The sequence below is a fragment of the Lentzea albidocapillata subsp. violacea genome (genome assembly GCF_900100275.1).
Classification (GTDB): Bacteria; Actinomycetota; Actinomycetes; order Mycobacteriales; family Pseudonocardiaceae; genus Lentzea; species Lentzea violacea.
In genome coordinates, this window is the sequence record NZ_FNET01000007.1 from 114,740 (window position 1) to 228,454 (window position 113,715).

Sequence of the window (113,715 nt, forward strand, 5' to 3'; positions counted from 1 at the left end):
GTCACCCCCGCCGCGATGCAGGAGAAGTACGGGTCGGTGATGTCGTGGACCACCAGCCCGACCAGCGCGCTGGAGTTGCGGGCCAGCGCCTGCGCGGACGCGTTCGGCACGTAGCCGAGCTCCTCCGCGGTGCGCAGGACGCGTTCGCTCAGGTCCTCGCTCACCTGCCGCGTGCTGCCGTTGAGCACGCGAGAAGCGGTCGCCAGCGACACACCCGCCTGCTTCGCCACCTCGGCGAGCGTCACCTGTCGGGCGGACACGACCACCTCCGTCAAACCTGCTTGTGAGCGCTGAGACTAACTCGCGAGGAGGTTGACGTCCGTCAAGCGCCGCGATTAGCGTGGCGGGAAAGCGCTTTCCGGCGCTGCTGTCAGGGAGGTGCGATGGCGGTTCGGAGCATTGGCGTGGCGATCAACGGCGTCACCGGGCGGATGGGATACCGCCAGCACCTGGTCCGTTCGCTGCTGCCGTTGCGCGACGAGGGCGTGCGGTTGCGGGACGGGACCGTGCTGAAGGTCGAACCGGTCCTCGTGGGCCGCAACGCCGACAAGCTCAAGGAGATCGCCGAGCGCCACGACCTCGCGCGCTGGACGACGGACCTCGACGGGGCGCTCGCCGACCCGTCGGTCGAGATCTACTTCGACTCGCAGGTCACGTCGAAGCACGTCGAGTCGATCACCAGGGCGATCGAGGCCGGCAAACACGTCTACACCGAGAAGCCCGTCAGCGAGACGGTCGAGGAAGCGCTGGGGCTCGCGCGGCTGGCCGAGACCAGGGGCGTGCAGCACGGTGTGGTGGCGGACAAGCTGTACCTGCCGGGCATCCGCAAGCTCAAGCGGCTGATCGACGGTGGCTTCTTCGGGCGGATCCTCAGCGTGCGCGGCGAGTTCGGGTACTGGGTCTTCGAGGGCGACTGGCAGTCCGCGCAGCGCCCGAGCTGGAACTACCGGGCGGAGGACGGCGGCGGCATCGTCTCGGACATGTTCTGTCACTGGAGCTACCTGCTGCACGACCTGTTCGGACGGGTCGAGGCCGTCACCGCGAAGGCCGTGACGCACATTCCAACCCGCTGGGACGAGCAGGACAACGCCTACGAGGCGACTGCGGACGACGCCGCGTACGGGATCTTCGAGATCGCCGGCGGCGTCATCGCCCAGATCAACTCGTCCTGGTGCGTGCGGGTGCGCCGCGACGAGCTCGTCGAGTTCCAAGTGGACGGCACCGAGGGGAGTGCGGTCGCGGGCCTGCGTGAGTGCTTCGCGCAGCCCCGCGCCGTCACGCCGAAACCCGTGTGGAACCCGGATCTGCCGGTCACGCACCCGTTCCGCGACCAGTGGCAGCAGGTGCCGGACAACGAGGAGTTCGACAACGGCTTCAAGGTGCAGTGGGCGGAGTTCCTGCGCCACGTCTACGAGGGCGCGCCGTTCCCGCACGACTTCCGCGCCGGGGCACGGGGCGTCGCGCTGGCGACGGCCGGTCTGCAGTCCTCTTCGGAGGGTCGCCGGGTGGAGATCGCCGATGTCTGACCGGATCGTGCGGCCGAGCCGCGCAGGGATCTGACTCCGGCGCGGGGAAGCCGGTCGTCGACGGCGGCGACGACCGACCCCGGCGTTGCTGTCTGTATATCCGAAAACCAGTGCCGGCTGCTCGGTGTTTGAGACAAATCTCAGAAAAATCAGCCGCCGTTGAAGAACCTGTAAACCTTTGCGCGGTGCCTCGGGCGGGTGGTCGTGATCTTGATGACCGCGTCGAACATCGACCGTCCGAGCTCCGCGCGGGCCGCGACGGCCGGGTGCGTGGCGCTGAAGTCCTCGTCGTTCACGGCCTTGTCGCCGGAGAACTCACCGGACGCGAACATCGAGTAGATCAGGATCGCCCGGTTGTCCGCGCTGAACATGATCCCGGCCTCGTTGCGGCCGTCCGCGAACCAACCGGCCTTCGTGGCGACGCGCAGGCGCTCGTTCGTCGTGAGGTTGAGTCGCACGCCGTCGGTGAAGCTGGCCGTGGCGCGCAGGATGTTCAGCAGGTACGCGGTGGACGCGGCCGAGAGCAGCTGACCGTCGACCAGCTTCTGCAGCAACGTGTGCGTCTCGCGCGCCGTCGTGGTGCCGAGGAAGAACCGGTTGGGGTTCGCGACCGGCACGACCTGGGTGTGCACGAAGCCCTTGGACCGCAGGATCTCGTTGAGCTCCAGCGCCGGCACGACCAGGCCGCACAGGCGGACCGCGGTGTTGTCCGACACGGTCAGCAGGTTCGCGAGCGCGTGGCCGACCGTGACCTCGCTCGGGTACGCGCCGTCGAGCGCGAAGATGCCGTCGGTGTCCTGGATGACGATCGCGGTCGACACCGTGACCGTCTGGTCGAGCTTGATCAGCCCGCGGTCCACCTTGTCCAGCACCGCGACGGCGACGGCGATCTTGTTGACGCTGTACGCCTCGACGACCGTGTCCGCGTTCTCGTCGACGGCGGGCTTCGTCGCCCCGTCGAGGTCGGCGACCGTGATCAGCGACGACCAGTGCCCCCGGGCCTTGCGGGTCTGCCGCCGGTAGATCTGGGCCACGCGCTTGCGCGACCGGTCGGCCGTCGCCGGGGAGCGTTCGATCTCTGCCTCCGCGTCTTCCTGTGCTTGTGCTGCACCGTTGGAGCCGAGCACGGCCGTCGCGGCCGCGACGGTTCCCAGCCCGAACACGGACCTGCGGTTCAAAGTCATGCGCGACATCAAAACAGGCGGCACTGACGTTTCCCTGACTAGGGTTCCGGATCATGGAAAACGTCTTCGTGGTGACCGGTGCCTCCCGCGGAATCGGGGCGGCGACCGCCTCCCTGGCCACCCAGGCGGGGTATCGCGTGGTCAGGGCCTCGCGTTCGGCCGAAGAATCTGTCGGTGATCGCGGCTGGGACGCCCGATGCGACGTTTCTTCGTGGGATTCCGTGCAGGATCTCATGTCGCGAGTGGAGTCCCGCTGGGGCCGCATCGACGTCGTCTTCGCCAACGCGGGCGTCTCGGTGGACACGTCGTTCATCTCGTCGGCGGGCGCCGAGCCTTCCGAGTGGACCGACATGGTCGTCACGAACGTCTGCGGACCGGCCTTCACGGCCCGTGCCGCGATGCCCGCGCTGATCCGCACCGGCGGCCACCTGGTGATGACCGGGTCCGCGGCCGGCCGCGGCGTCCGCCCCGGCAACCTCTACTCGGCGACGAAGTGGGCGATCACCGGCCTGGCACAGGCGATCCGCGCCGAAGCCGTGGGCACCGGCGTCAGGGTGACGGTGGTGCAGCCGGGACTCGTCGACACCGACGCCATTCCGCCGTCGCGGGCGGATGACCCGAAGCTGGCGCCGGAGGACGTGGGCAGGGCGGTGCTCTACGCCGTGTCCCAGCCATCCACTGTGGACGTGAACGAGATCCTGCTGCGGCCCACCGGACAAGCCGCGCATCGCTGAGGCGGAACTACGAGTTCGTCACTTCTCGTTGAGCACATCCGAACATCGCTGCAGGAGTGCGCGCAGCTGTGCGCGCTCCTCCTCGGTGAACGCGTCCGCCAGCTTCTGCTCCACCGCCACCGCGGCCCTGTCCGCCTGGTGGAACCTCGCCTGCCCCGCCTCGGTCAGCCGGTTCTCCAGGACGTTGCGCTGCCACTGATGGGACGTGCGCTCCACGAGACCCAGCGCGACCAGGTTCTGCAGGATTGTCGTCATCGTCTGAGGTGTAGTCAGGCACAACCGCGCGAGCGTCGCCGCGGGCGCACCGGGGTGCTCGCTCAGGGCCAGCAGCGCCGAATACTGCGGCACGGTCAGCCCCGCGGGCTTCACGGCCGCCGACTTCGCGGCCACCAGGTCCAGCTCGGCGCGCTTGATGTCTCCGCCGATCCGATCACCGCTGCGCATCCCTCCAGCATAGGAGTGTGATAAGACTACTGATGTATATCAGAACTCTGATATACATCAGTACTCGTACCGGAGGGAAGCAAATGCGCGTTCTGCTCACCGTCATGGCGGTGTTGGTGCTGTTCACGGGCGCGGCCCAGGCCACGCCGCGACACATCGAGGCACGCTCACCGTCACTGCACCCCGAGGGCGTGGCGTGGGACCTGAGCCGCGGCCAGTTTCTCGTCAGCTCGCTGCGCCACGGCACGGTGTCACTGGTCGGCACGAACGGCCGAGTCCACCCGCTCGTCACCGGAACCCACATGGTGTCCACGTTCGGCCTTCAGGTGGACGGCGGCCGTCTGCTGGTCGCCTACGGGGACATCGGCTTCGGCGAACGATCGGTACCCGGCCAGTCCGGTCTCGGCATCTTCGACCTGCGCACCGGCCGCGCGCTGAAGTACGTCGACATTCCCAACGGCGCCAACGACATCGCGGTCGACCCACGCGGCAATGCCTACGTCACCGGCGCGCTGGGCGACACGATCTGGAAGGTCGGCCGCGACGGCACCGTGACACCGTTCGCCCGAGACCCCCGGCTGGGTGGGCCGTCGATCGGCAACAACGGAATCGCTTGGGACCCCAGGGGATTCCTGGTCACCGGTCACTACACCGACGGCACCCTGTTCAAGGTCACGCAGAACCACGTGGAGGAACTGCCCGCACCGAAACTGCCGGGCGCGGACGGCCTCACCCTCACCCCGCAGGGCCTGGTCGTCGTGACGAACGGCCTGGCCGCGCCGGGCAAGAACGCCGTGACGCTCCTGGACACCCGCACGTGGCAGGTGAAGTCCCAGCGGGACTGGAAGACGGCCCCGACCACGGCCGCCCGCACACCGCACGGCACCTACGTGCTCAGCGGCCGCGTGGACCTGCTGGTGAGGGGGGAGACGACGGACGAGTTCAGCCTCGACCGCTAGCCAGGACCACCCGGCGCCGCTTGTGTGGGGACACCCGCGCTATCACGCGCCGCCCAGGAACTCCACCAGCAGCCGGTTCACCTCGGCCGGCCGCTCCAGGTACCCGACGTGCCCGGCACCCGCGACCTCGGCGTACCGCGCGCCGGGGATCGCGTCCGCCACCTCGCGCGACAACCGCGGCGGCAGCACGACGTCGTCGGCGAACCCGATCACCAGCGACCGCACGGCGATGTCGCGGTAGGCCTCCAGGCGCGTGTCGTACTCGCCGAGGCCGAGCTGGATGCGTTCGCCCGCGCCGAGCGTGGCGCCGGCGAACTCGTACATCTGCAGCCAGTCGCGGGCGAGCACCGGGTCGGCCAGTGTCGTCTGCGACAGGTTCCTGACCACCGACGCCACCGAGTAGAACTGCAGCGGGATCTCGATGCCCTTGTCGTGCAGGTCGCACAACGCCTGTGACCACGCCTGCGACACCGGTTCGGGCCGGCCGGCGGTCGCCATCATCACGGCCGACCGCACCAGCGCCGGACGTGTCAGCGCGAGTTCCTGGGTGATGCGGCCGCCCAGCGACGTGCCGATCACGTGCGCCGGGCCGCCCAGGTGCTCGATCAGGGCGGCCGTGTCGGCGACCATGTCGTCGAGCGTGAAGCCCTCCGCGCACTCGGACGACGGCCTGATGCCGCGGTTGTCGAAGTACGCGACCCGGTAGCCGGCCTTGACCAGCGCGGGCACCTGGTACGAGCGCCAGACCCTGCCGGGACTGCCGGTACCCATCACGAGCACGACGAGATCGCCGGAACCCTCGGTCTGGACGTTCAGCTCGATGCCGTTGAGCGGGACAAGCGCCATTCCGAAGATCTTAGAGACGCTAGAACCTGCACAGGGGCCGAATGAGCGCAGCGTGTGCGGGATAACGCGCGCACAGGTCGTCCGCGTGCCCGAACTCCACGATGTCGTCGGTGTACGGCGGCACCACCACCGTGCCGACCAACGACCAGTCGCCGGCCGGAGTGCTGCCCTGCCACACGCCCGCGGGCACCACGACCTGCGGGTTCGACGCGCTCAGCACCGGCTCGGTCACCGTGCCGTCCGGGTGCAGCAGCAGCATCCGCAACGGCGCCCCGGCGTGGAAGTGGTAGATCTCCAGGTGCTTCAGCACGTGCATGCCGGAGAAGTCCGGGCGGCGCAGCAGGTACGCGATCGCGGACACCTCGCCGGACCGGTGCGTCTGCGCGAAGTACCCGCCCTCGACGGGCAGTTCCTGCATGCCGAGGTCGCTGATCAGCTGCTCAGGGGTCACGTCATCTCCGGAAGCGGTGAACCGTGCACGACGACCATGCCCTTGCCGAGCCGCTTCGCCGTGTACATCGCGGCGTCCGCGGCACCGAGCACGTCGTCGGCGGTGATCATGGGATCGTACGAGAACCGTTGCGCCACACCGATGCTGGCATGCACCCGGTGCACCCGGCCGTGTACCTCGTGCGGATGCCCCAGCACCGTCAGCAGCCGGTCGCCGATCTCCTCGGCGTCGCCGCCGTCGACCAGCACACCGAACTCGTCGCCGCCGAGCCGCGCCACGGTGTCCTCCGGCCGCACGCTGTTCACCAGCCGTGCGGCGACGTTGCGCAGCACCATGTCGCCCTCGGCGTGCCCGTGGTTGTCGTTGACCGCCTTGAACCCGTCCACATCGATGAACAGCAGGATCAACGGCGTGGAGCGGTCACGGACCGAAAGCGCGCGCTCCAGCCGTTCGCGGAAAAGCGACCGATTCGCTACGCCGGTCAACGGGTCGTGCGTCGCCTCGTGCCGTAGCTGTTCGCGAGAGACGCGCAGCTGGTCCATCAGCTGGACGTTGTCCATCATCGTGAACAGCTGACGCATGATCACGAGACACACGATCAGAAGCCCGACGTAGATCTCGACCGGGTTCAGCCGCCCGCCCGTCGCGGTGTTCCAGCTGACGAACAGCCCGGTGATCGCGAGCGGCAGGTACGGCACGAGCAGGTGCAGCAGGTCGGCCATGCGCATGCGGCCGGGCGTGGGGTCGAGGTTGCGGACCGGGGCGAGCGCGCTCAGCAGGAAGAACGCCGGGCACAGCATGAAGCCGATGTCCGCGGTCGCCGGGATCACCGTGTTGCCCTTGGAGATGTAGAACGCGAACACCCAGCCCGACGACGACTGCGCGATACCGGCTAGTGCCACGAAAAGCATCGGCCACTGACGCACGGCCTGATGCGTCCACGACATCACCACGATCGCCACGAGCAGCACGAGGTACGCGGCGGGATGCGCGACGACCGTGGCGAACCCGGGACCTTCGGTGGCCCACGCGCGGGTCAGCGACTCCAGCGCCGACACCCACGTCAGCACGAACAGCGACCCGATCACGATCAGCCCGTCGAGCACGATCACCGTGCGGCTGCGGTAGTTCGGCAGCAGGTCGTCGGAACGGCGCTTCTGCGCCTTCGCGATCACAGCGGCCAGGCAGAGCACCGGCACCATCGTGAAACCGATCGGCGCGATCGTGGACGACGGCAGTTGCACGCCCATGATCTGCTGGCCCCAGATCCACGCGGACAACCCGACGGTCAGGCTGGTCATCGCCGCCGTCATCCACCGGTCCCGCGACCGCGCGTAGGCGATCAACGCCGCGACGGCGAAGACAAGCTGCACGACCTTGTCGATTGCGATACCGATATCGCGGGGCGCGGCCAGGGCGGTGAGGATGGCGATCGCCATGAAGACGCCGACGCATCCCGCAACGGCCCAGAACCTCTTCACCCGTCACTCCCGTGATCGAAACCCGACCACCGTAGTAACGGCGGAGTGGCCTTGTCGAACCGTGTCGGTGACTGTCACCTGTAGGTGCACCGGATATGGTTCGAACTGTTGTTCGTTCGGCGATCCGGGGAGCTGTTGTGCGGGTGTTCGGGGTCGACCCCGGTCTGACCAGGTGCGGCTTCGGTGTGGTGGACGGCGGGCCGGGGCGGGTCGTGCGCGCCGTGGCCGTCGATGTCCTACGCACCCCCGTTGACGCTCCGCTGTCCGTGCGCCTGCACGTGCTGTACGACGGCGTTTGTGTGTGGCTGGACCGTTACGAACCACAGGTCGTGGCCATCGAACGCGTCTTCGCGCAACACAACGTCCGCACCGCGATGGGGGTCGCGCAGGCGTCGGGCGTCATCGCTTTGGCTGCCGCGCAACGAAACCTGCCGGTCGAGTTCCACACGCCGTCCGAGGTGAAGGCCGCCGTCACCGGGTCGGGCCGCGCGGACAAGGCCCAGGTGACCGCCATGGTCACCAAGCTGCTCGGCCTGAAGGTCGCGCCGAAGCCGGCCGACGCGGCGGACGCGCTGGCCCTCGCGATCTGCCACCACTGGCGCGCGCCGATGCGCGACCGGCTCGAGGAGGCGCAGGCCCGCGCCGCCGAACTCGCCCGCGTGCACAAGGCGAAGCTCGCCGAGGCGGCGCGGCGGAGCGGGTCATGACGGCTTCGGTTTCAGTGCGCGCCGAAATTGTCAGGGTCGGCTGGAAGAATGAAATCAAGGGGTCCCCTTCGCGAGGGGACGCCTGCGTGAGCGTGAAGTCCGGAGGACAAAGGTGATCTCGTCACTGCGCGGCCAGGTGCAGCACGTCGGCCTCGACCACGCCGTCGTCGAGGTGGGCGGCGTCGGGTTCGCCGTCCAGACGACCCCGACGACGCTCGCCACGCTGCGCCGCGGCGAGGAGGCGAGCCTCGCCACCACCCTGATCGTCCGCGAGGACAGCCTCACCCTGTTCGGTTTCGCCGACGCCGAGGCCCGCGAGCTGTTCGGCCTGCTCCTGACGGTCAGCGGCATCGGCCCGCGGATCGCGCTGGCCACCCTCGCCGTCCTGGAACCGGACAAACTGCGCCACGCGCTCGCCGAGGGCAACATCACCGTGCTCACGCAGGTTCCGGGCATCGGCAAGAAGGGCGCGGAACGCCTCATCATCGAGCTGCGCGACAAGGTCGGTCAGCTGCCCACGCCCGCGACGCCCGTGCACAGCCAGACGCGTGACCACGTCGTCGAGGCGCTCCTCGGCCTCGGCTTCCCGGCCAAGTCCGCGGAGGCCACGGTCGACGGCGTGCTCGCCGCGAACCCCGACCAGTCCACGTCCGCCGTCCTGCGCCGGGCGCTCGCGACCCTGGGGCGCAAGTGACCGAGGACGAGCTCAGCCCGTACGTCGCGCCCGCCGAGCGCGACGTCGAGACGAGCCTGCGCCCGGCCGACCTGCACGAGTTCGTCGGCCAGCAGCGCGTCCGCGAGCAGCTCGAACTCGTCCTGCACGGTGCGATGCGCCGCGGCACGGCCCCGGACCACGTCCTGCTCAGCGGCCCTCCCGGCCTCGGCAAGACCTCCCTCGCCATGATCATCGCGAAGGAGCTCGGCGCGGCCATCCGCATCACCAGCGGCCCTGCCCTGGAACGCGCGGGCGACCTCGCCGCGATGCTGTCCAACCTGGTCGAGGGCGACGTGCTGTTCATCGACGAGATCCACCGCATGGCCCGCCCCGCCGAGGAGATGCTCTACCTCGCGATGGAGGACTTCCGCGTCGACGTCGTGGTCGGCAAAGGTCCCGGCGCGACCAGCATTCCGCTCGACATCGCGCCGTTCACGCTGGTCGGAGCCACGACGAGGTCCGGAGCGCTGACCGGCCCGCTGCGCGACCGGTTCGGCTTCACCGGCCACATGGAGTTCTACAGCGCCGACGAGCTCGACCTCATCGTGAAACGCAGCGCGAAGATCCTCGGCGTCGACATCGCCGAGGACGCCTCGATCGAGATCGCCGGCCGCTCCAGGGGCACCCCCCGCATCGCGAACCGCCTGCTGCGCCGCGTCCGCGACTTCGCCGAGGTCAGGGCCGACGGCAGGGTCACCGAGGACATCGCCAAGCAGGCCCTGGCGGTCTACGACGTCGACGAGCTCGGCCTCGACCGGCTCGACCGCGCGGTACTGAACGCCCTGGTCAAGAGCTTCAACGGCGGCCCGGTCGGCGTCTCCACCCTCGCGGTCGCCGTCGGTGAGGAACCGACCACCGTGGAAGAGGTGTGCGAACCGTATTTGGTGCGGGCTGGCATGCTGGCCAGGACACCGCGCGGCAGAGTGGCGACACCCGCCGCGTGGTACCACCTGGGGCTGGAGCCGCCCGCCGGTGATCAACTGTGGTGACCTGGCACAATCGGTGAAAGCACCTGGACATATCGGACGTGCGTCGAGGCATGTCCACCTGATCGGAGAATGATGGGCAACCTTTCGTCTTTGATGTTCCCGTTGCTTCTGGTTCTGCTGGCGGTGCCGCTGTTCCTCAGCGCGCGCAAGCAGAAGCGGGCGATGGCCGAGCAGAAGAACCTGCAGGACTCGCTCGCCCCTGGCGACAAGGTGATGACGACGTCCGGCCTGTACGGCACCGTTGCCGACGCGAGCCACGAGACCACCATCGACATCGAGATCTCCGAGGGTGTCGTCACGCGCTGGCTGCGTGCCGCCATCCGCGAGAAGGTCGCCGAGACCGATGAGGCCGTGGCCGAGGACAAGGCGGACGACGACGAGGCCGAGGTGACCACCGCACAGGTCGCCGAGCCTCTGGACCACAGCGCCAAGAAGTAACCGACAGGCTCGTGACACCTGGAGTTGGCAACTGTGAACACCGCCAACTCCAGGTAGTGACGCGCAGCTCACGCGGCGCGCGTTACGCTGCGCGCTCGGAAACCATAGCTACTAGGAGACGGACGGATCGTGGCACCTCCGGCCGGGCAAATTCGCCCTGCGAAGTATCTGGCGAGTTTTGTCCTCATCGTGGTCGCGCTCTACGCCCTGGTGTTCTTGACCGGGAACGGTTCGGCCAAACCCAAGCTCGGAATCGACCTCCAGGGCGGCACGCTCGTCACCCTGACGGCTCGGCAGGAAGACGGCGCGCAGCCGAGCGAGGAAGCGCTCAACCGCGCACGTGACCTCATCGAGGTCCGCGTGAACGGTCTCGGCGTCTCCGGTGCCGAGGTCGTGCGCGACGGCAACAACCTGGTGATCACGGTCCCGGGCGCGGACAGCGAAGGCGCGAAGGGCCTCGGCCAGACCGCTCGCCTCGCGTTCCGCAAGGTCATCGGCCAGCCGGTGCCGGCGGGCGCCGTGCCGCAGACCCAGACGAGCACGCCGCCGTCCGGTGACGCGAGCACGCCTCCGTCGACGCCGCCGAGCGAGAGCGCCGGCAGCCCGCCGCCGTCGAGTGGTGCCCCGCAGGGCCGTCCCGCGCCGAACCTGGCCGCGCAGCCCTCCAGCACCCCGCCGCCGAGCAGCACCGCGCCGCCGAGCACGCCGTCCGCCCCCGCCAACGTCGACCCGAGGGTCGCGAAGGAGATCCAGGAGGCGAAGGCACTCCGCCAGAGCACGGACCCGCAGGTCCTGCAACAGGCCGCGCTCCTGCTCGACTGCACCAAGCCCGACCCGCTGCGCGGCAACGACGACCTGGACAAGCCTCTCGTCACCTGTGACGAGAAGGGCGAGTTCAAGTACACGCTGGCCCCGGTCAACCCTCCCAAGGAGGACACCCAGACCAAGGCCGACGACTACGCGAACTACTCCCGCCTGACCGGTGAGGACATCAGCAACGCCGCCGCGAACAACAACCCGAACGGCACCGGCTACGTCGTCAACCTCGACTTCAAGTCCGAGGGCGGCACGAAGTGGGGCGCGTTCACCGCGGCCAACGTCCAGCAGGCCGTCGCGGTCGTGCTCGACGGCGAGGTCATGTCCGCGCCGACCATCCAGTCGGCCATCTCGGGTGGTTCCACCGAGATCAGCGGCAAGTTCACGCTGAAGGAAGCCCAGAACCTCGCGAACACGCTGAAGTACGGCGCGCTGCCGCTGTCCTTCGACGCGTCCGAGGCGCAGACGGTCTCCCCGACGCTCGGCCTGCAGTCGCTCAAGGCGGGGCTCATCGCGGGCGGCATCGGCCTCGCGCTGGTCTTCGTCTACTGCATGTTCTACTACCGCCTGCTCGGCGTCCTGACGATCCTGTCGCTGGCCCTGTCCGCGGTCGTCATCTACGCCGTGCTGGTCCTGCTCGGCCGCGTCATCGGGTTCACGCTCGACCTCGCCGGCATCGCGGGCTTCATCGTCGCCATCGGTATCACCGCCGACTCGTTCATCGTCTTCTTCGAACGATTGAAGGACGAGGTGCGCGAGGGCCGCACATTCCGTTCGGCCGTGCCACGTGCTTGGGTTCGTTCCCGCCGCACGATCCTTTCCGCCGACGCGGTCAGCTTCATCGCCGCCGCCGTGCTGTACGTCATCGCGGTCGGCCAGGTGAAGGGCTTCGCGTTCACCCTGGGCATGTCGACCGTCCTCGACCTCGTCGTCGTGTTCCTCGTGACGCACCCGCTGGTCGCGATCGCGTCGAAGTCCAAGTTCCTGACCAACTCGAGCCTGTCGGGTCTGGGGGGTGCCGCCCGCGAGGGTGCCGCGCACCGCGCGACCACGACCGGCAAGACCGCCGTGAAGGAGGCCTGACGTGAGCAGCGTGTTCTCGCGCCTCTACGTGGGCAACGGCGCATTCGACATCGTCGGCAAGCGCATCCGCTGGTACATCGCCTCCGGCATCATCCTGCTGATCTGCATCGGCTCGATGGTGTTCAACGGCTTCAACTTCGGCATCGACTTCGAGGGCGGCACCAAGATCTCGATGCCGTCGGTGTCGGCCAGCGGCCAGGCGATTTCGACGTCCGCCGTCGAGGACGCCTACGCCAAGGCCCTGCCCGGCAAGAAGCCGAACGCCGTGCAGTCCGTCGGTTCCGGTGCCAGCGCGTCGATCCAGCTCAAGTCGCCCGCGCTGAGCATCCCCGAGGTCGCGACCCTCAAGGCCGGGCTGGCGCAGGACACCCAGCCGCAGGGCGGTGCGGGAGCGATCTCCGACAGCGCCGTGTCCGCGTCCTGGGGCGGTGAGATCAGCAGCAAGGCCCTCTGGGCCCTGTTCTGGTTCTTCATCGCGGTGACGATCTTCCTGGTGCTCTACTTCGAGTGGCAGATGGCCGTCGGCGCGCTCGTCGCCGTGTTCCACGACGTCATCATCACCGCGGGCGTGTACTCGCTCATCGGCTTCGAGGTGACGCCGGCGACGGTGATCGGTCTGCTCACCATCCTCGGTTTCTCCCTGTACGACACGGTCGTCGTGTTCGACAAGGTCAAGGAGAACACCCGAGGCCTGCTGGGCCTGACCCGCCGCACGTACGCCGAGGCGGCGAACCTGGCGCTGAACCAGACCCTGATGCGCTCGATCAACACCTCGCTGATCGCGTTGCTCCCGGTCATCGGCCTGCTGGTCGTCGGCGTCGGCGTCCTGGGCGTCGGCACCCTGCAGGACCTGGCGCTCGTGCAGCTCGTCGGTATGTTCATCGGCGCCCTGTCCTCGATCTTCCTCGCCACCCCGGTGCTGGTGGACCTGAAGATGCGCGACCCGAAGTACATCGCGCAGGCCAAGCGCGTGGCCACCCGCCGCGCCAAGGCCGCGGGCCCGCAGGTCGCCGAGGGCATCGAGTCGGTGGACGACGACGCGCTCGCCGCCGACCTGCGCAAGGAGGAGGCGTACGCCGCCGCCGCGTCGGTGCCCCACCGCACCGCCAAGGCAGGCGACGCCCGCCGCCGTCCGACCGGAAAGCGCCAGCGTTGAAACTGGATCGTGCTCTGGGACTGATGCGTGAAGTCCCGGACTTCCCCCAGCCGGGGGTCGTCTTCCGGGACTTCACGCCGGTTCTCGCCGACCCCGACGCCCTGCGCGCCGTGGTCGACGCCCTCCAGGACAAGATCGACGACAGCACCCAGGTGATCGCCGCCATCGAGTCACGCGGCTTCCTCCTGGGTGCTGCCCTGGGTTACGGCTGGCGCTACGGCGTCGTGCCGCTGCGCAAGCCGGGCAAGCTCCCGGTCGTAGCCGACTCGGTGTCCTACGCGCTCGAGTACGGCGAGGCCTCGCTGGAGCTTCCCGCGGACGCCATCCAGCCGGGCCAGCGCGTGGTCGTGGTGGACGACGTGCTCGCCACCGGCGGCACCGCCGAAGCCGCGTGCACACTCGTCGAACGGGCCGGCGGCATCGTGACGGGTGTGTCGGTGGTGCTGGAGATCGCCGCCCTGGGCGGCCGTTCCCGGCTCGCCGGTCGCGAGGTCAGCGCCCTGCTGGCGGTGTAGTCATCTCCCGGTAGCCGGAGTGCAGCCACGTCGTGGTGCTGACCACGGCCGGTACCGGGATCGGCACTTTCGCGCCTTCCAGCGCGAGTTCCTCCGCCCCGATCAGCGCACCGGTCTCCTGGACGAATGCCAGCAGCTTCCGCCGATGACGCGCGTTGTCGACGTGCGTCACCGCGATGCACTGCCTGCCCGTGAAGTCCGTGGTCTCCATGGAGAGGTCCGCACACTTCGCCAGGTGCAGCAGCAGGAGACGTTGCAGCGCCGGCGGCACCACCTGCAGGTTCCAGACCTGTTCGAACGCCTTCATGACCCCGCTGGTCGTCGGCGAGCCGAGCCTGCCGAGCGTGGTGGCGAGCGATTCCTCGCCGGTGATGCGGAGCGACGGGAGCCGGCCGGGCGCGTAGTCGCCGCTGGGCGGCACGAGCACCTCTTCGCCACGCGTCACCAGGAGACGTCCTGACCCGTCGGCGGCGATCCACTGCCTGCGCTCGGACGGCTCGACGGCGGCCGTGAGCCGGTCTTCCCCTGTGCGGCTCAGGAAGCGCTTGGTGTGGAGGAACGAGCTGACCGTGTGCACGTAGTGGTACCTGCCCGCACCGGGCGGCTCAGGCGCGTGAGTGGTCTTCTCCGCCAGCTCGCGCAGCAGCTCGGTGGCGCGCACAGCCCCTCCCGTCAGCCCGTGACCGGCATGACGAACCGGTAGGCGACCACGACGGTGATGGCCCACAGGAAATAGAAGATCGGCAGCCCCAGCAGGATCAGCCGCCAGGCCTTCATGTCACCGTGCCCGACCCGCATCAGGGCGGCGGCAGCACCGAGCCACGGCACCACCCCGAGCATGGCCGCGCGGGCACCCTCGTCGCCGCCGTTGGTGACGAGGTTGAGCAGGACGATCGCGGCGTACCAGATGCCCGCGAACGCCAGGCAGTGCCAGATCGGCCGGTGTGAGTGCATGGGTTCAGCCTGCCAGCCTGCGCGGCACGAACAGGCAGCCCCCACCAGGCGCGTCGCGTCAGACGATCGGCGGGGGCGCCACGAAGGCCGCACCGACGCTGACGAAGACCAGCGTGACCAGCGACGCCGGGGCCGTCACGACCGCGATCTCCCACAGCTTCGGGGCCTTCGCCCGGCGCAGGACCAGCCAGCTCAGGGTGGTCGCGACCACCCAGCCGACCGACGAGCCGATGATCGACCGCGGGTCGATGTAGCCGGGGTCGTCGAGGGCGAGGTACGCCATCGTGCCGAGCCACCCGAACGTCATGGCGGCGCACCAGATCAGAGTCCTCACCTGGCCGAGTCTGTCAGGCGTCCTCGGCCGCGCCGATCCGGTACGTGCCTCCTTGGTCGAGCGTGTGCCGGAACGAATTTCTGTTGCCCTTTGTGTGGGTGGTTGCCGGGCGCGGTTGTTGTTCTTTATTCGCGTTTTGTTGCGTGCGTGGTTGCTGTGCATCTAGAGAGATGCGCACTAACGACCCCTATGGCTCCCTGTCCAGTTCCATCACCCGAACGTGTGACCGCTGACGTGCATTTATCAGGTGATCCTGCGGTACTGTCGAACGCATGAGCGAACCGGACTTCCGCCTCCTGTCTACCGACGAACTGCTTGCCGCAGTCGTCGGAGACGTGGTGGAAATTCGCGTTCTCGAGAATGTGATGATGCACAAGATCGCCGAGCTGGAGCGGCGCGGTGCGGCGTCCGAGCTGGGTTATCGGAATGTCGCGCACGTGCTGCGTCATGCGGTGCGGTGGGACTTGAAGACCGCGCGTCAGTGGGTCGCCCGCGCCGGGTTGCTGGCGCGTGAGCTCACGCCGACCGGCTCGCTCCTGGAGCCGGAGCTGCCGATCGCCGCCGCCGCGATGGCGGAGGGGGCGCTCTCGGGCGACCACATCTCGGCGGTGGCCGAGGTGATGAAGGCGCTGCCGCCCGAAGCGGAGCAGCCCGTGGTGGAGTTCGCCCAGGCTCATGAACCCAGCGCCGTGCGCGCGTTCGGCAAGGAGCTGGCGTACCGGCTCTACCAGCAGGACGAGGAGCCGGGTGATGTCATCGAGCCGGTGCGTCCGGCCAACCGCCTCCGCATGGAGTGGAAGGGCGACCAGCTGGAGGTCTCGGCGAGGCTCGACAAGATCGCCGGCGCGAAGTTCGAAGCGATGATCGACCCGCTGGCGAAACCCCGCCCGACCACCCCCGAGGAAGGCCCGGACGTCCGCTCCCGGGCCGAACGCGAGGGCGATGCCTTCGCTGACCTGATCGACCTGATGCTGCGAGCCGACCGCCTCCCCGAGCACGGCGGCGAGCCGGTCACCCTCACGCTGACGATGTCGTACGCCGACCTGGCCGCTCAGACGGGCGTGGCGGTGCTCGACAACCACGTTCGCGTCCCCGCCACCCTGGTCCGCCGCCTCGCCTGCAACGCGGGCGTGATCCCGGTGGTCCTGGGAGGCCGCTCCGAGCCGATGGACATAGGCCGCAAGGCAAGAACCTTCCCCGCGTCCATCCGCCGCCTGCTGGTGGCCAGAGACCAGGGCTGCACCTTCCCGGGCTGCGACCGCCCGCCGAAGCACTGCGACGCCCACCACCTCAGATTCTGGTCGGCGGGCGGCGAGACCTCGGTGGACAACGCCGCCCTGCTGTGCCGCCACCACCACACCTTGATCCACCAAAGCGACTGGGAGGTAAAGCTCCACGATGGGACCCCGACCTTCATCCCGCCGGCCTGGCTCGACCCCGCCCGCACCCCGAGAACCAACACGAGGCTCCACACCGGCCGCCACGTCGCCTAGCGGCGCCCCCGTTTCGATTCGAACGAGCTGGTTCATGGGGGAGGGGCAATGCCTACCGTCGGACGAATGACTGCGATCACCTCCACCGCGTACAGCCGCGACCTGGGCGACGAACTGCGCCGCCTCCGCGAGAAGTTCACCGGCCTCACCGGGCACGCCTTCGTCCTGGCGTTCTCCGTCTCCGCCTGGCGGGCGTTCGTGGTGAGCGTCGCCTGATCGGCCCAGCGGTAGTTTGCGCGGCGTTCACCGTGTGAGCTGTGCCGCTCAGCGCGCCACCGGAAGTTTCCGCATCGTAAACGCGTTATCCTCGGTACTCGCGAGACCCGAGGAGCGTGGGGTTGAGTCAAGACACCGAACCCGCTGCGACGGTTGTTCAACCGTCGGCGACCCGGCGTGTGCGCGCCCGCCTTGCGCGGCGTATCACCGCCCAACGTGCGGCCCCGGTGAAGCAGGTCCTCGAACCTCTCGCCGCCGTGCACCGTGACCTCCATCCCAAGGCCGATCTGGCGCTTCTGCAGCACGCGTACGACGTTGCCGAGGAGAAGCACCGCCCGCAGCGCCGCAAGTCCGGCGACCCGTACATCACGCATCCGCTCGCCGTGGCGACCATCCTCGCCGAGCTGGGCATGGACACCACGACGCTGGTGGCAGCGCTGCTGCACGACACCGTGGAAGACACCGACTACTCGCTCAACCAGCTCAAGGAAGACTTCGGTGAAGAAGTCGCCCGGCTGGTCGACGGGGTCACGAAGCTCGACAAGGTCAAGCTGGGGGCAGCGGCCGAGGCCGAGACCATTCGCAAGATGGTCATCGCGATGGCGAAGGACCCGCGGGTTCTGGTCATCAAGCTCGCCGACCGGCTGCACAACATGCGCACCATGCGGTTCCTGCCGCCGGAGAAGCAGGCCCGCAAGGCCCGTGAGACGCTCGAAGTGCTCGCGCCGCTCGCCCACCGGCTGGGCATGGCGACGGTCAAGTGGGAGCTGGAAGACCTCGCGTTCGCGATCCTGCAGCCCAAGAAGTACGACGAGATCGTGCGCCTGGTCGCGAAGCGCGCGCCGAGTCGCGACACGTACCTGAGGTCCGTCGTCTCCGAGCTCAACACCCAGCTGGAGAGCGCGCGGATCGTCGCGAAGGTCGAGGGCAGGCCGAAGCACTACTACTCGATCAACCAGAAGATGATCGTCCGCGGCCGGGACTTCGACGACATCCACGACCTTGTGGGCGTCCGGATCCTCGTGGACGAGGTGCGTGACTGCTACGCCGCGATGGGCGTCGTGCACGCCGCCTGGCAGCCCATGCCCGGGCGGTTCAAGGACTACATCGCGCAGCCGCGGTTCGGCGTGTACCAGTCGCTGCACACGACCGTCATCGGTCCCGACGGCAAGCCTCTCGAGGTGCAGATCCGCACCTCGGAGATGCACCAGCGGGCCGAGTACGGCATCGCGGCGCACTGGCGCTACAAGGAAACCAAGGGCACGCACAACGGCAAGTCCGTCGAGATCGACGAGATGGCGTGGATGCGTCAGCTCCTCGACTGGCAGCGGGAAGCCGCGGACCCCGGTGAGTTCCTGGAGGGGCTGCGCTGGGATCTTGCCGCGCGCGAGATCTTCGTTTTCACCCCCAAGGGTGACGTCGAGACGTTGCCGACGGGCTCCACGCCTGTCGACTTCGCCTACTCGGTGCACACCGAGGTCGGTCACCGTTGCATCGGCGCCAGGGTGAACGGTCGTCTCGTCGCTCTGGAGCGCAAGCTCGAGAACGGTGAGGTCGTCGAGATCTTCACCTCCAAGGCGGAGGGTGCGGGCCCGTCCCGCGACTGGCTGAGCTTCGTGGCGTCCCCGCGCGCCAAGGCGAAGATCAAGCAGTGGTTCGCCAAGGAGCGCAAGGAAGAGGCGATCGAGCAGGGCAAGGACTCGATCACCAAGGAGGTCCGGCGCGTCGGGCTGCCGATCCAGCGCCTGGTCAGCGTCGACTCGATGCAGGCCCTCGCGAAGGAACTGCACTACCCGGACATGAGCGCGCTGTACGCGGCGGTCGGCGAGGGGCACACCTCGGCCCGCCACGTCGTGCAACGGCTCGTCGCGCAGCTCGGCGGTGTCGACCACGCCGAGGAGGAACTGGCCGACCGCGCCACCCCGTCCACGGTCACCCGGCGCCGCCCCACCGGCGACGCGGGCGTGATCGTCAAGGACGCGGGCGACGTGTGGGTGAAGCTCGCCCGCTGCTGCACTCCGGTGCCGGGCGACGACATCCTCGGTTTCGTCACGCGTGGCGGTGGCGTCTCGGTGCACCGCACCGACTGCACGAACGCGGAGGAGCTGCTGAAGTCGCCGGAACGGCTCCTCGACGTCGAGTGGGCGCCGTCGTCCTCCAGCGTCTTCCTGGTCGCCATCCAGGTGGAGGCCCTCGACCGGCACCGGCTGCTCTCGGACGTCACGAAGGTGCTGGCCGACGAGCGCGTGAACATCCTGTCGGCGTCGGTGACGACGTCGCGCGACAGGGTGGCCGTCAGCCGGTTCTCGTTCGAGATGGGCGACCCGAAGCACCTCGGCCACGTTCTGAAGGCCGTGCGCGGCATTGAGGGCGTCTACGACGTGTACCGGGTGACGTCGGCTTCGTAACTGGGGCAAGTCGTACGAAGGGGCCCCCGCGGCGAACGCTGCGGGGGCCCTCTCACGTGGTGCGGGTGGCGACTAGTTCGCGACCAGTGCCGACTTGATGTCGACCGGGGTCTTCGGCTTGCCGTCGCCCTGGCCGGGCTGCTGGGAGATCGTGCCGGTCTTCGCGACCTCGTCGACCTTCTTCAGCGACTCCTCGTCGACCGTGCCGAAGATGTTGTACTTCGCCTGCAGGTTCGAGGCGTCGCCGTAGACGATGAAGAACTGCGAGCCGTTGGTGTCCGGGCCCGAGTTCGCCATCGCGAGCACGCCGCGGCCGTAGGTGAGCTCCGGGTAGACCTCGTCCTTGAACGAGTAGCCGGGGCCGCCCATGCCGTTGCCGCCGGGGTCGCCGCACTGCAGGACCTGGATGCCGGTCACCGTGAGGCGGTGGCAGGTCGTGTTGTCGAAGTACTTCTGCTTCGCCAGTTCCACGAAGTTGTGGACGGTGCACGGGGCGAGCGAGCGGTCCAGGTTCAGCTTCAGGTCACCGATCGAGGTGCCGAGCGTGACGCCGACCGTGCCGGTGGTGGGCTGCTCGCCGTTCGCGGGAGGAGTGTTCTCCTTGGCCGCCGGCTCCTGGCCCTTCGTGTATTCACAGTTCACCGTCGCCGGAAGCGCGGCGGGGCGCTTCGGGATCGGGTGCATCGCGGTGGGGATGTTCTCCGCCTTGTCCACCGACTCCTGGGCGGGAGTCTCCGACGCGGCGGCGTCACCATTGCCGAAGACGTCGTTAGTCGCGAGGAACCACACGCCACCTCCGACGAGCGCAACAACGACGACCGTCGAGACGACGGCGATGATGCGACGCTTCTTGGCCCGCTCATGGCGGTAGACCATCTGACGCTCAAGCTTGCGCTTGGCTGCCGCGCGTCGCTGCTCGTTGGTGGGCACGTGCTCCCTCCCCAGGGACTCATGCGAATAGGGCGGTCGGCTCGGCAGTCTAGGGCCTGGGCATATGAGCTTTGTGTGGTGGTTAGGCTGTCGTTGAACAGGGAGGTCATTTTCGTGCTCGTGATCGGGTTCCCGACTGGTGCGCTCCAGGCGAACTGCTTCGTCCTGGCGGCCGGTGAGGGCGAGCCCTGCGTGATCATCGACCCCGGTCAGGACGCGGTTGAGCCGATCGAACAGGCCCTGCGCCAGCACCGTCTCGCGCCGGTCGCCGTGCTGCTCACGCACGGGCACTTCGACCACACGTTCTCCGTCACCCCGGTCTGCGACGGCAACGACATCCCCGCGTACATCCACCCGGATGACGTAGCGATGCTCGCCGACCCGTTGAAGGGCATCAGCCGCGAGTCCGCCGCATTCTTCGGGGGCAACCTGGAGATGCGGGAGCCCTCCGAGGTCCGCGAGCTGGCCGACGGCGCCGCGCTCGATCTCGCCGGGCTGCAGATCACCGTCGACCACACGCCGGGCCATACCGGCGGGTCGGTGATGTTCCGGTCCGGTGTGCAGGAAGGCGGTCGCCTGGTTATCTCGGGTGACACGCTCTTCGCCGGTTCCATCGGACGCACCGACCTGCCCGGTGGTGACCACTCCCGGATGTTGTCGTCTCTGCAGAACAAGGTCATGACCTTGCCCGATGACACAGTGGTGCTGCCCGGCCACGGCCCGACGACGACCATAGGCCGCGAACGTGCGACGAACCCCTACCTGCTCCAGCTGCAGGATGCTGTTCGGACGAACGACGCGCCGGCCGCCCCGCACCGAGGACTTTGAGAGACGTGTTTTCCGCACCCAAAGGCGTTCCCGACTACATCCCGCCGACGTCCGCCGCGTTCGCGCACGTCCGGTCGACGCTGACCCGTGCCGCCGAGCTCGCGGGCTACGGCTACATCGAGCTGCCGGTCTTCGAGGACACGGCGTTGTTCTCGCGCGGTGTCGGCGAGTCGACCGACGTCGTGACGAAGGAGATGTACACCTTCCTCGACCGAGGTGACCGCTCCATCACGCTGCGCCCCGAGGGCACCGCGGGCGTCATGCGGGCCGTGATCGAGCACAGCCTCGACCGCGGTTCGTTGCCGGCGAAGCTCTACTACGCGGGCCAGTTCTTCCGCGCCGAGGCTCCGCAGGCCGGCCGGTACCGGCAGTTCCACCAGGTCGGCATCGAGGCGATCGGCATCGACGACCCGGCCCTGGACGCCGAGGTCATCGCCGTCGGCGACGCGGGGTTCCGCGCGATCGGCCTCACTGGCTACCGCCTGGAGCTCACGTCGCTGGGCGACGCGAACTGCCGCCCGGCGTACCGGGAGCTGCTGCAGGCGTTCCTCGCGAAGCTGCCGCTGGACGAGGCGACGCAGCAGCGCGCGGAGCTGAACCCGCTGCGCGTGCTGGACGACAAGCGCCCCGAGGTGCGCGCGCTCGTCGCCGAGGCGCCGCTGATGGTGGACCACCTGTGCGACGCATGCCGTGAGCACTACGAGCTCGTCAAGGGGTACTTGACCGAGCTGGGCGTGAAGTTCGTCGAGAATCCGCGCATGGTTCGCGGGCTCGACTACTACACGAAGACGACGTTCGAGTTCGTCCACGACGGCCTCGGTGCCCAGTCGGGCATCGGCGGCGGCGGTCGTTACGACGGCCTGATGGCGCAGCTCGGCGGTCAGGAGCTGTCCGGTGTCGGGTTCGGTCTCGGCGTCGACCGCGCGCTGCTCGCGGCGCAGGCCGAGGGCGTGCTGCCGGAGTTCAGCCGGGTCGACGTGATCGGCGTGCCGCTGGGCGAGGCCGCGCGGGCCCGTCTGGTCGCGATCGCCGGTGAGCTGCGTGCCGCGGGCGTCCGGACCGACCTGGTCTACGGCGGCCGCTCGATGAAGGCGGGCTTCAAGGCCGCCGACAGGTCGGGCGCGAAGCTGGCGCTGGTGCTCGGTGAGCGCGACCTGGAAGCCGGCAACATCGGGGTCAAGACCCTTGCGACCGGCGAGCAGGTCACGGTGCCGCTGGCGGACGTGGTCGAAGAGGTGCGGAAGGCGCTGTGAGCGACGACAAGCTCGTTCTCGACCTGCTCGACAAGGCGACGGTCCGCAAGCGTGCGCGCATGGTGGCGATCGGCGGCATCATGGTCGCCCTCGCCTTCGGCGCGATCGTGGGCCTGATCGGCGGCCGCTGGCCCGGTGTCATCGCCGGGGCGATCGTGTCGGTGCCGGTGATCCTGCTGGCGATGTCCGAGGCGCGCCGCACGGTGTGGCTGGAGGGCACGACCGTGTACGTGCGGGCGTTCGGCACGCGCAAGGTCGACCTGGCGGTGGCGGACGGCCTGGACCTGCTGGTCACCGACCTGCGCGGCGCCCGGACCGTCGGCCTGTTCGTGCGCGGCGGCAAGAAGGCGATCAACATCGCCCTGTCGATGTACTCGGGAGTGGGCGGCCGCGAGCTGGGCGTCTACCAGCTCCGCCGGCTCGCGGACGCGCTGGCGTCGCGCGGGGACACGCCCGGACTGGTGTTCTCGGAGCTGCTCGTCGCTCAGCTGCGGGCCGAGGCGCGCGGGATGGCGGCGCCCGAACGGCCGCTGTACCGGCTCGGCTCACTGGCCCCGGCCGGGCGGATGGCGCAGAAGCTCCATCCGGACGCGGTCTCGAAGTTCGTCACGTCGCTGGACTGAAGCGGCTCAGGTGCCCCACAGCCCCGAGGGCGGGGCGGGGGAGAGGATCGCGGTCGCGTCGGTGGTGACCGGCGCGCCACCGATGAACTTCGTCAGCCCCGTCCCGTGCTCGACCCGGCCGGGGAACGGGTCCCCGGCCGTCGCACGGGTCAGCTGCTGCATCGGCAGGCCGTTGTGCGAGGCCATGATCACGAAGTTGCCGAAGCGCCTGCCGCGGAACACGCCCGGCTCGGCCATCACGCAGACGTGTTCGAACACCGAGCGCACGGTCGCGCACTGGGCGCGGGCGAACTGCAGGCCGTTGCCGTCGCCGATGTTCGCCGCGTAGATGCCGTCCCCGGCCAGCGCGGCCGACGCCTGCTGCACGAACTCGACCGACGTCAGATGCGCGGGCGTGCGGGCTCCGGCGAAGCAGTCGGTGATGATCAGGTCGAACGAGCCGGGGCGGGCCTTGACGAGCACGGCGCGGGCGTCGCCTGTGGTGATCTTCACCCGTGGGGGCGGCGGAAGTTCGCGGCGGACGAACGCGATCAGCCCCGCGTCGATCTCGGCCACCTGCTGAGACGCCCGAGGGAGTAGGTCGGCCACGTAGCGCGCTAGCGTGAGCGCGCCACCGCCCAGGTGGAGCACGCGCGAAGGCGCGGTGAGATCAACGATGTGACCCAGCCGGCGGACGTACTCGAACTCCAGGTAGGTCGGGTCGTCGAGGTCCACATGCGACTGTGGGGTTCCGTTGACCCGCAACGTCCAGGAGTTCCGTCCACCGAGATCGGGGACCAGTTCGGCGACGCCGGAGTCGATCGACTCGGTGATCGCCTCTGTGTCGGGCCGCTGTCTTCCCACTGCTCTATTGTCCCATCGCGTGTGTCAGCTCTGAGGAGGAACCCAAGTGCAGGTCATCGCAGGCGTTCTGCTCGCCCTCGTGGCGTTGATCCACCTCTACATCGTGGTGCTGGAGATGTTCCTCTGGACGACGCCGCGCGGCCAGAAGGCGTTCGGCCTCACGCCCGAGTTCGCGCAAGCGTCGAAGGCACTCGCGGCGAACCAGGGTCTCTACAACGGGTTCCTCGCCGCCGGCCTGATCTACGCGCTGATCCGCCAGGACTTCGGCGCGTCCGTGCTGTTCACGGTGTTCGTGATCGTCGCCGGCGTCTACGGCACGTTCACGGCGAGCCGGAAGATTTTCTTCGTGCAGGTGGTGCCGGGCGCGCTGACGCTGCTCTTCGTGCTCTTGGCTCACTAGGACGTTCCCACGGCCCCTTGTCGGGGTCGTAGCCGGTGAAGAGGTCGCCCTCGATGCGCGCGGGCCGTGGCTTCTCGGGTTCCACGGGCTTCGCGGCAGGCTTCACGGTCTTCGGTTCCTGGCGTGCCGCGACCAGGGCGGCCAGGGCGGTGGTCACCGGGATCGCCGCCACCAGGCCGATGCTGCCCACGAGCGTGCGGACGATCTCCTGCGCGATCTGCTGCGACGTCAGGATCTCGCCCATCGACCGCCCGGCCAGCGAGATCGCCAGCAGCAACGGCAGCGCCGCGCCCGCGTAGGCCATCACGAGCGTGTTCACGACGGACGACATGTGGTCGCGCCCGATCCGCGAGCCCGCCGCGAAGAGCTCGCGCCACGTCAGCTCCTCGTTGGCGCGGCGGAGCTCCCACACCGCGCTCGTCTGCGTGACCGTCACGTCGTCCAGCACGCCCAGCGCGCCGATCAGCGTGCCCGCGAGCAGCAGTCCGCGGGTGTCGATGTCGGTGCCGAGCAGCGTGACGAGGTTCGTCGTGTCCTCGTCCAGGCCGGTCAGCTTCGACAAGGCCGAGAACAACGCGCCCAGCACACCGATCAGCGCGAGGCTGACCAGCGTTCCGAGCACCGCTGTCGACGTGCGCGCCGATATGCCGTGCGTCAGGTACAGCACCATGAACATGATCAGTCCGGCGCCGACCACCGCGACCATCAACGGGTTCTCGCCCGCGAGGATCGACGGCATCACGAACAGCACCAGCACCACGAAGCTCAGCAGCAACGCGCCCAAGGCGGCGAGCCCCTGCCATCGGCCGAGCAGCAGCACGGCGGCCGCGAACAGCAGCGCCAGCACGGCGAGCGACCAGCCGCGCTGGAAGTCGACGATCTGGTACGACTCGGCGGCCTGCGGCTGGCTGCCAGCGTAGGACAGCACCACCTCGTCGCCGATCTGGAAGCTCGGCGCTCCGGGGCCCTTCACGGTCGGGATCGTGATGCTCTGCCCGCTCGCGGCGCCGTCGCTCATCTGCACCGTCACCGCGACGCACTTCTCACCGCAGTTCTGGGCCAGGCCGGTGACGACGGCCTCGACCGGCGTCTGGTGCAGGCCGATCTCCGCGCCGGTCTTCTGCTCGTGCCCGAACGGGTACAGCAGCGCCGCGCCGATGATGGTGGCCAGCGCGAACGGCACCAGCAGCCACATCAGCAACGTGCGCACGCGCTGTGATGCCGGTTCCTCGTTCAGCGCGTGGCTATGCCCGTGACCGTGACCCACGCGCGACATCCTGCCCCATGAGGTGTTCGACGGCGGTTACAGCCCAGTGGGTGACCCGTGTGCTCCTTGACCGCTGTTCGAACATGTGTTCGAATCGACGGTGTGCGATGGGACGGACAGAAACTCGAGGCAGAGCCGCAGCAGGCGCTACCGGGGCTACCGGGACTGGTGCGCAGCGTACGAACTCCTGAGTTCGCGGACGTGGTGTTCCACGAGGTCCGCGCCAAATCCGTGCTCAACGGGGTACCGGGTTCGTCGTTGCCGTTCTCGTGGACGGTGAACCCGTATCGCGGCTGTTCACACGCCTGCACCTACTGCCTGGCCGGTGACACGCCGATCCTCATGGGCAACGGCCGCACGAAGCCGTTGTCGGAGCTGCGCGAAGGCGACGAGATCTACGGGACCGAGCTCGTCGGCAACTACCGGCGCTACAAGCTCACGACCGTTCTCGCCCACTGGGAGACGCGCAAGACCGGGTACCGGCTGACGCTGGAGGACGGCACGACCGTCGTCGCGTCCGGCGATCACCGGTTCCTCACCGACCGCGGCTGGAAGCACGTGACGGGCGAAACCGCGGGCGTCGGCCGGCGTCCGCACCTCACGACCGGCAACAAGCTGATGGGCACGGGGGCGTTCGTCGAGCAGCCCTCCGTGACCGACGACTACCGCCGCGGCTACCTGCGCGGCATGGTGGACGACGAGACCGAGTTCCACATCCCCCTGGCCGACATCGAGGCCATGGAGCGCACACAGGAGTATCTCGACTACTTCGGTGTGCGAGAAGGGAGGGGATTTCTGCACCAGGTGCGCGAACTAGCGCACTGGCAGATAGCCCCGAACCCTGACTGGCTCAAGGGATTCCTGGCCGGCGCGTTCGACTACCTCGGGACCTGCTCGCGCAGCATCCTGCGGATGTCGACGCGCAACGCCACCGTGCTGGAGGCGATCTGCCTGGCGCTCAAGCACTTCGACTTCGACTTCGCGATCGAGGAGCTGCGCCGCCGGCGTGGCGTGCGGGTCGTGCGGCTGCGCGGCGGGCTGCGGGAGAACCTGCGCTTCTTCCACACCGTCGACCCGTCGATCACCCGCAAGCGCGACATCGACGGCGTGGCGATCAAGTCGCGGCAGCCGCTGGGTGTCGTGTCCGTGGAACCGCTGGGGGAGATGACTCTTTACGACATCTCGACCGGCACCGCGGACTTCATCGCGAACGGGATCGTGTCCCACAACTGCTTCGCCCGCAAGACACACTCCTATTTGGACCTCGACACCGGCAAGGACTTCGACAACCAGCTGATCGTCAAGGTCAACGCGGGGGAGGTGCTGTCGCGCCAGCTGCGGTCCGCCCGCTGGAAGCAGGAGCACGTGGCGCTGGGCACGAACACCGATCCGTACCAGCGGGCGGAGGGGCGGTACGCCTTGATGCCAGGGATCATCGAGGCGCTGACCGCTTCCCGCACGCCCTTCTCGATACTCACGAAGGGCACGCTGCTGGCACGGGATCTGCCGTTGCTGACGGCGGCCGCCGAGGTCGTGCCGGTCGGGATCGCGGTGTCGCTCGCGTTGATGGACCGGGACCTGCACAAGTCGCTGGAGCCCGGCACGCCGACGCCCGCCGCCCGGCTCGACCTGGTGCGCAAGGTGCGTGAGGCGGGCCTGCCGTGCGGGGTGTTCGTGGCCCCGGTGCTACCGGAGCTGACGGATTCCACCGAGCAGCTGGACTTCCTGCTGGAGCAGATCGCGGCCGCCGGTGCGACGGGCGTGACCGTGCTGCCGCTGCACCTGCGTCCGGGGGCGAAGGAGTGGTTCGCGGCCTGGCTCCGGCGCGAGCACCCGGACCTGGTCGAAACCTACCGGTACCTGTACGGCAACCGGTCCTATGTGGACAAGCGGTATCGTGCCCGGCTCGCGGCGCGCGTGGTCCCGTTGATCGAGAAGCACGGGCTCGCACCACGCGGCCGTTCCACCGACGCCGTCACTGGTGTGCCCGGTGACGACGAAGGTGTGTGGCCAGACGGCAGCCTGCCGGTGGGTGTGCCGGCGCCGCGCGTCGATCAGGAACAACTCACACTGCTGTGATCCTCAGTGGGACGCCCTCTTCCCCAGGGTGTCCTTCACTCGGCCCACCCGCCCTGGGCCATCGTCTGGAACTTCCACTCGCCGCCGACCTTCGTGAGCAGGTCGCCGTAGCGCACCGTGATCCCGTTGATCGTGCCGTCCGTGATCACGAAGACCAGGTTGTCGTTGATGAAGTGCGGCGTCCTGGTGGACTCCATCTGCACCTCACCGCCCAGTTGGGCCCCCATCTCCTTCAGGAACGTCTCGCGGTCCCACGACGTGGCTGAACCGTCGGTGACCGTGTTGACCGGGAAAAGTGCCATGTCGGCCATCGCCTCGACGTCGCCCTTGACCGCGAGCTCGTCCCACTTCGCAAACCACTGCATGACCTCGTCGTACGACATACCGTACATTGTACGGAACTTAGCGCCTGCCGACCACTGCCGTGGTGTCTTCGCTGGTCACCAGCTTGGCGTCGAGGCCGGCGGCGGTGAAAGCGGTGAGCGCGGCCGGTGCCTGGCGTTCACTGGTCTCCGACAGCAGGTGCCCGCCGGGGCGTAGCCAGGTGGCTGCCTGGGCTGCTACGCGGCGCATGACCTCAAGGCCGTCCTCGCCGCCGTCGAGTGCGACGCGGGCCTCGTGGTCCCGGGCTTCTGGCGGCATGAACCGGATGTCGTCGGTCGGCACGTACGGGACGTTGGCCACCACCACATCGATATGTCCGCGCAGGTGCGTGGGGAGGGCGTCGAACAGGTCGCCTTCGAACACGTTGGTGAGGTTTTCCCGTGCGCAGGCGACCGCTGCCGGGTCGATGTCGGCGGCGTAGACCGCCGCGGACGGCAGCCGGTGTTGCAGGACCGCGCCCACCGCGCCGGAGCCGCAGCACATGTCCACGACGGTGGCGGGCTTCAGTTCGGTGGCGAGGTCTACCAGCAGCTCGGTGCGGTGGCGGGGGACGAAGACGCCCCTGGTGACCACGATCCGCTGCCCGCAGAACAGCGCCCAGCCCACGGCGTGCTCCAGCGGCAGGCCGTCGGCCCGTTGCCTGACCAGGTCTTCGAGGTGCTCGGCGTCGCGAGCGGCTTCTTGCAGCAGTGCGGCCTCTTCTTCGGCGAAAACGCAGCCGGCGGCCCGCAGTCGTTCCACGATGCTCATCGCTCGCGGACGCTAGCAGCGTGATTTACAAGCAGGCTTGACTGTTTGTTTGTTCGCCGGAACACTCGGGGCGTGGAGACGAGGCAGCGCCAGGCCGACCGCACGCGCGAGACGAAGCGGAAGCTGATGGAGGCGACCGTCGAGTGTCTGGTGGAACGCGGCTGGTCAGGCACGACGACGACCGAGGTGGCCGAGCGGGCAGGGGTGTCGCGCGGTGCGCAGCTGCACCACTTCCGCACGCGCGGTGAACTGGTCGCGGCGGCCGTGGAGCACGTGGGCGCGGAGAGCGTCGAGGTGCTCAAGCGGCGCGCTGATGTCGCCGAGAAGAGCACGCACGCCGTGGTGGAGCTGATCGCGGACTTCCACGCCAGCGACCTGTTCACCGCGGCACTCGAACTGTGGGTGGCCGCGCGCACCGACCCGGAACTGCGCGAGCAGGTGCTGGAACTGCAGGCACGGCTGGGCCGCGAGGTGTACGGGCTGGCGCTGGAACTGCTCGACGTGGACGACTCGAAGCCGGGGGTGAGGGACGCGGTGCAGGCAACCCTGGATCTTGTGCGCGGGCTGGCGCTCGCCAACCAGCTCGCCGACGACGCCAAGCGCCGGGCGCACGTCGTGCGCTACTGGGCGCGGATGCTGGAGGAACAGCTGTGATCACGGAACTGCTGGCCGACCTCGACGCCGAGTCGCGCTCGCTGGACGAGATCGTCGCGGCGGCGGACGACTGGTCGGTGCCCACGCCCGCCGAGGGCTGGACCGTGGCGCACCAGATCGGTCATCTCATGTGGACGGACAAGGCGTCGATCCTCGCCATCACCGACCCCGAGGCGTTCCAGGCGCAGCCGCTGACCGCCGACGTGGTGGACCGGACCGCGGCCGAGGCGGCGGCGTTGCCGAACCTGCTGGAGTTGTGGCGGGACAGCCGGAAGTCGTTGCTGGAGCACCTCGCCCAGGCGTCCGGGAAGATCCTGTGGTTCGGGCCGCCGATGAGTGCGGCGTCGATGGCCACCGCCCGGATCATGGAGACCTGGGCGCACGGCCAGGACGTCGCGGACGCGTTCGGGGTGGTGCGCGAGCCCACCGCGCGGATCAGGCACGTGTGTCACATCGGCGTGCGGACGATGGGGTTCGCGTTCCTGCTCAACGGGCTGGCGCAGCCGGAGGCCGAGGTGCGGGTCGAGCTGACCGGACCTGGCGGCGAGTCGTGGACCTGGGGGCCGGAGGACGCCGAGAACCGGGTTTCCGGGCCGGCGCTGGACTTCGCGTGGCTGGTGACGCAGCGCCGCAACCGCAAGGAGCTCGCGATCGAGGCCTCGGGCCCGGTGGCGCAGAAGTGGGTGCCGATCGCGCAGGCGTTCGCGGGACCGCCCGGAGGTGGCCGTTGATCAGGATCGGCAACGCGTCCGGGTTCTACGGCGACCGGCTGTCCGCGATGCGCGAACAGCTGGAAGGCGGCGAGCTCGACGTCCTGACCGGCGACTACCTCGCCGAGCTGACCATGCTCATCCTCGGGCGCGACCGCATGAAGGACTCGTCGCTGGGCTACGCGAAGACGTTCCTGCGGCAGATGGAGGACTGCCTGGCGCTGGCGCTCGACAAGGGCGTCAGGATCGTGGTCAACGCCGGTGGCCTGAACCCCGAGGGGCTGGCGCGCAAGCTCGGCGCCAAGGTCGGGTACGTCACGGGTGACGACCTCAAGACGCGGTTCCCCGAGGCGTTGACCGCCAACGCCTACCTCGGCGCGTGGGAGATCGCGGAGTGCCTGGACCAGGGCGCGCAGGTCGTGGTCACCGGTCGCGTCACCGACGCGAGCCTCGTGGTCGGGCCCGCCGCGGCGCACTTCGGGTGGGCGCGCGACGACTGGGACCGGCTGGCCGGAGCCACGGTCGCCGGGCACGTGCTGGAGTGCGGAACGCAGGCCACCGGCGGCAACTACTCGTTCTTCACCGAGATCGACGTGACTCGGCCGGGGTTTCCGATCGCGGAGATCAACGAGGACGGGTCGTGCCTGATCACCAAGCACGACGGCACGGGCGGCGCGGTCACCGTCGACACCGTCACGGCTCAGCTGTTGTACGAGATCGGGGCGCCCGAGTACCTGGGGCCGGACGTCACCACGCACTTCGACACGGTCCGGCTCGACGCGCACGAGCGCGGGGTCAGGATCAGTGGCACCAAGGGGAGTCCGCCGCCGGACACGCTGAAGGTGTGCCTGAACACGCTGGGCGGCTTCAGGAACTCCACGACGTTCGTCCTCACCGGACTCGACGTTGCGGAGAAGGCCGACCTCGTCCGGCGGCAGCTCCACGACGCCATCGGTGAGGAAGGTCTGACGTGGACGCTGGCGCGAACCGATCAGCGCGACGCGGCCACCGAGGAGCAGGCCAGCGCGTTGCTGCACGTCACCATCAAGACGGCGGACCCCAAGCGGGCCAAGGGTTTCAGCCGGGCGGCCATCGAGCTGGCGCTGGCGAGCTATCCGGGGTTCCACGTCACGGCGCCGCCCGGCGACGGGACGCCGTTCGGGATCTACCAGGCGGCCTACGTGAATCGTGACGAGGTCAGTGCGAAGGCGGTGTTGCTGTGAAGAGGCCACTGGGAACGATCGCCGGCGCGCGCAGCGGCGACAAAGGCGGGGACGCGAACCTCGGTGTGTGGGTCCGCAGCGATGATGCCTTCGCGTGGCTGAACGGCTTTCTCACCACCGAGAAGCTCAAGGAGCTGCTGCCGGAGGCGACCGAGGTCAGCAGGTACGAACTGCCGAACCTCAGGGCGCTCAACTTCGTGCTGCACGGCCTTCTCGGCGACGGGGTGGCGAGCAGCACGCGGTTCGACCCGCAGGCCAAGGCCCTGGGCGAATGGCTGCGCAGCAGGGAAGTAGAGATCCCGGAGGAGCTCCTGTGATCACGAAGGATCTGTACGAGCGGAAAGAACTGCGGCAACTCGTCCGCGACTTCACCCGCAGGGAGATCGTGCCGCACCTCGGCCAGTGGGAACGCGACTGCGAAGTTCCGCGTGAGCTGCACAAGAAGGCGGCGGAACTCGACCTGCTCGGCATCGGGTTCGAGCACGGCGACCTGCTCGACTCGGTCGCGCTGACCGAGGAGATCATCCAGAACGGCGGGTCGTCGGGTCTGATGGCGGCGCTGTTCACGCTCGGCATCGCGATCCCGCACATCTGGCAGAGCGGGAACGAGGACCTGATCGAGAGGTTCGCCAAGCCCGCGATCCGGGGCGAGAAGATCGGCAGCCTCGCGGTCACCGAACCCGGAGCGGGGTCCGACGTCGCGGCGATCCGGACCAGGGCGGTCAGGGACGGCGACCACTACGTCGTCACCGGCGAGAAGACGTTCATCACCTCGGGCTGCCGGGCGGACTTCGTCACGACCGCGGTGCGGACCGGTGGCGAGGGCTACCAGGGCATCTCGCTGCTGGTGATCGAGGACGGGTTCACCCGGCGCAAGCTGGACAAGATGGGCTGGCACTGCAGTGACACCGCCGAACTGCACTTCGACGGCGTGCGCGTGCCGGTGGCGAACCTGGTGGGCGAGGAGAACCAGGGGTTCGCGCTGATCATGCAGCAGTTCCAGGTGGAACGCGTGACGATGGCGGTCGAGGCGTACGCGACGGCGCAACGGGCGCTGGACCTGACCGTCGAGTGGACCCGCAACCGCGAGACGTTCGGCAAGCCCCTGATCAAGAACCAGGTGGTGCGCCACAAGCTGGCCGCGATGGCGCAGAAGATCGACCTGGCGCGGACCTACACGCGTGAGGTCGCGGCCAGGATCAGCCGCGGCGAGGACTGCGTCACCGAGGTCTGCTTCGCGAAGAACGCCGCGGTGGACGCCTGCTCCGAGGTGGTCGACGCGGCGGTGCAGTTGCACGGCGGCATGGGGTACATGCGGGAGTCCGAAGTGGAGCGTCACTACCGGGACGCCCGCATCCTCGGCATCGGGGGCGGGGCGAGTGAAGTGATGACCGAGCTCGCGGCACGACGATTGGGGTTCGCCTGATGGGCAACAGGGAGGCGCTGCTCGCGAAGATCGCGGGACTGGACGCCGAGCACGCCAAGGCGCTCGCGGGAGGTGGGCCGAAGTACGTCGAGCGGCACCACAAGCGCGGCAAGCTGCTGGCCCGCGAACGGGTCGAGCTGCTCGTCGACGAGGACAGCCCGTTCCTGGAGCTGTCCCCGCTCGCGGCGTGGGGCACCGACTTCCCGGTCGGCGCGTCGGTCGTCACCGGGATCGGGCGCATCGAGGGCGTCGAGTGCGTGATCGTCGCGAGCGACCCGACGGTGCGCGGTGGCTCGTCGAACCCGTACACGCTGCGCAAGTCGCTGCGGGCCAACGACATCGCGTTGCAGAACCGGCTGCCGCTGGTCAGCCTCGTCGAGTCGGGCGGCGCGGACCTGCCGACGCAGAGCGAGATCTTCATTCCCGGCGGCCGGGCGTTCCGCGACCTGACCCGGTTGAGCGCGGCCGGCATTCCGACGATCACGGCGGTGTTCGGCAACGCGACGGCCGGCGGCGCGTACGTGCCGGGCATGTCCGACTACGTGATCATGATCAAGGACCGCTCCAAGGTGTTCCTGGGTGGTCCGCCGCTGGTCAAGATGGCGACCGGCGAGGACTCCGACGACGAGTCGCTGGGCGGCGCGACCATGCACGGCGCGACGTCCGGGCTCGCGGACTTCGTGGCGGAGGACGAGACCGACGCGATCCGGCTGGCGCGCAGGGTTGTCGCCCGGCTGAACTGGCGCAAGCAGGGTCCTGAGCCGGCACCGGTGGAAGAGCCGCTGTTCGACGCCGAGAGCATCCTCGACATCGTCTCCGAGGACCAGCGGGTGCCGTTCGACCCGCGGGACGTCATCGCGCGGCTCGTCGACGGGTCGCACTTCGACGAGTTCAAGCCGTTGTACGGCAACAGCCTCGTCACCGGGTGGGCCCGCGTCCACGGCTACCCGGTCGGCATCCTCGCCAACGCGCGCGGCGTGCTGTTCAGCGAGGAGTCGCAGAAGGCCACGCAGTTCATCCAGCTGGCGAACCAGAGCGACACCCCCTTGCTGTTCCTGCAGAACACCACCGGTTACATGGTCGGCGCCCAGTACGAGCAGGGCGGCATCGTCAAGCACGGGTCGATGATGATCAACGCGGTCTCGAACAGCAGGGTCCCGCACCTGACGATCACAATGGGTGCCTCGTACGGCGCGGGCAACTACGGCATGTGCGGCAGGGCGTACGACCCGAGGTTCCTGTTCACCTGGCCCAACGCCAAGTCGGCCGTGATGGGCCCGGCGCAGCTCGCCGGTGTGCTCTCGATCGTCGGACGGCAGGCCGCGCTGGCCAAGGGGCAGGAGTACAACGAGGAGCACGACGCCGCCATGCGCAAGATGGTGGAGGCGCAGATCGAGGAGCAGTCGCTCGCGCCGTTCCTGTCCGGGAAGCTCTACGACGACGGCGTGATCGACCCTCGCGATACCAGGACCGTGCTGGCCCTCTGCCTCTCCGCTGTCCACAGCGGACCGATCAAGGGCGCCGACGGCTTCGGCGTCTTCCGGATGTGAGCCCCGTGATCAAGACTCTCCTGATCGCCAACCGAGGCGAGATCGCCCGCCGGATCATCCGCACCTGTCGTGACAACGGAATCCGCACGGTCGCGGTGTTCTCCGACCCGGACGCCGATTCGCCGCACGTTCGCGAGGCCGACTTCGCGGTGCGGTTGCCCGGCGCGTCACCGTCCGAGACCTACCTCCGTGCCGGCCTGTTGGTCGAGGCAGCGGTCAAGGCGGGCGCGGACGCCGTCCACCCCGGCTACGGGTTCCTGTCCGAGAACGCCGATTTCGCGCGGAAGGTCCAGGCCGCGGGCCTGACCTGGGTCGGCCCGGAACCGGACTCCATCGAGGCGATGGGCTCCAAGGTCGCCGCGAAGAAGCGGATGGCCGCCGCGGGTGTGCCGACGCTGCCGGAACTGGACCCGGAGACCGTCACCGAGTTCCCGGTGCTGATCAAGGCGTCGGCCGGCGGTGGTGGCCGTGGCATGCGGGTCGTGCGCGAGAAGGCCGAGTTCGCCGACGCGCTGGCGAGCGCGCGGCGCGAGGCCGAGTCGGCGTTCGGTGACCCGACGGTGTTCTGCGAGCCGTTGCTGGAGCACGCGCGGCACGTCGAGGTGCAGATCCTCGCCGACATGCACGGCACGGTCTGGGCGCTCGGCGAACGCGAGTGCTCGATCCAGCGCAGGCACCAGAAGATCGTCGAGGAGTCGCCCAGCCCGGCGGTCACCGACGACGTGCGCAAGCGTTTGTTCGCCGCGGCTACGGCGGCGGCCGAGTCGATCGGGTACGTCGGCGCGGGCACCGTCGAGTTCATGCTGAAGGGCGAGGACTTCCACTTCCTGGAGGTCAACACGCGGCTGCAGGTCGAGCATCCCGTCACCGAGTTCGTCTACGGCGTCGACCTGGTCGAGTGGCAGCTCCGGATCGCCGAGGGTGCCAAGCTGCCAGTGGACGTGCCGGAACCGCGAGGCCACGCGATCGAGGTCCGCCTCTACGCCGAGGACCCGGCGAACGACTGGCGCCCGGCGAGCGGCACGCTGCACCGGTTCCACGTGCCCGGCGACGTCCGGCTCGACAGCGGTGTCGAGGACGGGTCCGTGGTCTCCGTGCACTACGACCCGATGCTGGCCAAGGTGATCGCGTACGCGCCGACGCGCCGCGCGGCCGCCCGCAAGCTCGCGACGGCGTTGCAGAGCGGCCAGATCCACGGCCTGGTCACGAACCGCGCACTGCTCGTGGACATCCTCGGCAACGAGGCTTTCCTCAACGGCGACACGCACACCGGGTTCCTGACCGAGCACGACTTCACCAGGACCGTTGACCCGCAACCGTTTGCGCTCGCGGCTGCACTGGCGAGCGCGGCCGGTCGCAGGATCGGGCACCTGCCGCTCGGCTGGCGCAACGTGCGCTCCCAGCAGCCGAAGGCGAAGTTCCTGTTCGGTGAGGAGCTGATCGAGGTCGAGTACGACCCCGCGCAGGCGACTCCCGGAGTGGTCACGCTCGACCTGGACGGCGTGCGCACGCCTTTCCACGTTGCCCGCTATGGCGATCTGGTCGAGGTCGACTCGCCGCGCGGCTCGGTGTCGCTGAGAGTCGTGCCGCGCTTCCCCGAACCGGAGACGAAGCTCGCGCCGGGCGCGACCGTCGCCCCGATGCCGGGAACCGTGGTCAGGGTGTCGGTCCAGCAGGGCGATGTGGTCGAAGCCGGTGCCGAACTCCTGGTGCTGGAGGCCATGAAGATGGAACACCGTGTGCTCGCGACCAGCGCGGGCACCGTCACCGAACTCCTCGTCTCGCAGGCACAGCAGGTCAACGCCGGCGACGTCCTGGCTGTAGTGGAGGAACTGTGAGCTTCGTAGAGTCCGAAGAGCGGATCGCGCTGCGCAAGGCCGTCGCCGAGTTCGGTGCCCAGTACGGCCACGACTACTTCATCGCCAAGTCCAGGGCGGGGGAGAAGACCACCGAACTGTGGGAGGAGGCCGGCAAGCTCGGCTACCTCGGCGTGGCCGTGCCGGAGGAGTACGGCGGCGGTGGCGGCGGCATCGGCGACCTCGCGGCGGTGTGCGAGGAGCTGGCCGCGGCCGGATGTCCGTTGCTGCTCATGGTGGTCTCGCCCGCGATCTGCGCCACGGTGATCGCGCGGTTCGGCACCGAGGAGCAGAAGTCCAAGTGGCTGCCCGGTTTCGCGGACGGCACGCTGAAGATGGCGTTCGCGATCACCGAGCCGGACGCGGGTTCCAACTCGCACAAGCTGAAGACCCACGTCAAGCGCGACGGTGACGACTGGATCCTCAAGGGCACCAAGACCTACATTTCCGGCGTCGACGAGGTCGACGCCGTGCTCGTGGTCGCGATCCAGCAGACCGGGCCGGTGCTCGTGGTCGTGCCGACGGACTCAGAGGGCTTCACCTGGCACCAGATCGAGATGGACCTGGTGGCGCCGGAGAAGCAGTTCACCCTCTTCTTCGACGACGTCAGGCTGCCCTCGGACGCTGTGGTCGGCTCCCCGGACCAGGGGCTGCTGCAGGTCTTCGCCGGTCTCAACCCCGAACGGATCATGGGCGCGAGCATGGCGACGGGCTCGGCCCGCCTCGCGATCGGCAAGGCCGTCTCCTACGCTCAGCAGCGTCAGGTGTGGGACGGCCCGATCGGCGCGCACCAGGGCCTCTCGCACCCGCTGGCGAAGATCCACATCGAGATCGAGCTGGCCCGGCTGATGACGCAGAAGGCCGCCGCGCTCTACGACTCCGGCCGCGACAAAGAGTCCGGTGAGGCCGCGAACATGGCCAAGTACGCGGCGGGCGAGGCCATCGCGGCCGCGGTCGACCAGGCCATCCAGACGCACGGCGGCAACGGGCTGAGCTCCGAGTTCGGGCTGGCGTCGATGCTCGGCATGTCCCGGTTGTCCCGGATCGCGCCCGTCTCGCGGGAGATGGTGCTCAACTTCGTCGCACAGAACTCGCTGAAGCTCCCGCGCTCGTACTGACACACTGCGGGACATGGGGACTTTCACGAACGCGGACGGGCTCGGCCTCGCCTACCACGGTGAGGCCGAGGACCCGCTGGTCTGCCTGCCGGGCGGGCCGATGCAGGACTCGTCGTACCTGGGCGGGCTGCCGCTGGACGACGTGATCAGGCTGGACCTGCGCGGCACCGGTGAGTCGGAGAAGGCGGACAGCTATCGCGCCGATCATCAGGTCGGCGACGTCGAGGCGCTCCGGCGGCACCTGGGCCTGGTGAAGATGCGGCTGCTCGGCCACTCCGCCGGTGGCACCCTGGCGATCCTCTACGCGGCGCGCTTTCCGCAGCACGTCGAGGAGCTCGTGCTCGTCGCGCCCAGTCCGCGAGTGGTGGGCATCGACGTCACCGACGACGATCGCCGCGAAGTCGCTCTGCGGCGCAGTGGGGAACCCTGGTACCCCGAGGCCATCAAGGGGTTCGAGGAGATCTGGGCCGGCGACTTCTCCGCCGAGGCGTTCGCGAAGATCGCCCCGTTCCACCACGGGCGCTGGGACGACGCGGCGCGGGCGCTGGAGGATCACCCGTCCAACGACGAGGCCGCCCGCGAGTACTACGCCGAAGGTGCGTTCGACACCGGGCAGGTGCGGGCCGGGCTCGCGAACGTCGACGTGCCCACGCTTTTCGTCGTGGGCGAGCACGACGTGGCTCTGCCGCCCAAGCGCGCGCGGGAGTACGCGGACCTGTTCCCACGCGCGCGGTTCGTGGTGCAGCCCGGTGCCGGTCACTTCCCCTGGGTGGACGACCCCGAGGCGTTCGCGGCGACGGTCCAGCGCATTCCGTAGAGACCGGGACCGAAGTCGAGCGCGGCGGCGTGCGCGTAGCCCCCGTCGTCCACCGGGGCCGGGCGGGCGCCGCCGAACATTTCCGTGCCGGCCGGGCCGGACGAGAATTGTTCGCAGGAGGCGGGCGGGGACCCGTCCGCGAATTTGATCTCCAGCACGTAGTCGTGCACGCGGCCGCCGAACCGCCGGAAATGCGTGTGCTCGACCGTCGGATGTGGATAGATCAATTCGTACTCGATCGCGATCGAGTCGCCGGCGGAGATCGGTTCGTCGAACAACATCTCCGCGACGAGCACACCGTTCGTGCGTTCCCTGGCGATCCGGCCGACCCGGCAGGAACGGACGGCCGTGAGCGCGGGCTGCGCGGAACCCGTTTCCTGGCAAAGGATCCAGCGGTCCACACCGGCGGTACTCGCCTGCATGACCTGCCGTGACCGGATGCCGCGCACGCCGCCGCAGGGCGCGACGTCGACCCGGTCGTGCTGGGCGGTCAGCACCAGCCCGGAACCGTCCCACGCGGCCCGTGAGTCCTGCTCCCGCCTGCGGGAACGGCCACGCGGCCGCGGCGGCCCCAGCAGGCGGCTCAGGGCGGCCGGGGGCAGCCCGAGCACGTCCTCCAGGTGCGCCAGCGCCATCATCGACTCGGGTCGCTCGGGTCTGCGCCGGCCAGACTGCCAGTAGCTCAGCGCCGTCACGCTGATCGGCGCGCCCCGCACCTTCAGCCGGTGCTGGAGCCGTTCCAGACTGAGTCCCCGCACCTGGATCGCGACCCGCAACGCGTCCGCGAACGGACCCGTCACGAGAAGGTCGGCGAGCTCCTCGCGCGGTGGGTAAATCGTGAGCATCCACTCCTCCGTTTCACGGAGTCAAGCTCGGAAGGCTATCGGCAGCAAAGGGAACGCGGTACAGCCGATCGGCGGTTTCGTCCCGGTTCGAAACTCGGCAGGTTCAGATCTCGGGACTATTACGCCGCCAATAGCCCAGATGAGGTTCCTGAGCATCCCTGCGACGAACAGGACTGCACAATGCGCAAGACTGCAACTCTGCTGGGCTCGGCGGTCATGATCGCCGCGTTCGCGGCACCCGCCACCGCGGCGGTGGGCGAGATCCGCGTCTCGCCCGGTGAGAACATCGCCGGCAGCTTCATCGTGAAGCTGAAGGACAACGGGGTCACCGCGAGCGCGCAGACTCTCGGTTCCCGCTTCGGCGGTCAGGTCGGCCACGTCTACGACACGGTCTTCCAGGGTTTCTCGGTCAGGATGAGCGACGCGCAGGCGCGCAGGCTGGCCGCTGACCCCTCGGTCGAGTACGTCGAACGCGACCAGGTCGTCAGCATCCAGGCCACGCAGGTCAACCCGCCGTCGTGGGGGCTCGACCGGATCGACCAGCGCAACCTGCCGCTCGACCGGCGCTACACCTACAACACCACCGGCTCCGGTGTGAACGCCTACATCATCGACACCGGTGTCCGCATCACCCACCGCGACTTCGGCGGCCGGGCGAAGAACGGCTACGACTTCGTGGACAACGACGCCGTCGCGCAGGACGGCAACGGCCACGGCACGCACGTCGCCGGCACCGTGGCGGGCACGCTGCACGGTGTCGCCAAGCGCGCGAACATCATCGGTGTCCGCGTGCTGAACAACTCCGGCTCCGGCACCATCGCCGGTGTCGTCGCCGGCGTGAACTGGGTGGCCTCGAACCACGTCAAGCCCGCTGTCGCCAACATGTCGCTCGGCGGCGGCGCCAACACCTCGCTCGACAACGCCGTGTCCGGCGCGATCACGCGCGGCGTGACGTTCGCCGTCGCGGCGGGCAACTCCAACACGAACGCGGCGAACTCCTCGCCCGCGCGCGTGGCGGCGGCGCTGACCGTGGGCTCCACCGAGCGCACCGACGCCCGCTCCTCCTTCTCCAACTACGGCCCCGTGGTGGACGTCTTCGCGCCGGGTGGCGGCATCACGTCGGCCTGGCACACCAGTGACACGGCCACGAGGACCATCTCCGGCACCTCGATGGCGGCGCCGCACGTCGCCGGCGTGGTGGCCCGCTACCTGCAGGGCAACCGGAACGTGACGCCCGCGCAGGTGGCGACCGCGATCAGGACCAACGCCACCAACGGCAAGGTGACCAACCCCGGACCGAACACGACCACGAGGCTCCTGTACTGGGCCCCGACCAGCTGAGCGCAGCCCTGAGATGTGCGGCCCCGGTTCCCTGCGAGCCGGGGCCGTTTTCCCTGCGAATGAAAGGAAGTCTGCCTGTGAGAGCCCTGCTGGCAGTCGCCGCGCTCGCGGCAACGGTCGTGGTCGCCCCGGCGTCCGCGGCCACGTCGTCGTACATCGTCGTGCTGAAGGACGGCACGGTCTCGTCGTTCAGCGGTGCCGTCGAGCACACGTATTCGAGTGTCTTGAACGGTTTCAGTGCCCGGCTGACATCGGCACAGGTCAAGGCGCTGAAGGCCGACCCGAACGTGTCCTTTGTGGAGCGTGACGGCATCGTGCACGCCAACAGCGTGCAGCTCAACCCACCGTGGGGCCTGGACCGCATCGACCAGCGCGCGTTGCCGCTCGACCAGCGTTACGCGTACACCACGGCCGGCCGTGGTGTGAACATCTACGTGATCGACACCGGTCTTCGCGTGACGCACGCGGACTTCGGCGGCCGGGCGCGCAACGGCTGGGACACCGTCGACAACGACGCGGTGGCGCAGGACGACAACGGCCACGGCACGCACGTCGCCGGCATCGCGGCGGGCAAGAAGCACGGCGTCGCCAAGCAGGCGACGGTGTGGGGCGTGCGCGTGCTGAACGGGTCGGGTTCCGGCACGATCTCCGGTGTCATCGCGGGCGTCGACTGGGTGACGCGCAACGCCGTGAAACCCGCGGTGGCGAACATGTCGCTGGGCGGCGGTGCTTCCGTTGCGCTGGACACGGCGGTGAAGAAGTCGATCGAGTCCGGTATCTCGTACACCGTCGCGGCGGGCGGCAGCAACACCGACCCGGTGAACTCGTCGCCGCAACGGGTTTCGGCCGCGATCTGCGTGGGTGCGTTGACGCAGAACGACACCAAGGCCCCGTCGTCGAACTTCGGGCCCCTGGTGGACATCTGGGCTCCGGGCGTGAGCATTCCCTCGGCCTGGAACACTTCCGACACGGCGACCGCGACGCTGAGCGGTTCGTCCATGGCCGCACCGCACGCGGCCGGCGTCGCGGCCCGGTTCCTGGAACGCAACCGCGCCGCCACGCCCGCGCAGGTCGAGCGCGCGCTGGTTACCAGGGGCACTCCGGGAACGCCACCCGTGACTCGTATCCTCTACTGGCCGCCGTACCTGTGAAAGGTCATTTTTCCGCCAATGCAAACGCGTCCTAATCCATAGGACACCCCTGGCAGGAACCGGATCTCATAACGCCGAAAGCGCTTCGTTCCCCTGCAAAGAACGGAATGCGTCAACATGACGCGGAGATCCGGTTCCTGGCCGGTGCAGGCGCGGTCGCGGCCTTTTCCTATTGTTGGGTCCATGGTGGAGGGTCTGAAGAGCATCGACTGGTACCGGTTGCGCGGTCACGACGGGTACGCCGACGACCTTCCCAGGTTGCTGAGGCAGGCCCGGACCTCCGTCGAGCCGCACGAGGAGCTGGTGCGGCACCTGTGCGCCGACGAGTCCGGCGTCAGCGAGGCGACGGCGGCGGCGTGGCCGTTCCTGCTGGACCTGGTCGCCCACGACCACACTCCCGGCCGTGAGTGGCTGCTCGAAAATCTGTGCGGCGGTATCGCGGCCGCCGCCGGCAGCCTCCCTGACGGCGCTCACCCGAGCTGGCCACCCGCGTGGGAGGCGTCGAAACCGGCTCTGCTGGCGTTGCTCGACCACGGCTCGGCGACGGTGCGGCGGGGCGTGTTGTTCGTGCTCGGGCAGGGGCGCGGGGACAGTGCGCCGGTGCTGCCCGCTCTGACGCGGCGGTGGGAACTGGAAACCGATCCGGCCACGCGGTTGTGCCTCGTGCTCGTCGCGACGGAGTTCGCCGGGCGGGGCGACGAGGCCGCGGTCTCGTGGCTGCGGGAGTTGCCGGTTGCCGGCGACGAACCGCAGGCGCGGCTCCTCGTGTCCGCGGCGACCAGGCCGGACGCCGACGTGATCCTGCGCGGGCTGACCGGGGACCTGGAGCTGTTCCTGAGTACCGGGTCGTTCGAGATGGGCTACGAAGAGGTGCTGGAGCACGTGCTCTGGCTGGTGGGGCCCAAGGACTTCGAGGGCATGGACCTCGTGCTGGCGCTGGTGGACGTGCTGCCGTGGCGGACCGAGGCGCTCGACCACCTGCGCAGGCTCTTCGAACGCGACACCACGGACGTGGGCCTGGTCGTGCCGTTCGTGCCGGTGTGGGCGGCCGACCCGGACGTCCGGCTGAGGGCCTTCGCGGTGTGGCTGGTCGGCGTCGCGCGGGCCCGGGAGTACACGGACATCGTCGCCGCGGCGGTGCACGACCACGCCGTGACCTCGTTGGGCCAGCGCGTGTCGACGCTGGCCACGTCGGTGCTGCTGGAGCTGCGAGAAAGCCCTGCCTGAAAATCTGTCGGTGGCTCCGGCTAGCCTTGACGGCAAAGCTGACTTCGTCTACAAGGAGCCACCACCGTGTTGCGCACGCACGAGGCCGGGTCACTCCGGGCCGAGCACGCCGGGCAGTCCGTCACCCTCACCGGGTGGGTCGCTCGCCGGCGGGATCACGGCGGTGTCATCTTCATCGACCTCCGCGACGCCAGTGGTGTCGCCCAGGTCGTGTTCCGCGAGGGCGAGATGGCCGAGCGCGCGCACCGGTTGCGCAGCGAGTACGTCATCAAGGTCACCGGTGAGGTGAGCAAGCGTCCCGAGGGCAGCGACAACCCCGACCTGGCCACCGGCGCCATCGAGGTCTACGTGAGCGAGCTCGAGGTCCTCAACGAGGCCGCGCCGCTGCCGTTCCAGGTCGAGAGCGACGTGGAGCCCGGCGAGGAGGCCCGCCTCAAGCACCGCTACCTCGACCTGCGCCGTTCCGGCCCGGCCGCGGCCATCCGGCTGCGCAGCGAGGTCAGCCGCATCGCCCGCGAGGTGCTGCACGGCGAGAAGTTCGTCGAGATCGAGACGCCGACGCTGACCCGCTCCACGCCCGAGGGCGCGCGTGACTTCCTGGTGCCGGCGCGGCTGCGTCCGGGCAGCTGGTACGCGCTGCCGCAGTCGCCGCAGCTGTTCAAGCAGCTGCTCATGGTCGGTGGCCTGGAGCGCTACTACCAGATCGCGCGCTGCTACCGCGACGAGGACTTCCGCGCCGACCGCCAGCCGGAGTTCACCCAGCTCGACGTCGAGATGAGCTTCGTCGAGCAGGACGACGTCATCGGCCTGACCGAGAAGCTGCTCGCCGCGATCTGGAAGGAGACCAAGGGCGTCGACCTGCAGCTGCCGTTCCGCCGGATCTCCTACGCCGACGCGATGGCCAAGTACGGCTCGGACAAGCCGGACCTGCGCTTCGAGCTCGAGCTCACCGACCTGACCGAGTACTTCAAGGACACGACGTTCCGCGTGTTCCAGGCGCCGTACGTCGGTGCCGTCGTCATGCCGGGTGGTGCCTCGCAGCCGCGCCGCACGCTCGACGCGTGGCAGGAGTTCGCCAAGCAGCGCGGCCACAAGGGTCTCGCGTACGTGCTGGTCGGTGAGGACGGCACGCTGGGCGGTCCGGTCGCGAAGAACCTCACCGACGCCGAGCGCGAGGGTCTCGCGAAGGCCGCCGGCGCCAACGCGGGCGACTGCATCTTCTTCGGCGCGGGCGACCCGCGTGACGCGCGTGCCCTGCTGGGCGCGGCCCGGGTCGAGATCGCGCACCGCGTCGGCCTGATCGACGAGAACGCCTGGGCGTTCGGCTGGGTCGTCGACTTCCCGATGTTCGAGTCGGTCGACAAGCTCGAGGCCGGCGACGTCGCCGTCGGCGGCAGCAACTGGACGGCGCTGCACCACGCGTTCACCTCGCCGACCCCGGAGTGGATCGACACCTTCGAGGAGTCCCCCGGCGAGGCCCTGGCCTACGCCTACGACGTGATCCTCAACGGCAACGAGCTCGGCGGTGGCTCGATCCGTATCCACCGCGCGGACGTGCAGCAGCGCGCGTTCAACGTCATGGGCATCGGTGCCGAGGAGGCGCAGGAGAAGTTCGGCTTCCTGCTCGACGCGTTCAAGTTCGGCGCCCCGCCCCACGGCGGCATCGCCCTGGGCTGGGACCGCCTCTGCATGCTGCTCGCGGGTGCCGACTCGATCCGCGAGGTCATCGCGTTCCCGAAGTCGGGCGGCGGCTACGACCCGCTGACGGCCGCTCCGGCGCCCATCACGGCGCTGCAGCGCAAGGAGGCCGGTGTGGACGCGAAGCCCCAGGAGAAGGCCGAGCCGAAGGCCTGATGATCGCCGGCGCGGAGGCAACCTGCCGGATGCCTCCGCGCGTCCCAGCACATGAGACCGGTTCGCCCGATCGAGCAACTACTTGATCGGTATTGAGGAGCGCGGGCCGATCGATCCGCTTGATCGGCCCGTAGCGGGCAACGGAAGGTGTTTCCACACGTCCACACCTCGGAGGGGTCTCCGGGAACAGTGCGAGCCGTTACCAACGAGTGGTGGTGGTCGAAGCCTGGCCCGGTTAGCGTCGGTCCGGCTCACGGACTTGGGGAGTAGGGTCGGAGGGGATGAGCGTGGAGATCACCGCGGGCCCTCCTGACACGACTTCGCCTGAGATCGCAGACGCTGTCGTGGCGGCTGAGCGGGTACTGACCAAGCGACTGGGCGCACAGGTGCGCCTCGCTGACCCCGAGGCTCTCGGGGGTACCGGTCGTTCCGTCGTCATTCGCGTGAGAGTCGCCTCCTCGCCGTTCTCGATGCCGCGCACGCTGGTCGTGAAGCGCTATCCCGCCGGTACCGGCGACCGCGATCCGTGGGCACACGAGGCCGTGAGCCACCAGCTGCTGACGGCGCTGCCGGCCGAAGAACGCGCCACCCCTGAACTCTTCGCCCACGACGCGGCGTCGCGTCTCGTCGTGCTGGAAGACCTGGGCCGTGCGCCGAGGCTGTCCGAGAAGCTGCACGCCAAGGACGCGCGCGCGGCCGAACGTGGCCTGCTCTCGTGGGCACACGCCATGGGCCGTCTGCACGCCACGACGGCGGGCCGTGACGCGGACTTCGACGCGTTGATGCGCCGCGCCGGTGCGCAGTGCTGCCAGGACCCGATCGCGGTCGACGTGCACGCGGCGATCGCGGGCTTACCGGCGCTGCTCGAGTCCACTGTGGGCGTCGGCACGTCCACGAAGGCCATCGAGTACGCCGCCGGCGCCGCACGGGCGTTCAGCACCTCGCGGCGGCGTGCGTTCAGCCCGTCGTCGTCGTGCCCGGACAACCACCTGGTCACCTCGCGCGGTGTCCGGTTCGTCGACTTCGAGGGCGGTTGCGTCCGCGACATCGTGTTCGACGCCGCCGCGTTGCGCGTGCCGTTCCCGTCCTGCTGGTGCGGCTGGGGTCTGCCGCCGGGGATGTCCGAGGCCATGGTCGCCGCCTGGCGCGCGGAGGTCGGGTCGGTGTGGCCCGAGATGGACGACGACGCGGTGTTCTTACCGCGGCTGCTGGAGGCCCAGCTGCTGTGGGTGTGGCTCGCGACGTGGCGGGCGCTGTCCAAGCCCATGCCGATCGTCGCCGACGCTCCGCCGCGCAGCGTCGTGCTGACGGGCCGGTGGATCCGGTTGCGGTCCGACGCGTTGCTGCTGGGCGAGAAGACCGTCGCGTCGCACGCCGACGCGGTGATCGGCGCCCTGGCCGACCGCTACGGTCCCGAGGTGCTCGAACTCCCGCTTTACCCTGCATTTCGCTGAACCGTTCCCGCACGGTCATTCGCGGATCACCGGGCCAGCTGATGCTGTTTCGCGTGCTGGTGTTACTCGGTGACTCGACAGCGGTCGGGATCGGCGACCTCGTGCCCGGCGGGTGGCGCGGCTTCGGCCCGATCCTCTCCTCCGCCTACTCGGACAGCGGCTACCGCAACCACGCCGTCTCCGGCGCGCGGCTGGCGGACGTCAGACGCATCCAGCTGCCGCGGGCGTTGCGGGACAGGCCCAGTGCCGCCGTGGTCATCGCCGGTGTCAACGACACGCTGAGGTCGGACTTCTCCGTGCGGCGTATGCACGAGGACCTCGACCACGTCTGCCGCGAGCTGACCGAGGCCGGGGTCTCCGTCGTCACCGTGCGGTTCCACGACCAGGGCCGCGTGTTCAAGCTGCCCGGCAAGCTGCGGCGGGTTCTGAAGGAGCGCATCGACGAGTACAACCGCGTGGTCGACGTGGTGGTGGCGCGGCACGGTGTGCGGTGCGTCGACCTGCACACGATGCCCGGCGCCTACGAACTGGAGACGTGGGCGGTCGATCGGCTGCACCCGTCGGAGCGCGGTCACCGGATGCTGGCGCGGGCGTTCGCCGCCGAATTTCGCGCGCTCGGGCATCAGTTCGGCGAGATCAGCCTGGAGTGCTCCGGGGGGCGCGAGCTGACGGTGTGGCACCACCTGGCGTGGTTGCTGCTCAAGGGGATTCCGTGGGTGTTCCGGCGGGGCACCGACCTGGTTCCGTTGCTGTGGAACGACGAGACGCCGGCCGAGGCATGGCCGGTGCCGGGGGAGGTGTTCCCCGCCGACACCGGCCGCCTCTGACGATCAACCCAGGTCGTAGAGCGTCTGGCCGCCGATCGTGGTGGCCTCGAAGTTCGCCGTGACCCACTCGCCGATGTCGCTGCTGCCACCGCCCCGGCCGCCCTCGACGTAGTAACGCACCTTGCCGGCCGCGACGAGCGCCTTGAACTCCTCGAGCGTGGGCGCGGGATCGCTGCCGTTCCAGCCGCCGATCGCGATCACCGGACGGCCGGACGCCAGCTGGAGCGACGCCGCGCTCTGGGCGCCGGTGGTCGCGGCCGCCCACTCGGTGCCGGTGGCCTTGAGCAGCTGGACGACCTCCGTGGACGACGTGCCCTCTGGCATGCCGCCCTGCTGGGAACGCGGGCCGGACAACGGGATCGAGCCGCTGTGCGTGACCGACGCGGTCGCCACGGCGTAGCCGGAGGTGCCGAGCAGCGCCGCCACGACCAGCACGCCTGCCAGCCGGCGCCGGTTCAGGTCGAACACCAGTGCCGCCACGGCGATCGCGGTGACGGCCAGCAGGCCCCAGCGCAGCCAGGGCGCCCAGTCCGGGGTGCGGTCGAGCAGGATGAAGCCCCACACGCCGGTCGCCGCGACCATCACCGTCAGCGCCATCCGCACCGGGAAGTGGCCGCGGCCGCGCCACAGTTCACTTCCCGCGATGCCGGCGACCGCCGCGATCGCGGGGGCGAGCGCCACCGTGTAGTAGGGATGCGTGATGCCGCTCATGAAGCTGAACACCGCGCCGCTCACGAGCACCCAGCCACCCCACACCACCAGCGCCGCACGGGTGCGGTCGGTGCGGGGCGCGCGGCGCAGGAACCACAGTCCGGCGCCGAGTCCGATCAGCGCGGCGGGCAGCAGCCAGGAGATCTCCGGGCCCATGCTGGCGCCGAACAGCCGTCCGATGCCCGTTTCACCGCCGAAGCCGATGTTCCCGTTGCCACCGCCCATTCCACCGCCGCCGGGTCCGCCGGAACTGCCGAAGATGCGGCCGAGACCGTTGTAGCCGATGGCGAGTTCCCACAGCGAGTTGTTGGTGGAGCCGCCGATGTACGGGCGGCTGTCCGCCGGCCACAGCTCGACCAGCGCGATGAACCACCCGGCCGAGACGACGACCGCGACACCGGCACCGAGCAGGTGCAGCAGCCGCCTGAGCGGCGAGGTGGGGGCCGCGATCAGGTAAGCCAGCGCGAGGGCGGGCAGCACCAGGAACGCCTGCAGCATCTTGGTGAGGAACGCGAAACCGATCGCCGAGCCCGCGAGCGCCAGCCACAGCGGGCTCGCCTTCTCCAGTGCCCGCACCGTGCAGTACGCGGCCGCGACCATCAGCAGCACCAGCAGCGCGTCCGGCAGGTTGAACCGGAACATCAGCGTGGCGACGGGGGTGAGGGCGAAGGCCGCGCCGGCGAACAACGCCGCCGCCGGGCCGGAGGTGCGTTTCACCGTCGCGTACAGCAGTCCTACCGCCGCAACGCCTTCCAGCGCCTGCGGGGCGAGCACGGTCCAGCTGGAGAAGCCGAACACCTTCGCGAACAGGCCGCTCACCCAGAGGAACGCGGGCGGCTTGTCGACCGTGATCGTGTTACCCGGATCGAGCGAACCGAACAGCAGCGCCTTCCAGCTCTGCGACGCCGCCTGCGTCGCCGCCGCGTAGAACTCGTTGCCGTAGCCGGAAGCGGTGAGGTTCCACAGGTACAGCACGGCGGCGCCGGCGAGCAGAGCGAGAAAGGCGAGGCGGTGCAACGTCTTCGTGTCCCGGGTTGCGCGCGGTGCCGGAAGTGCGAAGGGCGCAGGGGCGAGTGTGGCGGTCATGGGGACGAGAATCGCGGCCTAGCCTGGGTCGGTCGTGTGCTCGCGCTGTGAACGAGCTGTGTGCAGCGAGACCGTGAACGTCGTGTGGCCCGGCTTGCTCGTGACGGACACGTCGCCGTCGTGCGCGCCGACCACGGCCGCCACGATCGACAGCCCCAGCCCGGTGCTTCCCGCCGCACGCGAGCGCGAGGAGTCGCCACGCGCGAACCGTTCGAAGACCTCGAGACCCTGCGGAATGCCAGGACCATCATCGGTGACGGTGAGGTCTGCCTGTCCGTTGTGGACGGACAGGCCGGTCGTCACGGTGGTGCCCGGCGGGGTGTGCGCGCGGGCGTTGGACAGCAGGTTGCCGATGACCTGGTGCAACCGTTGCACGTCACCGGGAACGACCACGGGATCCTCCGGCAGCGCGAGCTTCCAGCTGTGGTCGGGGCCCGCGATCCTGGCGTCGCCGACCACGTCCAGCACCAGCCGTGACAGGTCCACGTCCTTGCTCTCCAACGGCCTGCCCGCGTCGAGGCGGGCCAGCAACAGCAGGTCCTCCACCAGCGACGTCATCCGCACCGCTTCGGACTCGACGCGGCCCATCGCGTGCGTGACCTCGGGCGGCAGGTCCGCGCCGGTCCTGCGGGTCAGTTCCGCGTAGCCGCGGATGGCGGCAAGGGGTGTTCTGAGCTCGTGCGAGGCGTCGGCGACGAACTGCCGGACCCTGGTCTCGCTGTCGTGCCTGGCTTTCAGCGCCTCGCCGACGTGGCCGAGCAGCTTGTTCAGCGCGAGGCCGACCTTGCCGACCTCCGTGGCCGGATCGGTGTCCTCCTCCGGCACGCGTTCGGCGAGCGCGACCTCGCCCTCGTGCAACGGGAGCTCGGAGACACGGGTCGCGGTGTCGGCGACCCGGTCGAGCGGCACGAGTGCGCGCCGCACGATCACCCTGCCCGCCAGCGCGACCGCCGCCGCTCCAGCGACGATGAGCCCGCCGAGGATCCAGACCATCTGCCAGACGATGTCCGTGACAGGCGCGAGCGGCAGGCCCTTGATGCCCATCCGTTCGGTGACCACACGGAACTCGCCGGCCTCACCCAGGTCGACGGTGTGCGGCGTCGACGGTGCGGCCGCCAGCACCTCGATCTCGTCGGCGGTGAGCCGGCGCGGCGCCTGCCAGCCGGGCAGCTCGACCGTGCCGCTGATGCTGCCGTCGGGGAAGATCCTCGCGTTGATGCCGGGGGGACCGTACGGCGAACCGGGCGGCGCCGGCCGCAGGGCGGACACCTCGCGGTCCAGGTTGCTCATCAGGAACGAGTGCAGCGCGAGCACCGAGATCCCGCCGATCACCAGGCACAGCGCGGTGAGCAGGACGATCTGGCCCGAGACCAGCTTCGCCCGCAGCGTCCTAGGACGCAGGCTTGAGGACATATCCGGCGCCTCGCATCGTGTGGATCATCGGGGTGCGCCCGGCGTCGATCTTCTTGCGCAGGTACGAGATGTAGAGCTCGACGATGTTCGCCTGGCCCCCGAAGTCGTAGCTCCACACGCGGTCCAGGATCTGGGCCTTGCTCAGCACGCGCTTCGGGTTGCGCATCAGATAGCGCAGCAGTTCGAACTCCGTCGCGGTCAGGTCGATCGAGGTGCCGGCGCGTTCGACCTCGCGGGTCTCCTCGTTCAGCGACAGGTCGCCGACGATCAGACGGGTGCCCGCGTCCGCGTCGGTCACGCCGGTGCGCCGCAGCAGTGCGCGCAGCCGCAGCACGACCTCCTCCAGCGAGAACGGCTTGGTGACGTAGTCGTCGCCGCCCGCGGTGAGCCCGGCGATGCGGTCCTCCACCGCGTCCTTCGCGGTCAGGAACAGCACCGGCAGGATCGGTGCCTCCGCGCGCATCCGGCGCAGCACCTCGAAGCCGTCGAAGTCGGGCAGCATCACGTCGAGCACCACGACGTCCGGGCGGAACTCACGCGCGGTCCGCACCGCCGTCGTGCCGTCGAGCGCGGTGCGCACGTCCCACTTCTCCATGCGCAGCGCCATCGACATCAGCTCGGCCAGACTGGACTCGTCGTCGACGACGAGCACCCGGACGGGCTGGCCGTCCGGCCTGCGGAGTTCGGTCTTCATCGCGCGCATGGCTCCCATCGTGAACGCGGACCCTGTGTACCAGCTGTGAACGATGCGCACAGCTCAGGCCTACGGCGCTCACAGGTTCGGCACAGCCGGCATCGACACGGTGGCTCTCATGACCGAACAACAGTCCCCGGAGTGGGGCGCGCCCCAGCCAGCCGAACCTGCCGAGCGCCCGGCGTGGACCGTGCGGAAGACGGTGGCGGCCGTGGCCATCGCCGTCGCGATCGCCGGTGCCGGTGGCGTCGCGATCTACGCCGCCAGCGGCACGAACCAGCAGACCGGCGCCGGCGGCATGCGCGGCGGCTTCGGGCTCGGAACCGGCACCACGACGCACGGCGAGTTCCAGACCGGTGAGGTCACCGCGATCAGCGACTCGTCCGTCGAGGTGAAGTCCACCGACGGCTACACGAAGACCTACGTGATCGACGCTCACACCGTGGCCGAAGGTGTCGAGAAGGGGGACACGGTGACGGTGATCGCCACCACAGCAGACGGTAGGTCCGTCGCTTCCAGCGTCGTCGAACCTGGTCAGCGCGGACAGGCCCCTCCCACGAGGTGATTTGGGGTCAAGTGTGAGCGGTTATGGTCGGGTGATCAGCCCGACCACAACCGGAGGTGAGCGGCGTGCGCACGTTCACACTGACTGTGATGGGGTCGACAGACCTGCACGGCAACCTGTTCAACTGGGACTACTACCTCAACCGCGAGTACGACGACTTCGCGCACAACGACGTCGGGCTCGCGAAGATCTCGACTCTGGTGAACGACGTTCGTGCGGCCGTGGGGCGCCATCGCACGTTGCTGCTCGACGCCGGTGACACCATCCAGGGCACGCCGCTCGCGCACTACTACGCGAAGGTCGAGCCGATCACGCGCGGCGCGCACACGCACCCGATGGCCGCCGCGATGAACGCCATCGGCTACACCGCCGCCGCGTTGGGCAACCACGAGTTCAACTACGGGCTGTCCGTGCTGCGCACTTTCGAGCGGCAGCTGGAGTTCCCGCTGCTGGCGGCCAACGCGCTGGACGTGGCGACCGGTCTGCCCGCGTTCCAGCCGTACGTGGTGAAGACGCTGTGGCGGACGGGCGGGCCGCCGTTACGGGTCGGCATCCTCGGGCTGACGAACCCCGGCATCGCCGTGTGGGACCGCGCCCACGTCGACGGGGTGCTGACGTTCCCGGGGCTGGTCGAGCAGGCGCTGCACTGGGTGCCGGAGCTCCGGCACAAGTCCGACCTGGTGGTCGTGGTGGCGCACTCCGGTGCCGACCTGTCGTCGTCGCTGGGCGACCAGGTGCCGTTCCCGGAGAACTGCTCCGAACTCCTGGCCGAGACCGTGCCGGGCATCGACGCGATCCTCGTCGGGCACGCGCACGTGGAGATCCCGTCGCGGTTCGTGACGAACAAGGTGACCGGGCGGCCGGTGCTGCTCACCGAGCCGCTGTTCTCGGGCAAGCGGTTGTCGGTGATGGAGTTCGACCTGCGCCACGACGAGCACTGGGAACTGGTGACGTCGCGGTCGTCCGTGCTGTCGTCGGCGTCGGTGCAGGAGGACCCGCGGATCGTGCGGCTGCTGCGGCACGACCACGAGCGGGTCGTGTCGTACGTCAACGCGCGGATCGGCACCTGTGCCACGGCGATGTCGGCCGCGCGGTCGCGGTTCGAGGACACGCCGGCGTTGCGGTTCATCAACCACGTGCAGGCGCTGGAGGTCGCGAAGTCCACGTCGCTGCCCGTGCTGTCGCTGTGCGCGCCCTTCAACCGGGCGGCGGCGATTCCGGCGGGGGAGGTGTCCATCCGGGACGTCGCCGGGCTCTACATCTTCGACAACACGCTGGTGGGCGTGCGGATGACCGGCGGGCAGGTGCGAGACCTGCTGGAGGAGTCGGCGCGGTACTTCCGGCAGGTGTCCTCGCCCGGACCGTTCTCCGCGGCCGAGATCTCGAACCACGTGCCCGACTACAACTTCGACATCGCCTACGGGTTGACCGAGCCGCTGACCTACGACATCGACATCTCGCGGCCGGCCGGCTCGCGGATCCTGAGGCTGTCGTACGGCGGCGTGCCGGTCGCGGACTCGTTCGAGTTCGCCGTGGCCGTCAACAACTACCGGCAGGCGGGTGGCGGCGACTTCCCGCACATCGCCTCGGCACCCGTGCTGCACAACCAGCAGCAGGAGGTCCGGGAGCTGCTGATCGACTGGGTCAAGGCGGCGGGCGTGCTGGACCCCGCCGCGTTCGCCGGTGCGGACTGGTGCCTCGTGGCCGGCGGCGAGCCGGTCGTGGTGTCCACGAACGAGTGAATTCGGGCGTGGTGTCCTGGGAGTTCCGGCCGAGGCGGTGGCACGCGATCGCCCGGATGGGATAGTCCAAGCGCGTGCAGTTGCCGCAACGCGTTGTCGTCGGCGCATTCGTCGTGCCGGCCTTGCTCGCCTCGGTGGGCGTGGCGGTGCGTCCCGCACCCGCCGTGCCGCCCGGTCGGCTGGTGTTCGCGGTACGGGCGTCGGAGGTCATGCTGGCGGGCACGGCGTTCTCCGCAGGGGAACGGCAGGAGGTCGTGGACGCCGTGCGCACGCTGACCGCCGCCCACCGCATCACCGACGCGATCACCCCCGACGCGGGCCAGCACCTGCCCGTCTCCCCGGCCGCGGCCGCGTCGCTGCTCGCGGCGGTGCTCGACCACGACGTCACCGACTTCACCGGCGTCGTCCACAAAGGACACCTGACCGCGTCGGCACGCGTCGCGGACCCGGAGCGCGCGGGCTCCCTGAGCGACGCCCTGCGCTCGGCCGCTCCAGGGCTGCGCGTCGACGAGGACTTCACGACTACGGGCTAGGAGCTGTTCGGTGTTCGGGTTCTTCTTCCAGATGTTCCTGCTGTGCGCGGGCGCCTTTCTCGCCGGCGTCCTGCTGACCTGGCTGACCATGCGCACGCGCGAGTCCACGGCCGTCGAGGTCCAGCCCCTGTCGATCATGGAGGAGCCCGCCGCCGCCGCGCCCGCGATCAAGGCGAACTCGCGCACGATGATGTTCCACACCCCCGAATCGCCTTACTACAAGCGCATGAAGGGCGACGCGTTCTTCCACTCGCCGGAGGACGCCCGCCGGGCGGGCTACACGATGTGGACGCCACGCCCGCGCGTGCCGGCCAGCGCCTAGTTCGCGCGTAGCCAGGCGTCGAGTTCGAGGTAGCCGGCGTCGGTCAGGCCGTCGCGCGGGTCCACCTTGTGCAGCAGGGCTCTGTGGTGATGGTGAGCGACCCAGGCGCGGTCCTTCTCGCTGATCTCGTCGTCCACCCAGGCGAACGGCCTGGTGCCCGCCAGCGCGACCAGGCCGCGGGTCTTCCAGTGCAGGCCCTGGCGCGCGTCGGCGTCCTCGGTGTGCGGGTCGTCCGGCCAGGTGGCGACCGGCAGCGCGGGCAGGCCGAGCAGGGGCGCGATGTGCGTGTTCGCCTCGTCCATCCAGGTCGTGGCCCAGATGAGTTCGCACGGCAGGGCGGTGAGCCATGGGCCGTGCGCGGGGTCGAGGCGGGCGAGACCCGGTGTGCCGGCGACGCCGTCGCCGAACGGGAGCAGCGGACCGTCGACGTCGAGGAAGAGGATCGGGAGCGCGGCCACGGCGGGCACCCTACGACGAACCTCGTAGGCTTGGCCACGTGATTGCGGACGTGATCAAGCCCGGCCTCGAAGTGCTCTTCTGCGGCATCAACCCGGGCCTCGTGTCGGAGGCGACGGGACACCACTTCGCGCGGCCCGGAAACCGGTTCTGGCCCGCACTTCATTTGTCCGGTTTCACTCCGTCTCAGTTCGCGCCCGCCGAGCAGGAGAAGCTGCTCGAACTGGGGCTCGGCATCACGAACGTCGTCGCGCGGCCCAGTGCCAGGGCCGACGAATTAACAATTGACGAAATGCGGCAAGGTGCGATCGAGCTCGCGGAAAAGGTCGAGCGGTATTCACCGAAGGTTCTCGCGGTGCTTGGGGTGACGGTGTACCGGGCGGCCTTCGGTCGGAAGAAGGCGCAGGTGGGGGCGCAGGTGGACACCGTGGGCGGTGCGCGGCTGTGGATCCTGCCCAATCCGAGCGGCTTGAACGCGCACTGGCAGTTGCCGGCGCTGGCCGAGGAGTTCGAGCGGCTCAAGGCTAGCGTCTAGAAAGCGCGACGAAAGTTCACATTCATGCCCACTAAAAGTGGGCTGGACGGAGTGCGGCGGGGTCTGGTTGCATCCAGATCTGCGTCCGTTCGAGTGCATTCACCCAGAAGTGGAACCCCGGAAAGCCGCGCTGCGTCAAGATTTGGCAACGCCGTGCAGAAGTCGGTGAATCTTCAACACTGGTGGGGGCACAGTGGAGATCAGGATTCTCGGGCCGGTCGAGCCTTCGGTGCCGCCGAAGCCCGCTCAGGTCCTCGCTGTCTTGGCTGTCGAATGCGGGAAGATCGTGCCCGTCGAACGGCTCATCGACCTCATCTGGGGCGAGGAGCCGCCGCCGCAGGCGCGCAAGTCGCTGCAGGTGCACATCTCCAGCCTGCGCCGGGCCGGGCTGCCGGTCGAGCACCGGGCGGCGGGGTACGTGCTCAGCGCCGAGCCCGAGAGCGTCGACCTGCACGCGTTCCGCAGGCTCGTGAGCAGAGCGGGCGACGAGGCCGACCTCAGGGTGAAGGCGGACCTCCTCGGGCAGGCCCTGCAGCTCTGGCGCGGCACGCCGGTGGTGTTCGCGCAGACGCTCGACGTGCAACGGCTCGCGGCCGCCGAGGCGTGGGTCGACGCCGAACTGGCGCTCGGCCGGCACGCCGGGCTGATCGACCGGCTCGGCACGTTCGTCACCGAGTACCCGCTGGCCGAACGGCTGCGCGGGCAGCTCATGACGGCGCTCGCCAGGACCGGGCGCCGGGCGGACGCCATGCGGGTGTTCCGCGAGACGCGCAAGGTGCTCGTCGAGGAGCTCGGGGTCGAGCCCGGCGAGCAGTTGCAGCAGCTCTACCGCGACGTCCTGGAGGGGTCGCGGGACAGCCGCCGCAACTACCTGCCGCGCGACGCGGGCGACTTCACCGGGCGCGACCGGGAGCTCGGCAGGCTGCTCGACGGCGACGGCGGCGTGTGGTGGATCGAGGGGCCGGCGGGTGTCGGCAAGTCGGCGCTCGCGGTGCACGCGGCGCACCGGCTGGCCGACCGGTATCCGGACGGGCAGCTGTTCGTGGACCTGCACTCGCCGTCCGGCGCGTTGGACGCCTTGCTGCGCGCGATGGACGTGCCGAGCGAACGGATCCCGGAGTCCGTCGAGGAACGGGCGGCGCTGTGGCGCGCGCGGGTCAGCGGGCGGCGGGTGGTGATCGTGCTGGACGGCGTCACGAGCGTCTCGCAGGTCAGGTCGCTGCTGCCGGGCAGTCCCGGCTGCCTGACGCTGATCACCAGCCGCAGCAGGCTGTGCGGGCTCGAAGGCGTGCGCCGCGTCCCGCTGGACGTGCTGAGCAGCGACGAGGCCGTCACCCTGCTCCAGCGCATCCTCGGCGACGACCGGGTCTCCGCGGAGCCCGACCAGGCCCAGGAGGTCGCGCGGCTGTGCGGGTACCTGCCGCTCGCGGTGCGGATCACCGGCGCGCGGCTGGCCGGGCGGGCGCACTGGCCGGTGTCGAAGCTGGTCAGGAGGCTGTCCGACGAACGGTCCCGGCTCGACGAGCTCGTCGCGGACGACCTCGCGGTGCGGGCCGGGCTGGAGCTGACCTACCGGGCGCTCGACGAGAACGCCCGCCGCGCGTACCGGATCTTCGGGTTCCTCGGGCTGCCCGAGGTGCCGAGCTTCCTGTGGGCGCACCTGCTGGACGAGGACGTGCTCGACCAGCTCGTCGACGCACGGCTGCTCGACGTCATCGGCAGCGCGCGGTACCGGATGCACGAGCTGGTGCGGCTGCACGCCCGCGAGCTCGCCGAGGCGGAGGACCAGGAGCAGGAACGCGAGGACGTGGTCAGGAGGGCCGTGGTCGCCGCGCTGTCCACTGTGGACGGGCTGACCGAGCAGCTCTTCCTGGCCGTGCCGCGCATGCAGGACTCGCTGGGCGTCGTCACCTCCGCGGCCCGCCCGACCGACAAGGACGCCTGGTTCGCGCGCGAGGAGTCGTTGCTGACCAAGCTCGTGGAACGGGCCGCCGAGCTGGGGCTCGCGGAGATCGCGTCCCAGCTGGCCGAGGTGCTGGTGTTCGCGTGGTTCGGGCTCAAGAACCGTTACGAGGCATGGGAACGAACACACACAGCGGCACTGGAGGCCGTGTGGAGGACCGGGGACGTGCGGCTGGAAGCGGTGCTGCGGTGCAGTCTCGGCCAGATGCACTACAAGCGCGACAATCTGGCGCAGGCGCGGTCGTGGTTCGACACCGCGCAGACGCTGTTCGTGGACCTGGGCGACAAGCGCGGCGAGGCCGTCGCGATGAACGGCATCGGCATGGTGTGCCGCGATCTGGGCGAGTACCCGTGCGCGCTGGAGGCCCTCGGCCGGGCCCGTGAACTGCTGGAGTCCCAGGACCCCGAAGGCGAAGCGCACGCGCTGTACGGAATCGGCTCCGTCAAACGGGAACTCGGCGACGACGAGGGCGCGTTCGGCACGCTGCGGCTCGCCGAGACCGTCTACCGCCGGGCGCGCAGCCGGCGGGGTGAGGCGCTGGCGGCCCGCGGGATCGGGCTGGTCCACCGCGCCCGCGGTGAGCTCGACGAAGCCGAGGACCACATCCGGCGCGCCCACGAGATGGTCGCGGGCATCGGCGACGACCTGCTCGGCTGCTACACCGCGCAGGCGTGGGCGAAGGTGCTGCTGCGCAAGGGTTCTCTCGATCCGGCCGCGGAACTGATCCAGCAGGCGCTGGACGGCTGCCGTGACGTCGGCGACCGGTTCGGCGAGGCCCTCGTGCGCCGCACGCTGGGGGAGTGGCGGCTCGCGGCGGGCGACCACGCCGGCGCGCGGGTGGTGCTGACCGACCTGCTGCCGGTGTGGGACGACCTGACCCTGCCGCTGTGGCGGGCCAGGACGCTCCGGGACCTGGGAGCGGTCCACGCCAGTCTGGGGGACGTCGAAGGCGCGGACCGCTCCTGGCGCGAGGCCGCCGGCCTGTTCACCCGACTGGGCACCAGAGAGAGGGAGGAGGTGCGCCAGTGGCCGGCTCAATGGGCCCCGCCGGCACTCAGCCGGTGATCTTCTTGTACTTCCACGGGGCGTAGCCACCGCTCTTCAGCGAGGAGATGCTGACGGTCTCGTGGTCCATGTCCGTCGCGGTGCTGCCCTGTTCGTAGATCCACGCCGAGGTCTTCGCCGAGTTGGCCCACTTCTCGAACAGCTTCACGTGGCCGTTGCGCAGGATCATGTCGCCCGGCTTGAGGTTCGCCCAGGAGATCTTGGTGGCGACCTCGTCCAAAGTGGACGTGGTGCGGCTCGTCGTGAGCTTCCACGTCATGGACACGAAGCCGGAGCAGTCCGTGCGGTACTTCTTGCCCTTGTTGATGTCCCAGGCGTAGGCGGACTGGCTGTAGGGAACCTTGCGGTCCCACCAGTTCTTGGCGCGCTTGATGACCTCGGTGCGGCTGATCGAACCGCCGTACCCGGCCGCCGCCTCGACCTGCGAGATGGCGGTCTCCTGCTGGGCAGGACCCTCCGGTGCGGCCTGGGCGATGCCACTCAGGCCACCCAGCAGGCCCAGCGAGATCGCGGTCGCCGCGACTGCGTGGCGAATGCGCATGGTGTAGCTCCGATCGACTTGCGGTTGGTGATGACCGGAACTGTCCACGGTGGCGCCAAAGATCGGCCTAAGGCTGATTTAGGCCTTCCTTTACCGCTCCTTCCGGAGGTTGTTGCTGATCTGGGGCAGGACCGGTAGTAGTGGACGGGTGATCACACTCGGCGCCGTCTACCGGCCTCAGCTCCCTCCCGAGAACCTGCGTTCCGTCGTCCTCGCGGCCGAGGAGTCCGGTGTGGACTCGCTGTGGCTGTGGGAGGACTGCTTCCTGGAGAGCGGTATCGCCTGCGCCTCGGCGGCCCTGGCCTGGACCTCGCGGCTGAAGGTCGGCGTCGGCCTGCTGCCGGTGCCGTTGCGCAACGTCGCCCTGACGGCGATGGAGGCGGCGACGCTCGACCGGATGTTCCCCGGCCGCGTCATGATCGGCGTCGGCCACGGCGTGCAGGACTGGATGGGACAGGTCGGCGCGCGGGTGTCGTCGCCGCTGAGGTTGCTGCGCGAGTACACCGACGCGCTGAAGGCGCTGCTGGCCGGTGAGCGGGTCACGGTCGAAGGCCGGTACGTGCGGCTGACCGGCGTCGCGCTGGACTGGCCGCCGTCCGCGCCGATGCCCGTCTACGTGGGCGGGCTGGGTGCCAAGACCCTGGACCTGGCGGGCGAGGTCGGCGACGGCACGATCCTCGACGCGTCGGCCGACCTCGAACGCGTCCGGGCAGTCAGCGCCACGCGTGAGCACCCCGTGATCGTCTACGTGGAGACGGACTCGCGGGACCGCGCGTTCGTCACGGACCTGGTCACCTCGGTGGCCGCGGCGGGCGCTACCAGCGTGATCCTGCAACAGTCCGCCACGAGCGAGGACCCGGAAGGGTTCGTCCGTTTCGTGGGATCACTCGATGGAGTGACTGCATAGCGTCGTAGATAACGGCGGATTCCTCCTTGCGATGGAACGGTCATGGGCCTTTCGTCGCCGATCGGGGAGGTAAGCATGCTCGGGCGCAAAGACCGCCGGATCGCTGAGCTGGAGCGGACCGTGGAAGGCCTGCAGGAACTCCTCGCCCGGATCGGTGACGCCCGATCGGCGCAGACCGAGGCGCTGGAAGAGGTCGACAGAGCCGGTGCCGAACTCGTAGCGCTGCGGCACCGGATCAACAACGCACGCGCCGAACTGCAACCGTTGAAGGAAGAACTGACCTTGCAACGTGCAGGCGTGTTCCGCACCGACGCCACCGCGGACCACCAGGTGCAGCTGGACCTCATCCACGACGAGATGAAGACCCTGATCAAGACCGGCGCGGCGATCGAGGGTGGCGGGCAGGTCACCTACAACGGATCGGACGCGACCGGTCGCAGGCTCGTCGAGGACTGGTCCGCGCTGATGCTCCGCTCGTACAACTGCGAGGCCGAGAACTGCCTGCGCATGTTGCGAGCCGGTGGCCTGGACGCGGCGAGGAGGCGGCTCGATCGCTCGGCGTCGGCGATCGACCGTCTCAGCGGGACGTTCGCGCTCCGCATCTCGCCGCGTTACCAGGCTTTGCGCGCGTACGAGCTCGAACTCACCGCCGATCATCTGCAGCGCAGGGCCGAGAGCCGCCGCACTCGCCGGATTGCTTCCTGACTCACGGGGTACCAGTCAGGTGTGGCCGAGGTTTCTCTGAACGTCGAAGCACCCCTCGAAGCCGTGTGGGCGGTACTCGCCGACGGCTGGTCGTACGCGGGCTGGGTGGTGGGCGCGTCGCACATCCGCGACGTGGACACCGGCTGGCCCGAGCCGGGCACGCGCATCCACCACAGCGTGGGGCCGTGGCCGATGGTCGTCCAGGACGTCACCGAGGTGGTCCGCTGCGAGCCGTCCCACCTGCTCGAACTCGACGCACGGCTGTGGCCGGCGGGGGCGGCGCGGATCACCTTCACGCTGCGTCCGCGTTCCGAGTCGCTCACCGAGGTGCTGATGGTCGAGCGCGTGGTGCGCGGTCCGTCGGCCGTGCTGCCGAACGTCGTGCAGGACCTCATGCTGACCCCGCGCAACAAGGAGACGCTGCAACGCCTGAACGCGCTGGCCAAAGGGCGTGCAGCACCCTTTGACTAGGTAGGTCAGATCGTCAGTAGAGGGCTTTCTGGGCTCCCTGGATCAAAGCCCGGTACAGCCCTCCCGCCACACCCCAGCGCGCCAGCGCCGCCCGTGCCGCGTTCGCACCCGCCGCACCGTGCACGCCGCCGCCCGGCCACGCCGACGAACCCGTGAGGTAGAGCCGGTCGAACGGGGTGTCCGCGCGGCCGAGACCGGGCACCGGCCGGAAGACGAGCTGCTGGTGGATCGCCGCCGTGCCGCCGTTGACCGAACCGATGTCGTCAGGGCCGAGCACCGAGCGCCCGAGGATGCGCGAGCGGAAGCCGGGCGCGCGTTCCTCGATCATCAGCTCCAGGCGGTCGGCGCGGCGCTTCAACCGGTCCGGCGTCCAGTTCCCGCCCAGCGGCACGTGGGTGTAGGCCCAGGCGGCCTCGGTGCCGGCGGGGGAACGGGTCGGGTCGGTCGTCGTCATCTGGCCCAGGATCATGAACGGGTTGCGCGGCACCTTGCCGCACGCCAGTTCGTGGGCCACGCCGGCCAGGCCGTTGACGTCGCCGCCGAGGTGGATCGTGCCCGCCTGCGAGGCTTCCGCGTTGCGCCAGGGGATCGGGCCGGACAGCGCCCAGTCGACCTTGATCGTGTCGCCGTCCCACTGGAACCTCTTCAGGTCCTCCGCGAGCTTGGCCGGCAGCGCGTCGCCGCCGATCAGGTCGAGGTAGAGGCTGGGCGCGGGTACGTCGGCCAGGACGGCGCGGCGTGCGCGCACAACGGAACCATCTGCCAGACGCACGCCAACGGCGACACCGCGCGCGTGCAGCACTTCGGTGACGCGAGCGCCGGTCTCGATACGTCCGCCGAACCTGCGGACCAGGGACGCGGTCAGCTCGCCCGCTCCGCCGCGTGGCACGGGGTTGCCGACGTCCTGGGCGAGCATCGCCAGCAGCCAGCCGAAGCCCGCGCCGCCGGCCTGGTCCGGGCCGAGGTCCGAGTGCATCGTGTTGCCCGCCAGCAACAACCGGGCGCCCTCACCGGCGAAGAGCTCCTCGCCGAGGCGGCGCACGGGCAGCGTCAGCAGTCGCGTCAGCCGCAGCGCGTCACCGGCGCCCAGCGTCCTGAGTAACGACAGACCGCCGCGCACAGGCGGGAAGGGCCGAAGCAGGCTGTCCAGTACGGCGCCGCGCACCTGCTGCCAACGGGCGTACTCGGACTGCCAGGCCTCGGCATCCGCATGAGCGAAGGAGCCGACGGACTTCGCGGTGACGTCCACGTCACGAGAGAGGAGCGCGACCCGGTCGTCCGGCAGCACATGGGCCAGCACGGCGGGTGCGTGTTGCCACTGCACGTCGAGGTTCAACGCGCCGATGACGGGCGAACCGAGACCGAGGGGGTAGAACGCGCTGTAGACGTCGTTCGTAAAGCCTGGAGCCGTGATCTCGGCCGATGTCACGGCGCCACCGGCCTTCTCGCGCTGCTCCAGCACGACCACGTCCCAGCCCGCGTCCGCCAGCAGGGTCGCGGCGACCAGCCCGTTCGGGCCGGAGCCGATGACGACCGCGTCAACCTCGTTCACGCACGCCCTCCCATTGCAGCGATGACCTCGCGCAGCACATCACGCGCGTCGTGTTCGGGCCACCATTCCAGATCTTCATGTGCTCGTGTGGTGTGCACGAGAGGTGCCTGATCGGCCACCTGGACCCACTCGGGCGTCAGGGGCTGCAGCCCGAGCCGTGCCGTGGCGCCCGCGAGCTTCTTGATCACCGGGTACGGCACCGGCAACCGGACGGCGCCGACACGGTCGGCGATCATCGGCGCGGTCAGCACCGGTTCGGCGGCGAGGTTGAAGGCGCCCAGCGCGGTGCGGCGGATGATCTCGACGATCGCGCGCGCCACGTCGTCCGCGTGCACGAGCTGCAGGCGCAGGTCGTTCCACAGCGGGATCGGCAGGTACGGCAGCAGCCCCGGCGGGAGCAACGGGCTGAGCAGCCAGCGGCGGATCTTCTCGGCGGCGGACGCCTGCCCGATGCCGCACGGCCGGATCACCGTGCACGGCAACGGATAGCGCTGGACCATCTTCTCCAGCCGCACCTTGTGCGCGCTGTACGTGCTGCCGGCGATGCCCGTCAACGCCCACGACTCGTCGACCCTCGACCAGCGTTCCGCCGGGCCGTAGGCCGCGACCGAAGAGGCGAGGACGAGGTGACCGACCGCTTCTTTGGCGCACGCGGCGAGCACGTGTTCGGTGCCGTCGACGTTCGTCTCGTAATTCGTCGGCTTGATGGCCCACGCGAGGTGCACCACGACGTCGGCACCCCGGAACGCGTCGCACAGGGACGAGAGTGCGCGCACATCGACATCGGCGTCCTCGAAGTCCAAGTGGCGGCGCAGCGCGGTGCCGACATTGCCGGACGCGCCGGTGACGACGATTTTCACCCTGACCGGATACCCGCGATGTGACCGACCACGCGTATCTCATTTCGTTCGGTACCGAAGAGCTAGCACACTCCGTAGTCGAGCGGTAGTCACATGAACCTAACGAGCCTGTGTTCCGTAGCACATAAGGGGCCATTATGTAGGCCTCCGCCCAATACTGAGCTACCGCTTAGTATGGCTCGATCTTCCGGACAAGGACCCTGCATGCCCCTTCGCCGTGTACTGCCCACCGCCGCTTTGGCGCTCGCCGTCCTGGTGGCCGGCTGCGGTGCCAAGACAGACGAGAAGGCCCAGGTCAAGACCGGTCCGGGCGTTACCGGCGACACGATCTCGCTCGGCATCCTCACGGACATGACAGGCCCGTTCAAAGCCTCCGCGCTGACCCGCATGAAGGGCTACGAGCTGTACCTGAAGCAGGTCAACGACCGCGGCGGCATCTGCGGCCGCCGGGTCGAGCTCAAGCTGAAGGACCACGCGTACGACGTGCAGAAGGCGCTCGACGCCTACTTCGACCTGGAGCCGCAGGTCCTCGGCCTGCTGGAGCTCGCGGGCACGCCGATGACCGCCGCGATCGAGCCCGACATCATGCAGACCCGCACGCTGACCGCTCCCGCGTCGTGGGCCGCGTCCCTGCTCGGCAACCCGCACATGATGATCGTCGGCACCACGTACGACCTCGACGTCATCAACGGGCTCGACCACTACAAGCGCAAGGGCGTGATCAAGGACGGCGACACCGTCGGCCACGTCTACGTCCAGGGCAGCTACGGCGACAACGCCGTGGAGGGCAGCCGGTTCGTCGGCACGCAGTGGAACATGAGGATCGCCGAGCAGCCGATCGGCGAGACCACGGCCGACCTCGCGCAGCAGATCGGCGCGCTCAAGGCCGCGGGCGCCAAGGCCGTCGTGCTCAGCACCACCCCCGCCCAGACCGCCGCCGCCGTCGGCGTGGCCGCGGCGCTGAAGTGGGAGGTGCCGTTCATGGTCAACGTGGTCGGCTTCGACACCGCGATCCTCGACTCGCCGGTCGGCCCGGCCGTCGAGAAGCAGGTGTCCGTGGTGACGTCGGTGGCGCCGTTCACCGGCACGCAGCCCGGCCCGCGCGAAGTGGCGGCGGCGTTCAACAAGTACTACCCGAACGACAAGCCCGCGATCTACGTCGACCACGGCTACACCGTCGCGAAGGTGTTCCTGTCCGTCGTGGAGAAGGCCTGCCAGGAGGGCGACCTCACGCGGGACGGCGTGCTGAAGGCGTTCCACAACACCAACAACCTGGACACCCAGGGCCTGACCAGCGCGCTGCACTACTCGCTCGTCGGGCGGCCGTCCGCGACGCAGTCGTACGTCACCAAGGTCGACTCGAAGGTGCCCGGCGGTCTCACGACCGTCGAGGAACTGTTCGAGTCGGAGCTGGTGAAGATCAAGGGCACCCGCGCCAAGTAGCGACCAAATGAGAAATGGCTCCTCCCGGCTTCGGGAGGAGCCATTTCTCTTGTCCTACTTGCCGAAGCCGGCCTTGCGGAGCGCTTCCGCCATCGAGCCGCTCGCGGGCGGCGCGGCGGTGCGCTGCTGGCCGCCGCGCTGAGGCTGCCCGCCGCGCTGCTGCGGACGACCGCCGCGGTCACGGCCACCGCCGCCCTGCTGCTTCGGAGCGGGCTTGCCCGGCTCGTCGGTCAGGCGCAGCGTCAGGCCGATGCGCTTGCGGGCCTCGTCCACCTCCAGCACCTTCACCCGCACCACGTCACCGGACTTCACGACGTCGCGCGGGTCCTTCACGTAGGTGTTGGACAGGGCGGAGATGTGCACCAGACCGTCCTGGTGCACGCCGATGTCCACGAACGCGCCGAACGCGGCCACGTTCGTCACGACGCCCTCCAGCACCATGCCGGGCTTGAGGTCGGCGATCTTCTCGACGCCGTCCGCGAACGTCGCCGTCTTGAACGCCGGGCGCGGGTCGCGGCCGGGCTTCTCCAGCTCGCGCAGGATGTCCGTGACGGTCGGCAGACCGAACTGCTCGTCCACGAACTTCTCCGGCCGCAGCTTCGTCAGCACGGCCGGGTTGCCGATCAGCTCGGCGCCCGCCTCGATCTGCATCTTCCGCACGACCGGGTACGCCTCGGGGTGCACCGAGGAGGCGTCCAGCGGCTCGTCGCCACCGCGGATCTTGAGGAAGCCCGCGCACTGCTCGAACGCCTTCGGGCCGAGCCGCGTCACGTCCTTCAACGCCTTGCGGGACTTGAACGGACCGTTGGCGTCGCGGTGCAGCACGATGTTCTCCGCGAGACCGGCGGTGATGCCGGAGACGCGGCTCAGCAGCGGCACCGAGGCGGTGTTCAGGTCGACGCCGACCGCGTTCACACAGTCCTCGACCACCGCGTCCAGCGACCGCGAGAGCTTCGACTCCGCGAGGTCGTGCTGGTACTGGCCGACACCGATCGACTTCGGGTCGATCTTCACCAGCTCGGCCAGGGGGTCCTGCAGACGGCGGGCGATCGACACCGCGCCGCGGATCGACACGTCCAGCTCGGGCAGTTCCGACGACGCGTAGGCCGAGGCCGAGTACACCGAAGCGCCCGCCTCGGACACCACGATCTTGGTCAGGCCGAGCTCGGGGTGGCGCTTGATCAGGTCGGCGGCCAGCTTGTCGGTCTCGCGCGAGGCCGTGCCGTTGCCGATCGCGATCAGGTCGACGCTGTGCTGCTTGGCCCACACCGCGAGCTTCGCGATCGACTCGTCCCAGCGGTTCGCGGGCACGTGCGGCTGGATGACGCCGTGCGCGACGACCTTGCCGGTGGCGTCGACGATCGCGACCTTCACGCCCGTGCGGTAGCCGGGGTCGAGGCCCATCGTGGCGCGCGTGCCGGCCGGTGCGGCCAGCAGCAGGTCGCGCAGGTTCGAGGCGAAGATCTTCACGGCCTCGTCCTCGGCGAACGAGCGCAGCCGGCCGCGCAGGTCGATGCCCAGGTGCACGAGGATCCGGGTCCGCCATGCCCAGCGGACGGTGTCGGTCAGCCACTTGTCGCCGGGACGGCCCCGGTCGTCGATGCCGAAGCGGGAGGCGATGCGCACCTCGAACGTCGAGGGACCCTCCTCACGCGGCTCCTCCGGCTCCAGGACGAGGTCGAGGACCTCCTCCTTCTCGCCGCGGAACAGCGCCAGGATGCGGTGCGACGGCAGCTTCGCGAAGGGCTCGTCGAACTCGAAGTAGTCGGAGAACTTGGCGCCCTCGGTCTCCTTGCCCTCGCGGACCTTGGAGACCACGCGGCCGCGCGTCCACATCTGCTCGCGCAGGTCGCCGATCAGGTCGCTGTCCTCGCCGAACCGCTCGACCAGGATCGACCGCGCGCCCTGCAGGGCTGCCGCGGCGTCCGCGACCTCCTTCGCGGGGTCGACGAACTTCGCGGCCTCCTCCTGCGGGTTCAGCCCGGGATCACCCAGAAGCGCGTCGGCCAGCGGTTCGAGACCGGCCTCCTTCGCGATCTGGGCCTTCGTGCGGCGCTTCTGCTTGTAGGGCAGGTAGAGATCCTCGAGCCGCGCCTTGGAGTCGGCGGCGAGGATCTGCGCTTCGAGTGTGTCGTTGAGCTTGCCCTGCTCGCGAATGGAGTTGAGGACGGCCGCGCGGCGCTCTTCCAGTTCGCGCAGGTACCCGAGGCGTTCCTCGAGCGTGCGCAGCTGGGCGTCGTCGAGACCGCCGGTCGCCTCCTTGCGGTAGCGGGCGACGAACGGGACGGTCGCGCCACCGTCGAGCAGTTCGACAGCAGAGCCGACCTGGCCTGCGGCCACTCCGAGCTCGTCAGCGATCTTCTGGTGGATGAGCGTTGTCACAGCGCGCCATTCTGCCCGTTGTCCGATCCGGCGTGGCACGGTGTCCTGCATGACCATCGCCGAGGTCGTCCCATCACTGCTGTCGGGCCTGGACGTGCCGGGTGCCGACAACACGCTCGGCCTGCCACGGGCCCGGCGTGTCGTACTGCTGCTCGTCGACGGTCTGGGCCACGAGCTGCTGCGCGCGCACGCCTCGCACGCGCCGTTCCTGTCCTCGCTGCCGGACCGCGCGATCGATGCCGGGTTCCCGTCCTCGACGGCCACGAGCCTCGCCTCGATCGGCACCGGGCTGCAGTCCGGTGAGCACGGCATCGTCGGGTACACGTTCGAGGTCGGGGACGAGGTGCTCAACTCGCTGACCTGGACGCGGGCGAGCGAACGCGACCACGACCTGCGCAGGACGCTCGTGCCGGAGGTCGTGCAGCCGCACCCGACGCTGTTCGAGCGCGCGGCGGCCGCCGGGGTCGCGGTCAGCACGGTCGCGCCGTTGCTCCAGCGGTCCTCCGGCCTGACGCGGGCGGTGCTGCGCGGTTCGTGGTTCCGCGGCGCCGCCGGGTTCGGCGACCTGGCGCTGGGCGCGGTGGCGGCCGTCGAGCAGGACCGGTCGTTCTGCTACGCCTACCACGCCGACCTCGACACGATCGGGCACATCTACGGGCCGGGCTCCGAGGAGTGGTTGCTGCAGCTGGAGTTCGTGGACACGCTGGCCGCCCGGATCGCCTCGCGCATGCCCGCCGGCTCGCTGCTCGCCGTCACGGCGGACCACGGCATGGTCACCGCGGGCGAGCGGATCGACTTCGACACGGAACCGCTGCTGTGGCAGGGAGTCCGGGTGATCGCCGGTGAGCCGCGGGTGCGTTACCTGCACACCGAGAGCGACGAGGTGCTGTCCGTGTGGCGGGAGTTCCTCGGTGACCGCGCGGACGTGCTGACGAGGGACGAGGCGGTGGACGCCGGGTGGTTCGGCCCGGTCAGCCCTCTCGCCGCCGACCGCATCGGTGACGTCGTGGTGGCGATGAAGGACGCCCACGTGGTGGTGCGCAGTCAGGCGGAACCGGTGCTGAGCAGCCTCACCGGGTTCCACGGGGCACGCACCCGCGCGGAACTGGCGATCCCGTTGCTCGTTCACTCAGTACCTTCAGTGTAGGTTGAAGTCAGCCTTTTCCGTTGCCGCACTTAAGGATCACCGGACGTGACGATCGAACTGCCAGGACCAGTCGGGTTCGTGCTCGGAGGCGGGGGAAGCCTCGGCGCCGCGCAGGTCGGCATGCTGCGCGCCCTGCGCGAGCACGGCGTCCGGCCGGACCTCGTCGCCGGCACCTCGGTCGGTTCGGTCAACGGCTCGCTGCTCGCGCTGGACCCCGACAAGGCGGCCGAGCGGCTGGGCGTGCTGTGGGAGGGCATGACGCGCCAGCGGGTGTTCCCGGGCGGGCCGATCGCGCAGCTGAGGTCGTTGCGCACCAACAAGACCTACCTCTTCCCGAACACCGGCCTCGCGCACGTGCTGGCCGAGGGCCTCGGCGGCTGCTCGTCCTTTGAGGACCTCGCGCTGCCGTTCGGCGCGGTGTCGGTGAACGGCGTGACCGGCGAGGCCGTGAACATCACCGAGGGCGAGCTGGTCCCCGCGATCCTCGCCAGCGCGGCGATTCCGGGCGTCTACCCGCCGGTGCGCATCGGCGACCAGGTGCTCTACGACGGCGGCGTGCTGGCGAACGTGCCGATCCGGCAGGCGCTGGCGATGGGCGCGAAGTCGTTGGTGGTGCTGGACTGCGCGTTCCCCGGCCACCTGCCTACTGTGCCGGAGACGCTCGCCGAGACCCTGCTGTTCTGGGCGACCCTGGGCATGCGCAACCAGGCCGTGCTGGAGGTGGAGCTCGCCTCGCAGAGCGCTCCGGTGCTCTACCTGCCGGGCCCGCCCGTGCAGGCCGTGACGCCGCTGGACTTCTCGCACACCGCGGAACTGGTCGAGGCCTCCTATCAGGCCTCGGCCACGTTCCTCGCGACGCTGGAGGTTGCCGGCGTGGGGCTCTACGGACATCCGTCACACGGTTAGCAGGCCCGCGCCCGGCCGTCCGTCCGCATACTGGTTGGTATGACGACTGTGGCGAACTTCGGCGGCATCAGTCACCACGCGGACCTCGGCGGGCCCGTGCACTGGGTCGACTTCGGCGGACCGGCGGACGGTCCGCGCATCGTGCTCGTGCACGGGCTCGGCGGCTCGCACCTCAACTGGGTGCTGCTGGCGCCGTTGCTCGCGCGCAGGGCCCGCGTCTCGGCCGTCGACCTCGCCGGGCACGGTCTGACCAACCCCGAGGGGCGGCAGACCACGGTCCAGGCCAACACGAGGCTCCTGGGGCGGTTCCTGCGCGAGGTCGTGGGGGAGCCGGTGATCCTGGCCGGCAACTCGATGGGCGGGCTGATCTCGCTCTTCCAGAGCGCCTACGACCCCGAGCTGGTCAGGGGCCTGGTGCTGGTCGATCCCGCGCTGCCGATGGTGTTCGGGACCCGGCCGGACCCGACGATGCTCAGCACGTTCTTCCTGTACTCGGTGCCGGGCCTGGGGGAGCGGTTCCTGGCCAGGTCGCGGACTGTTCCCGCGCGCCGGCAGGTCGAACGCCTGCTGGAGCTGGTCTGCGTGGACCCGTCGGGCATCCACGAGGAGCTCAAGCAGGCCAGCGAGCACCTGATCGGCGAGCGCGCCAAGGTCGAGGGCCTGGACAAGGCGTTCCTCGCGGCCGCGCGCAGCGTCGTCTTCACGACGTCGAAGCGCGGCGCCTACTACGCGGCGATGGCCAAGGTCCGGGTGCCGGTGTTCCTGATGAGCGGCGACCGCGACCGGCTGGTCAACGTCGCCGCCGCCCGGTCCGTGGCGCGCCGGTTCCCGCACTGGCGCTACGACGAGTACGCGAACGTCGGTCACGTGCCCCAGATGGAGATCCCCGAGGTCGTGTCGGAGCGGGTCCTGGACTGGATGGACGCCAACCGCCTGAGCACGCCCGCGAGCTGACCCGGGGTGAGCCGCCCGAGATCGTGTCTCAGACCGTCCTCTCCGCCGCCTCGGCGGCCAGCGCCACCATCTCGTCGAAGCCCGCGCGGATGCCGTCCGCGAGCAGCTGGACGTCCGGCACGCCGTCGAAGTCGGCGTTGATGCCGAACGTGAACCGGTCGAGGTAGGAGAAGATGCCGACGGTGATCCGAATCGTCGAGGCGACCGGCACGTACGGGAACATCTCGACCAGCGGTCGGCCGAGCATGTAGAGCGGGATGCGCGGGCCGGGCACGTTGGTGGTGACGGTCTGCAGGATCTGCTGCGGGAACCGCATCGCGGTCCGCGAGCCCAGCGCCATCAACGTCGGCGCGGCGAAGTTCGACAGGTTCGTGAGGACGTCGGCACCGGCGGCCTGGCGCGAGCTCTTCAGGTCGTCCATCTGCGCGCGGATCGACGCGAGGCGCTTCACCGGGTCGGCCTCGCCCACGGGCAGGTTCACGAGCACGGCGCTGACGCGGTTGTTCAGCTCGTTGTGCTGATCGGCCTTGCGCATCGACACCGGGACCATGGTCCGCACGACCATGCCCTCGGTCAGTTCGCCGCGCTTCTCCAGCAGATCCCGGAAACCACGCGTGATCGCCGCCAGGATGACGTCGTTGACGGTGCCACCCGCCGCGGTACGGATCTGTTTGATCTCGGCCAGGTTCGCGCGGGCCCACACCCAGCGGCGGTGTGGCCCGATAGGACCGTTCAGGGACGTCGCCGCACGCGTGGCCAGACGCCGTGCCGTAGCGGGAAGAGAACCGAGAACGGACTTGCCGAAGTCCACGATCTCGCTGAAGGAACGCACGTTCCGCGCGACGGCGGGCAACGCGGACAGGTGCTGCACCGGCGTCACGATGGCGTCACGCACGCCGTCGACCACCAGGTCGAGCGTGGAGGGCTGCGGCTGCGGCTTCCACTCCTTCGGCTCCGGCAGCACGCTTTCCTGCCTGAAGTCCAGGATGAGCTGCAGCATGTCCGAACCGGACACTCCGTCGATCATGCAGTGGTGGACCTTGGAGATGATCGCCCAGCGGCCGCCTTCGAGGCCCTCGACCAGCCAGGCCTCCCACATCGGCTTGGAGTCGTCGAGCTTCTGCGCGAAGATCCGGCCCGCGAGGTTGCGCAGCTGGTCCTCCCCGCCCGGCGACGGCACCGCGGTGTGGCGCACGTGGTAGAGGATGTTGAAGTGGTCGTCGTCGACCCAGACCGGACGCCCGACGTGGAACGGCAGCGCCTTCACCTTCTGCCGGTAGCGCGGAACCTGGTCCATGCGCGCCAGGAAGAGGCGGATCACGTCTCCGTAGGACGGGGCCGGCCCGTCGAAAACCAGGACCGAACCGACGTGCATGGGCACGTTCTCGTCCTCGATGAAGTAGAAGCTGGCGTCCAGAGAGCTCATCCGATCCACTCGAAAAAGAGTAGAGGAACCCAGCGTCTCAATCGACGTCCATGCAGGTGAGAGGCACTGCACAGCTGTGAGGTTGCCAACGCGTTACCTGTGGGTGGCGAATCGAGACTCGAAAGTACTGGCGAAAAGATCGTTCACGAAACATCATGGACTCACTGGGCAACGCCGCCCAGGGCGCCGGCTCGGGGTTGTCGACGTGTGGGGAGGCTCCTATGTCTGCCGTACCTTCGGACGAAGTCTTCGAAGTGCCTGCCGCTTCGCCCCTCCACCTCGTCAGAGGCTCCGCGCCCGGTTTGTTCTGGTACCTCACCGAGCCCACCCGCTGCGCGCTCGACGTCAGCGAGTTCGTGGCCACCCGGTCGATGTTGCGTGGCGCGCCGTCGGGTGACGGCCATCCGGTGCTCGTCTTCCCCGGCCTCGGAGCCGCCGACTCGTCCACGGTGATGCTGCGCCGTTTCCTGTCCGGTCTGGGCTATCAGGTGAACCCGTGGGGCCTGGGCCGCAACATCGGGCCCACGCGCAAGGCCGTGGACGGCATGCACGCCTTGGTGAAGAAGGTTTCCGACGCCCACGGCGGGCCGATCTCCATCGTCGGCTGGTCGCTGGGCGGGATCTTCGCGCGCGAGATGGCACGCGACCACCCGCACCGCGTCCGCCAGGTGATCACGATGGGTTCGCCGTACAACATGAGTGATCCCGTGCAGTCACGGGCGATGCCCGCGTTCGCGTTGTTCTCCCGGCTGCACATCCCGAAGGACGAGTTCCCGCCGCTGGAGTCGACGCGGCCGCCGATCCCGGTGCCCGCCACGTCGATCTACTCCAGGACGGACGGCATCGTCTCGTGGGAGTCGTGCGTCGAGGAACCGGGGCCGCGCAAGGAGAACGTCCAGGTGTCGTCCTCACATCTGGGATATGGCTTCAACTCCAGCGTGCTGTGGGTCGTCGCGGACCGGCTGGCACAGGCGGAGGGCACGTGGGCGCCCTTCGCCGCGCCACCGGGGATGGCCCGCCTCTACCCGCGGGCGGCCTAGACCTCTTTCCCGCACCCGGAAAGCGGGTGGAATCGGCAACCCGATCCCACCCGCTCAGCGGATGATCGCCCTACCGGGCAGCGGTCAGTCGTCCTCCCCCTCGTTCAGGTCCGTGGCCATCGCGTCGGCGTCGCCGCCGTTGCCGCCGTGGCCGGTGTCGCCACCGTTGGTGCTGCTGTTGTTGGTCGCGTTGCCGGTGTCGCCCGTGGACGTGTCGCCGGAGTCGCCGGAATCGGTGCTGGTAAGGCAAATGGAGTGGGCGCACATCACCCATGCGGAGTTGTCGCCGGTGTCGCCCGAGTCGCCCGAGTCGCCGCTGTCGCCGGTCATCGCGGTGTTGGCACTGCTGGCGTCGCCGCCCGCACCGGAAGATCCGCCGTTGCCCGCGGTGGCGCTGGCAGTGGCTTCGCTGTCACCGTGCGCGGCGTTCTCGTCGTCATCCCACTCGACCGCGGTGGAGGTTCCTGCTGCTGCGTCGGCGTCGCCGCCGTTGCCACCGTCGCCGGTGTCGCCGCCGCTGGTGCTGCTGTTGTTCGCGGCGTTGCCGGTGTCGCCTGTGGACGTGTCGCCGGAGTCGCCGGAGTCCACGTCGGCCTCGCAGTCGGAGTGGACGCACATCACCCATGCGGAGTTGTCGCCCGTGTCGCCGGAATCGCCCGAGTCGCCGGTGTCGCCGGAGATCGCGGTGTTGCTGCTGCCGGCGTCACCGCCATCGCCGGAATCCCCGCCGTGTCCAGCCGTGGCAGAGGCCGTGGCCTCCGTGTCGCCGCCGTGGGTGGAGTCCTCGCTGTGGGCCGAGCTGTTGTCCTCGTCCCCGTGTTCGTCGTCCTCGTCCCAGGTGGTCGCGACCGCGTTCTCCGCGGTGGCGTCGGCGTCGCCGCCGTTGCCGCCGTGGCCGGAGTTGCCCCCGCTGGTGCTGCTGTTGTTGGCGGCGTGGCCGGTGTCGCCTGTGGACGTGTCACCCGAGTCGCCGGAGTCCGCGTCGACCTCGCAGTCGGAGTGGACGCACATCACCCATGCGGAGTTGTGGCCGGTGTCGCCGGACTCCTCGGAGTCGCCCGATTCGCCTGACGTGGCGGTGTTGGCGCTGCCGGCATCGCCACCGTCGCCGGAGTCCCCGCCGTGCCCGGCCGCGGCGTAGGCCGCGGCCTGATGACTGAACCACTCCCAGGCCATCTGATGTTCACTGCCGCCCATCCCGAACGGGTGGAACGCGCTGGTGTTCGCGCTGGCGGTCGGTCCCGCCAGCACGAGGCCAGTGGCCACAGCCGCGGCCAGGAGGCCGGTTTTGACGTTCTTGCGCATGTTCTTCCTTCCTTGACGACAACTTCTCGAACGTGGAGCCACGGCGGGTCGTCATGCTCATGGCCGTCTCGTCCCTCCACGGTCCGGAGCACGCCGACATCCGGGCCGCAGGGTTGACGTTCGAGCCGGGGGAACAGGACTGGCCGCCTACCGTCACGCCGGCGTTCCGGGCTCAAGCACCTCCCCTCGGCGGAACGCCCTCGTTGCGCCGTTTGGAGTAGCCGGGGTCGAAGGCGGAAAACCTGCCGGACGTCAGCTAGCTGAATGGGCGACATCCGGTGCTTCTGCGCCGATGTCGGCGGTCACCTGACGGGGGAAGGACACCTCGGACAGGGGATGCGCGAACGGATGAGCCGTCACCGGCAGGTAACGGGGTCGCGCCGCTAGCTGTAGATCGTGACCGTCAGGCGGGGGTTGGAGCGAAAATCCGTCGACTCGTAGGCAACCCGCGCGAGGGGCATCGACCCGGCCGCCGCGGTCAGCGTCGTCTCGATCTCGTTGCGCTCGTCCTCGGTCAGGTACGCCCAGAACGAGCTGTGCCAGATCACCGTGTACGTGCCGCGGTCGTCGGGCGGCACGAGGTTCTCCCGCAGCCACCGCCCGGCGGGAGAGCGCGCGACCTTCACGCCGACCTTGGTGGCGAGCTCGATGGCGTCGTCGAGGTCCCACCGCAGCGCGTCGTGCTCCGGCGGGATGAACGAGTGCAGGATCATCGCGTGCTTGGGGTCGGCGGGGTCGCGCGGCTGCAGGTCGCAGCCGGCCCTGCCGACGATCTCGAGGTTCGGCGGCTGCGGGCCGACGGCGGCCAGGCGCACCGGCGAGTCCTTGTCGCCCCACTCCCAGCCGAGGCCGAACCAGCGGTAGTGGTCGAGGATCAGGTTGAGGCCGGCGCAGGCGCCGAGTTCGAGCAGCCGGACCTTCGGCGCGCCGATCATCGTGAGGCCCCGCAGCAGGAACGCGGCCGTCTTCGGCTGGTGCTGCTGCACCGTCCGGTCGAGCGCCGCGAGGATCTCGCCCGCGTTCTCCACGATCGCGCGCCGTGCCGCCAGCCACGCCAGCAGCGCTGTCGAGTCGGACTCGCCGGCCATCGCGGCCGCGTGCGCGCTGGTGAACCGCTGGCTGAGCTCCGGGGCCTTCCCCGACAGCATCAGCAGCCGCACGCCCGCGAGCGCCTGGACGCCGAACAACGGGCTGTGCACGGCGCTGTGCGAACACAGCAGGTCCGCCACCGGCCCGCCCTTGTCGAGCTCGCTCGCGAGTTCGGAGAGGATGCGCGCGGACACCGGCGCGCTGGTGCGCAACCGCACCGAGAGCGTGCGCAGCGTGGAAGCACCGATCGCAGCCGCCGTCACGTTTCCTCCCGTCTCCGGCCAGGGGACTTTACAAGGACGTCGGTATCGTGCGGCGGGTGAGCGAGTTCCTGGAACTGTCCGCGGCCGGCCCGGTCGCCACGTTGACCATCGACCGGCCGGCCAAGCGCAACGCCATGAGCTACGAGATGTGGTCGGCCCTGCCAGGCATCCTGGACAGCGTTTCCGCAGATGAGAGCGTACGCGTGCTGGTGATCCGGGGCGGGGAGCACTTTTCCGCCGGTGCCGACATCGCCGAGTTCTCGACGCTGCGCCGGGGTGCCGAGGGCGCTGCCCACTACGGCGAAGCTGTCCACAACGGCGAACGTGCGATCGCACAACTGGACAAACCGACGATCGCCGCGGTCTCCGGGTTCTGCGTGGGCGGCGGCTGCGAGATCGCGCTCGCCTGCGACATCCGGGTGGCGGCCGCGGACGCCCGGTTCGGCATCACGCCCGCGAAGCTCGGCATCGTCTACAACTTCACCTCCACCAAGGCGCTGGTGGACGCGGTGGGGCCGGCGTGGGCGAAGCAGATCCTGTTCTCGGCCGACCTGATCGACGCCGCGACGGCGCTGCGGATCGGTCTCGTGAACGAGGTCGTGGACTCCCTGGACGCCCGCGTGAAGGAGCTTTCCGAACAGATCGCCGGCCGCGCGCAGGTCTCGGTCCGCGGCGCCAAGAAGATCGTCAACTCGATCACCGACGGCGGGCACGAGGACGACTTCGTGCGCGCGCTGTACGCGGAGGCCGCCTCCAGCGCCGACTACGCCGAGGGCGTGACGGCGTTCCTGGAGAAACGGCCTCCGCGCTTCTGAGCTGTCAGAACACCTCGGCGGCGATCGTGGTGTCGGCGCCGTGGCCCGTGTGCACCACGGTGTCCCCGGGCAGCGTCAGCAGCTTCTCCCGGATCGACGCCTCGATCGTCGGCCGGTCCGAGAACGACCGGCCCGTCGCGCCCGGCCCGCCCTGGAACAGCGTGTCGCCGGTGAACACCGCGCCCAGTGACGGCACGTAGAAGCACACGGCACCAGGGGAGTGCCCTGGCGTGTGCAGCACGTGGATCTCCTCGCCGGCGACGGTGAGCACCTGGCCGTCTTCCAGCGACTGGTGCGGGATCACGCCGGTGTGCGTCAGGTTCCACACCACGTGGTCGGCCTGGTGCAACGCCATCGGCGCGCCCGTCGCGTGGGCCAGGTCCGGTGCGACGCGGACGTGGTCGTCGTGCGCGTGGGTCAGGAGGATCGCCACGACACGACGGCCGTCGACGGCCTTCAGGATCGCGTCCACGTCGTGCGGCGCGTCGATGACGACGCACTCCGAGGAGTCGCCGACGACCCAGACGTTGTTGTCGACGTCGAAGGTCTCGCCGTCCAGCGAGAAGGTGCCGGAGGTGACCGTGTGGTCTACGCGCAGCGGCATCAGAACACCACGACCGATCGCAGCACGTCGCCGTGGTGCATCTTCTCGAACGCGCCCTCGACGCCGTCCAGCGGGATCTCCTCGCTGACGAACGCGTCCAGGTCGAAGCGGCCCTGCTGGTACAGGTCCACGAGCATCGGGAAGTCGCGCGTCGGCAGGCAGTCGCCGTACCACGAGGACTTGAGCGAGCCGCCGCGCGAGAAGAAGTCGATCAGCGGCATCTCGAGCCGCATGTCCGGCGTCGGAACACCCACCAGGACAACGGTTCCGGCGAGGTCGCGCGCGTAGAACGCCTGCTTCCACGTCTCCGGGCGGCCGACCGCGTCGATCACGACGTCCGCGCCGAACGAGTCCGTCAGGTCCTGGATCGCCGTGACGACGTCGTCGACCTCGCGGGCGTTGATGGTGTGCGTGGCGCCGAATCCCTTGGCCCACTCCAGCTTCCGCGGGTCCGTGTCGACGGCGATGATCTTCGCGGCACCGGCGAGGCGGGCGCCCGCGATGGCGCCGTCACCGACACCGCCGCAGCCGATCACGGCCACCGAGTCGCCGCGGCCGACGCCACCGGTGTTCATCGCGGCACCGACGCCGGCCATGACACCGCAGCCCAGCAGGCCCACGGCCGCGGCACGGGCGGACGGGTCGACCTTTGTGCACTGTCCGGAGTGGACGAGCGTCTTCTCCGCGAACGCGCCGATGCCCAGTGCGGGCGAGAGCTTGGTGCCGTCCACCAAGGTCATCGGCTGCGACGCGTTGAAGGTCGAGAAGCAGTACCAGGGCTTGCCTCGGCGGCAGGCGCGGCACGTGCCGCAGACCGCGCGCCAGTTCAGCACGACGAAGTCGCCGGGCTCCAGGTCCGTGACGCCGGAACCGACCGACTCCACGACACCCGCGGCCTCGTGGCCCAGCAGGAACGGGAAGTCGTCGTTGATGCCGCCCTCGCGGTAGTGCAGGTCGGTGTGGCAGACACCGCACGCCTGGATCTTCACCACTGCCTCGCCGGGACCGGGATCGGGTACCAGCACCGAGGTCAGCTCGACCGGTTGTCCCTTGCCCCGGGCGATGATGCCCTTGACCTCTTGCGCCACTGCGACTCCGTCCTAGTTGATCAGTGTCGTGCCTTCGAACTCGCCGAGTTCTTCCCGGTAGAACTCAATCCCTACACCGTTGGGGTCGCGGATGTACAGGCTGTCCTCGACGCCGCGGTCGGGGCCCAGGTACTCCATCCCGGCCTCGTCCAGCTTGGACCTGATCTCGTCGAACCGCTCGGGGGAGGTCGAGAGGGCCAGGTGCTGAACGGCACCGATCGTCTCGGAGAACGCCGGGTGGTCGTGGCCCGGGAAGTCGAAGAACCCCAGCAGGTTCTTCGCGCCGAGGTCGAAGAAGAAGTGGCTGGAGCCGTTGTAGTCGCGGTTCTCCACCAGCTCGACCAGCGGGAAGCCGAGGAACTCCTGGTAGAACCGGATGGTCTCCTCGACGTCCTTGCAGATCAACGCGATGTGGTGAACCCCGCGCGTCGGCGACCCGCCCCGCTCGGCGAGTGGCTTCACGTACTGCTCGCGCAGCTCGTCGCGCTTGGCGCGGATGGCGGCGAGCTCTTCACCCTCTGGCTGTGGCATGGGGTCAGAGTAGTTGAGGATTCAAACGTTCGCAGGTGTGGACGCCGATGCCCGGCCCGCGCACGGGCCGGGCGTCCGGATCGGCTCTGTCAGTCTTCCTCGTCGCCGGGCCATTCGCCGGTGAGCTTCTGGAAGCCCTTGGCGCCACCGCGGTCGATGGCGGCCTTGACCAGGCCGAAGATGGCGCCCTGGATGGCCGCGGCCATCAGCACCTCGGTCCAGGCGCGGTTGCGCATGGTGGCGCTGGGCGCTTCCTTGTCGCCCGCCACGAGCTTCCAGATCTGACCGAAGATCGCGGTGGCGAGGAAGCCTCCGAGCGCACCGAACAGCATTCCCAGCGGGCGGTACAGCAGCTTCATCGGTTCCTCCTCGAGATCGCCCAGATCGCGACGATCAGTGCGACCAGCGCGGCCGCGAGGGCACCGGGATGCCGGCGCGCCTTCTCGACCTGCTCGGCGACGGGCTCGGGCAGCGAGCCGATCGCCTGGTCGGTCGCGGCGGTCATCCTCACGGCCGTCTCGTGCGCCTGTTCCCTGACCCGCCCGGCCGTCTCGTGCGCCTGCTCCTTCACGCGTCCGGGCACGTCTGCCTTGTGCGCCAACGCTTCCACCGTCTCGCCCAGCTCACGCCGGGTGCGTTCGACGTCGCGCTGCAGCTGGTCCTTGGGTTCGGTCATCGGTGCGCACTCTCCTTGATCGTCGCGACGTCCCGCTGGACGTTGTCCATCGCCTGCCTCGGTACCGGCGGAGCGGCCTGCTTGACCTGGGCCTTGCCCACGAGCGCGAAGATGCCCGCGAACAGCAGAAGGGCGGCCGCGACGATCAACGCGGCCGCCCACGGCGGTACTACGAGTGCCAGCAGCAGGATCAGGCCCGCGACGACGCTGAGCCCGCCCCACCACGCGAACACGCCGGCCGCGCCGAACATCCCGGCGCCGACACCGGCGTGCTTGCCCTTGTCCTTCAGCTCCGCGACGGCGAGACGGATCTCATCGCGCGCGAGCCTGCTCACCTGCTCGGACAGCTGGTGCACCAGCTGTGCGGTCGACGTGTCGGTGTTCATGCACGTCAGGTACCCACAGGTGTGGTGGACCAATCAGCTCTGCTGTGCCTGGGCCTCCGCGACCTTCGCGTGGACCTCTTCCATGTTCACGTCGCGCGCCTGCTGGATCAGGTCGTTCAGCGCGGGGGCGGGCAGTGCGCCCGGCTGCGAGAACAGCACCACACCTTCGCGCACGATCATCAACGTCGGGATCGACCGGATGCCGAACGTGGCCGCGAGCTCCTGCTGCGCCTCCGTGTCGACCTTGCCGAACACGATGTCCTCGTTCTTGTCCGACGCGGCCTCGTAGGTCGGTCCGAACGCGCGGCACGGACCGCACCACTCGGCCCAGAAGTCGACCAGGACGATGCCGGAGCCGTCGGAGTCACCGACCACCTCGTCGAAGTTCTCCTTGGTCAGCTCGACCGTCGCCATGTTGGTCCTCCTAGTTCGGTGTGGGCACCCCGTCCAACGGAGCAGGCCCCGATGGAATTCCCCGCGTGCCCCCGGTCACGCCGGATTTCAACTTTTTGTGGACGTCTTCAACTCGACGTTGTACGGTCCCCGCCATGAAGCCGCGCCTGCTCGTGACCTCGCTGCTCGTACTGGGGCTCGCTGCCTGCGGGTCCACGCCTGAGTCCACTCAGACGTCCACTCCGCCGTCGTCCGACCTGTCCTCGGTCAGGAAGGACGACGCGCTCGCCGCGCTGCTGCCGCCCGAGATCGCCTCGGCCGGCACGTTGAAGGTCGGGTCGAACATCCAGAACCCGCCGAACAACTTCTACGACCAGGACGGCAAGACCCCGATGGGGTCCGAGGTCGACCTGATCAAGGCGATCGCCGCCAGGCTGGGGCTCAAGGCCGAGCACAGCGACATGGCGTTCAGCTCGCTGATCACGAGCCTCGAGACCGGGCGCGTCGACGTGACGATGGCCGCTATGAACGACACCGCCGAGCGCCAGCAGAAGATCGACTTCGTCGACTACTTCACCTCCGGCATCACGATCATGGTGCAGAAGGGCAACCCGCAGGGCGTCAAGTCGGTCGACGACCTGTGCGGCAAGGGCATCGCGGTGAACCTGGGCAGCTCGCAGGAGCAGTTCGGCAAGGAGCAGAGCCAGAAGTGCCTGGCCGCGGGCAAGCCTGAGGTCACGCTCAGCGTCACCGACAGCGACACGGGCAACCAGAACCAGCTGCGCACCGGCCGCGTCGCCGCGATCCTCAACGACCTGCCGACCGCCGTCTACGTCGCGAAGACCGCCGGCGATGGCCAGTACTTCGAGGTCGTGCCGCTCGCGCCGATCAACGGCGGCCCGTACGGCATCGGCGTCGCGAAGAAGAACGCCAAGCTGTCCGAGGCGATCAAGGGCGCGCTGCAGTCGCTGATCGACGACGGTACCTACGACAAGATCGTCACCACCTGGGACATCAAGCAGGGTGCGATCACGAAGGCCACCATCAATGGCAAGTGACACCGCCGTGAACGACGTCCGTGAGGAACTGGTCGTCGTGCCGCTGCGCCACCCCTGGCGGTGGTTCAGCGGCGCGCTGATCCTGCTGGTCATCGCGGGTCTGGGCTGGTCGATGTCCGAGGCCCAGATCCAGTGGGAGCACGTGCCGGGGTTCTTCACGCACCCCGTGATGCTCGAAGGCCTGCTCAACACCATCGTGCTCGCCCTCGCCGCGCAGGGCGGCGCGATCGTCCTCGGCGTGGTCGTCGCGCTGATGAGGCTGTCGGCGAACCCCGTCGCGCGGTGGTTCGCGGTCGGCTACATCTGGCTGTTCCGCGGCCTGCCGGTGCTGCTGCAGATCCTGATCTGGTTCAACCTCGCGCTGGTGTTCCAGGAGATCAGCATCCCGATGCTGTTCTCGGTGCCCACCAACGTGGTCATGACCGCGTTCGTCGCGGCGCTGCTCGGACTCGGCCTGAACGAGAGCGCGTACATGGCCGAGATCGTCCGCGCCGGCCTGAGCAGCGTCGACGAGGGGCAGACCGAGGCGGCCAAGTCGATCGGCATGACACCGTTGACGACACTGCGCCGGGTCGTGCTGCCCCAGGCGATGCGTGTGATCATCCCGCCGACGGGCAACAACTTCATCAACATGATCAAGGGCACCTCGATGGCGTCGGTGATCGCCTTCCTGGAGCTCATCCACGCCGCCAACAACATCTCGTCGCGCAACCTGGAGATCATGGAAACCCTGTTCGCCGCCGCGGCCTGGTACCTCGTGATGGTGTCCGTCGCGTCGATCGGGCAGCACTACCTGGAGCGTGCTTATGGCCCTCGTTGAGGCGATTGGGGTCCGCAAGTCGTTCGGCCACACCGAGGTGTTGAAGGGCATCGACCTGGAGGTCGAGCGCGGTGAGGTCGTCTGCCTGCTCGGTCCGTCCGGCGCCGGCAAGTCGACGTTCCTGCGCTGCGTGAACCACCTGGAGACCATCGACGCCGGTCGCATCTGGGTCGACGGCGTGCCCGTCGGCTTCCGTGCCGCGGGCGGCAAGCTCTACGAGCTGCGCGAACGCGACGCCGCCCACCAGCGGCGCGACGTCGGCATGGTGTTCCAGCGGTTCAACCTGTTCCCGCACCGCACGGCGCTGGAGAACATCATGGAGGGCCCGGTCCAGGTGCTCGGACGCGGCCGGGCCGAGGTGCGCGCGGAGGCGCTGGCGCTGCTGGAAAGGGTGGGACTGGCCGAGAAGGCCTCGGCCTACCCCGGGCAGCTCTCCGGTGGTCAGCAGCAACGTGTTGCGATCGCGCGCGCTCTGGCGATGAAGCCCAAGCTGATGCTGTTCGACGAGCCCACGTCCGCGTTGGACCCGGAGCTGGTCGGCGAGGTGCTCGACGTGATGACCTCGCTGGCCCGCGACGGCATGACGATGATCGTGGTCACCCACGAGATCGGCTTCGCCCGCTCGGTCGCCGACCGCGTGGTGTTCCTCGTCGACGGCGCGGTGGTGGAGTCCGGCACACCGTCCGACGTGCTGGACAATCCGCAGCAGCCGCGCACGCAACAGTTCCTCGCAAAGGTGCTCTGACTTGATCGACGCCTCGTACCTCGCCCAGTTCCGCGAACCGGAGGGGTATCTCGACTTCGCCCGCTTCGGCCCGCCCTCCCTGCCGGTGGTCACGGCCACCGCGCGGTTGATGGAACAGGCCTCGCTCGCCGGTCCATCCACTGTGGACACCCTGATGCGCGAGGAACAACGGGTGAAGGCCGCCGTCGCGCGGCTCTGCCGTTCGGACACCGACCACGTGGCTCTGGTGCCGAACACGTCGATCGGCCTGTTCCAGGCGGCCTTCGGGCTGTCGGGAACGGTCATGTACTCGGCCGCGGAGTTCCCGTCCAACACCTACCCGTGGGTGCGCGCGGGCCTCCCTTCCGTTCTTCTGGACGGCCCGGTGCACCCGGCGGCCGTCGCAACTCGCTTGACTCCCGAGGTTTCCGCTCTGTCGGTGTCCGCTGTGGACTTCCGCACCGGCTACCGCGCGGACCTGGCGGCGTTGCGCGAGGTCGTCGGCGACCGCCTGCTGGTAGTGGACGGCATCCAGGGCTTCGGCGTGGCCGACGAACCGTGGGAACTAGCCGACGTTCTCGTGGTCGGCGGCCAGAAGTGGTTGCGCGCCGGATGGAGCACCGGTTTCGTCGTGCTGTCGGACCGCGCCCTGGAGCGTCTTTCGCCGGTGCTCTCCGGCTGGACCGGCGCGGTGGACGCCGGCCTGTTCGACGACTCGGTCCACGCCGCCGCCCCGGACGCCGCCGCCTGGAACATCACCAACCTCTCACCGGTCGTGTCCGGCGCCTTCGCGGAGGCCCTGGAACTGGTGGAGCTGGCCGGAGTCGCCTCACTGGACTCGGCGGTGGGCGAGATCGTCGCCGAGGTAGAGGAGATCGTGCTGGCAAGCGGCGGCAAGATCGTCTCGGCCCGCGAACGCCGGGCCGGCATCCTGGCGTTCACCATGCCCGAGCCCGCCCCGGTCGTCGGGGAAGCGTTGAACGCCTTCGGAATCACCGCCACGGTCCGCCCGGAGCACGTCCGCCTGTCACCGCACGCCACCACGTCGCGGGGCACGCTGGAACGCCTACGTGCAGCCCTGAAGTCGTTGTCCGGCACGGCTTCCTCGCCGATCCCGGCCGCACTCTCGGCGTTGGTGCCGACCATCGACAGCCTCGCCTCCGCACTGGGCCCGGACACCGAGGTCGTCGTGCACGACCTGACCAGGCTGCCGAACTCGATCATCGCGATCGCCGGCTCGCTCACCGGCCGTCAGGTGGGCGGCCCGATGACGGACCTGTTGCTGGGCCTGGTGAGGCGCGGCACGACCACCGACATGCCCGGCTACGAGACGTACGCGCCGGACGGCCGCGCGATCTGGTCGTCGACGACGTTCGTACGCGACGCGGCGGGTGTCGCCGTGGGCTGCTTGTGCGTCAACAAACTCGCCGCGCACGAGGCATCCGGTCCCGTGGAGTCGTTTCCACAGGACGTGGACACGCTGCAGCGCGTGCTGGTGGAGAAGGCGATCGCCGACGTGGGCGTGCCGGTCGAGCTGATGAAGAAGGTGCACAAGTCGCAGGTCGTCCGAGTGCTGGACGAGGCCGGTTTCTTCCTCATCCGCGACTCGGTCGACCACCTGGCGGGTGTCCTGGAGGTCACCCGGTACACGATCTACAACTACCTCAACGAGAACCGAGGGACCTGAGCAGGTGCTGCCAGGCGGGGGACGAGAACGCGAGCACGCCGCCGCTCGCGTTCTTCGAGTCCCTGACCAGTGCGTTGTGGGACAGCGACACCTCGACGCACTCACCCTCTTCGGTGCCGTCGCTGTAGCTGCTCTTACGCCAGGTGCGGTCCTGAGTCATCGTGTCCCTCTCGCGGTCGGCTGACGTACTCCGCCAGCTTGCCGCGAGATTGTTCCGCACTCAAGGCGATCTGATCCAAGCGGTCGAAGAGGAGCCTGGTCCGCGCGATGGCTCCGGGGTCCTGCACGAAGACCTTCGCGAGGTTGGTCTCGCTGAAGACGATCGGTCGTGCCTTCTCGTACTCCCACAGCACACAGCCCGTGGCTGCGATCGGTGCGTTCGCGGGCACGATCCGGATGGTGTGCGTGTCGAACAGCAGCCGGGCGTACTGGTCCTCCATGATCTCGCTGCTTCCCACCTGTAGCTGCAGCGCGTGCTCGTGGATGAAGAACAAGCAAGTCGGCCGATCGTGTCGGCGGAGGATCGCCTGGCGGTCGGTTCGGAACTGGACAAGGGTGGGGATGCGCTCTTCGGTGACGACTCCTGTCATCCGGTAGAGCCCGTCGGCGTACTCCGGAATCTGGACCAGGCCCGGTATCGACTGCGGCGAGTAGCTCGTGATCGTGATGGCGGTGGACTCGGCCATGGTGACCGTGCGGAGATTCCCCGACACCTGAACGAAGTACTCGTCGAAGGCCCGCTCGTACCGCCGCTTGAAGTCGTTCAGGAAGTCGATGTCCTTGCCGCACATGGACAGGAACTGGATGAGGTCGACTTCGCTGGCGCGTGCCTTGCCGTGCTCGATGGTCGAGATCTTGCTCGGGTCCCAGCCCAGCTTCACGGCAAGTTTGTTGCCGCTCAGGCCCGTGCAGGTCTCGCGCAGGCCGCGGAGCTCGTCACCCAGGTCCCTGCTGTACGCGGTGGATGGAGTCATAGGCCGACGTTATGGCTTGTATCCAATCCAAGCATCTGCTCGTTCGGGTGAAAACAACAAGCGTGCTCCGTTCGGGTCCCGCTGGAGTCGCGCACTTTCCTGAAACTTTCCCCTTCCCTCCTCGTCATCTCACCTTTACCGTTCCAGGTGTGAGAGCGCTCTCAAAGGTGAGATGGCGGCGCGGACTGGCCGCCGTAGCGATTGCCCTGTCGTCATTGGCGACGGTCGAGGCCGCGTACGCGGCCGACGACTACACGCAGAACGTGACCGCGATCGACGCGACTCAAGCCCGGATCAACTTCACGCCGACGACCCCTGCTGTCTACGTCGACGTGCACTACCTGATCTCCGGCCAGCCGCAGCAGAACTTCCGGATGACCAACAACGCCGGGACCTGGCAGAAGACCGTCGGGGCGCTGTCGGCCGGCACGGTGATCGATTACTGGTTCACCTACGAGAAGTCCGGGCCGCAGTACGACACTCCGCACTTCAGCTACACGCACAACAGTGCGCCGCAACCGGTCGCGACGCCTACGTTCAGCCCACCTGGCGGTACGTACTCGACGGCCCAGACGGTGACGATCTCCACGGCCACCTCGGGTGCGACGATCCGCTACACGATCGACGGCTCGACGCCGACCAGTAGTTCGCCGGTCTACAGTGGCCCGATCTCGGTGCCTGGCAACAGGACCATCAACGCGATCGGTATCAAGTCGGGGCAGGCGAACTCGTCTGTCGGCAGCGCGTCGTACGTGATCGGCACGCCGGTCGCGACGCTGACGTTCAGTCCGCCGGGTGGTGCCTACGCGTCCGCGCAGACGGTGACGATCTCGACGGCGACCTCCGGATCGACGATCCGGTACACAGTGGACGGGTCGACGCCCACGGCAAGTTCGCCGGTCTACAGCGGGCCGATCTCGGTGTCCAGCAACAGGACGATCAGCGCGATCGGCATCAAGTCCGGTCTCGCGAACTCGGCTGTGGCCAGCGCGACCTACACTATCGGTACGCAGCAAGGGTGTGTGCAGTCCGACAACCCCAACTTCGGGCCGAACACGCGCATCTTCGACCCGAGCATGTCCGCCACGAGCATCCAGGCGCAGCTCGACACGGACTTCAACAACCAGAAGGACACGATCACCGCGCAGATGGCGCCCCGCCGGGTCGCGCACCTGTTCAAGCCGGGTACCTACAACGGCATCCACGACGACGTCGGCTACTACACGTCCGTCTCTGGTCTCGGCCGCAACCCCGGTGACGTGCTGATCAACGGCGACATCACCGTGGACGCGTTCAACGAGTCCGACAAGGGTGTGGCGCTGCAGAACTTCTGGCGCTCCGCCGAGAACATGGCGGTCAACCCCAGCAGCGGCACCAACCGGTGGGCCGTCGCGCAGGCCGCGCCGTTCCGCCGCATGGACGTCCGCGGCAACCTGGCGCTGTACCCGGCTTCGTACGGGTTCGCGTCCGGTGGCTACACGGCCGACACCCGCGTGTCCGGCCAGACGGCGTCGGTCTCGCAGCAGCAGTGGTACACGCGCGATTCCAACTACGGCAGCTGGAACGGCGGCGTGTGGAACATGGTGTTCTCCGGAACGCCGGGCGCACCCGCGACCACGTTCCCGAACCCGCCGTCGACGAACCTCGCGACGACGCCGATCTCGCGCGACGTGCCCTACCTCTACCTCGACGGCAACCAGTACCGGGTGTTCCTGCCTTCGCTGCGCACCAACGCTTCCGGTGCGTCGTGGATCAACGGCGGCACGCCCGGCACCTCGTTGCCGATGAGCCAGTTCTACGTCGTGAAGTCCGGCGACACCGCCGCGACGATCAACGCGGCGCTGGGTCAGGGCTGCAACCTGTTCTTCACGCCCGGCATCTACAACGTCAACCAGACGATCAACATCACGCGGCCCGACACCGTCGTGCTGGGCATCGGCTACGCGACGATCGTGCCGCAGAACGGCGTCACCGCGATGCAGGTCGCGGACGTCGACGGCGTGCGGATCAAGGGCATCCTGTTCGACGCGGGCACCACGCTGTCGAACTCGCTGCTGACCGTCGGCCCGGCGGGTTCGTCGGCGTCGCACGCGGCCAACCCGACCACCCTGCAGGACGTGTTCTTCCGCGTCGGCGGGGCGATCGCGGGCAAGGCGACCAACAGCCTCGTGGTCAACAGCAACAACACGATCATCGACCACAGCTGGATCTGGCGCGCCGACCACGGCAACGCCGGCACCTGGGGCTGGGACGAGGCGATCGGTGACACCGGCCTGGTGGTGAACGGCAACGACGTGCTGGCCACCGGCCTGTTCGTCGAGCACTACCAGAAGTACCAGACCATCTGGAACGGCGAGCGCGGGCGGACCATCTTCTACCAGAACGAGATGCCGTACGACGTGCCGAACCAGGCGATCTGGAACAGGCCGAACGGGCAGGCCGGATACGCGGCCTACAAGGTCGGCGACAACGTCACCACGCACGAGGCGTGGGGGCTCGGCAGCTACTGCTTCTTCAACGTCAACCCGTCCGTGCGGGCCGAGAACGCGTTCGAGGTGCCCAACCGGCCCGGCGTGAGGATGCACAACCTGCTGACCGTGTCGCTCAACTACCAGGGCACGATCACCCACGTGATCAACAACGTGGGGGCGGTGACGCCACCGGGCACCGTGCCGGTGAACGTCGTCAACTACCCGTAGTGCTGCTGTGAAGTGCGGCCCGTCACCTCCTCCAGGTGACGGGCCGCATCGCTGCCGCCACCTATGATGCGTGCCATGCCGATCGACCGGGGTGCCGAGTTCGCCGAGTTCTGGGCGGAACGGCACCTGTGCACGTTGTCCACCGTTCGTCCCGACGGGACTCCGCACGTGGTGCCCGTCGGCGTCACGCTCGACGCCGAGGCCGGCATCGCGCGGATCATCACCTCCGGCGCGTCGTGGAAGGTCAAGCACGCCCGCAAGGCAGGGTACGCCGCTGTGTGCCAGGTGGACGGTCGGCGTTGGTCCACGTTGGAGGGTCCGGTCGTCGTGCGCGACGACGTGGAATCCGTGCGGGAGGCCGAGCGGCGGTACGCGTTGCGGTACAAGCAGCCGCGGGTCAACCCGGCGCGGGTCGTGATCGAGATCCAGGTGCGGCGTGTCGCCGGCACCGTCTGACGTCGTGGTCGTCGGCATCGGTGCCGACGGGTGGGACGGGCTTTCTCCCGCCGCTCAGCAGGCGGTTTCCCGCTCACGTGTGCTGATGGGCTCGCGCCGGCAGCTCGACCTGGTGCCGGGGGAGTTCGAACGGGTCGCGTGGCCGTCGCCGCTGGTACCGGCGTTGCCCGCGCTGTTCGAGAAGTACCGCGACGTGTGCGTGCTGGCGTCTGGTGACCCCATGTTCCACGGCATCGGCACGACTCTGGTGCGGCTGCTGGGTGACCGGGTGACGGTGGTCCCGCACCCGTCCTCCGTGTCGCTCGCCTGTGCCCGCCTCGGCTGGGCGTTGAACGAGGTCGAGGTCGTGTCGCTGGTGGCACGATCCGCCGACCTGCTACGCCCCGTGTTGACGCCGGGACAGCGCGTGCTCGTGCTCGGCGGGGACCCGGCAACCGTTGCGGCACTGGCCGGAGACATCACCGTCCTCGAACAGCTAGGTGGGCCAGCCGAGCGGGTTTACCCTTGGTCCGGGCAGGACTCGGACCCGCTGTGCGTGATCGCGATCGAGTACGGCGGAAGCGCTCTCTCACGGGTTCCCGGACTGCCTGATGACGTGTACGAATCCGATGGCCAGCTGACGAAGCGAGAGGTGCGGGCTATTTCGCTGTCGAGATTGGCGCCGCTGCCCGGGCAGCTGCTGTGGGATGTCGGGGCGGGGTCGGGTTCGATCGCGATCGAGTGGGCGCGAACGCATCCGACGTGCCGGGCGATCGCCGTCGAGCAGTCGGTCGAACGCGCAGAGCGAATCGCCGGTAACGCTGCGTCTCTGGGAGTGCCCGGCGTGGAGGTCCACATCGGACGGGCGCCGGACGCGTTGCAGGGGCTGGAGAAGCCTGACGCGATCTTCATCGGCGGCGGCGTGACGGTGCCCGGCGTGCTGCAGGCCTGCTGGGACGCTTTGGCGGCAGGCGGTCGTTTGGTCGTCAACGCGGTGACGCTGGAGTCCGAGGCCGTGGTCGCGCAGTGGTATGCGAGGCTCGGCGGTGACCTGGTGCGGATCTCGGTGAACCGCGGCTCCTCGGTCGGCAAGTTCACCGGGTGGCGGCCGCACATGCCCGTGACGACGTGGAGCGTGACGAAGTGACCGTGCACTTCATCGGGGCCGGGCCCGGAGCGGCCGACCTGATCACGGTGCGGGGGCGTTCGCTGATCGAGTCGTCGCCGGTGTGCCTGTACGCGGGCGCGCTGGTGCCGGTCGAGCTGCTGGACTTCTGCCCTCCGGGCGCGCGCAAGATCGACACGGCGCTGCTGACGCTGGACGAGATCGTCGCCGAGCTGGTCGCCGCCTCGGAGCAGGGGCTGGACGTGGCCCGGCTGCACTCCGGGGACCCTTCGGTGTTCAGCGCGATGGCCGAGCAGATGCGCCGGTTGGACGCGCTGGGCATCGCCTACGACGTGACTCCCGGCGTGCCTGCCTTCGCGGCCGCCGCGGCGTCGTTGCAGCGCGAGCTGACCGTGCCGGGGGTCGGGCAGACGGTCATCCTGACGCGGACCTCGCAGCGCGCCACGCCGATGCCAGAAGGTGAGGACCTGGACACGCTGGGGCGCAGTCACGCGACTCTCGTGCTGCACCTCGCCGTGCAGCGGATCTCGGACGTGGTCGCGGAGCTGGTGCCGAACTACGGGCTGAACTGCCCGGCCGCGGTCGTCGCCTACGCGTCACGTGAGGACGAGGTCGTGCTGCGCGGGACGCTGGACGACATCGCCGCGCAGGTCGAGGTCGCCGGGATCAAGCGGACCGCGGTGATCATCGTCGGGCAGACGCTCGGGGCCACGCAGTTCCCGGACAGCCACCTGTACTCGGCCACGCGGGTTCGATGATCCTGATCCTCGGCGGCACGGGGGAAGCGCGCGCGCTGGCCTCCCGCGTGCCCGCCGTGTCCTCGCTGGCCGGCCGGGTGAGCAATCCCGCCCTTCCCGCCGGCAAGGTGCGGATCGGCGGGTTCGGCGGGGTCGACGGGCTCGCGCAGTGGTTGCGGGACAACGACGTCCACGCCGTGGTCGACGCGACCCACCCCTTCGCTCGGCAGATCACCGCGAACGCCTTCGAGGCCTGTTCGCGGGTCGGCGTGCCGTTGCTGATCCTGCGACGGCCCGGGTTCACGCCACAGCCCGGATGGCGGTGGGTGGACAGCGTTGCCGAGGCCGCGCTGGATCTACCGGGGGAGAGGGTGTTCCTGACGACCGGGCGGCAGGATCTCGCGGAGTTCGCCGAGTGCCCGCAGTGGTTCCTGGCGCGGATGGTCGAACCTCCGGAACCGCCGATGCCGCAACACATCGAGGTGCTGCTGTCGCGCGGTCCGTTCACTGTGGACGGTGAGCTGGAGCTGATGCGGTCGCGCGAGATCGACGTGCTCGTCACCAAGGACAGCGGCGGCTCGATGACGTCGGCCAAGCTCGAAGCCGCGCGTCGGCTCGGTGTGCCGGTCGTGATCGTGCGCCGGCCACCGCTCCCACCCGCGGAGACGGTGGCCGACGTTGATGCCGCCGTCAGCTGGTTGGGTACCGCCGGGGCGTGAAGACGACGCCCTGGGGCGTCACGATCGTCTGCGACGAGCCGATGATCAGCAGGCAGCGCATGTCGATCGTGGCCGGGTCGAGGGCGCCGAGCGTGAGGACGCGGGTCTCCTCCTCCGGGCCGCCGACGTCGCGTCCGACGACGATCGGGGTGTCCGGGGCGCGGTGCTTGAGCAGCAGGTCGCGCATGTCCGCCACCTGGTGCGTGCGGGCCTTGGACGCCGGGTTGTAGATCGCGATCACCAGGTCGGCCTTGGCGGTGGCTTCGAGGCGTTCCGCGATGACGTCCCACGGCTTGAGCCTGTCGCTCAGGGAGATCACCGCGTAGTCGTGGCCGAGCGGCGCGCCCGCCTTGGCCGCCACGGCGTTCGCCGCCGTGACGCCGGGGATGACGCGGACCGGCACGTCCGGGGACTCGGCGGCGACCTCCAGCACGGCGGTGGCCATCGCGAAGACGCCCGGATCGCCCGACGACACGACGGCGACCCGCGCGCCCTTCCGCGCCAGGTCCAGGGCGAAGGCCGCGCGTTCGGACTCGACCTGGTTGTGCGAGGAGTGCCGCTTCTGGCCGGGACGTTCCGGGACGCGGTTGAGGTAGGTGCTGTAACCGACCAGTTCGTCGGCGGCCTCGAGCTCCTGACGGGCCTCCGGGGTGAGCCACGCGCGGGCCCCGGGACCGAGGCCGACGACGACGACCTCACCCTTCGGCTTGGCGGGCCGGGACTGGCTCGGCAGCAGGGCCAGCGAAAAGTACGGGACCGAATCGGGGTCGACGTCGGCCAGCGGCGACATCTTCTGGCGGCCGGTCGTGGCGCGCTCGACGTACCAGGCGCCGTCGAGCCGCCCGGCCGCTTCCAGCGCCTCGCGGACGTTGCCGAAAGTACGGCCCAGCTTGAGGATCGCCGCGCTGTCGGTGTCGGCGAGGCGGGCCGCGAGCTCGGCGGGCGGCAGCGTGCCGGGCAGGATCGTCAGCACCTCGTCGCGTTCCACGAGCGGCGTGCCGAGGACGGCTGACGCGCCGCTCACCGACGTCACGCCCGGGACGACCTCCCACTCGTAGCGGTCGGCGAGGCGCTTGTGCATGTGCATGTAGGAGCCGTAGAAGAACGGGTCTCCGGCTGCCAGCACGACGACGTCGCGTCCGGCGTCGAGGTGCGCGGCCAGCCTGCCGGCGGCCTCCTCGTAGAAGGCGTCGATCTCGCCCTGGTAGTCGTCCGTGTCCTCGGTCGTGACCGGGTAGACGAGCTGTTCCATGATCTGCGGATTTGGATCGTTCTGGCTGCGCAGGTACGGCGCCGCAATGGTCCTGGCGACCGACTTGCCGTGCCGCGCGCTGTGGAACGCCACCACGCCGGCCTCGCTGATGAGTCGTGCGGCCTTGACCGTCACGAGTTCCGGGTCGCCGGGACCCAGGCCGACGCCGTAGAGCTTGCCCGTCATTCTTCTTCGCTCGCAATCGCGTTGATGGCCGCCGCCGTCATGGCACTGCCGCCGCGCCGGCCGCGCACCACGAGGTGCTCCAGATCCGTTGCGGCCAAAGCTTCCTTGGACTCCGCCGCCCCGATGAACCCGACCGGGATGCCGAGGATCGCGGCGGGCCGCGGTGCTCCGGCGGCGATCAGGTCGAGGAGGTGGAACAACGCGGTGGGGGCGTTGCCGATCGCGATCACCGCGCCGCCGAAGCGGTCCGCGAGGAGTTCGAGCGCGGCGGCGCTGCGGGTGTTGCCGATCTGCTGCGCCCGTGTGGGGGTGCGGGGATCCTGGAGGTAGCAAAGGACTTCGTTGTCCTTCGGCAGGCGGCGGCGGGTCACGCCGGACGCGACCATGTTGGCGTCGCACAGGATCGGGGCACCGTTGCGGAGTGCCTCGCGCGCGTCGCGCACGACGTTCGGGGAGAACGCGACGTCGTCCGGCAGGTCGGTCATGCCGCACGCGTGGATCATGCGGACGACGACTTTCGCGACGTCGCCGGGGAACCTGGTGAGGTCCGACTCCGCGCGGATGGTGGCGAAGGACTGGCGGTAGATCTCCGCCCCGTCCCTGATGTACTGCGTCAACGGATCTCCTCGTAGCCGTCGCCGGTCGCGACGAACTCGATCACTTCGCCGGCAGGACGACCGCACCGGCGGGCACAGCCGGACCAGTGGACCGGTCGGCTGTGCGGGGTTCCGAGCCAGGCACGGGCGTCGGCCCGTACGTCGGAGAGCGACTTCGCGCAGCCGGGGCGGCCGGTGCAGGCGCTGACGCCGTGCCAGGGGGAGGCGGGGTCGGTGATCAGGCCGGTGACGTCGGTCCCGGCGGGCACGACCAGGCTGCGCCACGGCGTCAGGCGCACAGCGACACCGGGAAGCTGCGAGGCGTCCAACCGGCCCAGCGGAACACCTGGCGTCAAAGGTGAAGGTGCGACAGGCGTCACAACCGGGGTGAACGCGGCGCCGGACGAGACGCCGAAGTGCGCGGTGATCTTTCGCACACCGTCGTCCACTTCGGACAGGCGCCAGGCGGGGCCGCGCATCGACTGGAACAGGCGGGCGGCGGTCACGACGGCGTCGACCGGGTCGGACACGCGGACACCTGTATCGGTACCGGCGAGCAGCAGCACGTCCCCGGCGAGGCCGAGGTCGCCGCCCAGTCCGCTCACCGCGGCGCCGACCGTGACCAGGAAACGCCCTGGTAGCGAGGCCAGCTCGGGGTCCGCGCACAGAGCCGCGTCCAGCGCGTCGACCAGGTCCTGGTTGTCGTCCAGGGGCGCCGCGACGATGTTGCGGATGCGCTCGTGCGACCAGGAGGGCAGCAGGCCCGCCGCACGCAACCGTTCGGCCAGCTCCACGCCGTCCGCGAGGCCTCTGATCTGGAGGTTCGCGCGCGAGGTCAGCTCGATCGAGCCGTTGCCCAGTTCGGCGGCGGCCAGCCGGACGGCATCCCACTGAGCAGCGGAAAGAGTGCCGCCCGGCACCCGGATGCGCGCCAGCCCGCCGTCGGCCGCGGCATGCAGCTCGACGGCGCCGGGGCAGGCGTCCGGGTGACTACGCATAGGTCGGACTGTAACCCGCCGGTTAGGGTGAGCCCGAACGACGAAGCGCAGGAGGAAGCCGGTGTGAATCCGGCGCGGTCCCGCCACTGTGACCAGCGCACACCGCTGGGAGTCAGGAACTCCGCTTCGTCAGTCACCCGCACTTTGGGGCGAGGACCCCACGAGGGATGGAGCCTGCGTGATCCTGCTGCTGTCGACCTCCGACACCGACCTGCTGTCGGCGCGTGCGAGCGGTGCCGAGTACCGGCTCGGCAACCCCGCCCGCCTCACCGTCGACGACCTGCCCGCGCTGGTCGACGGCGTCGAGCTCGTCCTCGTGCGCATCCTCGGCGGCCGCCGGATGTGGGAGGAAGGCCTCGACTGGCTGCTGGCCGGCGGGCTGCCCGTCGTCGTGCTCGGCGGTGAGCAGCAGCCCGACGCGGCGCTGATGGAGCTGTCCACGGTGCCCGGTGGCGTCTGCGCGGAGGCGCACCTCTACCTCGCGCACGGCGGGCCGGCGAACCTCACCGAGCTGCACAAGTTCCTGTCCGACACCGTGCTGCTGACCGGCCACGGCTTCGAGGCCCCCGCCGCCACCCCCTCGTGGGGTGTGCTGGAGCGGGAGACCGAAAGCACTGGTCCGACGGTCGGGGTCCTCTACTACCGCGCGCACCACGTCGCCGGGAACACGGCGTTCGTGCACGCCCTGTGCGACGCGATCGAGGCCAAGGGCGGCAGGCCGCTGCCGGTCTACTGCTCCTCGCTGCGCACCGCCGAACCCGAGCTGCTCGACACGCTGCGCCAGGCCGACGCGCTGGTCGTGACGGTGCTCGCGGCCGGCGGCACGAACCCCGCCAAGGCGTCCGCCGGTGGCGACGACGACGCGTGGGACGTCGGTGCGCTGGCCGCGCTCGACGTGCCGATCCTGCAGGGCCTGTGCCTCACGTCGAGCCGCGAGTCGTGGGACTCCAACGACGACGGACTGTCTCCTTTGGACACCGCGACCCAGGTCGCGATCCCCGAGTTCGACGGCCGGATCATCACGGTTCCGTTCTCCTTCAAGGAGATCGACGCCGACGGCCTCACCGTCTACGTCGCCGACCCGGAACGGGCGCTGCGCGTCGCGGGCATCGCGGTCCGGCACGGCCGGCTGCGCCACATCCCGGTCGCGGAGCGCAAGGTCGTCGTGATGCTGTCGGCATACCCGACGAAGCACTCCCGCATCGGCAACGCGGTCGGGCTCGACACGCCCGCGTCGACCGTACGGCTGCTGAAGGCCATGCAGGAGCACGGTTACGACATCGGCGACGCGCTGCCGGGCGTGCAGGAGCTCGACGGCGACAAGCTGATCCACGCGCTGATCGCGGCCGGTGGCCAGGACGCGGACTGGCTGACGCAGGAGCAGTTCGAGAGCAACCCGATCCGCATCGCCGCGGCCGACTACCGCGAGTTCCACGAGACGCTGCCCGACGAGTTCCGCCAGTCGATGCGGGAGCACTGGGGTGAGGCGCCCGGTTCGTTGTTCGTCGACTTCTCGAAGTCGAAGGACGGCGAGATCGTGCTGGCCGCGCTGCGGTCCGGCAACGTCGCGGTGATCGTCCAGCCGCCGCGCGGGTTCGGCGAGAACCCGATCGCGATCTACCACGACCCCGACCTGCCGCCGTCGCACCACTACCTCGCGGCGTACCGGTGGATCGAGTCGAACTTCGGCGCCGACGCCGTCGTGCACGTCGGCAAGCACGGCAACCTGGAGTGGTTGCCGGGCAAGACGGTCGGCATGTCGGCGTCCTGCGGCACGGACGCGGCGCTCGGTGACCTGCCGCTGATCTACCCGTTCCTCGTCAACGACCCCGGCGAGGGCACACAGGCCAAGCGGCGTGCGCACGCCACGCTGGTCGACCACCTCGTGCCGCCGATGGCCCGCGCCGACAGCTACGGCGACATCGCGCGCCTGGAGCAGTTGCTCGACGAGTACGGGAACATCTCCGCGATGGACCCGGCCAAGGTGCCGGCGATCCGCGCGCAGATCTGGACGCTGATCAAGGCCGCGAAGCTCGACCACGACCTGGGACTCGACGACCGGCCCCACGACGCGGAGTTCGACGAGTTCATCCTGCACGTCGACGGCTGGCTCTGCGAGGTCAAGGACGTCCAGATCCGCGACGGCCTGCACATCCTCGGTGAGGCGCCGACGGGTTCGGTCCGCGTCAACCTCGTGCTCGCGATGTTGCAGGCACGGCAGATGTGGGGCGGTCAGGTCGCCGCGCTGCCCGGCCTGCGCGAGGCGCTCGGGCTCACGACCACGGGCCGCGAAGACGTTGACGCCGTGGAGGAACAGGCACGCGTACTCGTCCAGGCGATGGAGGACGCGGGCTGGGATCGTTCCGCCGCAGCGGGTCTGCACGAGTCCGAGGACGTGCGGAAGATCCTGGAGTTCGCGGCGGACGAGGTCGTGCCCCGGCTCGCGCGCACCACGGACGAGATGACGAACGTCCTGCACGCGCTGGACGGCGGCTACATCCCGGCCGGGCCGTCCGGTTCTCCGTTGCGCGGCCTGGTGAACGTGCTGCCGACCGGCCGCAACTTCTACTCGGTCGACCCGAAGGCCATCCCGTCGCGCCTCGCGTGGGAGACCGGCCAGGCGATGGCCGACTCGCTGCTGGAGCGCTACCGCACCGAGAACGACGGTGAGTGGCCGCCGTCGGTCGGCCTGTCGGTCTGGGGCACGTCCGCGATGCGCACCGCCGGCGACGACATCGCCGAGGTGTTCGCGCTGCTCGGCGTCCGGCCGGTGTGGGACGACCAGTCGCGCCGCGTCACCGGTCTCGAAGTGATCTCGCTGGAGGAGCTGGGCCGGCCGCGCGTCGACGTCACGGTCCGGATCTCCGGCTTCTTCCGTGACGCCTTCCCGCACGTCGTGTCCATGCTGGACGATGCCGTGCAGCTGGTGGCCGCGCTGGACGAGCCCGCGGAGCACAACTTCGTCCGGGCGCACATGCTCAAGGACCTGGAGGAGCACGGCGACCAGCGCCGGGCCACGTTGCGCGTCTTCGGTTCCAAGCCCGGCGCGTACGGCGCGGGCGTGCTGCCGTTGATCGACAGCCGCAACTGGCGCGACTCGTCCGACATCGCCGAGGTCTACGCGGTGTGGGGCGGCTACGCGTACGGCCGTGGCGTCGACGGTGTGGCGGCACGGGCGGACATGGAGTCGGCGTACCGGCGGATCGCGGTGGCGGCCAAGAACATCGACACGCGCGAGCACGACATCGCCGACTCGGACGACTACTTCCAGTACCACGGCGGCATGGTCACGATGGTGAAGGCGTTGACGGGCAAGGCACCCGCCGCGTACGTCGGTGACAGCACGCGCCCCGAGGCCGTCCGCACGCGTACGCTCACCGAGGAGACCTCGCGCATCTTCCGGGCCCGTGTGGTGAACCCGCGCTGGATCGGGGCGATGCGCAACCACGGCTACAAGGGCGCGTTCGAGCTGCAGGCGACGGTCGAGTACCTGTTCGGCTACGACGCCACGACCGGCGTCGTCGCGGACTGGATGTACGAGAAGCTGACCGAGAGCTACGTGCTCGACCCGGAGACCCGGAAGTTCCTGCAGACGTCGAACCCGTGGGCGTTGCACGGCATTGCCGAACGTCTGCTGGAGGCGGCCGAGCGCAAGATGTGGGAGCACCCGGAGGAGTCCACTCTGGACGCGCTGCGGGCGGCCTACCTGGAGACCGAGGGCGACCTGGAGGACGGCGTCTGATCGAGCCGGACGCAGCAGTGACCCGGTGACGGATCGAGGCGGGCGGACACGCCGTTCGCCCCGATCCCGTCCAGCAGGCCGCTGACCATGCACAGGTTCATCCCGCACACCAGTTGCGTGTGCCGGTGCGCCAGGCTGTGGAACGGGCAGTTGCCCAGCAGGATCGAGCCGCCGTCCTCGCGCGGTTCGAAACCGAAGTCCGCCAACGCTTCCGTCACGCCGCCCGGGGCCTGCGCCGCCAGGTCCGCGCCCCACTCGTAGGCGCGCCGGTTCAGGACCTCGCGCGCCGGTTCCCCCGTGGTCTCGGCTTCCACCAACGCGTCCGTGAGCAGATGGCTCGCGGCCTCGTAGCGGCGATCGGGCAGCGACACCTCGATCTGCTCCGCGGAACGCTGGTAGAGCTTCGCCGGCCGACCGGCCCCGGGCCCGCTGCGCCCGGTTCGCCGCTGGTGCACCACTGTGAGAAGGCCCATCTCGACCAGCTTGTCGAGGTGGAACGCGGCCGTCGTGCGGGGCAGTTCGACGGCCTGCGCCGCCTCGTCCTTGCTGATCGGGGAGGTTTGCCGCGCCACGAAGTCGTAGAGCCTGCGGCGGTTCGGTTCGTCGAGGGCCGCTACGGCGGCGACGGGGTCGGCCATCTCTAAAATCTACTCCTGTTGACTAAATTCGGCCAGCGACTCTACCGTGACGGCATGGACCTCGAAGCGGCGCAGCAGGCGGTCACGGACCTGCTCAAGGCTCTGGGCAAGGACCCGTACTCGGTGCACCTCGCCGACACCCCGCGCCGCGTCGCCGAGGCGTACGCGGATATGCTGACCCCGCGCGCCTTCACCATGACGACGTTCCCCAACGACGAGGGCTACGACGAGCTCGTGCTCGCGCGCAGCATTCCCGTGCAGTCGTTGTGCGAGCACCACATGCTGCCTTTCACCGGTGTCGCGCACGTCGGATACCTGCCGGGCGAACGGATCCTGGGCCTGTCGAAGCTCGCGCGGGTCGTGGAGATGTTCGCGCGCGACCTGCAGGTGCAGGAACGGCTCACCAAGCAGGTCGCCGACTGGCTGCAGGACCAGCTGCAGCCTCTGGGGGTCGGTGTCGTGATCGAGGCCGAGCACATGTGCATGGCGCACCGGGGCGTGCGGGTCAGCGGATCCCGCACGATCACGTCGGCGTTGAAAGGCGTGCTGCGCAAGAATCCCGCGTCACGTCAGGAGTTCTTCACCCTCGTTCACGCGGCATGAACGGGCCCGAACACGTAGGAACCGGCGGCGTCCGCGTCGTCGCCCGCCCAGAACTCCGCCCACAGCGTGGCGAACTCGGCACGTGACAACCTGCCGTCCCCGTCGAGGTCCAGCACGGCGAAGTCGGTCGCGGCGGCGCGCCCGAGCCAGGCCTCGACCATCACCCGGTACTCGGCCTCGGACACGTAGTCGTCGCCGTCCGCGTCCACGGCACCGAACATCGCGTCCGCCGTCCCGATGACCGGCTCGATGTTGTCCGGCAGCACGTCGACGACGTTCAGCACGTCGTCCAGCGTCACCCTGTCCGCGCCGCCCGCGGCCGACTGCAGCATCGTCCACCAGCCCAGCATCACCTGGGACAGCAGCTTCTCGTCACCGCCGCGCAGGCCGGCCCAGCGCCCGGCGAGCAGCCGGAAGTCCTCCTCGGTCAGATAGCCGTCACCGGTGGCGTCCATGGCCCCGAAGACCAGAACGACCTTGCTGCGCTGAAATTCGCTCGCCATGCGCAAGGACGATAGGCCGAATGCCGCAACCAGGACTATCGGCCGAATGGGTCCGAACTAGTGCCGTGGTGTGAAATCTTGCCGGCCATTTCGCGGTCAGGCGGGCGCATCGTGGTGCCGCCCCCACGTCCTCATACTGGATGTATGGGGGCGTGGGGGCGGTGCCGCGAGGTGTCCTACTGAGCGTGAAATTGCACGCCAAGATTTCACGCCACGGCACTAATCCACGAACAGGGCATCGGCCAGCTGCAAACGGCCGGATACCCCTAGCTTCCGGTAGATCCCCGAGAGCACGCCTTCTACCGCGGCCGGGGCCATGAGCAGGGTGGATGCGATCTCGTCGTTCGAACGGCCACGTGCCGCCAGCTCCGCCACCTGGTGCTCCGTCGGGGTGAGCGCGGTCGGCCCGGTCTGCCGCATCCGCCGAGGTCCGGCGCTCGTCGCCACCAGTTCGGAGTAGGCCCGCGCGGCCATCGCGACCGATCCGCACTTCTGCGCCAGGTCGACGGCGTCACGCAGGCACGTCCGCGCGAACGCCGTGTCGCCCTGGCGCCGCACCACGACGCCGAGGTCCACCAACGCGCGGGCCAGCTCCAGGCGGGCGGGGGAGGCGCGGAGCACCCGCACGGCCTCCTCCAGCAACGTCCGCCCGGCCGTTCCCGCCGTCACGCGGCCCTCCGCGCGCAACGCCATGCCCAACGCCCTGGGCGCGCCCCAGACGCGGGCGAGCGCCACCTCTTCCTGGGCCAGGTCGCGCGCTCGTTCGCCGTCGCCCATCGCCGCGCAGGCCAGGGCCGCTCCGGAACGCCACGACAGCGCCGCCGGGTTGCGGTACGGCCAGGCGGCGCAGTGCCGTCCGGCGGCCAGGAACGCTTCCAGGGCATCGTGATCGTCGCCTCGCGCGGTCAGCACGCGGCCGCGCACGGTCAGCACGCCGCCGAACGACCACGTGCGCCGCGCCTCGTCCGTCGAGGCCTCGGCGATCACCGCGGCGGCCTCGTCGAGACGGCCCTCCTCGAGCAGGATGTCGGCGAGCAACGCGGCGTGCCAGGTGGAGACGGCGTGCCAGCGCCGGTCCTGCCGCAGGTGGTCGGCCGCCACCTGCAGGTCGGCGCGGGCGGAGGCGAGATCTCCCTTGCGGCGCTGGACGTTCGCGCGCATCACGTTCGTCAGCGCGCGCAACGCCGGTGCCTGCGCCCGGTCGACCTCGTCCAGCACGGCCAGTGCCTCGTCCAGCGAGTCGGCCAGGTTCAGCGTCATCGCGGACGTCAGCGCGGCGAGCACCCCGTCGGGCGAGACGAGCCGGACGGCCTCGGTGGCGCTGATGTCCCCGACCATCACGCGGTGCAGCACCCCGGCGGGCGTGCCGAGCGAGACGGCCGGCGGCACGGCCTCCTGCCACACCAGCCCGTGCACTGCCAGATGTGCTTGTGCGCAGGAGGATTCGCGCGACAGGACCACCGGGATCTCGGCTGGACTGCCATCGGCGTGCAGGGCGTAGGACAACGCGATCGCGGACTCGACATCGTCCACATCGGACTGCAGCGCCTCGCGCAACCGGGCCGTCGCGCCGGGCAGGTTGCCTACCAGCTCGGCGATTCCCAGCAGCCGCAACGCCCGCGACGGGTTCGCCACCGGTTCGCGCAGCGCCCGCCACAGCAACCGTGCGGCACCGGGCGTGTCGCCGTGGCTCACCGCCTCCTGCGCGGCCCGGTCGAGCACCTCGCCCGCCCACGGTTCCAGGCCCGGTGAGGTCTCCAGCAGGTGCTCGGCCACCACCCGGTCCGAGGCGCCGTGCGTCCGCAACGAGCGCGCGGCCCGCAGGTGCAGGTCGGCCCGTGCCGCAGCGGGCATGTCGCTGAGCACCGCGGGTCCGGCCACGCCGAGCAGTTCGACGGTGTGCACGGCCTCGGCGAGCTCCACCGGGCTCAGCCGCGTCAGTTCGGCCAGCACACCGGGATGCGGGGACGGCCCGAGCGCGGCCAGGCAGTGTGCCGCGGTCACGACGGGAGCGGACCGGCGGCGCAGCCTGGCCGCCATGATCTCGCCGGACACCTCCGCGCCGTGCCGCGCCACCCTCCAGGCGGCCTCGGCGGTCGGCGGGACCCCGTCCTCCGCCAGGGCCCTGACGAGCCGGGTCACCGCCAGCGGGTTGCCGCCGGTCGCGTCGAAGCAGGCGGCCGTGAACTCGGGCGCGGCCTCGCCCAGTGCCGCCGAGACGAGACGGTCCGTCGCGGCGGAGGTGAGGTTGTCCAGCGTCACCCGCCGGCACGAGGCCATGATCTCGCCGAACGACGGGTCGTCACACCGCTCGCCCAGGCCCACGGCCAGCACCACGGCGATGCGCAACCGCCGCACCCGCAACGCCAGATAGGCGAGCCAGCGCAGGGACGCCGCATCGGCCCAGTGCGCGTCGTCCACGACGACGAGCAGGTCGCCACGTGCGGCGAGCGCCGCGGCCAGCCGGTAAACGCCGTGCAGCACGGGGAAATCGGCCGTCGTCGCGGTGAGCTGCAGCGCGCCGGTCGCTTCCGGCGGCACGAGATCTGAATCGACCAGGTCGAACAGCTGGGCCACGATCCCGAACGGAAGATCGCTTTCCAATGCACTTCCGCGCGCTCGCACGACCTGCCCGCCGGATGTTTCCCAGCGCGCGGCGAGGTCGTCCAGGGTCGCCGTCTTCCCCGTGCCGGGTGCGCCTTCCACCACCGTGGTCGTGCCCGGCGCCGCCTGATCGCCGATTCCGGCGCACCATACTTTCAGCCGGTTTTCCAAGATCTCTCCACAATCCGCCGCTGAAAGCTCAGCGGAATTGATGCTAGGAGAAAGCGCTCCACTTGCCCAGGTAAAGCTTCCTGGACTATGGCCGTCTCAACAGGATGGCGGCCCGTATGATCCCGCGGGCTACTACTCGAATGGGTAGCGTCAGGCCTGGAGAGGTCGTCCCGGCGGCGTAAGGGGGGCCGCTCGGGGCTGGTCGTGGTGCTGGTCGTTGTGGTAATGCAGCGCTTGTTCTCCGCCGCCGCGGAGCGAAAGGAAGAATGGGTGTCCGGGAATCGGGACGGGATGTTCCGCGGCCGTGAGGGAGAACGGCAGCTCCTGAACGGCGTGCTGGACGCGGGCACCGGTGTGGTGCTGATCGACGGCGCGGCGGGCACCGGCAAGACGCGGTTGCTGGCCGAGATCGCCGCCGTCGCCGCCGGCCGCGGCTTCGAGGTCGCCACCGCGCAGGACGAACTCGATCAGTCGTTCCTGTTGGCCCGCCTGGCAGAACGCCGTCCGGGCGGTCCCGCGCTCGTCGTGCTGGACGATCTCCACGTGGCCGAGCCGGGCACCCTGGCCGTACTGCGTGGTCTGTTACCCGCCTCCACCCACGAAAAGGTGGTCTGGCTGCTCGCCCGCCGCCGCGGTGAGGGCACCGACCGCCTGTTCGGTGCCGCCGTCCAGCGCGGTGCCACGAGGATCGAGCTGCGGCCGTTGGCGGACGACGTGGTCGCGGACCTCGCCGCCGACCTCGCGGGCGGGGTCCCCGACCACGACCTGAAAGCGCTTGCTTCCACCGCCCAGGGCAATCCCGCCGCGTTGGCCGCGCTCTTCGGAGCCCTGCACGAGGACGGTCTGGTGCTGACCAGCGCCGGGCACGCCTCGATCAGGGCCGACCGGCCGCCGCGCCGCACCGAGGCGTTGCTGCGCGACCGCGTGGATGCCCTGAGCGGCGGCGCAAGGCACCTCCTGCAGGTCGCCGCCGTGCTCGGGCCGCGCTTCGAACCCGGTGACGTCGCGGAGATGCTGGCGTCGAGCACCGCGATCCTGTTGCCCGCCCTGGACGAGGTCGTCCGCGCGGGCGTCGTGACGGCCCTGGACGACCGGCTGGCGTTCCGGCACGAACTGCTCTGGCGCCTGGTCGCCGACTCCGTGACCCCTCCCGTGCGGCGCGCGCTGCACCGTGAGGCCGGCGAGATGCTGCTGGGGCGCGGGGACTCCGCCGTCGTCGCCGCGAAGCACCTGTTGCACGGTGCCCAGCGCGGCGACGCCCGGTCGATCGACGGACTGGTCGCGGCCGCGAAAGCCGTGCTGTGGAACGCTCCCGAGGCCGCCGCCGAACTCGCGGTGCGCGCGCTCGAACTGACCGACCAAGCGTCTGCTTCGCTGGTCCGCCGCACGGTCATGGCGGTGCGAGCGCTCACCGCGGCCGGCCGGCTCACCGCCGCACAGGCGCTGGCACAGGAGGCCCTGTCCCGTCAGGTCGCCCCGGAGCCCGCCGCCACACTCCGGCACTGCGTGGCCACGACGACGTTGCTGGGGGCCCGGTACGCGGAGTCGCTGGAGATCTCCGAGGCGTTGCTGCGCGAACCCGACCTGGCGCCGGAACTCGCACCCTGGGTGGAGATCACCCGGCTGATGGCGTTGCTCGGCCACGACCGGCGCCGCGCGGAGGAGCTGGCCGAGTCCGTCGTGCGCACCCGCCAGGGCGCACCGGACGACGTGCTGGCAACGGCTTTGGCCGTGCTGGCGGCGATCGCGCGCGACACCGGCCGGCCCGGCACCGCGCTGGAACTGGCCCGCGAAGCAGCGCGGTCGAGCACCTCGCACGACCTCGGCGCGTACCCGCAACTGCTGCTCGCGACCCTGCTCGCGGGACTGCGGGAGTTCGCCGACGCCGGCAACGTGGTGCGGCGGGTCCGCGGTGGGCCGTCCGCGGTGGTCACCAGGGAGGTCACGACCGCGGTCGTCCAGGCCCGGATCCTGTTGCAGGCGGGGCGGATCGAGGAGGCCGCGGCCGAGGCGCGCGGCGCGCTGGCGGTGGCGGAGGAGACCGGGCACGAGACGGTGGTCGCGCCGGCGCTGGCGGTGCTGGCGATGGTCGCGATCCACACCGGCGACCTGCCCGCGGCGCTCGAGCACGTCGAGCGCTGCCGCGAGCGGGCCCCGGCCGACGGCGTCATCTTCTCGCGCGCCTACTACCAGTGGACCGACGTGCTCGTCACCTACGTCGGGTCCGGGCTCGACCAGGCGCTGGCGCTGCTCACCGGCGAGTACCGGGGCCTGGTGTCGTCGGGACTGTTCGCGGAGGAACCCCGCGCCGCCGGGTGGTTCCTGCGCCGGGCGCTGGAGGCGGGGGACGAGCGGCTGGCGACGGCCGTCGTGGACCACGCCGAGCGGCTGGCGCGGGACCATCCGGGATTCCCGGCGATCGGCGCGGCCGCGGTGCACGCGCGCGGCCTGCTCGACGGCGACGCGAAGTCGCTGGAACTCGCCGCGCGGGAACACCGGGACCCGTGGGCACGGGCGAACGCCTCCGAGGACCTCGGCGTGCTGCTCACGGGCTCGCCGGACCGGTCGGCGTCGGTGAAGGCGCTGGAGGACGCGCTCGGGCTCTACCGGGAGATCGGTGCGTCACGCGACAGCGCGCGGGTCCTGGGCCGGTTGCGCAAGCTCGGCCGGCGCCGCAGGGCCGCTCCGGCGCGGCCCGAGTCCGGATGGTCCAGTCTGGACGACACCGAACGGGCCATCGCCAACCTGGTGGCCAAGGGCCAGACGAACCGGCAGATCTCCACGCAGCTGTTCATGTCGCCGCACACGGTGAACTTCCACCTGCGCAAGATCTTCCGCAAGCTCGGGATCAGTTCACGCGTCGAACTGGTGATGAGGTCGAGGGACGACCGGTGACCGGCACGCGTTTGGCCTGACGCCGCAACTGCAGGATCCGGGCGGCGCCGACGACCGCGACCAGCAACGCGCCGCCGATCGCGCCGAACAGCAGCGCCACGCCCAGGGGCAGGCTGAACTGGCCCCACAGGAAGTGGATCGTGGCGTTGTCGCCGTTCTGCAGGATGAAGACCAGCAGGAAGATCAGCACGACGATCGCCACCAGCACGGCGACCCAGGTGCCGCTGATCCGGGTGGGCCGCAGCTTCTTCGGCGCGGCCACCGGCGCGGACGGTGCGGCGGTCGGCGGTGCGGCCGGGATGGGTTCCGTGACCGGGGTCTTCGGGGTCTCGTCGCTGGAGGTCGCCACGTTCTGAATTATCGGCGACCGGGCGTGATCTCGCGCGCTGGCGAACGGGTTACAACTTGCGCAACCCGGACAGCACGCGTTCGAGCAGCGTGATGTTCGGCGTGGCGCTCGGCTCGTGCACCGCGACCAGGTTCAGCGTGATCAGGTCGCTCAGCAGCACCCGCGTGACACCGAGCGGGATCTTCATGAGCGCCGAGATCTCGGCGACCGAACGCGGCTGCAGGCACAACCTCATCATCGCGGCCTGGTCGTTGGTCGCGAGGTAGAGCCGGTCCTCGTCGGTGGAGAGCAGCGTTTCCAGACGCAGGTCGTGGCGGGCCGTCGTGCGGCCGCCGGTGCGGGTGTAGGGACGGATGAGCGAGCTGTCCCTGGCGGGGCCGTTGGTCGGGTCTTCTTGCACAGGCCACTCCGGTGGCGGTTCCGGTGGGCGTTGGCGCAACGGTTGCTGACGAGGCAGTTGTTGCGTCTCCGCGCCGTTGAAGTCTTCACTTCCGTCGGCGCGCAGCCGTCTACGGGTCGCCGGAGACCCGAAACGCGCCCCCGTGTATCCGATTTCCGTCGCTTCCTCGTCGTGCACGTGCCCAAGCTATAACGAAGTCGCCCAAATGTATGTGGATCACGTTGCCTTTTTGTCAGTCAGGTCGAATCTGACTTGGATTGCCGTGCCCGACGGCGTCGTTTGGGTGCGGACGAGATCCGCCAAACGGTTGACGAGCAACAGACCGCGACCGCCCGGCTCGTTTGCGTGAACAGGGGTCCGGCCAGCCAGAACATCCGTGATGTGCCCGTTGTCGTTGACTTGGCAAACAATACTTTTGCTTTCCGCCCAGACGCGGACCGTGCTCTCGCCGCCTCCGTGCCGCACGCTGTTCGTGGCGAGCTCGGTCACCGCGAGCGTGAAGTCGTCGACCCGATCATGAGCCAGCCCCAGCTTGACGGCCTGCTCACGGGCGAACGCCCGTACCGCCGCCATCGCCCCGGCACCGACGGACGTGCTCGCCGCGTCGGACGGGATGGTCAGCGGTAGTGAGTGGGCGGCGACGACCACCCGCGCGGGGTGGAAGTGGTCGCTGGGGCGGTGGCCGCTCGCGTCGATCACGACCGGGTGCGTCTTCTCGGCGTCGGCCAGGATGTCATGGGTGAGGGTGGTGGTGCTGTAGGGGCACAGGATGCTCAGGTCACGTCCGCTGAACGCGTAGTTGACCAGCGCCTCGTGCAGCGTGCACGCCGGGTACTCGACGTCGGTGCGCAGGTCCCACACCGGCTCGCTGATGATGCGGACGGCCCCGCGGTGCCGGTCGGCGAACGCGCGGAGCTCGGGGATGATCCGGCCGGGGTTGCGGCCGGTGTCCGTCATGTCGAGGAACGTGACCAGGTGGGCGAAGCCGCTGAGCGCTTCCTTGAGCAGCTGGAGGTTCCTGCCCGGTACCGCCACCGCGACGGGTTCGGCGCTCGCGAGGCCCTCGACCACGAACGGGACGGTTCCGTCGATGTAGGACTCCTCGTCGGAGTAGAACAGCGCCGGATGTGCGAACGTCATGTGCCACCTCTCGTCAACGTCCCAGGATGCGCACCCGGCACGTTGCTCAAACCATCATTTCTTGACCCTCACACCGTGTCAGCCCCTACACAGGAGCAGTCATGTTCACGATCGGAGACTTCGCCCATCTGGGGCGTGTGTCGGTGCGGATGCTGCGCCATTACGACGCCGTCGGCCTGCTCCCGCCGGCGCACGTCGACCCGGCCAGCGGCTACCGCTTCTACACCGCCGCCCAGCTGCAACGACTGAACCGCGTGGTCGCGTTGAAGGACCTCGGTCTGACGCTCGACCAGGTGCGTGTGGTGCTCGACGAAAAGCTTTCCGTCGAACAGTTGCACGGCATGCTTTCGTTGCGGCGGGCCGAGCTGCGGCAGCAGATCCTCGCGGACGAGTCGCGGCTGCGCCGGGTCGAGGCGCGTCTCCGTGCCATCGAAAGAGAAGGCGCCATGCCCACCGACGAGATCGTCGTGAAGCCCGTCCCCGCAGTCCGGATCGCCCGCCTGACCGCGACCGCCGCGTCGTACCAGTCCGAGGACATCGGCCCGGTCATCCAGCCGCTGTACCCGGAGCTCTTCGAACGCCTGGGCCGCGCGGGGGTCGCGCCGTCCGGCCACGGCATCGCGACCTACGAGTCCGCCGAGGGCGACCAGGTGGTCGTGCGGGCCGGCGTGACCGTGGCAGTCGAACCGTCCGCCGCCTACGACTTCGAGGTCGTCGACCTGCCCGCGCTGGCCGAGGCGGCGACCATCGTGCACCGCGGCACGATGGACGGCGTCGACACCTCGTACCAGGCCGTGGCGGCGTGGGTCGAGGCGCACGGGTACCGGCAGAACGGGTTCGCCCGGGAGGTGTACCTGAACTACGGCGAGGGTGACCCGGCGGACTGGGTGACCGAACTGCAACTGGAGATCACCAAGCCCTAGTCCTGGTGGATGCGGCGGTGGAGGGACTCCATCCGTTCGTCCAACTGCGCCGCGATCAGCGCGGTCGACATCAGCTCGCCCACGAAGTCCGCGGGCGGGCTGTCGTCGTACTTGTAGAACAGCTTGTGCTCCAGCGTGGCCCAGAAGTCCATGGCGATGGTCCGCAGCTGCACCTCGACCTTCACGTGCTCGACCCGGTCCGACAGGAACACCGGGATGCGCACGATCAGGTGCAGGCTGCGGTAGCCGTTCGGCTTCGGTGCGGCGATGTAGTCCTTGGTGTGCAGGATCTCCACGTCGTGCTGGCGCGCGAGCATCGCCTTGACCCGGTAGACGTCCGAGACGAACGGGCAGATCACCCGCACGCCCGCGATGTCGTCGAGCCAGTCGCCGATGGAGTCGAGGTCGAGCGGAAAACCCTTGCGCCGCAGCTTCTCCAGGATGCCTTCCGGCTTCTTCACCCGATTGGTGATGTGCTCGATCGGGTCGTGCTGGTGGACCGAGTCGAACTCCTCGCTCAGGATGCGGAGCTTCGTCATGAGCTCCTCGATCGCGAACTTGTAGACGAGCAGCCGCCGTTCGAGGTCGCGCAGCAGGCCCAGGTCGTGGGCGAGGTCGGTCACCACACCAGAGTACTGATCACGCTCGTCAGAACTGCGCGACCGCCTCGGGTGCGTAGCCGTAGAAGCCGGGAAGACCACCTGTGTGGAGGAACACGACGGGCACGTCGCTGCGCGGCGCGATCTCGCGGAACTTCACCGCGGCCTTGCCGGTGTAGACCGGGTCGAGGATCACGCCCTCGGTCTCGGCGAAGAGCTTCAGCACGTTCCACATCTCCGGTGTGGGGACGCCGTAGCCCGGCCCGATCGTGTCGTCGGTGACGGTGAGGTGGCCGAGTTCCGGGGCCGGCTCGCCGAGGAGCGCGGCGGCGTCCGTGGCAAGGGTGCGGAGTTCCTGCTCGGCGTCCGCGGCGGTGTGCGAGACGCTCGCGGCGTGGACGGTGCCGCGCCAGCCGAGCAGCTCGGTGCCGAGTGCCAGGCCGGCCGCCGTGGCGCCGCTGCCGTCCGGCACGACGATGGTGGCGTTGTCGATGCCGCGCTCGTTCAGCTGCCCGACGAGCTCGACGGCCGCCGCGACGTAACCCAGTGTCCCCAGCCCGTTCGAGCCGCCCACGGGCAGCGTGACGGCCTTGTCGTGGTTGACCTTCTCGTAGGCCAGCACGGTCTCGTCGGCGTCCGCGCAGACGTGCACGTTCGCCCCGAACATGTGGTCCAGCACGACGTTGCCGGACCGCTCGTACGCGGCGCCCGTCATCGGCACCTTGGCCGTCAGCACGAGCTCGCAGCGCAGCCCGAGCTTCGCGCACGCCGCCGCGGTCTGGCGGCCGTGGTTGGTCTGCAGCGCGCCGAACGTGATGATCGTGTCCGCGCCCTGCTCGATCGCCTGGCCGAGCAGGAACTCGAGCTTGCGCAGCTTGTTGCCGCCCGCGCCGAGGCCGTTGACGTCGTCGCGCTTGATCAGGACCGGCGGGGCGCCGAGCGTGGCCGCGAGCCTCGGGGCGTCCTCCAGCGGGGTCGGCCAGGTGCCCAGGGAGACTCGGGGGAACGCGCTCAGGTCCATGGGCCGAGTTTAGGGCGAGACGATCCGCGTCAGACCTCCCTGCCGAACTCCGCGTACCGCGTGGAACCGCTCTCAAGGGCTGCCACGGCGAGCGTGAGGCGCCGGTGCAGTGACGGGTAGATGCGCGGCTTCGCCTCGTCCAGCGTCAGGTACAGCACGCCTTCCAGTTCGGGATCACACGCCACGGCACCGTCCACGACGCCACCGTCGAACACGAACTGGTGGCAGTCGCTCCAGACCCCGTTGCGCGGCGTCCAGTCCACCACCAGCAGCGGCCCCAGAGCCACCGAGAGACCGAGTTCCTCGTGGATCTCCCGCAGTGCCGCGGCCTTCGGGGACTCGTCGGCCTCGGTCATGCCGCCGGGGATGTCCAGCACCGCCTTGTACGTCGGCACGACGAACAGCACGCGTCCGGTGGAATCACGGATCAACGCGCCGCCCGCGCACGTCTTGGCGGGCCGCCGGGACGCCACTCCGGGCACGTACTCCAGTTCGGCCGGACCCTCGTCGAGAACGTCGGCGGCGAATGATGCGGGGTCCCCCGCGTGCAGTGCGGACACGAGCCGATGATCACACCACAGAGTGAATAGTGCACGCCTTGTGCGCCGGTTTCGCGCTGGTGAACGGACGTCCGGAAGATGACGGTCCGCAACCAAACGATCGGGGAGTACGCTTAGCCCTGTAACTCCGTGCGATCAATCGCCGATGTCCAGGCAACATCGGTGGAGGTGACGCCAATGGGGGCAACCGGTGCCGCCAAGCGCAGACACGACGGTGGATCGGCCCCGTGGTCGGTGGTCGGACTGACTGTCGTGTTCGTCGTGGTGGCCCAGGTCCAGTTCGCCATCGCGATCGCGGAATCGGTCTGGTGGCCGGCCGTGGTCGGGGTGTTGCTGCTGGCAGCGGCGGTCGCGTTCGTCAAGACGGCGCGCAGGCTGCGTTGGGAAGACAGCGACTCGTACGAGGCACCGCCCGAGGTGGCCATGCCGCTTCCGGCAGAGCACTACGAGAGCCAGGTCGACGCCGACGGAAGCCTGGCACGCGCGGTCGGCGACGTCGTCCACGCGTCACGGCGCTGGCGGGCCTGACCGCCTCATAGCGGAGGCCGGGTCACGAGGTGGCCCGGTCATGTCGCCGTGCTCAGGGGTCCGTACCCGCAGAATGGGGCCATGCCGACGTCTGCCGAGTGGCTCGAAGTGCGCGCTCACCTGCTCGAACACCGTCACGCGCTGGCGCTCGCGGCCGCCTCCGAGTACCCGGACGTGCCCAGGGTCGCCGGCACACCACTGCTCACGTCGCCGGACTGGATGCCTGCCGGTCCGATTCCGCTGGCCGATCTCTCGCTGGAGCTGAAGGCCTCCGCCGCGCTGCCCGACGTGCCGGTCCCGGCGCTGCCCGACGGGTTCGGCAGCTACTCGGAGACGATGGCGGTGCTCGCCGCGCCGGCCGTGTTCCAGAACCGCGGTACCTACCGGCTGCTCGGCTTCACCGGGCGGCACCTGACGTTCGGGCTCGGCAGCTACTTCGACGGCATCAACGTGGGCGAGGCCTGCGCGCACGAGTACGCGGCGCAGGTCGGCGGGCTGCCGTTGCGATCGGCGGTCGGTGATCCGTGCGATCCCCGGCGACGGCCCGTCAACGTCGCCATCAGCACGCTCACCCTGCGGCACGACGAGGTCTCCGGGGAGGCGACGTTCTTCCTGCACTGGCGGGACCCGAAGCGCGTCGGGCACGCGGGCGGCATGTTCCAGGTGCTGCCGGTCGGGGTGTTCCAGGGTTCGTCGGAGGCCGACTTCTCGTTGTGGCACTGCATGATCCGCGAGTTCGCCGAGGAGATGCTCGGTGCGGAGGAGATCCACGACGCCGACTACGCGGCCTGGCCGTTCGCGCGGCGGCTCACGGAGGCGGCCCGCGTGTTCTACCTCGGCATGGGCGTGGACCCGCTGACGTTCGCCACCGACATGCTGACCGTGGCGGTGATCGAGGCTTCGCGGTTCGACGAGCTGTTCGGCGATCTGGTGTCGCACAACGAAGAGGGCCAAGTGCTGCGCGGACTTCCGTTCACCGCTTCGAACGTCGAGCGGTTCGTGCATCACGAACCGACGCAGGCCGCCGGTGCCGCGCTGCTGTCGCTGGCCTGGCAGCACCGGGCGGAGCTGCTCAAGGCCTGAACGGGTTCGGCAGGTACGCCCACTTCGCCGTGCGCGGGTCGAGCCGCATCAGCGTGAGTGGCTTGGTGGGCAACGGATCGTGCAGCAGCGCCTGCCGGTCCGGGGTGTCCGGAACCGTGCGCGCCACCACGGCCCACAGGTCGGCGTCCGGGGCGTCGAGCGCGTCGACCAGCCCGGTCAGCGCGGTCGCGAAGAACGTCGCGAAGGTCTTGGCGCGCAAGGCCTCCGGGCTCGCGTGCAGGCGTTCGGGCAGGCCGGCGCGCGGGCTGACACGGATGTCGGCGAGGTCGCGGTAGATCACCCGGCTCGGCCTGCCGCCGACCAGGCCGACCAGCAGGTTCTGTTCGTGCGCCTCCAGGGCGACCCCGCGCGCGAGCAGCGTCATCAGCGGCGGCACGGTCAGTTCGGCGAACTCCGCGAGCCAGCCGATCGGGTCGGCGATCGGCACGCCCCTCAGCGCGGCCAGGGGCAGCAGCGTCTCGCCCTCGCGTGGCACGGGTTTGTCGCGCAGGATCACGCCGAGCCTCCGGTCGGGTTCGCCGTCGGTGAGCACGGCGGCCGATGCCCGGTTGTGCTGCAGTTCGATGCCCTCGACGGCCACGTCCAGGAAGTCGGAGACCGTCGTCGCGGTGGCGATCGAACTACCGGAGATGTCCCGCACGGCCGAGGTGATCTGGGCGCTCAGCGTCGTTTTGACGTGCCAGGCGCCGGCCGAGAGCGTGCGCAGCGCCATCAGCGGACTCGCGTCGAGGGTGCCGGCGGTGGTCACGCCCAGCCGGTCCGCCTGCCAGGGGTGCACCGGGAGCAGGATCCGCTCGCCGTCGCGCAGCTCGTCCGGCCAGTCGCCGAACACCACGTGCCGTGCCGCGGGGTGCAGCCGCAGCGGCACGACCGGGCGGTGCTCGGGGCCGTACTCGAGGTGGTCGGCGGCGGTGAACCCGGTGCGGTTGCGGCAGCACGGGTGCAGCGGATGGCCGTCGACCACGCTCTGCTCGTGCTCCTCCAGCGACCTGTCCAGGAATGGCGTCGTGAGCGGGCTCGTTGTGCGGGACAGGGCCAGCCCGGCCACGCTGTGCGCGACCTCGGCGATCAGGTCCTCCGAGTGGGGCCAGCGCAGTGCGGTGAGGAGGTCGACCGGGTGGGAGTGGTCGGCCGGATCGACGCTGACCGGCGGCAACGGCTCGATCGCGAAGGCCCGGCGCAGGCGCGCGAGGATCGCCGCACGGGCTCCGGGCAGCGCCGCGACGAACCTTTCGGCGCGACTTTCGTCCAGCGCGGCGGCGAACTCGGACTCGACAGGTGTTTGCGTCAGAATGATCTGATCCTGACACATCGCCGGAGAGAAGCGGACACCGGTGGAATCGATCACTGCCCCCGACGGCATCACGACGACGGCCCTGCTGAACTGCCTGCGCCGGGAGGTGGGGGAGTGGGCGGACGGCATGCTCCGGCTGCCCCGCACCGGCACGCTGCTGCGCGTGCGGGAGGGGCGCTGGCTGTCGGACCCCGAGGTGTTCACCGGTTCGTGGCAGCCGTTGTCGTGGCACGAACTCGCCGTGCTCGTCACCAAGGAGCTCGGTGACCCGCCGGTCGGCTTCCTGGACGAGGTCGCGGGGTCGCGGTCGGCCATCGCCGCCGTGCTCGACGCCCGCACCGCTCCGCCCGCCGATCTCTACCGGCGCTCCGAGCAGGCGCTGGTCGCCGGCCACCGCTACCACCCCGCGCCGAAGGGCCGCGGCGGCGTGCCCGCGCCGGAGTGGCTGCCGTACGCGCCCGAAGTGTACGCGAGTTTTTCGTTGGCACAGCTGGAAGGCTCGTTCGTCGACGACGGCGAGGTGCCGTTGCCCGCCGGGGTCCTCCCCGCGCATCCGTGGCAGCTGACGTTACTGGGGCTCGAAGGACCGGTGTCCGGGCCCGAGGTGTGGCCGACGTCCTCGGTGCGTACCGTCTACGACCCGGCGGCAGACCTGTTCTACAAGTTCAGCCTCGACGTGCGGATCACCAACGACGTGCGCCGGTTGTGGGCGCACGACCTGCGGTGGATCCCGCCGCTCGCGCGCCTGCTGAGACCGGTGTTCGCGGACATCGCCTCGGTCTACCCCGGCGCGGCGTTCCTGATCGACCGCGGCTACCGGACGTCGCCGGATGCCTTCGAAGGGCTGGCGGTCGTGGTGCGTGACGGTATCCGGCAGCACGCGCTTCCCGGCGTGACCCCGTTGCTGGCAGCAGGGATCAGCGAGGGCTTCGAGGGAAACCCGTTGGACGGCTTGGATTCCGGTGGTGCGCTGCGCTGGTTCCGGCAGTACGTCTCGGTCGTCGTTCCTCCGGTGCTGCACGCGTTCTTCGCGCACGGCGTCGTGATGGAGTGCCACCTGCAGAACGTCGTGGTGGGCGTCGACGCCGAGGGCATGCCGGTCCAGGCGATCTACCGCGATCCCGAAGGCATGCGGCTGCTGCCCCGTCACACCGAGCTGCTGTCCTCAATGGACGGTCCGGACGGTTCGCGGGGAGTGTCCG

General features: G+C 69.5%; 110 protein-coding genes, 1 pseudogene and 1 riboswitch (2 of these 112 only partly in view). Of the genes and pseudogenes, 63 read left to right on the forward strand and 48 right to left on the reverse strand.

The window, feature by feature from the left end; genetic code table 11:
• Window positions 1-260 carry the 5' portion of a LacI family DNA-binding transcriptional regulator gene (locus BLR21_RS17745; protein ID WP_090007126.1) on the reverse strand. Its footprint begins 757 nt before the window's first position, so only the first 260 of its 1,017 coding nucleotides appear in the window; its start codon is at window positions 258-260; its stop codon lies beyond the left edge, outside the window.
• A 123-nt stretch (window positions 261-383) separates the two neighbouring features.
• Between BLR21_RS17745 and BLR21_RS17750 the strand changes: the two genes are divergently transcribed.
• Entirely contained in the window at window positions 384-1,526 is a 1,143-nt protein-coding gene (locus tag BLR21_RS17750; protein ID WP_090006935.1) for a Gfo/Idh/MocA family protein, read from the forward strand.
• A gap of 149 nt (window positions 1,527-1,675) precedes the next feature.
• Here BLR21_RS17750 and BLR21_RS17755 read toward each other — a convergent pair whose 3' ends face one another.
• Entirely contained in the window at window positions 1,676-2,710 is a 1,035-nt protein-coding gene (locus tag BLR21_RS17755; protein WP_176929675.1) for a serine hydrolase, read from the reverse strand.
• A gap of 50 nt (window positions 2,711-2,760) precedes the next feature.
• On the opposite strand from BLR21_RS17755, the gene BLR21_RS17760 reads away from it, so the two are divergent.
• Entirely contained in the window at window positions 2,761-3,444 is a 684-nt protein-coding gene (locus BLR21_RS17760) for an SDR family oxidoreductase (protein ID WP_090006936.1), read from the forward strand.
• Window positions 3,445-3,462: 18 nt separating this feature from the next.
• On the opposite strand, the gene BLR21_RS17765 is transcribed toward BLR21_RS17760, so the two are convergent.
• Window positions 3,463-3,888: a MarR family winged helix-turn-helix transcriptional regulator gene (locus BLR21_RS17765; protein WP_090006937.1), complete on the reverse strand. Its 426-nt coding sequence runs from the start codon at window positions 3,886-3,888 to the stop codon at window positions 3,463-3,465.
• 83 nt (window positions 3,889-3,971) lie between these two features.
• Between BLR21_RS17765 and BLR21_RS17770 the strand changes: the two genes are divergently transcribed.
• On the forward strand, window positions 3,972-4,847 hold the full coding sequence (locus BLR21_RS17770) for a hypothetical protein (RefSeq protein WP_090006938.1): 876 nt from the start codon (window positions 3,972-3,974) through the stop codon (window positions 4,845-4,847).
• Window positions 4,848-4,889: 42 nt separating this feature from the next.
• Here the strand turns inward: BLR21_RS17770 and BLR21_RS17775 are convergent, their stop codons facing one another.
• Genes BLR21_RS17775 through BLR21_RS17785 form a run of 3 tightly spaced genes read right to left on the reverse strand, consistent with a single transcriptional unit; the run spans window position 4,890 to window position 7,625 of the window.
• Window positions 4,890-5,693 carry an alpha/beta fold hydrolase gene (locus tag BLR21_RS17775; RefSeq protein ID WP_090006939.1) on the reverse strand — a complete coding sequence of 268 codons (804 nt, stop codon included), beginning with the start codon at window positions 5,691-5,693 and terminating at the stop codon, window positions 4,890-4,892.
• 19 nt (window positions 5,694-5,712) lie between these two features.
• Window positions 5,713-6,144, reverse strand: a complete 432-nt coding sequence (locus BLR21_RS17780) for a cupin domain-containing protein (RefSeq protein WP_090006940.1) — start codon at window positions 6,142-6,144, stop codon at window positions 5,713-5,715.
• Complete coding sequence (locus BLR21_RS17785; protein WP_256334751.1) at window positions 6,141-7,625, reverse strand: GGDEF domain-containing protein; 1,485 nt, start codon at window positions 7,623-7,625, stop codon at window positions 6,141-6,143. The genes BLR21_RS17780 and BLR21_RS17785 overlap by 4 nt, the downstream gene beginning before the upstream one ends.
• Before the next feature lie 137 nt (window positions 7,626-7,762).
• Here BLR21_RS17785 and ruvC point away from each other — a divergent pair, with 137 nt between their 5' ends.
• The 7 genes from ruvC to BLR21_RS17820 all read left to right on the forward strand — a co-directional run bounded on the left by ruvC (window position 7,763) and on the right by BLR21_RS17820 (window position 14,044).
• Window positions 7,763-8,332: a crossover junction endodeoxyribonuclease RuvC gene (gene ruvC, locus BLR21_RS17790; RefSeq protein ID WP_090006941.1), complete on the forward strand. Its 570-nt coding sequence runs from the start codon at window positions 7,763-7,765 to the stop codon at window positions 8,330-8,332.
• A 112-nt stretch (window positions 8,333-8,444) separates the two neighbouring features.
• Window positions 8,445-9,026 (forward strand): Holliday junction branch migration protein RuvA, encoded by a 582-nt coding sequence (ruvA, locus tag BLR21_RS17795; protein ID WP_090006942.1) that lies wholly within the window; start codon window positions 8,445-8,447, stop codon window positions 9,024-9,026.
• Complete coding sequence (gene ruvB, locus BLR21_RS17800) at window positions 9,023-10,036, forward strand: Holliday junction branch migration DNA helicase RuvB (protein WP_090006943.1); 1,014 nt, start codon at window positions 9,023-9,025, stop codon at window positions 10,034-10,036. Before ruvA ends, ruvB begins: the two co-directional genes overlap by 4 nt.
• 93 nt (window positions 10,037-10,129) lie before the next feature.
• Window positions 10,130-10,474: a preprotein translocase subunit YajC gene (yajC, locus tag BLR21_RS17805; RefSeq protein ID WP_090007129.1), complete on the forward strand. Its 345-nt coding sequence runs from the start codon at window positions 10,130-10,132 to the stop codon at window positions 10,472-10,474.
• 129 nt (window positions 10,475-10,603) lie between these two features.
• The gene (gene secD, locus BLR21_RS17810) at window positions 10,604-12,373 is read left to right on the forward strand and encodes a protein translocase subunit SecD (protein ID WP_090006944.1); all 1,770 of its coding nucleotides are present in this window, start codon (window positions 10,604-10,606) and stop codon (window positions 12,371-12,373) included.
• Window position 12,374: 1 nt separating this feature from the next.
• Entirely contained in the window at window positions 12,375-13,529 is a 1,155-nt protein-coding gene (gene secF / locus BLR21_RS17815; RefSeq protein WP_090006945.1) for a protein translocase subunit SecF, read from the forward strand.
• Window positions 13,530-13,552: 23 nt separating this feature from the next.
• Complete coding sequence (locus tag BLR21_RS17820; RefSeq protein ID WP_090006946.1) at window positions 13,553-14,044, forward strand: adenine phosphoribosyltransferase; 492 nt, start codon at window positions 13,553-13,555, stop codon at window positions 14,042-14,044.
• Here BLR21_RS17820 and BLR21_RS17825 read toward each other — a convergent pair.
• From BLR21_RS17825 to BLR21_RS17835, 3 genes are read right to left on the reverse strand one after another with little or no spacing between them, the layout of a single operon-like run.
• On the reverse strand, window positions 14,022-14,705 hold the full coding sequence (locus BLR21_RS17825; RefSeq protein ID WP_090006947.1) for a hypothetical protein: 684 nt from the start codon (window positions 14,703-14,705) through the stop codon (window positions 14,022-14,024). The two genes, BLR21_RS17820 and BLR21_RS17825, sit on opposite strands and share 23 nt — an antisense overlap.
• 11 nt (window positions 14,706-14,716) lie before the next feature.
• Entirely contained in the window at window positions 14,717-14,998 is a 282-nt protein-coding gene (locus tag BLR21_RS17830; protein WP_090006948.1) for a hypothetical protein, read from the reverse strand.
• Between the two features lie 58 nt (window positions 14,999-15,056).
• Window positions 15,057-15,332 (reverse strand): hypothetical protein, encoded by a 276-nt coding sequence (locus BLR21_RS17835; protein WP_143027752.1) that lies wholly within the window; start codon window positions 15,330-15,332, stop codon window positions 15,057-15,059.
• Window positions 15,333-15,604: 272 nt separating this feature from the next.
• Here BLR21_RS17835 and BLR21_RS17840 point away from each other — a divergent pair, with 272 nt between their 5' ends.
• The 3 genes from BLR21_RS17840 (at window position 15,605) to BLR21_RS17845 (ending at window position 19,449) form a co-directional block, all read left to right on the forward strand.
• Entirely contained in the window at window positions 15,605-16,825 is a 1,221-nt protein-coding gene (locus BLR21_RS17840; protein ID WP_090006950.1) for an HNH endonuclease signature motif containing protein, read from the forward strand.
• A 66-nt stretch (window positions 16,826-16,891) separates the two neighbouring features.
• Entirely contained in the window at window positions 16,892-17,041 is a 150-nt protein-coding gene (locus BLR21_RS42540; protein WP_176929676.1) for a hypothetical protein, read from the forward strand.
• 122 nt (window positions 17,042-17,163) lie between these two features.
• Window positions 17,164-19,449, forward strand: a complete 2,286-nt coding sequence (locus tag BLR21_RS17845; protein ID WP_030476342.1) for a RelA/SpoT family protein — start codon at window positions 17,164-17,166, stop codon at window positions 19,447-19,449.
• Window positions 19,450-19,521: 72 nt separating this feature from the next.
• Here BLR21_RS17845 and BLR21_RS17850 read toward each other — a convergent pair whose 3' ends face one another.
• On the reverse strand, window positions 19,522-20,379 hold the full coding sequence (locus tag BLR21_RS17850) for a peptidylprolyl isomerase (RefSeq protein WP_090006952.1): 858 nt from the start codon (window positions 20,377-20,379) through the stop codon (window positions 19,522-19,524).
• Between the two features lie 114 nt (window positions 20,380-20,493).
• Between BLR21_RS17850 and BLR21_RS17855 the strand changes: the two genes are divergently transcribed.
• Genes BLR21_RS17855 through BLR21_RS17865 form a run of 3 tightly spaced genes read left to right on the forward strand, consistent with a single transcriptional unit; the run spans window position 20,494 to window position 23,083 of the window.
• Window positions 20,494-21,207, forward strand: coding sequence for an MBL fold metallo-hydrolase (locus tag BLR21_RS17855; protein ID WP_090007130.1), 714 nt, complete (start codon window positions 20,494-20,496; stop codon window positions 21,205-21,207).
• Window positions 21,208-21,212: 5 nt separating this feature from the next.
• Entirely contained in the window at window positions 21,213-22,460 is a 1,248-nt protein-coding gene (hisS, locus tag BLR21_RS17860) for a histidine--tRNA ligase (RefSeq protein ID WP_420843895.1), read from the forward strand.
• On the forward strand, window positions 22,457-23,083 hold the full coding sequence (locus BLR21_RS17865) for a hypothetical protein (RefSeq protein WP_090006954.1): 627 nt from the start codon (window positions 22,457-22,459) through the stop codon (window positions 23,081-23,083). The genes hisS and BLR21_RS17865 overlap by 4 nt, the downstream gene beginning before the upstream one ends.
• Before the next feature lie 6 nt (window positions 23,084-23,089).
• Here the strand turns inward: BLR21_RS17865 and BLR21_RS17870 are convergent, their stop codons facing one another.
• Entirely contained in the window at window positions 23,090-23,926 is an 837-nt protein-coding gene (locus BLR21_RS17870) for a spermidine synthase (RefSeq protein ID WP_090006955.1), read from the reverse strand.
• 46 nt (window positions 23,927-23,972) lie between these two features.
• Here BLR21_RS17870 and BLR21_RS17875 point away from each other — a divergent pair, with 46 nt between their 5' ends.
• Window positions 23,973-24,326, forward strand: coding sequence for a DUF1304 domain-containing protein (locus BLR21_RS17875; protein WP_090006956.1), 354 nt, complete (start codon window positions 23,973-23,975; stop codon window positions 24,324-24,326).
• Here the strand turns inward: BLR21_RS17875 and BLR21_RS17880 are convergent.
• On the reverse strand, window positions 24,247-25,602 hold the full coding sequence (locus BLR21_RS17880; protein ID WP_176929677.1) for a YibE/F family protein: 1,356 nt from the start codon (window positions 25,600-25,602) through the stop codon (window positions 24,247-24,249). The two genes, BLR21_RS17875 and BLR21_RS17880, sit on opposite strands and share 80 nt — an antisense overlap.
• A gap of 93 nt (window positions 25,603-25,695) precedes the next feature.
• Here BLR21_RS17880 and BLR21_RS17885 point away from each other — a divergent pair, with 93 nt between their 5' ends.
• Window positions 25,696-27,672: an intein-containing Rv2578c family radical SAM protein gene (locus BLR21_RS17885; RefSeq protein WP_090006958.1), complete on the forward strand. Its 1,977-nt coding sequence runs from the start codon at window positions 25,696-25,698 to the stop codon at window positions 27,670-27,672.
• A 35-nt stretch (window positions 27,673-27,707) separates the two neighbouring features.
• On the opposite strand, the gene BLR21_RS17890 is transcribed toward BLR21_RS17885, so the two are convergent.
• Together BLR21_RS17890 and BLR21_RS17895 are read right to left on the reverse strand one after the other, a co-directional pair.
• Window positions 27,708-28,055 (reverse strand): hypothetical protein, encoded by a 348-nt coding sequence (locus BLR21_RS17890; protein WP_051769478.1) that lies wholly within the window; start codon window positions 28,053-28,055, stop codon window positions 27,708-27,710.
• Window positions 28,056-28,074: 19 nt separating this feature from the next.
• Window positions 28,075-28,806: a putative protein N(5)-glutamine methyltransferase gene (locus tag BLR21_RS17895; protein ID WP_090006959.1), complete on the reverse strand. Its 732-nt coding sequence runs from the start codon at window positions 28,804-28,806 to the stop codon at window positions 28,075-28,077.
• A gap of 126 nt (window positions 28,807-28,932) precedes the next feature.
• On the opposite strand from BLR21_RS17895, the gene BLR21_RS17900 reads away from it, so the two are divergent.
• From BLR21_RS17900 to BLR21_RS17935, 8 genes and pseudogenes are all read left to right on the forward strand, one after another.
• A complete protein-coding gene (locus BLR21_RS17900; protein WP_090007131.1) occupies window positions 28,933-29,460 on the forward strand; it encodes a TetR/AcrR family transcriptional regulator in 528 nt (175 codons plus the stop codon).
• Window positions 29,457-30,191 (forward strand): TIGR03084 family metal-binding protein, encoded by a 735-nt coding sequence (locus BLR21_RS17905; protein ID WP_090006960.1) that lies wholly within the window; start codon window positions 29,457-29,459, stop codon window positions 30,189-30,191. Before BLR21_RS17900 ends, BLR21_RS17905 begins: the two co-directional genes overlap by 4 nt.
• Window positions 30,192-30,238: 47 nt before the next feature.
• Window positions 30,239-31,710, forward strand: a pseudogene (locus BLR21_RS17910) (acyclic terpene utilization AtuA family protein).
• On the forward strand, window positions 31,707-32,819 hold the full coding sequence (locus BLR21_RS17915; protein ID WP_256334753.1) for an acyl-CoA dehydrogenase family protein: 1,113 nt from the start codon (window positions 31,707-31,709) through the stop codon (window positions 32,817-32,819). The pseudogene BLR21_RS17910 and the gene BLR21_RS17915 overlap by 4 nt, the downstream one beginning before the upstream one ends.
• Complete coding sequence (locus tag BLR21_RS17920; protein ID WP_090006962.1) at window positions 32,819-34,369, forward strand: acyl-CoA carboxylase subunit beta; 1,551 nt, start codon at window positions 32,819-32,821, stop codon at window positions 34,367-34,369. Before BLR21_RS17915 ends, BLR21_RS17920 begins: the two co-directional genes overlap by 1 nt.
• A gap of 5 nt (window positions 34,370-34,374) precedes the next feature.
• The gene (locus tag BLR21_RS17925; protein ID WP_090007132.1) at window positions 34,375-36,207 is read left to right on the forward strand and encodes an acetyl/propionyl/methylcrotonyl-CoA carboxylase subunit alpha; all 1,833 of its coding nucleotides are present in this window, start codon (window positions 34,375-34,377) and stop codon (window positions 36,205-36,207) included.
• The gene (locus BLR21_RS17930; RefSeq protein WP_090006963.1) at window positions 36,204-37,343 is read left to right on the forward strand and encodes an acyl-CoA dehydrogenase family protein; all 1,140 of its coding nucleotides are present in this window, start codon (window positions 36,204-36,206) and stop codon (window positions 37,341-37,343) included. The genes BLR21_RS17925 and BLR21_RS17930 overlap by 4 nt, the downstream gene beginning before the upstream one ends.
• Before the next feature lie 13 nt (window positions 37,344-37,356).
• Window positions 37,357-38,160: an alpha/beta fold hydrolase gene (locus tag BLR21_RS17935; protein ID WP_090006964.1), complete on the forward strand. Its 804-nt coding sequence runs from the start codon at window positions 37,357-37,359 to the stop codon at window positions 38,158-38,160.
• On the opposite strand, the gene BLR21_RS17940 is transcribed toward BLR21_RS17935, so the two are convergent.
• Window positions 38,100-39,005: a helix-turn-helix domain-containing protein gene (locus BLR21_RS17940; protein WP_090006965.1), complete on the reverse strand. Its 906-nt coding sequence runs from the start codon at window positions 39,003-39,005 to the stop codon at window positions 38,100-38,102. The genes BLR21_RS17935 and BLR21_RS17940 overlap by 61 nt on opposite strands.
• Before the next feature lie 180 nt (window positions 39,006-39,185).
• Between BLR21_RS17940 and BLR21_RS17945 the strand changes: the two genes are divergently transcribed.
• From BLR21_RS17945 to BLR21_RS17970, 6 genes are all read left to right on the forward strand, one after another.
• The gene (locus tag BLR21_RS17945; protein ID WP_090006966.1) at window positions 39,186-40,346 is read left to right on the forward strand and encodes a S8 family peptidase; all 1,161 of its coding nucleotides are present in this window, start codon (window positions 39,186-39,188) and stop codon (window positions 40,344-40,346) included.
• A 77-nt stretch (window positions 40,347-40,423) separates the two neighbouring features.
• Complete coding sequence (locus BLR21_RS17950) at window positions 40,424-41,497, forward strand: S8 family peptidase (RefSeq protein WP_256334754.1); 1,074 nt, start codon at window positions 40,424-40,426, stop codon at window positions 41,495-41,497.
• Window positions 41,498-41,680: 183 nt separating this feature from the next.
• Window positions 41,681-42,724, forward strand: coding sequence for a hypothetical protein (locus BLR21_RS17955; protein ID WP_090006967.1), 1,044 nt, complete (start codon window positions 41,681-41,683; stop codon window positions 42,722-42,724).
• 66 nt (window positions 42,725-42,790) lie between these two features.
• The gene (aspS, locus tag BLR21_RS17960) at window positions 42,791-44,578 is read left to right on the forward strand and encodes an aspartate--tRNA ligase (RefSeq protein ID WP_090006968.1); all 1,788 of its coding nucleotides are present in this window, start codon (window positions 42,791-42,793) and stop codon (window positions 44,576-44,578) included.
• A 443-nt stretch (window positions 44,579-45,021) separates the two neighbouring features.
• Window positions 45,022-46,032, forward strand: a complete 1,011-nt coding sequence (locus BLR21_RS17965; RefSeq protein ID WP_338061054.1) for a hypothetical protein — start codon at window positions 45,022-45,024, stop codon at window positions 46,030-46,032.
• 53 nt (window positions 46,033-46,085) lie between these two features.
• A complete protein-coding gene (locus tag BLR21_RS17970; RefSeq protein ID WP_176929679.1) occupies window positions 46,086-46,859 on the forward strand; it encodes an SGNH/GDSL hydrolase family protein in 774 nt (257 codons plus the stop codon).
• Window positions 46,860-46,862: 3 nt separating this feature from the next.
• On the opposite strand, the gene BLR21_RS17975 is transcribed toward BLR21_RS17970, so the two are convergent.
• Genes BLR21_RS17975 through BLR21_RS17985 form a run of 3 tightly spaced genes read right to left on the reverse strand, consistent with a single transcriptional unit; the run spans window position 46,863 to window position 50,772 of the window.
• Window positions 46,863-48,656: an ArnT family glycosyltransferase gene (locus BLR21_RS17975; protein WP_090006971.1), complete on the reverse strand. Its 1,794-nt coding sequence runs from the start codon at window positions 48,654-48,656 to the stop codon at window positions 46,863-46,865.
• Between the two features lie 18 nt (window positions 48,657-48,674).
• Complete coding sequence (locus BLR21_RS17980; protein WP_090006972.1) at window positions 48,675-50,069, reverse strand: sensor histidine kinase; 1,395 nt, start codon at window positions 50,067-50,069, stop codon at window positions 48,675-48,677.
• Window positions 50,047-50,772, reverse strand: a complete 726-nt coding sequence (locus BLR21_RS17985) for a response regulator transcription factor (protein WP_276526495.1) — start codon at window positions 50,770-50,772, stop codon at window positions 50,047-50,049. The genes BLR21_RS17980 and BLR21_RS17985 overlap by 23 nt, the downstream gene beginning before the upstream one ends.
• Window positions 50,773-50,881: 109 nt before the next feature.
• Between BLR21_RS17985 and BLR21_RS17990 the strand changes: the two genes are divergently transcribed.
• From BLR21_RS17990 to BLR21_RS18005, 4 genes are all read left to right on the forward strand, one after another.
• Window positions 50,882-51,328, forward strand: a complete 447-nt coding sequence (locus BLR21_RS17990) for a hypothetical protein (protein WP_143027753.1) — start codon at window positions 50,882-50,884, stop codon at window positions 51,326-51,328.
• Window positions 51,329-51,417: 89 nt separating this feature from the next.
• The gene (locus BLR21_RS17995; protein WP_090007135.1) at window positions 51,418-53,070 is read left to right on the forward strand and encodes a bifunctional metallophosphatase/5'-nucleotidase; all 1,653 of its coding nucleotides are present in this window, start codon (window positions 51,418-51,420) and stop codon (window positions 53,068-53,070) included.
• 74 nt (window positions 53,071-53,144) lie between these two features.
• Entirely contained in the window at window positions 53,145-53,603 is a 459-nt protein-coding gene (locus BLR21_RS18000) for a hypothetical protein (RefSeq protein ID WP_090006974.1), read from the forward strand.
• 10 nt (window positions 53,604-53,613) lie between these two features.
• Entirely contained in the window at window positions 53,614-53,925 is a 312-nt protein-coding gene (locus BLR21_RS18005) for a sunset domain-containing protein (protein WP_090006975.1), read from the forward strand.
• Here BLR21_RS18005 and BLR21_RS18010 read toward each other — a convergent pair.
• Entirely contained in the window at window positions 53,922-54,383 is a 462-nt protein-coding gene (locus BLR21_RS18010) for an HAD domain-containing protein (protein ID WP_090006976.1), read from the reverse strand. The two genes, BLR21_RS18005 and BLR21_RS18010, sit on opposite strands and share 4 nt — an antisense overlap.
• Window positions 54,384-54,421: 38 nt before the next feature.
• On the opposite strand from BLR21_RS18010, the gene mug reads away from it, so the two are divergent.
• On the forward strand, window positions 54,422-54,916 hold the full coding sequence (mug, locus tag BLR21_RS18015) for a G/U mismatch-specific DNA glycosylase (protein ID WP_256334755.1): 495 nt from the start codon (window positions 54,422-54,424) through the stop codon (window positions 54,914-54,916).
• 193 nt (window positions 54,917-55,109) lie between these two features.
• Window positions 55,110-57,944 carry an AfsR/SARP family transcriptional regulator gene (locus BLR21_RS18020; protein ID WP_090006978.1) on the forward strand — a complete coding sequence of 945 codons (2,835 nt, stop codon included), beginning with the start codon at window positions 55,110-55,112 and terminating at the stop codon, window positions 57,942-57,944.
• Here the strand turns inward: BLR21_RS18020 and BLR21_RS18025 are convergent.
• Entirely contained in the window at window positions 57,934-58,485 is a 552-nt protein-coding gene (locus tag BLR21_RS18025; RefSeq protein ID WP_090006979.1) for an NlpC/P60 family protein, read from the reverse strand. The genes BLR21_RS18020 and BLR21_RS18025 overlap by 11 nt on opposite strands.
• A 148-nt stretch (window positions 58,486-58,633) precedes the next feature.
• Between BLR21_RS18025 and BLR21_RS18030 the strand changes: the two genes are divergently transcribed.
• From BLR21_RS18030 to BLR21_RS18040, 3 genes are all read left to right on the forward strand, one after another.
• On the forward strand, window positions 58,634-59,392 hold the full coding sequence (locus tag BLR21_RS18030; protein WP_090006980.1) for an LLM class flavin-dependent oxidoreductase: 759 nt from the start codon (window positions 58,634-58,636) through the stop codon (window positions 59,390-59,392).
• 75 nt (window positions 59,393-59,467) lie between these two features.
• The gene (locus BLR21_RS18035; protein ID WP_176929680.1) at window positions 59,468-60,097 is read left to right on the forward strand and encodes an SNIPE associated domain-containing protein; all 630 of its coding nucleotides are present in this window, start codon (window positions 59,468-59,470) and stop codon (window positions 60,095-60,097) included.
• A 21-nt stretch (window positions 60,098-60,118) separates the two neighbouring features.
• Window positions 60,119-60,568, forward strand: coding sequence for an SRPBCC family protein (locus BLR21_RS18040; RefSeq protein ID WP_090006982.1), 450 nt, complete (start codon window positions 60,119-60,121; stop codon window positions 60,566-60,568).
• 13 nt (window positions 60,569-60,581) lie between these two features.
• Here BLR21_RS18040 and BLR21_RS18045 read toward each other — a convergent pair whose 3' ends face one another.
• Window positions 60,582-62,120, reverse strand: a complete 1,539-nt coding sequence (locus BLR21_RS18045; RefSeq protein WP_090006983.1) for a phytoene desaturase family protein — start codon at window positions 62,118-62,120, stop codon at window positions 60,582-60,584.
• Window positions 62,117-62,980, reverse strand: coding sequence for an NAD-dependent epimerase/dehydratase family protein (locus BLR21_RS18050; protein WP_090006984.1), 864 nt, complete (start codon window positions 62,978-62,980; stop codon window positions 62,117-62,119). The genes BLR21_RS18045 and BLR21_RS18050 overlap by 4 nt, the downstream gene beginning before the upstream one ends.
• A gap of 204 nt (window positions 62,981-63,184) precedes the next feature.
• Between BLR21_RS18050 and BLR21_RS18055 the strand changes: the two genes are divergently transcribed.
• On the forward strand, window positions 63,185-64,423 hold the full coding sequence (locus BLR21_RS18055; protein ID WP_176929681.1) for an ABC transporter substrate-binding protein: 1,239 nt from the start codon (window positions 63,185-63,187) through the stop codon (window positions 64,421-64,423).
• A 54-nt stretch (window positions 64,424-64,477) separates the two neighbouring features.
• On the opposite strand, the gene BLR21_RS18060 is transcribed toward BLR21_RS18055, so the two are convergent.
• Window positions 64,478-66,805, reverse strand: coding sequence for a Tex family protein (locus BLR21_RS18060; protein WP_256334756.1), 2,328 nt, complete (start codon window positions 66,803-66,805; stop codon window positions 64,478-64,480).
• 49 nt (window positions 66,806-66,854) lie between these two features.
• Here BLR21_RS18060 and BLR21_RS18065 point away from each other — a divergent pair, with 49 nt between their 5' ends.
• Genes BLR21_RS18065 through BLR21_RS18075 form a run of 3 tightly spaced genes read left to right on the forward strand, consistent with a single transcriptional unit; the run spans window position 66,855 to window position 69,812 of the window.
• Entirely contained in the window at window positions 66,855-67,952 is a 1,098-nt protein-coding gene (locus BLR21_RS18065) for an alkaline phosphatase family protein (RefSeq protein ID WP_090006987.1), read from the forward strand.
• Window positions 67,953-67,997: 45 nt separating this feature from the next.
• Window positions 67,998-68,858, forward strand: coding sequence for a patatin-like phospholipase family protein (locus BLR21_RS18070; protein WP_256334757.1), 861 nt, complete (start codon window positions 67,998-68,000; stop codon window positions 68,856-68,858).
• A 39-nt stretch (window positions 68,859-68,897) separates the two neighbouring features.
• Entirely contained in the window at window positions 68,898-69,812 is a 915-nt protein-coding gene (locus BLR21_RS18075; protein ID WP_090006988.1) for an alpha/beta fold hydrolase, read from the forward strand.
• A 28-nt stretch (window positions 69,813-69,840) separates the two neighbouring features.
• Here BLR21_RS18075 and BLR21_RS18080 read toward each other — a convergent pair whose 3' ends face one another.
• The gene (locus tag BLR21_RS18080; RefSeq protein ID WP_256334758.1) at window positions 69,841-71,238 is read right to left on the reverse strand and encodes a WS/DGAT/MGAT family O-acyltransferase; all 1,398 of its coding nucleotides are present in this window, start codon (window positions 71,236-71,238) and stop codon (window positions 69,841-69,843) included.
• Between the two features lie 221 nt (window positions 71,239-71,459).
• Here BLR21_RS18080 and BLR21_RS18085 point away from each other — a divergent pair, with 221 nt between their 5' ends.
• Window positions 71,460-72,278, forward strand: a complete 819-nt coding sequence (locus tag BLR21_RS18085; protein WP_030476393.1) for an esterase/lipase family protein — start codon at window positions 71,460-71,462, stop codon at window positions 72,276-72,278.
• An 84-nt stretch (window positions 72,279-72,362) separates the two neighbouring features.
• Here BLR21_RS18085 and BLR21_RS18090 read toward each other — a convergent pair whose 3' ends face one another.
• Window positions 72,363-73,583: a hypothetical protein gene (locus BLR21_RS18090; protein WP_090006990.1), complete on the reverse strand. Its 1,221-nt coding sequence runs from the start codon at window positions 73,581-73,583 to the stop codon at window positions 72,363-72,365.
• Window positions 73,584-73,966: 383 nt separating this feature from the next.
• A complete protein-coding gene (locus tag BLR21_RS18095; RefSeq protein ID WP_176929682.1) occupies window positions 73,967-74,935 on the reverse strand; it encodes a DUF2332 family protein in 969 nt (322 codons plus the stop codon).
• Window positions 74,936-74,991: 56 nt separating this feature from the next.
• On the opposite strand from BLR21_RS18095, the gene BLR21_RS18100 reads away from it, so the two are divergent.
• Window positions 74,992-75,750 carry an enoyl-CoA hydratase/isomerase family protein gene (locus BLR21_RS18100; protein WP_090006991.1) on the forward strand — a complete coding sequence of 253 codons (759 nt, stop codon included), beginning with the start codon at window positions 74,992-74,994 and terminating at the stop codon, window positions 75,748-75,750.
• Window positions 75,751-75,754: 4 nt separating this feature from the next.
• Here BLR21_RS18100 and BLR21_RS18105 read toward each other — a convergent pair whose 3' ends face one another.
• The 7 genes from BLR21_RS18105 to trxA form a co-directional block, all read right to left on the reverse strand.
• Window positions 75,755-76,354 carry an MBL fold metallo-hydrolase gene (locus BLR21_RS18105; protein WP_090006992.1) on the reverse strand — a complete coding sequence of 200 codons (600 nt, stop codon included), beginning with the start codon at window positions 76,352-76,354 and terminating at the stop codon, window positions 75,755-75,757.
• Window positions 76,354-77,442 (reverse strand): S-(hydroxymethyl)mycothiol dehydrogenase, encoded by a 1,089-nt coding sequence (locus BLR21_RS18110; protein WP_090006993.1) that lies wholly within the window; start codon window positions 77,440-77,442, stop codon window positions 76,354-76,356. The genes BLR21_RS18105 and BLR21_RS18110 overlap by 1 nt, the downstream gene beginning before the upstream one ends.
• Before the next feature lie 12 nt (window positions 77,443-77,454).
• On the reverse strand, window positions 77,455-77,973 hold the full coding sequence (locus BLR21_RS18115; protein ID WP_030476399.1) for a VOC family protein: 519 nt from the start codon (window positions 77,971-77,973) through the stop codon (window positions 77,455-77,457).
• Window positions 77,974-78,062: 89 nt separating this feature from the next.
• Window positions 78,063-78,332, reverse strand: a complete 270-nt coding sequence (locus BLR21_RS18120) for a DUF4235 domain-containing protein (protein WP_030476400.1) — start codon at window positions 78,330-78,332, stop codon at window positions 78,063-78,065.
• Complete coding sequence (locus BLR21_RS18125; protein ID WP_090006994.1) at window positions 78,329-78,649, reverse strand: DUF3618 domain-containing protein; 321 nt, start codon at window positions 78,647-78,649, stop codon at window positions 78,329-78,331. The genes BLR21_RS18120 and BLR21_RS18125 overlap by 4 nt, the downstream gene beginning before the upstream one ends.
• Entirely contained in the window at window positions 78,646-79,035 is a 390-nt protein-coding gene (locus BLR21_RS18130; protein WP_090007138.1) for a phage holin family protein, read from the reverse strand. Before BLR21_RS18130 ends, BLR21_RS18125 begins: the two co-directional genes overlap by 4 nt.
• 33 nt (window positions 79,036-79,068) lie before the next feature.
• Window positions 79,069-79,449, reverse strand: a complete 381-nt coding sequence (trxA, locus tag BLR21_RS18135) for a thioredoxin (RefSeq protein ID WP_090006995.1) — start codon at window positions 79,447-79,449, stop codon at window positions 79,069-79,071.
• 134 nt (window positions 79,450-79,583) lie between these two features.
• Here trxA and BLR21_RS18140 point away from each other — a divergent pair, with 134 nt between their 5' ends.
• The 4 genes from BLR21_RS18140 to BLR21_RS18155 are packed head-to-tail and all read left to right on the forward strand — an operon-like array spanning window position 79,584 to window position 83,717.
• On the forward strand, window positions 79,584-80,486 hold the full coding sequence (locus tag BLR21_RS18140; protein ID WP_090006996.1) for an ABC transporter substrate-binding protein: 903 nt from the start codon (window positions 79,584-79,586) through the stop codon (window positions 80,484-80,486).
• Entirely contained in the window at window positions 80,476-81,306 is an 831-nt protein-coding gene (locus BLR21_RS18145) for an amino acid ABC transporter permease (protein ID WP_090006997.1), read from the forward strand. Before BLR21_RS18140 ends, BLR21_RS18145 begins: the two co-directional genes overlap by 11 nt.
• Window positions 81,293-82,051: an amino acid ABC transporter ATP-binding protein gene (locus tag BLR21_RS18150; protein ID WP_143027755.1), complete on the forward strand. Its 759-nt coding sequence runs from the start codon at window positions 81,293-81,295 to the stop codon at window positions 82,049-82,051. Before BLR21_RS18145 ends, BLR21_RS18150 begins: the two co-directional genes overlap by 14 nt.
• Before the next feature lies 1 nt (window position 82,052).
• Window positions 82,053-83,717, forward strand: coding sequence for an aminotransferase class V-fold PLP-dependent enzyme (locus BLR21_RS18155; protein WP_090006999.1), 1,665 nt, complete (start codon window positions 82,053-82,055; stop codon window positions 83,715-83,717).
• Here the strand turns inward: BLR21_RS18155 and BLR21_RS18160 are convergent.
• Together BLR21_RS18160 and BLR21_RS18165 are read right to left on the reverse strand one after the other, a co-directional pair.
• Window positions 83,695-83,877: a DUF397 domain-containing protein gene (locus BLR21_RS18160; RefSeq protein ID WP_090007000.1), complete on the reverse strand. Its 183-nt coding sequence runs from the start codon at window positions 83,875-83,877 to the stop codon at window positions 83,695-83,697. The genes BLR21_RS18155 and BLR21_RS18160 overlap by 23 nt on opposite strands.
• A complete protein-coding gene (locus BLR21_RS18165; RefSeq protein ID WP_090007001.1) occupies window positions 83,852-84,691 on the reverse strand; it encodes a helix-turn-helix domain-containing protein in 840 nt (279 codons plus the stop codon). Before BLR21_RS18165 ends, BLR21_RS18160 begins: the two co-directional genes overlap by 26 nt.
• Window positions 84,692-84,840: 149 nt before the next feature.
• On the opposite strand from BLR21_RS18165, the gene BLR21_RS18170 reads away from it, so the two are divergent.
• From BLR21_RS18170 to BLR21_RS18190, 5 genes are all read left to right on the forward strand, one after another.
• Window positions 84,841-87,390: a chitobiase/beta-hexosaminidase C-terminal domain-containing protein gene (locus BLR21_RS18170; protein WP_176929683.1), complete on the forward strand. Its 2,550-nt coding sequence runs from the start codon at window positions 84,841-84,843 to the stop codon at window positions 87,388-87,390.
• 66 nt (window positions 87,391-87,456) lie between these two features.
• Window positions 87,457-87,846, forward strand: a complete 390-nt coding sequence (locus BLR21_RS18175) for a TIGR03618 family F420-dependent PPOX class oxidoreductase (protein WP_090007142.1) — start codon at window positions 87,457-87,459, stop codon at window positions 87,844-87,846.
• Window positions 87,827-88,972 (forward strand): precorrin-6y C5,15-methyltransferase (decarboxylating) subunit CbiE, encoded by a 1,146-nt coding sequence (cbiE, locus tag BLR21_RS18180; protein WP_090007002.1) that lies wholly within the window; start codon window positions 87,827-87,829, stop codon window positions 88,970-88,972. Before BLR21_RS18175 ends, cbiE begins: the two co-directional genes overlap by 20 nt.
• The gene (gene cobM / locus BLR21_RS18185; protein ID WP_090007141.1) at window positions 88,969-89,709 is read left to right on the forward strand and encodes a precorrin-4 C(11)-methyltransferase; all 741 of its coding nucleotides are present in this window, start codon (window positions 88,969-88,971) and stop codon (window positions 89,707-89,709) included. Before cbiE ends, cobM begins: the two co-directional genes overlap by 4 nt.
• Window positions 89,706-90,407 (forward strand): cobalt-precorrin-6A reductase, encoded by a 702-nt coding sequence (locus BLR21_RS18190; protein WP_176929685.1) that lies wholly within the window; start codon window positions 89,706-89,708, stop codon window positions 90,405-90,407. Before cobM ends, BLR21_RS18190 begins: the two co-directional genes overlap by 4 nt.
• Here the strand turns inward: BLR21_RS18190 and BLR21_RS18195 are convergent.
• From BLR21_RS18195 to BLR21_RS18205, 3 genes are read right to left on the reverse strand one after another with little or no spacing between them, the layout of a single operon-like run.
• A complete protein-coding gene (locus BLR21_RS18195) occupies window positions 90,379-91,845 on the reverse strand; it encodes a precorrin-2 C(20)-methyltransferase (RefSeq protein WP_090007003.1) in 1,467 nt (488 codons plus the stop codon). The genes BLR21_RS18190 and BLR21_RS18195 overlap by 29 nt on opposite strands.
• Window positions 91,842-92,462: a precorrin-8X methylmutase gene (locus BLR21_RS18200; protein WP_090007004.1), complete on the reverse strand. Its 621-nt coding sequence runs from the start codon at window positions 92,460-92,462 to the stop codon at window positions 91,842-91,844. Before BLR21_RS18200 ends, BLR21_RS18195 begins: the two co-directional genes overlap by 4 nt.
• Window positions 92,459-93,439: a hypothetical protein gene (locus tag BLR21_RS18205; RefSeq protein ID WP_090007005.1), complete on the reverse strand. Its 981-nt coding sequence runs from the start codon at window positions 93,437-93,439 to the stop codon at window positions 92,459-92,461. The genes BLR21_RS18200 and BLR21_RS18205 overlap by 4 nt, the downstream gene beginning before the upstream one ends.
• A gap of 26 nt (window positions 93,440-93,465) precedes the next feature.
• Window positions 93,466-93,613, forward strand: a riboswitch (adenosylcobalamin (AdoCbl) riboswitch).
• A 4-nt stretch (window positions 93,614-93,617) separates the two neighbouring features.
• On the opposite strand from BLR21_RS18205, the gene cobN reads away from it, so the two are divergent.
• Window positions 93,618-97,181 carry a cobaltochelatase subunit CobN gene (gene cobN, locus BLR21_RS18210; RefSeq protein WP_090007006.1) on the forward strand — a complete coding sequence of 1,188 codons (3,564 nt, stop codon included), beginning with the start codon at window positions 93,618-93,620 and terminating at the stop codon, window positions 97,179-97,181.
• Here cobN and BLR21_RS18215 read toward each other — a convergent pair.
• Window positions 97,142-97,819: a helix-turn-helix transcriptional regulator gene (locus tag BLR21_RS18215; RefSeq protein WP_090007007.1), complete on the reverse strand. Its 678-nt coding sequence runs from the start codon at window positions 97,817-97,819 to the stop codon at window positions 97,142-97,144. The two genes, cobN and BLR21_RS18215, sit on opposite strands and share 40 nt — an antisense overlap.
• A 54-nt stretch (window positions 97,820-97,873) precedes the next feature.
• On the opposite strand from BLR21_RS18215, the gene folE reads away from it, so the two are divergent.
• On the forward strand, window positions 97,874-98,422 hold the full coding sequence (gene folE / locus BLR21_RS18220) for a GTP cyclohydrolase I FolE (protein ID WP_090007008.1): 549 nt from the start codon (window positions 97,874-97,876) through the stop codon (window positions 98,420-98,422).
• On the opposite strand, the gene BLR21_RS18225 is transcribed toward folE, so the two are convergent.
• Together BLR21_RS18225 and BLR21_RS18230 are read right to left on the reverse strand one after the other, a co-directional pair.
• Window positions 98,410-98,925 (reverse strand): EF-hand domain-containing protein, encoded by a 516-nt coding sequence (locus BLR21_RS18225; protein ID WP_090007009.1) that lies wholly within the window; start codon window positions 98,923-98,925, stop codon window positions 98,410-98,412. The two genes, folE and BLR21_RS18225, sit on opposite strands and share 13 nt — an antisense overlap.
• 219 nt (window positions 98,926-99,144) lie before the next feature.
• Complete coding sequence (locus BLR21_RS18230) at window positions 99,145-101,631, reverse strand: AAA family ATPase (RefSeq protein WP_143027756.1); 2,487 nt, start codon at window positions 101,629-101,631, stop codon at window positions 99,145-99,147.
• Between the two features lie 339 nt (window positions 101,632-101,970).
• Here BLR21_RS18230 and BLR21_RS18235 point away from each other — a divergent pair, with 339 nt between their 5' ends.
• Entirely contained in the window at window positions 101,971-104,595 is a 2,625-nt protein-coding gene (locus tag BLR21_RS18235; protein WP_143027757.1) for a helix-turn-helix transcriptional regulator, read from the forward strand.
• Here BLR21_RS18235 and BLR21_RS18240 read toward each other — a convergent pair.
• From BLR21_RS18240 to BLR21_RS18250, 3 genes are all read right to left on the reverse strand, one after another.
• Window positions 104,549-104,944, reverse strand: a complete 396-nt coding sequence (locus tag BLR21_RS18240; RefSeq protein WP_090007012.1) for a LapA family protein — start codon at window positions 104,942-104,944, stop codon at window positions 104,549-104,551. The genes BLR21_RS18235 and BLR21_RS18240 overlap by 47 nt on opposite strands.
• A gap of 49 nt (window positions 104,945-104,993) precedes the next feature.
• Window positions 104,994-105,344 carry a DUF742 domain-containing protein gene (locus BLR21_RS18245; RefSeq protein WP_176929686.1) on the reverse strand — a complete coding sequence of 117 codons (351 nt, stop codon included), beginning with the start codon at window positions 105,342-105,344 and terminating at the stop codon, window positions 104,994-104,996.
• A 216-nt stretch (window positions 105,345-105,560) separates the two neighbouring features.
• Window positions 105,561-106,484 carry an anti-sigma factor RsbA family regulatory protein gene (locus BLR21_RS18250; protein WP_030476425.1) on the reverse strand — a complete coding sequence of 308 codons (924 nt, stop codon included), beginning with the start codon at window positions 106,482-106,484 and terminating at the stop codon, window positions 105,561-105,563.
• Between the two features lie 101 nt (window positions 106,485-106,585).
• Between BLR21_RS18250 and BLR21_RS18255 the strand changes: the two genes are divergently transcribed.
• Complete coding sequence (locus BLR21_RS18255; protein WP_090007014.1) at window positions 106,586-107,407, forward strand: MerR family transcriptional regulator; 822 nt, start codon at window positions 106,586-106,588, stop codon at window positions 107,405-107,407.
• Here BLR21_RS18255 and BLR21_RS18260 read toward each other — a convergent pair.
• From BLR21_RS18260 to BLR21_RS18270, 3 genes are read right to left on the reverse strand one after another with little or no spacing between them, the layout of a single operon-like run.
• Window positions 107,404-108,033, reverse strand: coding sequence for a GTP pyrophosphokinase (locus BLR21_RS18260; protein WP_256334759.1), 630 nt, complete (start codon window positions 108,031-108,033; stop codon window positions 107,404-107,406). The two genes, BLR21_RS18255 and BLR21_RS18260, sit on opposite strands and share 4 nt — an antisense overlap.
• Before the next feature lie 22 nt (window positions 108,034-108,055).
• Window positions 108,056-109,027, reverse strand: coding sequence for a D-cysteine desulfhydrase family protein (locus BLR21_RS18265; RefSeq protein ID WP_090007015.1), 972 nt, complete (start codon window positions 109,025-109,027; stop codon window positions 108,056-108,058).
• A 29-nt stretch (window positions 109,028-109,056) separates the two neighbouring features.
• Window positions 109,057-109,587: an NUDIX domain-containing protein gene (locus BLR21_RS18270; RefSeq protein WP_090007016.1), complete on the reverse strand. Its 531-nt coding sequence runs from the start codon at window positions 109,585-109,587 to the stop codon at window positions 109,057-109,059.
• A 177-nt stretch (window positions 109,588-109,764) separates the two neighbouring features.
• Here BLR21_RS18270 and BLR21_RS18275 point away from each other — a divergent pair, with 177 nt between their 5' ends.
• Both BLR21_RS18275 and BLR21_RS18280 read left to right on the forward strand, forming a co-directional pair.
• Window positions 109,765-110,115 carry a hypothetical protein gene (locus BLR21_RS18275; protein ID WP_090007017.1) on the forward strand — a complete coding sequence of 117 codons (351 nt, stop codon included), beginning with the start codon at window positions 109,765-109,767 and terminating at the stop codon, window positions 110,113-110,115.
• An 81-nt stretch (window positions 110,116-110,196) separates the two neighbouring features.
• Entirely contained in the window at window positions 110,197-111,198 is a 1,002-nt protein-coding gene (locus BLR21_RS18280; RefSeq protein WP_090007018.1) for a hypothetical protein, read from the forward strand.
• Here BLR21_RS18280 and BLR21_RS18285 read toward each other — a convergent pair.
• Entirely contained in the window at window positions 111,188-112,531 is a 1,344-nt protein-coding gene (locus tag BLR21_RS18285) for an IucA/IucC family protein (RefSeq protein WP_090007019.1), read from the reverse strand. The two genes, BLR21_RS18280 and BLR21_RS18285, sit on opposite strands and share 11 nt — an antisense overlap.
• A 22-nt stretch (window positions 112,532-112,553) precedes the next feature.
• Here BLR21_RS18285 and BLR21_RS18290 point away from each other — a divergent pair, with 22 nt between their 5' ends.
• Window positions 112,554-113,715, forward strand: the 5' portion of a protein-coding gene (locus BLR21_RS18290; protein WP_218130901.1) for an IucA/IucC family protein. The gene runs 278 nt beyond the window's last position; 1,162 of the gene's 1,440 nt are visible here — the first part of the coding sequence; it begins with the start codon at window positions 112,554-112,556; its stop codon lies beyond the right edge, outside the window.

Excerpts from the sequence above, each read along its gene's own strand:
- BLR21_RS17940 (WP_090006965.1), bottom strand. The coding sequence starts at position 39,005 with ATGCTCACGATTTACCCACCGCGCGAGGAGCTCGCCGACCTTCTCGTG.
- BLR21_RS18055 (WP_176929681.1), top strand. The coding sequence starts at position 63,185 with ATGCCCCTTCGCCGTGTACTGCCCACCGCCGCTTTGGCGCTCGCCGTC.
- BLR21_RS17830 (WP_090006948.1), bottom strand. The coding sequence starts at position 14,998 with ATGCACTCACACCGGCCGATCTGGCACTGCCTGGCGTTCGCGGGCATC.
- BLR21_RS18140 (WP_090006996.1), top strand. The coding sequence starts at position 79,584 with ATGAAGCCGCGCCTGCTCGTGACCTCGCTGCTCGTACTGGGGCTCGCT.
- trxA (WP_090006995.1), bottom strand. The coding sequence starts at position 79,449 with ATGGCGACGGTCGAGCTGACCAAGGAGAACTTCGACGAGGTGGTCGGT.
- BLR21_RS18250 (WP_030476425.1), bottom strand. The coding sequence starts at position 106,484 with ATGACGTTCGCACATCCGGCGCTGTTCTACTCCGACGAGGAGTCCTAC.
- BLR21_RS17840 (WP_090006950.1), top strand. The coding sequence starts at position 15,605 with ATGAGCGAACCGGACTTCCGCCTCCTGTCTACCGACGAACTGCTTGCC.
- BLR21_RS18035 (WP_176929680.1), top strand. The coding sequence starts at position 59,468 with ATGCTCGGGCGCAAAGACCGCCGGATCGCTGAGCTGGAGCGGACCGTG.
- BLR21_RS17770 (WP_090006938.1), top strand. The coding sequence starts at position 3,972 with ATGCGCGTTCTGCTCACCGTCATGGCGGTGTTGGTGCTGTTCACGGGC.
- BLR21_RS17990 (WP_143027753.1), top strand. The coding sequence starts at position 50,882 with ATGACCGAACAACAGTCCCCGGAGTGGGGCGCGCCCCAGCCAGCCGAA.
- BLR21_RS18115 (WP_030476399.1), bottom strand. The coding sequence starts at position 77,973 with ATGCCACAGCCAGAGGGTGAAGAGCTCGCCGCCATCCGCGCCAAGCGC.
- BLR21_RS17895 (WP_090006959.1), bottom strand. The coding sequence starts at position 28,806 with ATGAGCATCGTGGAACGACTGCGGGCCGCCGGCTGCGTTTTCGCCGAA.
- BLR21_RS18255 (WP_090007014.1), top strand. The coding sequence starts at position 106,586 with ATGTTCACGATCGGAGACTTCGCCCATCTGGGGCGTGTGTCGGTGCGG.
- BLR21_RS18205 (WP_090007005.1), bottom strand. The coding sequence starts at position 93,439 with ATGCGTAGTCACCCGGACGCCTGCCCCGGCGCCGTCGAGCTGCATGCC.
- BLR21_RS18285 (WP_090007019.1), bottom strand. The coding sequence starts at position 112,531 with ATGTGTCAGGATCAGATCATTCTGACGCAAACACCTGTCGAGTCCGAG.
- BLR21_RS18025 (WP_090006979.1), bottom strand. The coding sequence starts at position 58,485 with ATGCGCATTCGCCACGCAGTCGCGGCGACCGCGATCTCGCTGGGCCTG.
- BLR21_RS18190 (WP_176929685.1), top strand. The coding sequence starts at position 89,706 with ATGATCCTGATCCTCGGCGGCACGGGGGAAGCGCGCGCGCTGGCCTCC.
- yajC (WP_090007129.1), top strand. The coding sequence starts at position 10,130 with ATGTTCCCGTTGCTTCTGGTTCTGCTGGCGGTGCCGCTGTTCCTCAGC.
- BLR21_RS18090 (WP_090006990.1), bottom strand. The coding sequence starts at position 73,583 with ATGCGCAAGAACGTCAAAACCGGCCTCCTGGCCGCGGCTGTGGCCACT.
- BLR21_RS17980 (WP_090006972.1), bottom strand. The coding sequence starts at position 50,069 with ATGTCCTCAAGCCTGCGTCCTAGGACGCTGCGGGCGAAGCTGGTCTCG.
- BLR21_RS17955 (WP_090006967.1), top strand. The coding sequence starts at position 41,681 with ATGGTGGAGGGTCTGAAGAGCATCGACTGGTACCGGTTGCGCGGTCAC.
- BLR21_RS18125 (WP_090006994.1), bottom strand. The coding sequence starts at position 78,649 with ATGACCGAACCCAAGGACCAGCTGCAGCGCGACGTCGAACGCACCCGG.
- BLR21_RS18105 (WP_090006992.1), bottom strand. The coding sequence starts at position 76,354 with ATGCCGCTGCGCGTAGACCACACGGTCACCTCCGGCACCTTCTCGCTG.
- BLR21_RS17880 (WP_176929677.1), bottom strand. The coding sequence starts at position 25,602 with ATGTCGCGCGTGGGTCACGGTCACGGGCATAGCCACGCGCTGAACGAG.
- BLR21_RS17820 (WP_090006946.1), top strand. The coding sequence starts at position 13,553 with ATGCGTGAAGTCCCGGACTTCCCCCAGCCGGGGGTCGTCTTCCGGGAC.
- BLR21_RS18165 (WP_090007001.1), bottom strand. The coding sequence starts at position 84,691 with ATGACTCCATCCACCGCGTACAGCAGGGACCTGGGTGACGAGCTCCGC.
- BLR21_RS18280 (WP_090007018.1), top strand. The coding sequence starts at position 110,197 with ATGCCGACGTCTGCCGAGTGGCTCGAAGTGCGCGCTCACCTGCTCGAA.
- BLR21_RS17975 (WP_090006971.1), bottom strand. The coding sequence starts at position 48,656 with ATGACCGCCACACTCGCCCCTGCGCCCTTCGCACTTCCGGCACCGCGC.
- BLR21_RS17765 (WP_090006937.1), bottom strand. The coding sequence starts at position 3,888 with ATGCGCAGCGGTGATCGGATCGGCGGAGACATCAAGCGCGCCGAGCTG.
- BLR21_RS18195 (WP_090007003.1), bottom strand. The coding sequence starts at position 91,845 with ATGACGGGCAAGCTCTACGGCGTCGGCCTGGGTCCCGGCGACCCGGAA.
- BLR21_RS18130 (WP_090007138.1), bottom strand. The coding sequence starts at position 79,035 with ATGAACACCGACACGTCGACCGCACAGCTGGTGCACCAGCTGTCCGAG.
- BLR21_RS17900 (WP_090007131.1), top strand. The coding sequence starts at position 28,933 with ATGGAGGCGACCGTCGAGTGTCTGGTGGAACGCGGCTGGTCAGGCACG.
- BLR21_RS18160 (WP_090007000.1), bottom strand. The coding sequence starts at position 83,877 with ATGACTCAGGACCGCACCTGGCGTAAGAGCAGCTACAGCGACGGCACC.
- BLR21_RS17755 (WP_176929675.1), bottom strand. The coding sequence starts at position 2,710 with ATGACTTTGAACCGCAGGTCCGTGTTCGGGCTGGGAACCGTCGCGGCC.
- BLR21_RS18080 (WP_256334758.1), bottom strand. The coding sequence starts at position 71,238 with ATGAGCTCTCTGGACGCCAGCTTCTACTTCATCGAGGACGAGAACGTG.
- folE (WP_090007008.1), top strand. The coding sequence starts at position 97,874 with ATGGACCTCGAAGCGGCGCAGCAGGCGGTCACGGACCTGCTCAAGGCT.
- BLR21_RS17935 (WP_090006964.1), top strand. The coding sequence starts at position 37,357 with ATGGGGACTTTCACGAACGCGGACGGGCTCGGCCTCGCCTACCACGGT.
- BLR21_RS17775 (WP_090006939.1), bottom strand. The coding sequence starts at position 5,693 with ATGGCGCTTGTCCCGCTCAACGGCATCGAGCTGAACGTCCAGACCGAG.
- BLR21_RS17920 (WP_090006962.1), top strand. The coding sequence starts at position 32,819 with ATGGGCAACAGGGAGGCGCTGCTCGCGAAGATCGCGGGACTGGACGCC.
- BLR21_RS42540 (WP_176929676.1), top strand. The coding sequence starts at position 16,892 with ATGACTGCGATCACCTCCACCGCGTACAGCCGCGACCTGGGCGACGAA.
- BLR21_RS18215 (WP_090007007.1), bottom strand. The coding sequence starts at position 97,819 with ATGGCCGACCCCGTCGCCGCCGTAGCGGCCCTCGACGAACCGAACCGC.
- BLR21_RS18145 (WP_090006997.1), top strand. The coding sequence starts at position 80,476 with ATGGCAAGTGACACCGCCGTGAACGACGTCCGTGAGGAACTGGTCGTC.
- BLR21_RS18225 (WP_090007009.1), bottom strand. The coding sequence starts at position 98,925 with ATGGCGAGCGAATTTCAGCGCAGCAAGGTCGTTCTGGTCTTCGGGGCC.
- BLR21_RS18075 (WP_090006988.1), top strand. The coding sequence starts at position 68,898 with ATGACGACTGTGGCGAACTTCGGCGGCATCAGTCACCACGCGGACCTC.
- BLR21_RS18085 (WP_030476393.1), top strand. The coding sequence starts at position 71,460 with ATGTCTGCCGTACCTTCGGACGAAGTCTTCGAAGTGCCTGCCGCTTCG.
- BLR21_RS18275 (WP_090007017.1), top strand. The coding sequence starts at position 109,765 with ATGGGGGCAACCGGTGCCGCCAAGCGCAGACACGACGGTGGATCGGCC.
- BLR21_RS18265 (WP_090007015.1), bottom strand. The coding sequence starts at position 109,027 with ATGGACCTGAGCGCGTTCCCCCGAGTCTCCCTGGGCACCTGGCCGACC.
- BLR21_RS17995 (WP_090007135.1), top strand. The coding sequence starts at position 51,418 with ATGGGGTCGACAGACCTGCACGGCAACCTGTTCAACTGGGACTACTAC.
- BLR21_RS17945 (WP_090006966.1), top strand. The coding sequence starts at position 39,186 with ATGCGCAAGACTGCAACTCTGCTGGGCTCGGCGGTCATGATCGCCGCG.
- BLR21_RS18065 (WP_090006987.1), top strand. The coding sequence starts at position 66,855 with ATGACCATCGCCGAGGTCGTCCCATCACTGCTGTCGGGCCTGGACGTG.
- BLR21_RS17890 (WP_051769478.1), bottom strand. The coding sequence starts at position 28,055 with ATGTCGTACGACGAGGTCATGCAGTGGTTTGCGAAGTGGGACGAGCTC.
- BLR21_RS18120 (WP_030476400.1), bottom strand. The coding sequence starts at position 78,332 with ATGAAGCTGCTGTACCGCCCGCTGGGAATGCTGTTCGGTGCGCTCGGA.
- BLR21_RS17985 (WP_276526495.1), bottom strand. The coding sequence starts at position 50,772 with ATGCGCGCGATGAAGACCGAACTCCGCAGGCCGGACGGCCAGCCCGTC.
- BLR21_RS17750 (WP_090006935.1), top strand. The coding sequence starts at position 384 with ATGGCGGTTCGGAGCATTGGCGTGGCGATCAACGGCGTCACCGGGCGG.
- BLR21_RS18175 (WP_090007142.1), top strand. The coding sequence starts at position 87,457 with ATGCGTGCCATGCCGATCGACCGGGGTGCCGAGTTCGCCGAGTTCTGG.
- BLR21_RS18150 (WP_143027755.1), top strand. The coding sequence starts at position 81,293 with ATGGCCCTCGTTGAGGCGATTGGGGTCCGCAAGTCGTTCGGCCACACC.